The 115,343-nt window shown below is 23.4% G+C and carries 94 protein-coding genes, 5 tRNA genes, 3 rRNA genes and 1 pseudogene (2 of these 103 only partly in view); 53 read left to right on the plus strand and 50 right to left on the minus strand.

Annotated elements, in window-relative coordinates; genetic code table 11:
- On the plus strand, positions 1-110 hold the end of the coding sequence (locus tag JNO41_RS01330) for a hypothetical protein (RefSeq protein WP_121464104.1). It extends 337 nt beyond the left edge of the window; only the last 110 of its 447 coding nucleotides appear in the window; the start codon falls outside the window, past its left edge; it ends in the stop codon at positions 108-110.
- Between the two features lie 1,249 nt (positions 111-1,359).
- Here JNO41_RS01330 and JNO41_RS01335 read toward each other — a convergent pair.
- The 15 genes from JNO41_RS01335 to JNO41_RS01405 form a co-directional block, all read right to left on the minus strand.
- Positions 1,360-1,467, minus strand: a complete 108-nt coding sequence (locus JNO41_RS01335) for a DUF2963 domain-containing protein (RefSeq protein WP_121464105.1) — start codon at positions 1,465-1,467, stop codon at positions 1,360-1,362.
- Positions 1,433-1,651 carry a DUF2963 domain-containing protein gene (locus tag JNO41_RS01340; protein WP_161554987.1) on the minus strand — a complete coding sequence of 73 codons (219 nt, stop codon included), beginning with the start codon at positions 1,649-1,651 and terminating at the stop codon, positions 1,433-1,435. Before JNO41_RS01340 ends, JNO41_RS01335 begins: the two co-directional genes overlap by 35 nt.
- A gap of 458 nt (positions 1,652-2,109) precedes the next feature.
- On the minus strand, positions 2,110-2,751 hold the full coding sequence (locus JNO41_RS01345) for a hypothetical protein (RefSeq protein WP_121464107.1): 642 nt from the start codon (positions 2,749-2,751) through the stop codon (positions 2,110-2,112).
- A 7-nt stretch (positions 2,752-2,758) separates the two neighbouring features.
- The gene (locus JNO41_RS01350) at positions 2,759-6,955 is read right to left on the minus strand and encodes a hypothetical protein (RefSeq protein WP_121464108.1); all 4,197 of its coding nucleotides are present in this window, start codon (positions 6,953-6,955) and stop codon (positions 2,759-2,761) included.
- An 82-nt stretch (positions 6,956-7,037) separates the two neighbouring features.
- Positions 7,038-8,558, minus strand: a complete 1,521-nt coding sequence (locus tag JNO41_RS01355) for an ATP-binding protein (protein ID WP_121464109.1) — start codon at positions 8,556-8,558, stop codon at positions 7,038-7,040.
- A gap of 65 nt (positions 8,559-8,623) precedes the next feature.
- Positions 8,624-9,406, minus strand: a complete 783-nt coding sequence (locus JNO41_RS01360) for a hypothetical protein (protein WP_121464110.1) — start codon at positions 9,404-9,406, stop codon at positions 8,624-8,626.
- A gap of 111 nt (positions 9,407-9,517) precedes the next feature.
- Positions 9,518-10,864, minus strand: a complete 1,347-nt coding sequence (locus JNO41_RS01365) for a hypothetical protein (protein ID WP_121464111.1) — start codon at positions 10,862-10,864, stop codon at positions 9,518-9,520.
- Positions 10,865-11,362: 498 nt separating this feature from the next.
- Positions 11,363-11,521: a hypothetical protein gene (locus JNO41_RS01370; RefSeq protein WP_161554988.1), complete on the minus strand. Its 159-nt coding sequence runs from the start codon at positions 11,519-11,521 to the stop codon at positions 11,363-11,365.
- 817 nt (positions 11,522-12,338) lie between these two features.
- Positions 12,339-14,579 carry an AAA family ATPase gene (locus JNO41_RS01375; protein WP_432729623.1) on the minus strand — a complete coding sequence of 747 codons (2,241 nt, stop codon included), beginning with the start codon at positions 14,577-14,579 and terminating at the stop codon, positions 12,339-12,341.
- A 38-nt stretch (positions 14,580-14,617) separates the two neighbouring features.
- The gene (locus tag JNO41_RS01380) at positions 14,618-16,480 is read right to left on the minus strand and encodes a hypothetical protein (RefSeq protein ID WP_121464113.1); all 1,863 of its coding nucleotides are present in this window, start codon (positions 16,478-16,480) and stop codon (positions 14,618-14,620) included.
- A 73-nt stretch (positions 16,481-16,553) separates the two neighbouring features.
- Positions 16,554-17,906 (minus strand): hypothetical protein, encoded by a 1,353-nt coding sequence (locus JNO41_RS01385; protein ID WP_121464114.1) that lies wholly within the window; start codon positions 17,904-17,906, stop codon positions 16,554-16,556.
- Positions 17,907-18,811: 905 nt separating this feature from the next.
- Positions 18,812-19,123, minus strand: a complete 312-nt coding sequence (locus tag JNO41_RS01390) for a hypothetical protein (RefSeq protein ID WP_121464115.1) — start codon at positions 19,121-19,123, stop codon at positions 18,812-18,814.
- Positions 19,124-21,576: 2,453 nt separating this feature from the next.
- Positions 21,577-23,361 (minus strand): ATP-dependent zinc metalloprotease FtsH, encoded by a 1,785-nt coding sequence (ftsH, locus tag JNO41_RS01395; protein WP_201736609.1) that lies wholly within the window; start codon positions 23,359-23,361, stop codon positions 21,577-21,579.
- A complete protein-coding gene (locus JNO41_RS01400; RefSeq protein WP_432729626.1) occupies positions 23,358-24,935 on the minus strand; it encodes an ATP-binding protein in 1,578 nt (525 codons plus the stop codon). Before JNO41_RS01400 ends, ftsH begins: the two co-directional genes overlap by 4 nt.
- Before the next feature lie 1,166 nt (positions 24,936-26,101).
- Positions 26,102-26,377, minus strand: a complete 276-nt coding sequence (locus JNO41_RS01405; protein ID WP_432729628.1) for a hypothetical protein — start codon at positions 26,375-26,377, stop codon at positions 26,102-26,104.
- A gap of 464 nt (positions 26,378-26,841) precedes the next feature.
- Between JNO41_RS01405 and JNO41_RS01410 the strand changes: the two genes are divergently transcribed.
- A complete protein-coding gene (locus tag JNO41_RS01410) occupies positions 26,842-27,804 on the plus strand; it encodes an L-lactate dehydrogenase (protein WP_432729630.1) in 963 nt (320 codons plus the stop codon).
- Between the two features lie 334 nt (positions 27,805-28,138).
- Here the strand turns inward: JNO41_RS01410 and JNO41_RS01415 are convergent, their stop codons facing one another.
- The 7 genes from JNO41_RS01415 to JNO41_RS01445 all read right to left on the minus strand — a co-directional run bounded on the left by JNO41_RS01415 (position 28,139) and on the right by JNO41_RS01445 (position 35,084).
- Positions 28,139-28,645: an SVM family protein gene (locus JNO41_RS01415; protein WP_121464118.1), complete on the minus strand. Its 507-nt coding sequence runs from the start codon at positions 28,643-28,645 to the stop codon at positions 28,139-28,141.
- A 359-nt stretch (positions 28,646-29,004) separates the two neighbouring features.
- Positions 29,005-31,206 carry an ATP-dependent helicase gene (locus tag JNO41_RS01420; RefSeq protein WP_121464119.1) on the minus strand — a complete coding sequence of 734 codons (2,202 nt, stop codon included), beginning with the start codon at positions 31,204-31,206 and terminating at the stop codon, positions 29,005-29,007.
- A 44-nt stretch (positions 31,207-31,250) separates the two neighbouring features.
- The gene (gene tpiA / locus JNO41_RS01425) at positions 31,251-32,048 is read right to left on the minus strand and encodes a triose-phosphate isomerase (RefSeq protein ID WP_201736619.1); all 798 of its coding nucleotides are present in this window, start codon (positions 32,046-32,048) and stop codon (positions 31,251-31,253) included.
- 11 nt (positions 32,049-32,059) lie between these two features.
- Positions 32,060-32,596, minus strand: coding sequence for a helix-turn-helix domain-containing protein (locus tag JNO41_RS01430; protein ID WP_121464121.1), 537 nt, complete (start codon positions 32,594-32,596; stop codon positions 32,060-32,062).
- 459 nt (positions 32,597-33,055) lie between these two features.
- Positions 33,056-33,532 (minus strand): hypothetical protein, encoded by a 477-nt coding sequence (locus tag JNO41_RS01435; protein ID WP_432729633.1) that lies wholly within the window; start codon positions 33,530-33,532, stop codon positions 33,056-33,058.
- 5 nt (positions 33,533-33,537) lie between these two features.
- Entirely contained in the window at positions 33,538-34,215 is a 678-nt protein-coding gene (locus JNO41_RS01440; protein WP_432729635.1) for a hypothetical protein, read from the minus strand.
- A 341-nt stretch (positions 34,216-34,556) separates the two neighbouring features.
- On the minus strand, positions 34,557-35,084 hold the full coding sequence (locus JNO41_RS01445; RefSeq protein ID WP_432729637.1) for a hypothetical protein: 528 nt from the start codon (positions 35,082-35,084) through the stop codon (positions 34,557-34,559).
- A gap of 826 nt (positions 35,085-35,910) precedes the next feature.
- Between JNO41_RS01445 and ruvA the strand changes: the two genes are divergently transcribed.
- The 3 genes from ruvA to JNO41_RS01460 all read left to right on the plus strand — a co-directional run bounded on the left by ruvA (position 35,911) and on the right by JNO41_RS01460 (position 38,192).
- Positions 35,911-36,468 carry a Holliday junction branch migration protein RuvA gene (gene ruvA, locus JNO41_RS01450; protein WP_121464123.1) on the plus strand — a complete coding sequence of 186 codons (558 nt, stop codon included), beginning with the start codon at positions 35,911-35,913 and terminating at the stop codon, positions 36,466-36,468.
- A gap of 19 nt (positions 36,469-36,487) precedes the next feature.
- Positions 36,488-37,486 (plus strand): Holliday junction branch migration DNA helicase RuvB, encoded by a 999-nt coding sequence (ruvB, locus tag JNO41_RS01455; protein WP_121464124.1) that lies wholly within the window; start codon positions 36,488-36,490, stop codon positions 37,484-37,486.
- A gap of 367 nt (positions 37,487-37,853) precedes the next feature.
- Positions 37,854-38,192, plus strand: a complete 339-nt coding sequence (locus tag JNO41_RS01460) for a hypothetical protein (RefSeq protein ID WP_121464125.1) — start codon at positions 37,854-37,856, stop codon at positions 38,190-38,192.
- A gap of 402 nt (positions 38,193-38,594) precedes the next feature.
- On the opposite strand, the gene JNO41_RS01465 is transcribed toward JNO41_RS01460, so the two are convergent.
- Positions 38,595-39,059, minus strand: a complete 465-nt coding sequence (locus tag JNO41_RS01465) for a hypothetical protein (protein WP_201736610.1) — start codon at positions 39,057-39,059, stop codon at positions 38,595-38,597.
- A gap of 469 nt (positions 39,060-39,528) precedes the next feature.
- Here JNO41_RS01465 and JNO41_RS01470 point away from each other — a divergent pair, with 469 nt between their 5' ends.
- From JNO41_RS01470 to JNO41_RS01625, 32 genes and pseudogenes are all read left to right on the plus strand, one after another.
- Entirely contained in the window at positions 39,529-41,055 is a 1,527-nt protein-coding gene (locus tag JNO41_RS01470; RefSeq protein ID WP_161554989.1) for an ABC transporter substrate-binding protein, read from the plus strand.
- A gap of 245 nt (positions 41,056-41,300) precedes the next feature.
- On the plus strand, positions 41,301-41,465 hold the full coding sequence (locus JNO41_RS01475; protein WP_161554990.1) for a hypothetical protein: 165 nt from the start codon (positions 41,301-41,303) through the stop codon (positions 41,463-41,465).
- 621 nt (positions 41,466-42,086) lie between these two features.
- On the plus strand, positions 42,087-42,941 hold the full coding sequence (locus JNO41_RS01480) for a hypothetical protein (RefSeq protein WP_121464127.1): 855 nt from the start codon (positions 42,087-42,089) through the stop codon (positions 42,939-42,941).
- A complete protein-coding gene (locus tag JNO41_RS01485; RefSeq protein WP_152031107.1) occupies positions 42,922-43,119 on the plus strand; it encodes a hypothetical protein in 198 nt (65 codons plus the stop codon). Before JNO41_RS01480 ends, JNO41_RS01485 begins: the two co-directional genes overlap by 20 nt.
- Before the next feature lie 55 nt (positions 43,120-43,174).
- Positions 43,175-44,530, plus strand: a complete 1,356-nt coding sequence (gene pyk / locus JNO41_RS01490) for a pyruvate kinase (protein ID WP_236628357.1) — start codon at positions 43,175-43,177, stop codon at positions 44,528-44,530.
- Positions 44,531-44,812: 282 nt separating this feature from the next.
- Positions 44,813-45,583, plus strand: coding sequence for a Bax inhibitor-1/YccA family membrane protein (locus tag JNO41_RS01495; RefSeq protein ID WP_121464129.1), 771 nt, complete (start codon positions 44,813-44,815; stop codon positions 45,581-45,583).
- A 47-nt stretch (positions 45,584-45,630) separates the two neighbouring features.
- A complete protein-coding gene (rpsP, locus tag JNO41_RS01500) occupies positions 45,631-45,885 on the plus strand; it encodes a 30S ribosomal protein S16 (RefSeq protein WP_121464130.1) in 255 nt (84 codons plus the stop codon).
- Between the two features lie 4 nt (positions 45,886-45,889).
- Entirely contained in the window at positions 45,890-46,639 is a 750-nt protein-coding gene (trmD, locus tag JNO41_RS01505) for a tRNA (guanosine(37)-N1)-methyltransferase TrmD (protein WP_121464131.1), read from the plus strand.
- Complete coding sequence (rplS, locus tag JNO41_RS01510; protein ID WP_121464132.1) at positions 46,629-46,982, plus strand: 50S ribosomal protein L19; 354 nt, start codon at positions 46,629-46,631, stop codon at positions 46,980-46,982. Before trmD ends, rplS begins: the two co-directional genes overlap by 11 nt.
- A 63-nt stretch (positions 46,983-47,045) precedes the next feature.
- Positions 47,046-47,693, plus strand: coding sequence for a tyrosine--tRNA ligase (gene tyrS / locus JNO41_RS01515; protein ID WP_432729643.1), 648 nt, complete (start codon positions 47,046-47,048; stop codon positions 47,691-47,693).
- A 2-nt stretch (positions 47,694-47,695) separates the two neighbouring features.
- Positions 47,696-48,301: a hypothetical protein gene (locus tag JNO41_RS01520; RefSeq protein WP_432729645.1), complete on the plus strand. Its 606-nt coding sequence runs from the start codon at positions 47,696-47,698 to the stop codon at positions 48,299-48,301.
- Between the two features lie 64 nt (positions 48,302-48,365).
- Positions 48,366-48,794 (plus strand): Fe-S cluster assembly sulfur transfer protein SufU, encoded by a 429-nt coding sequence (sufU, locus tag JNO41_RS01525; RefSeq protein WP_121464134.1) that lies wholly within the window; start codon positions 48,366-48,368, stop codon positions 48,792-48,794.
- Positions 48,795-49,011: 217 nt separating this feature from the next.
- Positions 49,012-49,617: an ATP-binding cassette domain-containing protein gene (locus JNO41_RS01530; RefSeq protein ID WP_432729667.1), complete on the plus strand. Its 606-nt coding sequence runs from the start codon at positions 49,012-49,014 to the stop codon at positions 49,615-49,617.
- 22 nt (positions 49,618-49,639) lie between these two features.
- A complete protein-coding gene (locus JNO41_RS01535; RefSeq protein ID WP_121464136.1) occupies positions 49,640-50,635 on the plus strand; it encodes a hypothetical protein in 996 nt (331 codons plus the stop codon).
- Between the two features lie 6 nt (positions 50,636-50,641).
- Positions 50,642-51,376, plus strand: a complete 735-nt coding sequence (locus JNO41_RS01540) for an ABC transporter permease subunit (protein ID WP_121464137.1) — start codon at positions 50,642-50,644, stop codon at positions 51,374-51,376.
- A 117-nt stretch (positions 51,377-51,493) separates the two neighbouring features.
- Positions 51,494-52,867: a Wadjet anti-phage system protein JetA family protein gene (locus JNO41_RS01545; protein ID WP_121464138.1), complete on the plus strand. Its 1,374-nt coding sequence runs from the start codon at positions 51,494-51,496 to the stop codon at positions 52,865-52,867.
- 148 nt (positions 52,868-53,015) lie between these two features.
- The gene (locus tag JNO41_RS01550; RefSeq protein WP_121464139.1) at positions 53,016-53,786 is read left to right on the plus strand and encodes a hypothetical protein; all 771 of its coding nucleotides are present in this window, start codon (positions 53,016-53,018) and stop codon (positions 53,784-53,786) included.
- A 358-nt stretch (positions 53,787-54,144) separates the two neighbouring features.
- Positions 54,145-54,735, plus strand: a complete 591-nt coding sequence (gene yihA / locus JNO41_RS01555) for a ribosome biogenesis GTP-binding protein YihA/YsxC (protein ID WP_121464140.1) — start codon at positions 54,145-54,147, stop codon at positions 54,733-54,735.
- 104 nt (positions 54,736-54,839) lie between these two features.
- Complete coding sequence (locus JNO41_RS01560) at positions 54,840-57,410, plus strand: valine--tRNA ligase (RefSeq protein WP_121464141.1); 2,571 nt, start codon at positions 54,840-54,842, stop codon at positions 57,408-57,410.
- A 292-nt stretch (positions 57,411-57,702) separates the two neighbouring features.
- Positions 57,703-60,507 (plus strand): cation-translocating P-type ATPase, encoded by a 2,805-nt coding sequence (locus tag JNO41_RS01565; protein ID WP_201736611.1) that lies wholly within the window; start codon positions 57,703-57,705, stop codon positions 60,505-60,507.
- Positions 60,508-60,545: 38 nt separating this feature from the next.
- On the plus strand, positions 60,546-61,121 hold the full coding sequence (gene pth, locus JNO41_RS01570) for an aminoacyl-tRNA hydrolase (RefSeq protein ID WP_121464143.1): 576 nt from the start codon (positions 60,546-60,548) through the stop codon (positions 61,119-61,121).
- 177 nt (positions 61,122-61,298) lie between these two features.
- Positions 61,299-62,831, plus strand: a 16S ribosomal RNA gene (locus JNO41_RS01575).
- 109 nt (positions 62,832-62,940) lie between these two features.
- Positions 62,941-63,017 (plus strand) — tRNA-Ile (locus JNO41_RS01580).
- Between the two features lie 79 nt (positions 63,018-63,096).
- A 23S ribosomal RNA gene (locus JNO41_RS01585) occupies positions 63,097-65,958 on the plus strand.
- A 43-nt stretch (positions 65,959-66,001) separates the two neighbouring features.
- Positions 66,002-66,116, plus strand: a 5S ribosomal RNA gene (gene rrf / locus JNO41_RS01590).
- Together the 16S, 23S and 5S rRNA genes with 3 tRNA genes alongside form the textbook arrangement of a ribosomal RNA operon.
- Positions 66,117-66,124: 8 nt before the next feature.
- Positions 66,125-66,200, plus strand: a tRNA-Val gene (locus JNO41_RS01595).
- Between the two features lie 15 nt (positions 66,201-66,215).
- A tRNA-Asn gene (locus JNO41_RS01600) sits at positions 66,216-66,291 on the plus strand.
- Positions 66,292-66,383: 92 nt separating this feature from the next.
- Positions 66,384-68,524, plus strand: a pseudogene (locus JNO41_RS01605) (polyribonucleotide nucleotidyltransferase).
- A gap of 429 nt (positions 68,525-68,953) precedes the next feature.
- On the plus strand, positions 68,954-69,106 hold the full coding sequence (locus JNO41_RS01610) for a CNNM domain-containing protein (protein WP_432729650.1): 153 nt from the start codon (positions 68,954-68,956) through the stop codon (positions 69,104-69,106).
- Between the two features lie 22 nt (positions 69,107-69,128).
- Entirely contained in the window at positions 69,129-70,226 is a 1,098-nt protein-coding gene (locus tag JNO41_RS01615) for a hemolysin family protein (RefSeq protein WP_432729652.1), read from the plus strand.
- Positions 70,227-70,358: 132 nt separating this feature from the next.
- Entirely contained in the window at positions 70,359-73,100 is a 2,742-nt protein-coding gene (locus tag JNO41_RS01620) for a cation-translocating P-type ATPase (protein WP_121464145.1), read from the plus strand.
- Between the two features lie 85 nt (positions 73,101-73,185).
- Positions 73,186-73,278, plus strand: a tRNA-Ser gene (locus tag JNO41_RS01625).
- 305 nt (positions 73,279-73,583) lie between these two features.
- Here JNO41_RS01625 and JNO41_RS01630 read toward each other — a convergent pair.
- The 3 genes from JNO41_RS01630 to JNO41_RS01640 all read right to left on the minus strand — a co-directional run bounded on the left by JNO41_RS01630 (position 73,584) and on the right by JNO41_RS01640 (position 75,475).
- Positions 73,584-73,668 (minus strand) — tRNA-Leu (locus JNO41_RS01630).
- Between the two features lie 152 nt (positions 73,669-73,820).
- On the minus strand, positions 73,821-74,810 hold the full coding sequence (locus tag JNO41_RS01635; protein ID WP_432729669.1) for an AAA family ATPase: 990 nt from the start codon (positions 74,808-74,810) through the stop codon (positions 73,821-73,823).
- Complete coding sequence (locus tag JNO41_RS01640; RefSeq protein ID WP_432729655.1) at positions 74,771-75,475, minus strand: AAA family ATPase; 705 nt, start codon at positions 75,473-75,475, stop codon at positions 74,771-74,773. Before JNO41_RS01640 ends, JNO41_RS01635 begins: the two co-directional genes overlap by 40 nt.
- A gap of 631 nt (positions 75,476-76,106) precedes the next feature.
- Here JNO41_RS01640 and JNO41_RS01645 point away from each other — a divergent pair.
- From JNO41_RS01645 to gtfA, 7 genes are all read left to right on the plus strand, one after another.
- Positions 76,107-76,334, plus strand: a complete 228-nt coding sequence (locus tag JNO41_RS01645; RefSeq protein WP_121464147.1) for a hypothetical protein — start codon at positions 76,107-76,109, stop codon at positions 76,332-76,334.
- A gap of 632 nt (positions 76,335-76,966) precedes the next feature.
- The gene (locus tag JNO41_RS01650) at positions 76,967-77,275 is read left to right on the plus strand and encodes a hypothetical protein (protein WP_121464148.1); all 309 of its coding nucleotides are present in this window, start codon (positions 76,967-76,969) and stop codon (positions 77,273-77,275) included.
- A gap of 467 nt (positions 77,276-77,742) precedes the next feature.
- A complete protein-coding gene (gene rny / locus JNO41_RS01655) occupies positions 77,743-79,308 on the plus strand; it encodes a ribonuclease Y (RefSeq protein WP_121464149.1) in 1,566 nt (521 codons plus the stop codon).
- A gap of 20 nt (positions 79,309-79,328) precedes the next feature.
- Positions 79,329-80,102: a TIGR00282 family metallophosphoesterase gene (locus JNO41_RS01660; RefSeq protein WP_121464150.1), complete on the plus strand. Its 774-nt coding sequence runs from the start codon at positions 79,329-79,331 to the stop codon at positions 80,100-80,102.
- 60 nt (positions 80,103-80,162) lie between these two features.
- On the plus strand, positions 80,163-81,059 hold the full coding sequence (gene miaA / locus JNO41_RS01665; RefSeq protein ID WP_121464151.1) for a tRNA (adenosine(37)-N6)-dimethylallyltransferase MiaA: 897 nt from the start codon (positions 80,163-80,165) through the stop codon (positions 81,057-81,059).
- The gene (gene efp, locus JNO41_RS01670) at positions 81,052-81,618 is read left to right on the plus strand and encodes an elongation factor P (protein WP_121464152.1); all 567 of its coding nucleotides are present in this window, start codon (positions 81,052-81,054) and stop codon (positions 81,616-81,618) included. The genes miaA and efp overlap by 8 nt, the downstream gene beginning before the upstream one ends.
- A 421-nt stretch (positions 81,619-82,039) precedes the next feature.
- Positions 82,040-83,503 (plus strand): sucrose phosphorylase, encoded by a 1,464-nt coding sequence (gtfA, locus tag JNO41_RS01675; protein WP_121464153.1) that lies wholly within the window; start codon positions 82,040-82,042, stop codon positions 83,501-83,503.
- A gap of 656 nt (positions 83,504-84,159) precedes the next feature.
- On the opposite strand, the gene JNO41_RS01680 is transcribed toward gtfA, so the two are convergent.
- Entirely contained in the window at positions 84,160-85,107 is a 948-nt protein-coding gene (locus JNO41_RS01680) for a hypothetical protein (RefSeq protein ID WP_121464154.1), read from the minus strand.
- A gap of 515 nt (positions 85,108-85,622) precedes the next feature.
- Here JNO41_RS01680 and JNO41_RS01685 point away from each other — a divergent pair.
- Positions 85,623-86,873 carry a hypothetical protein gene (locus tag JNO41_RS01685; RefSeq protein ID WP_152031108.1) on the plus strand — a complete coding sequence of 417 codons (1,251 nt, stop codon included), beginning with the start codon at positions 85,623-85,625 and terminating at the stop codon, positions 86,871-86,873.
- A gap of 1,125 nt (positions 86,874-87,998) precedes the next feature.
- Here the strand turns inward: JNO41_RS01685 and JNO41_RS01690 are convergent.
- The 6 genes from JNO41_RS01690 to JNO41_RS01715 form a co-directional block, all read right to left on the minus strand.
- Entirely contained in the window at positions 87,999-88,772 is a 774-nt protein-coding gene (locus JNO41_RS01690; protein ID WP_121464156.1) for a DUF2963 domain-containing protein, read from the minus strand.
- 2,381 nt (positions 88,773-91,153) lie between these two features.
- Positions 91,154-92,557: an ATP-binding protein gene (locus JNO41_RS01695; RefSeq protein WP_121464158.1), complete on the minus strand. Its 1,404-nt coding sequence runs from the start codon at positions 92,555-92,557 to the stop codon at positions 91,154-91,156.
- Positions 92,558-93,821: 1,264 nt separating this feature from the next.
- Positions 93,822-93,944 carry a hypothetical protein gene (locus JNO41_RS01700; RefSeq protein WP_268876791.1) on the minus strand — a complete coding sequence of 41 codons (123 nt, stop codon included), beginning with the start codon at positions 93,942-93,944 and terminating at the stop codon, positions 93,822-93,824.
- A 181-nt stretch (positions 93,945-94,125) separates the two neighbouring features.
- Positions 94,126-94,428 carry a hypothetical protein gene (locus JNO41_RS01705; RefSeq protein ID WP_121464159.1) on the minus strand — a complete coding sequence of 101 codons (303 nt, stop codon included), beginning with the start codon at positions 94,426-94,428 and terminating at the stop codon, positions 94,126-94,128.
- Positions 94,429-94,441: 13 nt separating this feature from the next.
- Positions 94,442-94,696 (minus strand): toprim domain-containing protein, encoded by a 255-nt coding sequence (locus JNO41_RS01710; protein WP_121464263.1) that lies wholly within the window; start codon positions 94,694-94,696, stop codon positions 94,442-94,444.
- On the minus strand, positions 94,633-95,427 hold the full coding sequence (locus JNO41_RS01715) for a hypothetical protein (protein ID WP_121464160.1): 795 nt from the start codon (positions 95,425-95,427) through the stop codon (positions 94,633-94,635). The genes JNO41_RS01710 and JNO41_RS01715 overlap by 64 nt, the downstream gene beginning before the upstream one ends.
- A 1,413-nt stretch (positions 95,428-96,840) precedes the next feature.
- Here JNO41_RS01715 and JNO41_RS01720 point away from each other — a divergent pair.
- The 8 genes from JNO41_RS01720 (at position 96,841) to JNO41_RS01755 (ending at position 102,022) form a co-directional block, all read left to right on the plus strand.
- Positions 96,841-97,440, plus strand: coding sequence for a sigma-70 family RNA polymerase sigma factor (locus JNO41_RS01720; RefSeq protein ID WP_121464162.1), 600 nt, complete (start codon positions 96,841-96,843; stop codon positions 97,438-97,440).
- Positions 97,441-97,662: 222 nt separating this feature from the next.
- A complete protein-coding gene (locus JNO41_RS01725) occupies positions 97,663-98,508 on the plus strand; it encodes a DNA adenine methylase (RefSeq protein WP_201736612.1) in 846 nt (281 codons plus the stop codon).
- Positions 98,509-98,541: 33 nt separating this feature from the next.
- A complete protein-coding gene (locus JNO41_RS01730; protein WP_121464165.1) occupies positions 98,542-98,877 on the plus strand; it encodes a single-stranded DNA-binding protein in 336 nt (111 codons plus the stop codon).
- A gap of 184 nt (positions 98,878-99,061) precedes the next feature.
- On the plus strand, positions 99,062-99,352 hold the full coding sequence (locus tag JNO41_RS01735) for an HU family DNA-binding protein (RefSeq protein ID WP_121463924.1): 291 nt from the start codon (positions 99,062-99,064) through the stop codon (positions 99,350-99,352).
- A gap of 29 nt (positions 99,353-99,381) precedes the next feature.
- A complete protein-coding gene (locus JNO41_RS01740; protein ID WP_121463925.1) occupies positions 99,382-99,669 on the plus strand; it encodes a hypothetical protein in 288 nt (95 codons plus the stop codon).
- 2 nt (positions 99,670-99,671) lie between these two features.
- Positions 99,672-100,292, plus strand: a complete 621-nt coding sequence (locus JNO41_RS01745) for a hypothetical protein (protein ID WP_121464166.1) — start codon at positions 99,672-99,674, stop codon at positions 100,290-100,292.
- A 56-nt stretch (positions 100,293-100,348) separates the two neighbouring features.
- The gene (locus JNO41_RS01750) at positions 100,349-101,542 is read left to right on the plus strand and encodes an AAA family ATPase (protein ID WP_121464167.1); all 1,194 of its coding nucleotides are present in this window, start codon (positions 100,349-100,351) and stop codon (positions 101,540-101,542) included.
- A gap of 3 nt (positions 101,543-101,545) precedes the next feature.
- On the plus strand, positions 101,546-102,022 hold the full coding sequence (locus JNO41_RS01755; protein ID WP_432729285.1) for a hypothetical protein: 477 nt from the start codon (positions 101,546-101,548) through the stop codon (positions 102,020-102,022).
- 720 nt (positions 102,023-102,742) lie between these two features.
- On the opposite strand, the gene JNO41_RS01760 is transcribed toward JNO41_RS01755, so the two are convergent.
- From JNO41_RS01760 to JNO41_RS01840, 17 genes are all read right to left on the minus strand, one after another.
- Complete coding sequence (locus JNO41_RS01760) at positions 102,743-103,984, minus strand: IS3 family transposase (RefSeq protein WP_432729287.1); 1,242 nt, start codon at positions 103,982-103,984, stop codon at positions 102,743-102,745.
- A 104-nt stretch (positions 103,985-104,088) separates the two neighbouring features.
- Positions 104,089-104,925 carry a hypothetical protein gene (locus JNO41_RS01765; RefSeq protein WP_121464202.1) on the minus strand — a complete coding sequence of 279 codons (837 nt, stop codon included), beginning with the start codon at positions 104,923-104,925 and terminating at the stop codon, positions 104,089-104,091.
- Between the two features lie 72 nt (positions 104,926-104,997).
- Positions 104,998-106,776, minus strand: a complete 1,779-nt coding sequence (locus tag JNO41_RS01770; RefSeq protein ID WP_121464201.1) for a hypothetical protein — start codon at positions 106,774-106,776, stop codon at positions 104,998-105,000.
- 602 nt (positions 106,777-107,378) lie between these two features.
- Complete coding sequence (locus tag JNO41_RS01775; RefSeq protein ID WP_121464200.1) at positions 107,379-108,011, minus strand: hypothetical protein; 633 nt, start codon at positions 108,009-108,011, stop codon at positions 107,379-107,381.
- 33 nt (positions 108,012-108,044) lie between these two features.
- Positions 108,045-108,233: a hypothetical protein gene (locus JNO41_RS01780; protein WP_432729289.1), complete on the minus strand. Its 189-nt coding sequence runs from the start codon at positions 108,231-108,233 to the stop codon at positions 108,045-108,047.
- Between the two features lie 40 nt (positions 108,234-108,273).
- Entirely contained in the window at positions 108,274-109,800 is a 1,527-nt protein-coding gene (locus tag JNO41_RS01785; RefSeq protein WP_432729291.1) for an AAA family ATPase, read from the minus strand.
- Positions 109,801-109,808: 8 nt separating this feature from the next.
- Positions 109,809-110,189 carry a hypothetical protein gene (locus tag JNO41_RS01790; RefSeq protein WP_432729293.1) on the minus strand — a complete coding sequence of 127 codons (381 nt, stop codon included), beginning with the start codon at positions 110,187-110,189 and terminating at the stop codon, positions 109,809-109,811.
- On the minus strand, positions 110,186-111,109 hold the full coding sequence (locus JNO41_RS01795; RefSeq protein ID WP_432729295.1) for a hypothetical protein: 924 nt from the start codon (positions 111,107-111,109) through the stop codon (positions 110,186-110,188). The genes JNO41_RS01790 and JNO41_RS01795 overlap by 4 nt, the downstream gene beginning before the upstream one ends.
- On the minus strand, positions 111,110-111,880 hold the full coding sequence (locus JNO41_RS01800; protein WP_121464197.1) for a hypothetical protein: 771 nt from the start codon (positions 111,878-111,880) through the stop codon (positions 111,110-111,112).
- Positions 111,881-111,908: 28 nt separating this feature from the next.
- Entirely contained in the window at positions 111,909-112,235 is a 327-nt protein-coding gene (locus tag JNO41_RS01805) for a hypothetical protein (RefSeq protein ID WP_236628362.1), read from the minus strand.
- A complete protein-coding gene (locus tag JNO41_RS01810) occupies positions 112,225-112,635 on the minus strand; it encodes a hypothetical protein (protein WP_121464196.1) in 411 nt (136 codons plus the stop codon). Before JNO41_RS01810 ends, JNO41_RS01805 begins: the two co-directional genes overlap by 11 nt.
- 21 nt (positions 112,636-112,656) lie before the next feature.
- On the minus strand, positions 112,657-112,818 hold the full coding sequence (locus JNO41_RS01815) for a hypothetical protein (RefSeq protein WP_161554994.1): 162 nt from the start codon (positions 112,816-112,818) through the stop codon (positions 112,657-112,659).
- Positions 112,819-112,954: 136 nt separating this feature from the next.
- Positions 112,955-113,302: an HU family DNA-binding protein gene (locus JNO41_RS01820; protein ID WP_432729298.1), complete on the minus strand. Its 348-nt coding sequence runs from the start codon at positions 113,300-113,302 to the stop codon at positions 112,955-112,957.
- Positions 113,293-113,565, minus strand: a complete 273-nt coding sequence (locus tag JNO41_RS01825) for a hypothetical protein (RefSeq protein WP_121464194.1) — start codon at positions 113,563-113,565, stop codon at positions 113,293-113,295. The genes JNO41_RS01820 and JNO41_RS01825 overlap by 10 nt, the downstream gene beginning before the upstream one ends.
- 68 nt (positions 113,566-113,633) lie before the next feature.
- A complete protein-coding gene (locus JNO41_RS01830) occupies positions 113,634-114,221 on the minus strand; it encodes a lambda-exonuclease family protein (RefSeq protein ID WP_121464193.1) in 588 nt (195 codons plus the stop codon).
- Positions 114,218-115,078 carry a hypothetical protein gene (locus JNO41_RS01835; protein ID WP_121464192.1) on the minus strand — a complete coding sequence of 287 codons (861 nt, stop codon included), beginning with the start codon at positions 115,076-115,078 and terminating at the stop codon, positions 114,218-114,220. The genes JNO41_RS01830 and JNO41_RS01835 overlap by 4 nt, the downstream gene beginning before the upstream one ends.
- Positions 115,078-115,343 carry the 3' portion of a hypothetical protein gene (locus JNO41_RS01840; RefSeq protein ID WP_121464191.1) on the minus strand. 130 nt of this gene lie beyond the right edge of the window, so 266 of the gene's 396 nt are visible here — the last part of the coding sequence; its start codon lies beyond the right edge, outside the window; it ends in the stop codon at positions 115,078-115,080. Before JNO41_RS01840 ends, JNO41_RS01835 begins: the two co-directional genes overlap by 1 nt.

Consider the following 115,343-nt stretch of genomic DNA (forward strand, 5'->3'; position numbering starts at 1 on the left):
TGGATTCAACACAAAAACAATTAAACAACGCAATAGACACAACAAATGCAAATCTAGAACGTCAAGAAGAAATTAATAATGATTTACAAGGACAAATAGTACGCAAATAACAAAAATTTAAATTGATGAATAAAATAAGAAGTTCAAAATATAGATACATTTAAATGTATCTATATTTTGAAACAAATCAAAATAAAGCCTATATAACAAAAAAACGAGACACACGCTCGTTTTAAAAAAAAAAAAAAACAAAAAATTAAATTAGAACTTAAAACATTTATTATTTTATACAAAAATATAAAAATTTATATAAACAAAGCATAAAAAAATACAAATTAATTATATTTTTATATAAAAAAATAAAACGTAAATAAAAAAATGTATATAAATATAGGTAAAAAAGTAATAAAACACAATTAAACACAAAAATGTTATTAAGTTAATCAAAATTAAAGATTAAACCCAATTTTATGTTTAAAAAAAGAGAAATACATGTAGGAAACAAAAGAACAACTTAAAAATAAATAAAAAAGAAAATGTATAACTTAAATGAAATTATAGATTTTTTTGTTAATAAATTAAAATTTGATGGCGAAACACAAAAAAATATGTGATTCTAATAAAGGAAACAACTACAACGAAACAAAAAAACATATCTTTTTTATAATTATACAGAATACTAATAGGAATCATAGTTATCTACGATAGGTTTTACAATATATAAAAGTATAAAAATAAGTATTTAAATAAAAAAACGGCCAAATATAAAAACAAAACTCAAAAAATAAAAGCAAAACCAAGAGAACAAGCGGACAAAATAAAAATAACAACTGTAAGCAGTAATATAATAAAAATTATTATAAAATATATAACTGACTATATAAAAAAAAGTGGAGGTGCACGTAAGCAAGCTATAGTTCATCATCTTTTTACATTTTCTAAAAATTAAAAATCCACAAAACAAAAAATACTATATTTAAAAAACACAAATATAAGACATTTTTATAATAATAAAAAATAGAAAATTAACATTATAACAATAATAACCCACTCTTTATTTTAAAGGGTTATTTTTTTGTTGTCTAAAAATATAATTTTTTTAAAAAAATATAGATAATAAAAAAAACATTTTAAAAAAATTTTATCAAATTATCTTTTATATTATAAAAAAGGATTTTAAAGGAATGATCGTAATTTTTACTTGATAAAATTCTAACAACATGGTTATTTTGTATAATTAAAATAGACTAAAAAGTGATCCAATTTAGACTAACTACAGTTGATATCATAATTTAATTCTTTGATTTGATTTTTTTATATTTACTTTATTTTAGTTTTTTTAAAAAAAACTTATTCAAGTTAATTTTGTCTTATTGGACCATCATAATTATAATAAGTTGTTCTAATTTTATTTCCAGTAGATGGTTCAAATTCAGAGATGTATTTTTCGCTGCTCTGTTCGACCATCGGATTGAAAATTAGTTGATTTAATTTGTTTTCCCGTAGATGGATTAAATTCACAGATATATTTTATTGTTTGACAATTGGATTGGTAAATTATTTCTGTTTTTTTCGGTTCTTTAATTACTTCTTCTATAGCAGAAGTGTTTGGAGTTTTTGGTTTAGTGAAACGCCAATTTCCTAATATCAAAATAAAAATTAGGGCAAATTATTATAGGAATTGCCCAAAGACATATTTTTTTTGTTTGAGGTTTCATATTTGAGGTTTAATATTTGAGGTTTAATTCCTTTATTAATTTCATTTAAGTTAAAGTTAAAAAAGTTTTTTAACTTTAAAAATAATAATTTTAATCTTTTTTATTATTTCATATAAAAATTGTAGTTAAAAAAATAAATTATATATGTTTATTAAAAAATAATTTTAATTAAAAAAATTAATAAAAAAAAGACTATCAAATATTGATAATCTTTGAAATATTTTTAATAATTTTTAAAGTATTTTAAAATAAAGTGCCATATTTTGAATAAGTCCAAAAATAATAATCTTTTTATATATTTTTAATTGATTTTTAGGTTATTTCAAATAAAAGTTTCATGTTTTGTCTTTATTAGTTTTTTTTATACTCTTTTTTTAGGATATAATTTTTTTCAGATGTTTTTTTGTAAAGGGTATTTTTTTAAAATATCTTCGATATCTTTTAATAATAAAGTTTTTTTAATAAATAATTTTTCAGCAATTTTAGTTAAGGTAGTTTGATTTAATTCAATTAATTTTTGACATTCTTTATGTAAACGATCATAATCTTTTTCTGGTGTAGTAGAATGACTTTGAACTAAAAAACTTACATTAGCGTGGTCACTACCTGAACCCTTACCTACTTTATCTTTGGGAATTTGTTTTCTTTTGGCTAATAGACTTTCAGATGACGTTCCACCAAAAGAAACTAAAGATTCAGCTTGCCAATTTCTTTTTTTAATTTGAAAATCACAATGACCTAAAATAGCTCCATAAGGTTTAATAGTAACCCCTACAAATTCAAAGTATTCAGGATACAAAAGAGTTATAATAGCATGTCCTGATTCATGATAACTTGTAATTTTATCTTCAGATAAATAAATCTCGCCTTCTAAAGAATCCTCAGAATTAATATCGAATAGTTCAGAAAAAAAATTATTAATTAGAACACGATTCTCTGTATATAAAAAAATCGATAAACAAAAATTTATAGCAAATATCCATAAAAGACAGATTAAATAATTTTTATTTTTTATTATAAAATGATTATTCATTAGTAATTTACTCTATATTTGTTCCGGAGAAATATTTATTATTATATTTGGAATCGAAGTATTCATTTAACGACCAACAAAAACTAGCGTATTGAAAATAAGGAAGATACACATCAATATTTATTTGATCGGATGCATAATAAGTTGTATGATTTGAAGGATTTTGTTCATTATTAGGAAATTTCTCTTTAATCAATTTATTTAACCAATCAATAAAATTAAATTTCACTTCAACAAAAGGAAATGATTTTGCATTACTATATTTATAATTTTTAAAAACATCTTTAAATGGTTCAAATGGTTCAAAAGCATTTGTTTCATTAGTAAAATTTTTTTTAAATGAATTAGTTAATGTGTTTTTAAAAGAATTTTGTTTGCCTTCATAATTAATTGTTAAAGAAGCATATTGTTTTTTGTTAATTTCTAATTTTTGTTCTAAATCTATTTTTTCATTTTTTTTATTTCCTTTTTCTTTTTCTAATAAATCAATTAAAGTTAGTAATTTTTTTTGTCTTTCTTTCGCAATTGTCTCTTTTTGTTTTTCTTCTTGTAATTTAGTATTTAAATAATCTTTTTCTTTTGTTTTTTTTTCAATTTCATTAGTTAAAGGATCAATTTGTTTTTGTAATTGAGTTTGTGTATTTTTAACATTTATTTCATTTTGTTCTTTTTCTTTTGTTTTGTTTTGAATTTCATTAGTTAAAGGATCAATTTGTTCTTGTAATTGAGTTTGTGTATTTTTAGCATTTATTTCATTTTGTTCTTTTTCTCGTAATTTAGTATTTAAATCATCTGTTTTGTTTTGAATTTCCTTAGTTAAAGAAGCAATTTGTGTTTGTAATTGAGTTTGTGTATCTTTAGCATTTTTTTCATTTTGTTCTTTTTCTCGTAATTTAGTATTTAAATCATCTTTTTCTTTTGTTTTTTTTTCAATTTCATTAGTTAAAGAAACAATTTGTGTTTGTAATTTAGTTTGTGTATTTTTAGTATTTATTTCATTTTGTTCTTTTTCTTTTGTTTTGTTTTGAATTTCCTTAGTTAAAGGATCAATTTGTTCTTGTAATTGAGTTTGTGTATTTTTAGCATTTATTTCATTTTGTTCTTTTTCTCGTAATTTAGTATTTAAATCATCTGTTTTGTTTTGAATTTCATTAGTTAAAGAAGCAATTTGTTTTTGCAATTGAGTTTGTGTATCTTTAGTATTTATTTCATTTTGTTCTTTTTCTTGTATATTTTGATTCGAATAATATCGAATATTTTGATCTAATTTAGATAAATGTTGTTTGTTTTTTTCAATCTGTATATTAACTTCTCTTATTTGTTTTTCTTCTTTATGTTGATTTTCCACAATATTGATTAATTCTTCCATAGCTTTTTTAAACATTTGTATGTTCGAATCTAATAGATGAGGTTCTCCTATATAGTTAAACAAAATATTTAATTTTTCGTTATTTTCCGGAATTTGAAATTTTAAATAATATAATTGTGATTGTAAAAGTCGTAATTGAGATCGGAGAGAATAATCTTTAAAATTTTGTGTTTCAACTGGTGTATAAATTTTTCGTTCTAATTCATCTTTTTTATTTTTAACTTCTAGTTTCGTCATACCTTGATTAAATTCAAAATTTTTAAATTCTTCTTTTAATTCGGATAATATTTTATTCAATTCAATATTATGATCTTCATTAATATTTTGCGGTTCTTGCATTTCTTGAAAACTTTTTCGAACATAATTTTGACGTTCGTTCGAATATTGTTCTTTTAAATCAGTGCTTTCTTCCAATTTTATATTACAATTCTGATTTCGAAAATTTTCTATTAAAGCTTTTTTATAATTATTTAAAAATTGCCCAATCCATTCAATATTATGCAAAGACCAATTAAAATCTTGTGTGTCTGTACAAGATATACGAGTTAAATGTTTTTCTATTAGGTCACATTGTTCATCTATATTTTTTTTAGTTAATTCTGTTGAAGTCAATGAAAAATTTGTGTTTTGTATAAACGAGTTGCCTATTTCTTGCTCTTCTTTTTTTACATTAACATTATTTTGTTCTATATCTTTTAAAATAGACGTTACTAATCGATAATATTGAATTTGTAAATCACTAATAATATTTAAATATGGATTTAAAATTGTTTCTTCTTTAAATTTAAAATAATCTTTATAAGTTTGAATTCTTGCATCAATGATATTCCAATTATCTATAAACTCAGTCATTTTAGATAAATATATTTTGGTCAAAGTTTCTAAATTGTTTTTAAGAGGATGCGATTTATGATGAGGATTTTCTTTTAATTTTATTTCTAAATTTGTTTTCTGTTGAGTTTTATTTCTAATTTCATGTTGTAATGAAACTCGTTGTTTTTCTGATAATTGAATATTTGAATTTTTTTGTTGTTGTTTTTTATCTTCAATTTCATTAGTTAAAGAATTAATTTGTTCGTTTATTGAATTTTTTTTGTTTGAATCTAATGTGTCTTTATCCGAAACATTAATAAAATCAATTAAATTTTGAGTTTCATCAATAGTTGTTTTTATTTCATCGCCATAAAATTTAAAAGGAGCTTCAATATATTCTTCTACGATTTTATTAAGTTGAAATTGTAGTTGATCTTTTAAATCTTCGGGGTTTTGTAAATAAATAGTTTTTAAATCATCACCTAAAGAGGCTGTATCTAAAAATTGTTTGTTCTCTTGCGACGACGGATTTATAGAAGGATCTGAATATCTATGATCGATATCTTGTGTTTGATAATCTAATTCTTTCTTTAAATGCGACAAGTATTCATTAAGTTCCTCTGATTTTGATTTATATTTCCCTTCATATTTTGTTTTAATGTTTGTTAAAATATTTTTTTCAGACAAACTATCAGAAGTTAAATTTTTTTTTTTATCATTAATAATATAACCTAATTTTTTTTTTTCACTTTCTGTACAAAGACAACTAGAATGAAAAACAAAAACACTATAATCGACATACATTTGATATAAATAGTTTTTTAAGTTACAATCACATTTTAATAAATCCTTATTCATTAATTCATCGTTTCTATGGATTATATGTTCAATTAATTCTTTTTTATTCAAACCGGGACTTAATAAAATATTATTTAAACTTGTTTTAGAAGGAAATTCTTTTGGAAAATCTTGTTTTTTACGACTAGGAGAACTTAACATTTCTTTTAAAAAATTTCTTGTATTTTCTAAATTTTTATCAAAATCATTTATTAATTTTTCTTTACGTTCTACTTTTAATTTTTCATCTATCGGATCTAAATATTTAATAAATTCTTTATTATTTTCAAAAAGATTTGCTAATTTTTCTCGTCTGTTTGGTTCCTTTTCTTTCTTATATTCGTTAACCCATTGATCTATTAAATTTGAAAAATCTTCTTGCAATTTATGTGTTTCATCATGTGTGATAAAATTATATCCAGTATAATATGGGTCAAATTCCTTTAATATTTTATAAAAGTATCTTAAATATTCTATTTTAAATTGTAAATTAGTCACTTCTGGTAGATAACTAAAAAGTTGAGTTCTTTTTTTTAAATTATCCGAATCTATTTGTTCTGGATGACATAATTCATATTCATTTGGACAATCATATTTACGATTTAGTTTTGTATTTAAAATAAAATCAAAATATAAATAATAAAAAAAATTATTATATGTATTACAGTATTTTTTACTTTTATAATTTTGAAATAATCCTAATTCTCTGACATTAGGATCTAAAAAAAAATCTTTTTTTTCTAATAATTTGAAATTTTTTTTTCTTTGTTGTAATGTTTTTATTTCTTCTTCGTTGGATGTTTCGGTACACAAATGATCTATATACGATATTTCATATTCTCGATAATACTCCAAAAACTCATCAAAAATTTCTTTTCTTTGATCTTTAGGTAATTTATCATAATACTCTTTGCCTTTTTCAAAACTTTGTAACATTGGAGTTATATCTTCTTTAAAATCATAAAACATTTCAAAAAGTTTTTCTTTTCTTTGAATTGTTTCTTGAATACAGTTATCTTCTTGTTTTTGATAAAGTTTTTTGTGTGTTTGGTTAAGATCTTCTTGTTCATTTTCTGAACCGTATATCAAATGACAAAAGAAAATTAAAAAAGAAAAAGTAAAAACAAAAAGTAAAAAAGACAACAAAGACTTTTTCAAATATTTTGAAATCTTTTGTTTTTGCATTCATAACTCCTTTTATCAAAATGGACATATCTTTATTGTTTTAGATCCTCAATTTTTTTGTTTTATTGTTTGTAGTTGGATCCTAAAATTTTTTTGTTTGTTTCTCTGTAATTTCATTACAATATGTATTAATTTTTTCAAACTCTAGTTGATTTCCGAAATATTCTCTAAAAGTTTCTTCTAAATCAGTAATTTCTATTTGCATCGGTATTCTTTTATTTTCAAGTACTCCTTTATTTTTACGTTCTACACGACGAACAGCTTTTTCAGCTACATTCAACATCATGGCTTTCATTTTTCGTCCTGAAGTTAAATCATAAAAATATTTTTTAACTTTTTCTAAAGTTTCAATATCATATAAAGGTAATTTTTTATCATTCGCTTCTTTCACTTTTAATTCAAAGTTTTTCCATCCTATTGTGTCTTCAAGGATTGTTTTACATGCGTCTTCTTCATTATTAAATTTATCTAAAGCATTTTGATATAAATCATTAATTTTTATGTTATTGGCTCTAGCATTTTTGAATGCTAAATCTTGTCTTTTTAATTTATCATCTAAAGTTTCTAAATTACCACCAGGATTATCTTGGTTAGATATTCCTTTTATCTCAGTAGTCCCTAAAGCAGGAATATAATAACCATGTTTAATAGCGATAGCGAATAATTCAGGATTTCTTAAAGCTATGTTCATTTTATTAACAAACAAAGGAATATAATAATCACGAGCATATTTTTCTATTTTTAAATTACCCATATCATTGATGACCATTCGAATGTAACCAAGTCTTTGATTTTCTGATTGATTACCAACATATAAAGATTCACAACGAGAACGGATAGCTGAATCAATTTTGTCTAAATGGTTAGTAGCTGCAAGAAAAAAAACCGGTCTTTCTTTATCAGATTTAACCCCTTCAATTTCTTGTAAAAAAGTATCTGTTTTTTTACCATCTCCATCTTCTAATAAATTCGCATTTTTTTCATCTCTGGATTTCAAAATCTCTTCCGCTTCATCTACAAAAATACAAGAAGGGCTATTATTTCTAGCTTTACGCCAAATATCTTCGATTTCTTTTAATGTATGCGCACTAGTAATGGTGTAAAAATTCATTTCCGAATCTTTAGCGAAACCCTCAGCAAGTGTTGTTTTTCCTGTTCCTGGAGGTCCGTAAAAAATAATTCCCTTAGGAAAAGGAAGACCTGATTTTTTTGTAGTAATCTGATTATATTTATCTTTATTTTCCGGTTTCCATCTATGTATATAATCATTTAATCTACCTTTAATTTCGTCGGCGCCAAAAAATTTATCTAGCGAGTCAAACCCATCACTATTAAGTTCTTGAGGAGTAAATAATTCTACTAAAGAACTAACATCGCCTAAATGATTATTATTAGATAAAGGTGTAGAAATCGGTAATGGAGGCATAGATGAAGGATTTGGTAAATTAGCCGTCTCATTTTCTTTATTTGAAGAGTGTAAAAAAACAATAACAGCTAAAATAAATGATAAAGAAGTTAATAAAATTAAACATGCTAAAAAACTTATATTGACTAAACTAAATTTCGAAGATTTATTTTGACTTTGATTCTGAACTGTTTCCATAAATTTTCCTTCTTTTTTTGATTTAAAATTTTCGAATTAAAAATTAATTACAATGTAAAAATTTCTTAATGTAAAAGTTCCTTAATAAGAACTTCGCTTCTTTCTTGTCGGATTAAATTTAATAAAAATTTTGTATAATCTTTACTAATAATATATTTTAATTCTGTTAAATGATTTTTTTCTATTTCTGAAAATGATGACTTAATTAAACGTTCTATTTGTTTAACTCCGTCTAATGTTAGTTCTAATAAAAAAGCATAACCATTTAAATATTGTCTTAATTTAAGGACTTTGTCTTCTCTGTATCGTAAATCGCTTTTATTGAAACGAGTTTTATTTCCTTCTTCTAAATCTAAAATATATTTATCTCTTGTTTCACAAATTTTAAGATATTTACTCATATATTCAGCAAGTGCGTCAAAATTAGCTTTTTCATTACGATCTGATACGCTATTAGATTCATCTGTAAAATACTTTTTATATTTTTCAAAAGTATCTTTGCTTTTTTTATCTTGTTTATTTGTTTTAAAAGTGCTTTGTAATTCTTTAATTTTGTCTTCTATATTATTTAATTCTTTTAAATTACTAGATGGATATCCAATATCATTCAAAAAAAACTTTTGTTCTTTGAATTCTTGTTCAAATTTTTCTAATATTCCTTCTTTGTCTTCATTAACTTCATGTTCGCTTGGAGTATTCAATTTTTCTAATTTTATGTTTTCAATACTTTTTTGTAAATCATTAGATTTTGTTTGTAATTTAAAATAAACAAAAATTAAAATTAAAATCACTATAAAATTAAATATTGAACTGATGACTATAAATAAAAATTTTTTTTCCTTTGACATTATATTTGTTCCTTTCTTGACAAAAAAATTATTTTTAAATTAAATATTAAAGTTTGATATCGGTTAATCTTCATAATGAAGTTTTAGATGACCTTATTTTTATTTTTAATATTAGATTTCATTTCTTATAACAATTCCTGATGTACCAATTAATTCCCATAATTTATTTAATTCCTCTTTATGTTCTTGATAATCATTACTGCCTAAAATTAGGAAGATTGATCGCGATAATTCATTATATCTTTCGTCGCTGTCTAAAATTTTAAAGATTGATTGCGATAATTCATTATGTTGTGGATAATTATTACCGCCTGAAGGTAAATTAAAATAAATATTTTCATTAGTCAATTTATTTATTATTTTGATTCTAGTTATTATTTGGTTTCCGCTGATTTGATACGATAAAATATTTTCGAAATCATAATAATTTGCAATTATATTTTCGAAATATTTATTTTTGTCATGAATGCTTTTTTTTTCATGAATGTTTTCCAAATATTTTTTTTTCAACGATTCTTTTTTTTCAAAGAATTTATTTAAATATTCTTTGTTTTTTTTACTTTTTTCATCTTCTTTTGTAATTTGTCTATTCTTTTTTCGATAAATGAAAAAATCATTCCTATCAAAATCATTTAAAGCTTCAATTGCTAAACGCAAATAATATGAAATTTCATTATAAGCAATTTTTAAATCATGGTTATTTGATAAATCATCATTTTTAAATAATAAATTATTTAATTCAAGATAATTTTGTCTTAATGTTTGGCAAATGAACAAAGTTTCTTTTTGTTTTAATTTTTTTTGTATTTTCTCTTCCTGTTTTTCAATTTCTTTATTTTTTAGATTGATATCATAGATATCTGTATAAAAAGATCTTAAAAAAGGATTTCGTTGAATTGATCGGAGATCATATTCATTTGAAAAATAATTAAAACTTATTAATTCTCGTAATTTACTTAATTCATCTATTAATTTACCTAATTGTCCTGATTTTGTATCGTGATCTGTTTTTTTATCTTTTAAAAGTTTTTGAAATTCTTTTGATTCTTTTGATTCTTTTGGTTCTTGTTCTAATTCAATTATTGAATTTCCCAAATTTATTTGAGATATTTTTAATTCATCATATTGTCCTGATTTTGTATTATTTAAATTATTTAATTTACCTTTAAAATTACCCACTAAATATCTTTGAGATTCTTTTAAATTTTCTAATTTCTTAGCATCAGGTATTTCAGATATTTTTAAACTATATATCTTTTTTAATAATTCATTAAATGATTTAGAATTAAGCGAACATAAATCGGTTATTGTTTTTTCTACATCTATTTCTTCTTGTTCTGGATGTGAGTCGCATTTTTTATAAATTTTTCTATAAATAAAAATACCTAAAATAAAAAATAAAATAAAGGCACATAAAGCGCCAAAACCTAAAATAATTTTTTTCTTTTTTTGTTCCATCGACAAAATATAAACCTCTATGTTCTAGATAATAAAAAGATAAAAAATAAAATCATGCTTAATATAAGTAAAAACTTTATTTTAATTCAAAATAATTACTATTTTTAAATAAATAAGAGTTTTTATAATAAGTGTCTTGACGATAATAAATTCAAAAATAAAATAATAATTCTAAAATTTACTATTGTAATAATTTTAAATTAAAAAAAAAAAAAAACAAATTTTATGTTTCAATTATCTTATTAAAAAAACATGAATTTTAAAAATTATGTTTTCGGATTCGATACTCATAAAAATTGTTTTTTTATTATAAAAAATTTATACATTATTATTATAAAATAAGTTTTAAGATAGTTTTTTTAAAAATTTAAATAAAAATAAAAAATCATTTGTTTTAATAAATTATTATTATTTATATTTTAAACCCTTTTTGAAGAATATATTGTTTTTTTTCTAAGTTTTTTAAATAATAAAATTTATTTTTTTATGTAAAATAAATTAAATAAAGGTTAAAAAATGATAAATAAAAGCAAAAAAATCTAATATTTTGACATCTTGAACTGTGGTAATAATCTCTTTTGGTTTGATCGCTAATTGAGTTGTTAACGTTTCAATTTGACGATCTTGGTTATTAAAGCGTGAATTTAATTCTCGCATTTGCGTATGGATGTGTTCATTTTGAGATTTTAAATCACCGTTTTCGTTTTGTAATTGATCAATTTGGGTAAGTAATGATGGGTCGTTTTTGATAACTTCTTTTATAACTTCAGTTTTGATTTCAGTAGGTTTCGATTCTAATTGTGTTTGTAAAGTGCCTACTTGTCTTGTTAATTCATTTATGTTGTTTACTAATTGAGGATTATTGATGTCTTTTTTGATGTTGTCGACTTGTTGTTTTAACTCGTTAATTTCGTTTGTTAATTTAACTTTGTCATCTTTTAATTGATTGTTTTCTAAATTAACGTTTGTGTTGATGACGTTTTCTTTGATTTTAGTTTCTAAATCAGCGATTTTTGCGTTTAAATTTTGGATTTCAGTTTGTGATTTAGCATTATCAGATACTTGTTGTCTAACGTTAGTTAACTCGTTTTTTAAATAAGTTCGATTTAAAAGAAAAAACTTATTAAAGTTAATTTTCTTTTATTGAATCAACGAGATTGAAATAAATCGTTTTAACAAATACTTCGTTAGATGAATTTATATTCAATGATATAATCTATATTTTGGAAGTCATCTTCGACAATAATTGATTTGATTCACTGTTTTGTTTTTTAATAAAAATATTTTAAAATATTATTTATTAAATAATAAAGATTTATCAACATTAAGTTATTAAAGTGTAATACTATCCAATAAAAAATCAATAAAATAAATTTAATATTAAATGATCAATATTTTCATAAAAAAAGACCTTTTTATTAAGGTCTTTTTTTTATTCAAAATACCAAAAAGCAATGAAATTTAATATTTTATTTTATTTTTTAGCAGAATTAATAATTTTTTGTAAAAGAACCATGTGTTTAGGGTCTGAAATATTTTCTATTTTGAAAAATTTATTAATCGCTGTTATTCCTTCTTGAGTTAATTCTGTAGCTTGAGTATTTGAACCTTTTCTAATAAAATAATCTTTAAATTTTTCTTTCATAAAACGTTCAATTTCTTGTTTTTCTCGACAAATTATTAAAGCGTTTGAAGCACAAGTTCGAATACTATCAAAGTAATTTCGAAGATTCATTCTTGCTTTTTGTAAAATGTCTCCATTTTTGTCAGAATCATTTATGTTATAATTTTCTTGAGCTTGTTCTAAACTTTTTTCCAATTTTTCTAATGTTTGAATTAAAAGAAAATTTTCGTTGTTTCGATACATCAATATTTTATCCAATCCTTCTTGTTTTAATCGAATTTGATTATTTTGGGAATCAATAACGTATTCTTCGTTTAATCGAAAATTTTTAATTATTTTTTGAAGTTCTTCTGCAAGATTTAAAGTAAGTGGTACTCCTTTTTCATCCATTTCTTCGTTATCAATCATTGATTTATAAGATGTTTTCAAATCGTCTATATCCATAGATTTACTTCCATGACAATTTTGTAAAATTTCTGGCGGAGTTTTCTGTTTTTGTTTATTATTTGTTACAAATTGTTCGTAATTTTGTTTTTTTATGTTCGATTCTTTTACATCTTTGTAATAATTTTTTTCATATTCTTTTTTAACTTCAGTTTTTAATTCATTTAACTCTGCTTTTGCTTTATCAATTTTTACTTTGTCTTGATTTTTTTGTTCTTTTAATTGTTCGATTTCTGATTCTTTGTTTCGAATATCAACTTGACTTTTTAAATAATTTAAAACTCTTGTAATTGATTGTTGATTGGCATCGTTAATCATTTTTTCTAAAACACGATAAGCTTTTTTATAATTTTTTTCTGTCGATATCACGTTACCCTTAGCATCATTTTCCGGTGGTAACAAATCTAAAGCTAAATTAATAGTATCTAATAAATATTCTGTTGCTTCTCGAGTGATCGGAGCACGTAATGAATTTAAAATAAAGAATAATTGTCTACGACGTTCATCAAAACGGCCTGGTTTTAATTCGAACTGAATACTAAAACGAGAAAGAATCGCTTTCTCGAAACCTTCTAAGTGATTGGTCGCTCCAACAACAAAAACTGGCTTACGATTAGCTTCTTCTTCGCCGCCTGGATAAACTTCTCTAAGTAAATTATCTGATGGTTCTAATTGGATTTTAAATTCATTAACGACATTGGTAATTTCTGATCCTGATGATAAAGTAGCGATATCAGAAAAAAGATTTTCACACTCATCTAAAAAAATAATCGCTCCTTTTCCGCTTTTCATAGCCGCTTTTCTAGCTAATTTAAATAAATCTTTTACCATTTTCGGAGCGACACCGTAATAAGTTTGTGAGAAAACAGAAGCAGAAGTTTCAATAAAAGGTAAATCAGTTTCTCGAGCTAATGATTTAGCAAATGCAGTTTTACCTGTTCCTCCGACACCATACATTAACAACCCGGTAGAGGATTTTATTTTTCCTTTATTTTCAAATAAATCACGATTTTTGACATATGTAACAAAACTACTTGATGCGCTTTTAGCATCATCTAAACCAACTAATTGTTTAAAAGATAAACCGTTTTCTGGTGGTTGGACCGAAAAATGATCATCCTTTAAATCTGAATAATTACATTTATTTTCTTTTTTATCATCTTCTGTTTTGTCTTTATCTTTTTCTTTATTTTCTTTTTGACCATCTTGTAATATTTTATTTGGTTCTTGATTTTTATTTGGTTCTTGATTCGATTCTTTTTTAAACTCTTGTTTCAAATCCTCTAAAAGATACTCGAGTAGTTCTTTATATTCTTCATCTCCAAAAGGTTTATTTCTTAAATTATTGATATCTTTTCTTAAATTATCAATTTCTGAATTACGTTCTGGAGATTTTTTGATTTTTTTTTCAATCTCTTCCATTTTACTTTTGGATTGCAAAAAAGCAAAAAGACAACTTAATATAACTCCGATAGAAAGAATTAAATTGATAAAATTCCACAAAAATACACTATTATTTCCGTTTGTTGGTATTTCGGGCATATTAAACTTAACAACAATTGGATGATCTTTATTTTTTTTTATCAGTTGTTGTTTTTTTTTAGTTTTTATTGTATTTTTTTGATTTTTTTCAATTTCTTTTTTCAAAAAAAAACCTTCTTCTTTTTTTAAATTAAAAATAATAATTATACAACTTTAGGTTCGTATTCTCTAATACCTCCTTTTAAAGAAAAGTCGGAATTAGAAACAGGTCTCATAGCAATTTTTGTGACTTTAATTTTTTTTTTATTATTTCTTTCAGTTCTTAACATATCTTTCAAAGTTTTTATATCTGTATTTCCAATAGATTTCAAATTTTTATGTTTTCCTCGGTTTTTAGAATAGTCTTTGTCAACTTCACGCTTATTTTCCTCTTCTAATTCTAAATATACTTCATCAGATATTTCTGGACCTTTACTTAGTGGAATATTATCATCAAGGAATTTTTTCGCTTTTTTTTGTTCTTCTTCTGATTGTTGCAAAAATTCCCTTTCAAAACGTTTAAGTGTTTTTTTAATTAATTTTCCGAATGATTCATTTTCTTCTAACTCTTCGTATTCAATTTCATCTATATCCCATTTTTTTGTTAAATGTAAAGAAGAATAAGTATCAGAAATAGTATTGTCATAAATTTTTTTAAGAAAGTAAAGCTTTATCGCAGAAACATTATTATTATCAAATTCTTTTTTAATATTATATTCTTTGTTTTTTTTAAAATCTATATAATTTTTATAATATAATTCATATTCTACTTCTATTTTTTTTGTTTCAGATGTATTATTTATTATTCGTTGCTGTTCTAGTTCTAAAGTTTTATCTTCTCTTTCCATTTCCAGAATATTCGCTTTTACACTTGTTAATTTGTTATCGTTATCTGTTTTTGTACTAGATTTAGTAAACCACGAACTCGAATATGATTCTTTTTTTGATTCTAAAAATTTTTGAAATTCTATAGCTTTTTTATAAGCTTTTAGCCTTAAAGATTTTAAATTTGATTCGAACTTTTTTTCACTTTTGTTTTTCTTATGACAATCCATTAATTCTTGATATGTTTTGTTTTCATATTCAACTTTTTTATTAGAAATAAAGTCCCAAATAAAAAATTTATCATTTTGTTTAAAGACTAGAAAAATAGGATTATCTTCTTTATAAATATCTTTAGATGCGATGTCTTTATTCAAAATATAATCTATTGAATAGATTATATTTTGATTTAAATCTGGGCCTAACCCGAAAATATAAAAAACATCATTTGTTTTAGACATTTTTTGAAAAGATGTCTTTTCATTTTGAAACTTATCAAAACGAGAAATTAAGTCATCTTTTTTAAGTAAATCATCTTTAAGATTAAATAAATAAATAGGATAATTATCTTTGTCAGTAATATCTAATTCACATTTAATTTTAATTTTTTTATCTTGCAATTCTTTATATTTTTTGTAATGGTTAGAATTAGTTTTAACTTCTATTTTGATATCATATTCCCATTCTTTTAAATCTATTAAAGAAAATTTTCTTTTTTGTTCTGGTTTCGATTGCAAATCATACATATCGTTTTTATAAGATTTTGTGATAATTTTGAATTCAACAAAAGGGGCATTTGGTTTGTTTTTATCTCTTTGATAACATTTAATATCGAATAAATCAGTTAAATTTTTATTATCTGAACTTTCATTTAAAATACTTACATCTAAATGATAAAAAAATGATAAATCTTTTAATTCTTTGTTTTCGTTTTTTAATTTTTTCTTTAATTTGTCATCCTTAAAAATCAATTTATAATAATAATTTTTTCCCTCTTCTATTTCTTCTCTACGATATAATTCAAAACTTAATTCAACTGATGGAAGCAATTTATTAGTTGATTCAGGATTTATTGTAAAAGAGGGGATTTTTTTACGAGGTATTTTAATAGTTATAGCTTGAACAAAATATAAAGGGGTAAAACAAAAAAGAATAATTATAAAAATGAAAAAAAAGAGGTTTCGAAATTTTCTTTTAAAAAACATTTCAAAAAAACCTCCTTTTTTTATATGTTATAAATATTTTGTTGATAATTTATTATTCGAAATTAATTAAATATTATGGTCTTGTTATTGTGTTTTTGATTGATCTATCACGTTTAACATTAATACTTCTTTTTGGAGCGGATTTACCTTCACTAGCCTTAGTAGGTCTATCAAGATTCATATTAGGCAACTTAGGACCCTTAGTTTCCGTAGTAAAAGAGTGAAGTTCGCCCGTGTCATCAACTAAATTATAATTAACTTGTACAAATAAAGTCAAATCATGATCATTATCCATAAAATCATCCTTATTTACTCCAGCTTGTTCTGATCCAAAAAAAGATTCATCTAAAGCCATTTCATTCCAAAAATTAATTAAAATAAGAGCTTTTGTTTTGATATAATCATTTGAATTTGTACCCTTTGGACGGATTAATTTTGGATAACATACGTTTGAATTATTTTTGTCATATGGTTTATAAATATAAAATTTTTTTGTATCACTTGAAATATTTTCAAATATATTATCAGGGGTAGGAATTTTGTGTTTTCCTATTATTTTCTGCTGGGGAGCTACCATTTCCACTGAACTTGAAGAATATGCTGAATAAAAATTATTCGCATTCTCACTCAATTCATTTTGTAAAGAAGTAGAGTTTTTTAATTTTTCTGATGTAAAAACATTATCTTTTGGTAGATAATATTGTCTTGATGAATTACTATATAATGCATTAACTTTGACTTTGTCTTCTGAGACTTTGTCTTCTTCTAACCAATTATATTGATATTTAAAACTCGATCCATTCTTTACTTCATTATCAAAAACAACATAAGAACCGAAATATTTTTTCTGATCTTCTGGTTTTCCTGAAAATGTTCCTTGATCATTTGCTACTTCATATGTAAATTCACTGAAATCTAAAAGTTTTGCCCTGTCTGCTTCATCAAATTTTTTTGGATCTTTATCTTGCAATTCCTTCGGAACTAAAAAAAACTTTACTCCGACCTCGACATTAGCTTGTTTTTTGATGTCTTCATGAAAACTACTATTAACATCAATAATTTTGCCATTTTCATATTTATCTTTGACAAATAATTCATGTAAAAATTGAGATATATAGCTTTCCTCTGGTTTTGTTGGATTAGGTATATCATTACTATTTTTAGCTATTAAAACAGATTTATGTAAATCGTGTGATTCTGTCAAATCATTACCATCGATATATTCATCCATAGTCACCGAAAGTTTTAATTTAGAATTTCTTCCTTTTACACCAAACTTTTTCCAAGACAAGAACTGAAAAGGATTCTTATCATTTATTACTGCCACAGTAAAACCAATCAAAGAAGCAGCTACTAAAACTAAAACAAATAAAATTCCTTTTTGCAACTTAGAAAAAGAATTTGATCTTTTTTTTGATTTTTTCAATTTTTTTCACTTCCTCTTTCTTTTTAAAATTCAAATATTAAATATTAAATAATAATATTTTCAAATAATTTAATAATTTTTCTAAAAAGAAATATTTTAAGTCAAAAATTAACTCAAAAAATTAAATTAATTATATAACTTAATATATATTAAAAAAAAAAAAAAACAACTATTTAGTTACCGCATCAAAATAAAAAAAGAAAACTAACTATGATAATTAGTTTTCCTAATCTAAACAAACTTCAAAAAATTAAATGAACAAGATTTTTATATTATTTTAAAAAATAAATTTTCTTTTTTTATGAAATTAAAAAATCTAATAAAATTCATGACCATATAAAGAAATAAATATTTTCTCATTTAATTAATGAATATTAATATAAAAAATTATTATCATTAATTTAGTAATAAAAAAAGAAACAATAATAAAAATAAATCTTTTACATTTTATAAATAAAAAATCACTTAATAAATTTATTTTATTCATGAATTCACTTTTCAGGAAATAAATCTTTTGATTCAAAAACTTTTAATTCTAAAAAATCCTTAAAATCTTTTAAAAAATAACAAGTATGAAATCAAAAGTTCTTTTTTGAAAATCCATAAGTGTATTTTATTTAATTTCTAAATATTTTTCTAATAAATTTTTTTCTTTTAAAATATAAATATCATTTTAAACAACTTTTTTATATTTAGTTCCATATATAAACAACTCATTAATTTAGGTAAAAAATAGAGTTTAACTTCAAAAGTTAAACTCTTACAAATAAAAAATGTTGAAATTACCTATGACAGTGCGATTTATTAGAAACTTTAGCTTCATAACGAACTGCTTTTTTTATGAAATTTAAAATTATAAAATTTAAAATTATTTAAATTTTCTAGAATTAAAACCCTTTATATCTTTAAATTATTAATCCTTTTTGCAAATTAAATATTTTTCGTGTAAGATTTTCTTTTAGCATTTCTTGATAACATTTATTGATGGTATCAGTTATATATTTTCTAAATCCATTATTTAAAGGATTAAAATAAAAACGGCGTGTATAGTTATCATTTAATTTATTAAATTTGTCGATAAAAGGACATACAAAATAAGGTTCTGGTGTGTCAGCTTTAAAATGAAGGCCTCTTAATATTAAAAGACTATCAAAAACAATATCACAATGGATTTTCCCGTTTAGTTTTTTAAAAATGGCTACTTGTGTAATTGTCATTATTTTTTAATTCCTTTGTTTTATTTCTTTTCTTTTAATGGTTAATTAAATATTAACATTAACAAAATTAACACGATGTTTGAATCATCGGAAAGTATTTTGTTTTAAATCAATTTCCATTTTGATATCTTTTTTATTTCTTTTTTTAGGTTTTTATGAATTTCAATGTTTTTGTTCATTGTCATATTAGTTAATAGTACTTCTTTTTGAAATTCTTTTGAGTCTTGGATCCCAAAAAAATCTTTAATCTCTTTTTTATTCAATTTTGATTCTTTATTTAATGTTTTATTATTTTATTTTAAAGCATTATTAAGATTATCTAATTCCAAAAGTTCTTTATGTGTATTTTGGTTTCGAGTTGTATAAAAATTTAGGTAATGCTTTTCACTGCTTTATTAAATTAATACTTTTTAAAACAATTAATTTTGGAAAACCAAATTATTTATTTTATGTTTTAATGCTAACACAAAAAAATAAAATATCAAATATAAAATAAAAAAATTTTTAATTTTGAAAAAGTTCTAAATTATCAAAGTAGTTACCTTTTGTTAATATTCTAATAAGTGTTTTCGAATCAACAAAATATTCATTTTCAATAATAAATATTATTTTGTCATAAATTAACATCTCTTGAAAAAATTCACTTATTGTTCTTGTGTCTTTTTTTGCCTATTTCTTTTTCGTATTCATGTTGTGATTTCATTATTACGTCCTCCCACGATTGGGTTCGTTCTTTATTGATTGTTATTTTATAATTTGCGTTTTTTTATTATGCGTTTATAAATCTAAAAGGGAGGTCGCTTTCTTTTGATTCCACTCCGTATTTTTTACAATTAACATACGTGTATGTTTATGTATTTTACTTATTTCCTCGTCTTCGCAGTTAAACAATGCTGTTATGTTTTCTATATTCTATTTCTCGGACTTACCTGTTATAATAAAACATTTCTATTTCATTCGATCTTGCGCTTTCCATATTTTCCTTATCTCTTGTTTATTTAATTTATTTTTAACGCGTTTTTTTATTTTCCTACGCATTTTTACTTTTTTTATATATAAAATCTTATTTTTTCATATTTACCCTGGATTTGTACTGGTTTTGTCCCATTTTTTTATAAAAAACCGCTTTTTTTAACTTTTTTTGTCAAAATTTATGTTTTTTTACACTTTTTTATCAAAATTTACATTTTTTTATGTTTTTTTTATATATTTTTGCTTTTTTTATATTTTCTATATATTTTCTATATATTTTTATGTTTTGTATATGTTTTGTTAAAAAAATTAACTTTTTTTATATAAATTTTTATATATTTTTAACTTTTTTTATATAAAATTTTATGTTTCGAATATATTTTTTTACATAATTCATTTTTTTTCTTAATATTTTTTTATTTTCCTACACGTTGTTTATCTTTTTTTAAACATAAAAATAGGTTTAATCTTTGTTTTTAAACAATTTATAAACTTTTTTTGTATTAAATTCTTATTTTTTTGTTATTTTATAAACGTATTTTATACTAAACCTTTAAGTTTTAATAATTTAGGACTTTTTTTATATTAAATATTTATTTTCTTGTTATTTTATAAACATATTTTATGTTAAACCTTTAATTTTTAACAATTTATAAAGATTTTTTATGTTAAAAAGCGTTTTTTTAACAAAAAACCGCTTTTTATTTATGTTTGAGATAAAAACTAGATAAATTTTATATATTTTAACCTTTTTAAAGATTTTTTATGTTAAAAAGCGTTTTTTTAACAAAAAACCGCTTTTTATTTATGTTTGAGATAAAAACTAGATAAATTTTATATATTTTAACCTTTTTTTATAAATCGCCAAAGCCCAAAATAAACGAAATAATCAAAATTACCCCCTAAAATCAAACTCAAAAACTAAAAATTGAGTTTGATTTTTTTTATATCAAAACTCGGAAACAAAAAAGGCCTAAAATTAAAAACAAATTAACAAACGCGAACATAAAAGACTTTATTTTCGAAGACCGATTAAAATTTTAAATATATTTTCAGTTTTTAAAATTAGATTATATAAAGAAACTGAAAATAATTTTAATCTTGATCAAATATATTTTTTGTATTTATTAAACGTTTTTTTTATTAAACGTTTGTTTTATAAAAAAATACTAAATTCAAAAGTTAAGGTTTTTTTATTTAAATTAAACATTAAATTATTTTTTTGTTTTAAAAACAAATTGTATATATAAAATTACGTTTAAAAACTGTAGATTGTTAAAAAAATTAATTGAATTTAAATTTATATCTTTTAAAAGAACTTTTTATTTTTTTACATTTGATCAAAAAACTAAAAAATTTAAATTATATTTGAATGAATAATAAAATTTTCAAAAAAATTACTACATAAATTTAATTAAAAATTTAAAAATATTATCCATATAATAAAAAAAGACTTTAAAAAAGTCTTTTTTTATTATACATTAAACTAATAAATCTATCTCTTCTTTAGTAATGGTTTCTTGTTCTAATAATTTTAAAGCTATTTTATCAAGTAAATCTTTATTTTTTTTCATAATTTTTTGACATTCTTGATAACATTGATCTATTATTTTTTTAATTTCTGTATCAATCGCTTTTTTATCAGAAAAATCAGAATCTTGAGAAACACCTAAATCACTCATTCCATATTTAGTCACCATTAAACTAGCTATTTTAGTAGCTTGTTTAAAATCCTCACAAGCTCCATTAGAAACATCGTCAAAAACTAATTCTTCAGCTACTCTACCGCCTAAATAAGAAATAATATTCGCTAACATTCTTTTTTTAGAAGAAAAGAAAGTTTCTTTTTCAGGTAACATTAAATTATAACCACCAGCTGAACCTCTTGGGATAATAGTAATCTTTTGAACTTTTTGAGCGTGTTCTAATTTTAAACCAATAACGGCGTGTCCAGCTTCATGGTAAGCCACCATTTTTCTTTCTTCTTCTGTATATTTAATTGATTTTTTGGCTGGACCCATTAAAACGCGATCAATCGCTTCTTCTAAATCTTCCATAGTAATCATTTCTTTTTGATTTCTTACTGTTAAAATAGAAGCTTCATTTAAAACTGCTTCTAATTGAGCGCCACTCATACCTGGAGTTTGTTTCGCTAATTGATTAAAATTAATATCAGGAGAAATATTTTTATTACGAACATGAACTTTTAAAATAGCTTCTCTAGCTTTAACATCAGGCAAACCAACTAAAACTTTACGATCGAATCTTCCTGTTCTTAATAAAGCTGAATCTAACATATCCGCTCTATTAGTAGCTCCAACAACAATAATTCCTTTTGATTTAGTAAAACCATCCATTTCAGTTAAAAGTTGGTTAAGAGTTTGATCTGTTTCTTGAGATCCTCCTGAAAAACCACCTCTTTTACTACCTAAAACATCTATTTCATCAATAAAAAGAATGCAAGGAGAATGATCTTTAGCTTCTTTAAATAATTCTCTGACACGAGAAGCACCGACACCGACATATTTTTCAACAAATTCAGAACCTGAAACCGCATAAAAAGGAACTCCTGCTTCTCCAGCTAAAGCTTTCGCTAATAAAGTTTTACCTGTTCCAGGAGGGCCTTCTAATAAAATACCTTTAGGTATTTTAGCTCCTACAGCAACATATTTTTGAGGTCTTTTTAAGAAATCAATTAATTCCTTCATCTCTTCTTTTTCTTCTTCATTACCCGCTACATCTTCGAAAGTAACAATTTTTTTCGAAGAAGTTAAAGAATAAGGTTGTTTTTTGTCTCGTTTCATATTTATAATAATATGACACATAAAAATAACAGAAGAAATATGAGAGATAATATGAAGTAATGGGTTCAAAACAGAAGTAATAGGTTTTAATTTAAATAATTCATAATTAGAAGGATACTCAAATAATTTAGCATTATTATTTTTTTTATCAAAAGTCATAATAAAATTATGATAAACAACTCCATCCATTTGAGAGTACCAAGTATTTTTTTCTTTATCAGTTATAATAATTTTGATATAAGGATCAGATCGTAAAATACTTCCTTGTAAATGAATAATTTGGATAGATTCTAAATTTGTATCATTATTAATTTTATCAAATAATTCCTGATGTCTAAGTTTATTTTTTCCTTCGGACCATTGTTCATTCAATTCATAAAATAAAGCTGTTAATAATATGAACAATAAACCTAAAATAAAAATAATTTTAGGTTTAATTAATGATTTTAATATTTTTTTCATTTACTATCACCTAATAATATTTTATTTTTTTGTTTACGAAGATATCGAAGATAACGACAATAAATTAAACCTATTAACCCCATGGTTAACAAAATGATACCGCTATATAATAAGAAATTCTGAGCAAAGGAAAAAGATTTATTCGAAAGATCTTTAGGTTTAGGAATTTTCATAGCTCTTTCTTGTTGTATTTTTTCTAAAACTGTTTCTAAATCTTTTATTTCTACATTCTCTTTGTCTTTTTTAACCGCTTCTAAAGCTGCGTCATTAACTAAACGTTTATAATCGCTTCCACTTAATTTACTTTCATAACATTTTTGAGCAAAATTTGTTAAAAAATCAGTGTTAATTTGATCATTTGTTTTTAAACTAGGGGTTAATTTAACATTTTTGAGATACATTTCTAAAATTAATTCACTATCTTTTTTATTTGGTAAATCAATTAAAATTTTTTTTTCTAATCTTCCAGAACGGGTTATCGCTTCATCTAATGATTCTAATCTATTGGTAGCTCCAACGACTATAATAGGATTCGGAGATTCTGTAAAACCATCTAATTCTGTTAAAAATTGGTTTACAGCAGATTGGGTTTCAGCTTTTCCCCCTCCTGTATCTTCCTTTAAAGAACCTCTTTTTCCAGCTAAAGAATCAATTTCATCAATAAAAATAATACATGCTGTTTTACAATTCCGAGCTTTTGCAAAAAGTTGTCTTATGTTTGCAGCACTTGAACCTAACGCAGCAGATATATATTCTGGACCTGATCCATAAAAAAAAGGAATACCTAATTCTTGGGTTAATTGTTTAACAAAATAAGTTTTTCCTGTTCCAGGAGGACCATGTAAAATAAAACCTTTTGGCACAGAAGCTCCTATTTTTTGATATTTTTCGTAATTATCAACAAAATCAGCAATATGTTTGAGTTCACTTTTAACCTCATCGTAACCTTTAACATTATTTAAAAAAGGAAGAGGTTCTATACGTTGAACAGTTGCTTCTCCTTTCAATAGAATATTATTCTTTGAAGCAATTATTTTAATTTTATCTGTGCCTTCTAATTTAACTGTTAATCCGTTTAAATCAAAACTAGGATTATTTAAAGCTTTTTGAATAGCTTTTTTTATTTTATTTACATTAGATACATCTTCTGATTTAATAGCTATTTTGATGTTTTCATTGAAAACATTTTTAAGTTCTTTTTGAATTCTATTTTTGGTTTGTTTTCCTTGTTCATCGTAAATTGCATCGAAAGTACCTGTATGATCTACATCAATAATACCTTCTTTATTATAAAATCTGGATGATATTTTTCTTATTTTGTGATCGTATACAATATCAAAAGTAAAACGATGTTTGTAATCGATGTTATGACCATCCGAATGATATTGTCTTGAAATACATTTAATTTGACCGTTATCAAATTCATATATTAATTCTCTTTCTTTTGTTTTTTTAGTTAAATCAGTAAAATATGTTACAAATAATTTTTTTGTTGATTCATATATTTGATTAATTCTATCTTTTGAATTTGTATAATTAGGTTCAATTTCATCTGATATTTGGGATGTAATCATTATTTTTATAATATCACTATTTTTATTCCAAATTATTTTCCAATTTTCAGAAAAATAAACTGTTTTTGTTAATATCCTTCCTTCATTGTCATATGTTTTATCATAAGTGTCGAAACTATCCCATTTAATTGTACCTTCAGAAGTATAAGCTCTTGATGTTAATATATTTCCTTGATTGTCATATGTTCGATCATAAGTGATGAAACTATCCCATTTAATTGTACCTTCAGAAGTATAAGCTCTTGATGTTAATATCCTTCCTTGATTGTCATATGTTCGATCATAAGTGTTGAAACTATCCCATTTAATTGTACCTTCAGAAGTATAAGCTCTTGATGTTAATATATTTCCTTTATCATTATATGTTCGATCATAAGTGTTGAAACTATCCCATTTAATTGTACCTTCAGAAGTATAAGCTCTTGATGTTAATATTTTGCTTTCATCATCATATGTTATATCATAAGTGATGAAACTATCCCATTTAATTGTACCTTCAGAAGTATAAGCTCTTGATGTTAATATCCTTCCTTGATTGTCATATGTTCGATTATAAGTGTTGAAATGATCCCATTTAATTGTACCTTCAGAAGTATAAGCTCTTGATGTTAATATATTTCCTTCATTGTCATATGTTTTATCATAAGTGTCGAAACTATCCCATTTAATTGTACCTTCAGAAGTATAAGCTCTTGATGTTAATATATTTCCTTTATCATTATATGTTCGATTATAAGTGTTGAAATGATCCCATTTAATTGTACCTTCAGAAGTATAAGCTCTTGATGTTAATATATTTCCTTTATCATTATATGTTCGATTATAAGTGTTGAAATGATCCCATTTAATTGTACCTTCAGAAGTATAAGCTCTTGATGTTAATATATTTCCTTTATCATTATATGTTCGATTATAAGTGTTGAACGCATCCCATTTAATTGTATTTTCAGAAGTATAATCTCTTGATGTTAATATATTTCCTTCATCATCATATGTTATATCATAAGTGTTGAAACTATCCCATTTAATTGTATTTTCAGAAGTATAAGCTCTTGATGTTAATATTTTTCCTTTATCATTATATGTTTGATCGTAAGTGTTGAACGCATCCCATTTAATTGTATTTTCTTGATCTTGATCCGTATTATAAAATCTAGAACTACATTTTATTTCATCATTATTTTTTCATATATAAATTCTCTTTGTTTTTTTGTTTTCATTTGATCTATAAAATATGTTCTGATTAATCTATTATTTTCTTGAGTTTTGTTTATATTATATTGTATATTTAGGTAATAAAAAAATTCTTGCTGTTCAATTATTTCTTGTGGTATGGTTATATTATCGCCATTTCCTCTAATATTATTTAAAGTAAAATATAAAAACAATACAATACTCAAAATAAAAAATAAATTCTTTCTGTGTATTCGTTTTCTATTCATTTATTTGTTTTGCCTTTCTTTATTTTCTTTATTTGGGTATTTTAATAGTATTATTGAAAAAGAAAAATTACTATTAATTTTAATTATAATACAAAAAAAAAAAAAAAGTATAATAAGGGTATAAAAAAAATAAAAAAAGAAAATAATAAAAAAATTCTTTTTAAAATATTTTATAAAAATATCTTTTATATTAAAATAAAACCGATTTTAAAGGAATACCACTTTTTTTACTTGAAAGCTGTATACGATGCAAGTTGTTTGTATACAGTTCGGACGGAGGCGAATTTGTAAATAAAACAGGACTAGATAGCATTAATAAACGCATTTTATCTATTTGTATTTATATAATAATTTCTTTGAAATAATTAATAAATATAAAAATTGGTTATAAAAACTTGTTTTTAATTTATAAACATAATATAATAGTAAGTAATTAATTAAAAATAAAAGAGGTGCTTTATTATATGAAACAAAACAAAATAACTATTATTGGTGGAGGAAATGTCGGATCAGCGATTGGATTAATTTTATCTCTTAATAAAATTGTTTCCGAAATTGTTATTTTAGATGTTAATCCGACTAAAGCACAAGGCGAAGCTACAGATATCAGTCAAGGTGTTAATTCTTTACATCCTATTCAAATTACAGCTACTAGCGATTACAAAGATACTAAGGATTCTGATATTGTAATTATTACTGCTTCTATTCCATCAAAAAATTTGAATAATCGATTAGATTTAATTAAAAGTAATTTGACGCTTTTTCAAAAAATCATTACTCCTATTACTTTATATAGTCCTGAATCTTTTTTATTAGTTGTTTCAAATCCTTGTGATATTTTGACATATATTGCTTATAAATTATCAGGTTTTCCATCTCATCGAGTATTAGGATCTGGAACAACTTTAGATACAGTTCGTTTAAGATTTTTATTATCACAAGAAATGAATATTGATGCTCGTGATATTGACGGTAATATTATTGGAGAACATGGCGATAGTCAAATAGCGACATGGTCATGTTTAAATGTTCATGGAGTTGCTTTTGAAGAAAATTTTGAAAAATTATTGCCTAAAAAAACTTTCGAAAAACATAACATAAATGATTTTAAAGAAATGATTGCTAATAAAGTTCAAAAATCAGCTTACGAAATTATTAGTCAAAAAGGTTATACTAACTATGGTATCGCAATTTCCGTTTTACATATCGTAGAAGCTATTATTAAAGATGAGAAAAAAGTTTTAAATACTTCATCTTATTTACAAGGTGAATATGGTATTAAAGATATTTATCTAGGTGTTCCTAGTGTTATCGGAAAATCAGGTGTAGAAAAAATTTTAGAAATTTCATTAAATAATAAAGAAAAAGAGCAATTGTTGAGTTCTGCTAAATTATTAAAAGGGATTATCGATGAATCCGCTTTATAATGATGTTTTTTCTGATAAAAAAATTAAATAAAAAAAGATTAACTTTTGTTAATCTTTTTTTATTAATATTCAGGTTGTTTCATAGTTATTTATTTAATGTCCGATTTATTTTTACGATAAAAGTTATAATTACTAAAGATAGAATAAAAAGAAAAGTTCAATATAATAATTGAATAAAATAATAATTAATTTTTTAGATAAATTAAATTTTTTTTAAAAAAGGATATATTACTTATCTTCTCATGAGTTATATTTTTTTATATTAACATATTTATTTAGGTTAAATATAATAAAAGACCTTTTGAAAGGTCTGAAAATTTATATGAAGATAAAATCAATGATTTATTTTATATGTTTCAATAAAATGTTTTAATCTAGCTTCTTTTTGGTTTACACAACTTACTTGTCTATTTATTTTTATAAGTTCTTTGATGTTTTCGGCAAAATTATCGCCTTCAGAAGTTATTATTTGAATAATTAAATTATTACGTATATTAATAAAATTATTCATTCTTTCGTCAATTATACGTCTTTCGCTTAAAACATGAATACGCGTCCTTAGCTCATCAATAGAATTACTATTTAAACGAACTTTGTTATCAAAAGCTTCTGTCATTATTTCGTCATGAAATTCAGGATTTACAACTTTAGCTATAATTTGCGATTGTTCTTCTAATGATTCATTTAATTTTTTATTTAATTCAATAAGTTCATTTAATATATTATCATTATTTTTCATCGCCATAATTTTATGATTAGTAGTAATTAAGAATAATAAATACAAACAAATAAATAAAATAATATTCAATATTTTAAATTGTTTTTTTGATTTAATTATCAATTGATATCACTCCTTTTATTTTATCTCTTGTTTTAAAAAAGATAAAGATTTATTTGTTTTTTTCATAATCATTTTGTAATAAATCTTTTTAATTAAACGACGTTATATAACATAACTTAAAACAAAAAAAGATTTTTAAAATTATAAAAATCTTTTTTTGTTTATCTAAATTATAAATCTTTTTGTAATAAAATTGACAAAAAAATTAAGATAAAAAATATATTAAAAATTATCTTTTGTTTTTATTTTTTTGTTTTTTATAAAAATTTTTTTTATATATTTGAAACACATAATTAAATTATTTAAGATATTTTTTCCATAATTGAATATGTATAAATTTTAAATAATTTAAAGAGATATTAAATTTTTTTTAAAGTAGAATGAGTAATAAGAATTTTTTTTATCCCATGAGGTTTAGGAAAAATTATTGACAAGATATCTTTGTTAACAGCGATAATAAAACCTTTCCCAAATATATCGTGCATAACCTTCTCTCCTGCTTTGTAAGATACTTTATTTGCGACTTTTTTTATGATAATAGGTTCATATTTATTAGGTTCCGATATTATTATATTTTCTTTTGGTTTAGAAAATTTCATTTCTTCTAAAAAAGATACAGGTCTTGCAAATCTATTTTTTTTATTATGAAATAAGAATTTTCTAGAATTTGCGCTTGTAAGAAAAAGTAATTCTTTTGCTCTTGTTATCGCCACATAAGCAATTCTTCTATCTTCTTGGACATTTTTTTTGCCATATTTTTCTGTATCATCTATAAAAATATTATCTTCCCAACCTATAACAAAAACAATTTTAAATTCTAAACCTTTAACTTTATGTATCGAGGATAAAAGAACTTGGCTTTTATCATTATCATCTTTTTCGCTATGCAAAGTTATTGTATTTAATAATTCATTTAATTTTTCTACAAAAGTACCTTTTTGTTTTTTATTTTCTGAATCGAAAAATTTTTGTAAATTATCTAAATTATTTTTGATTTTGTTTTCGTTTTCTTTATTATAATTATTTTTATCTTTTTCTTTTTGATCTAAAATTTCAGAATATTTAATTTCTTCATTGATTAAATGTATACAATTTGATAAATTGCATTTTGATTCATCGTGGAAAATTTTTAAAAGTTTTTGAAATGTTTTTTTTAAATTATTAATTTTTAAATTTATTGTATCTGTTTCGGGAACATAATCCATAGCTTCGAATAAAGAAATTTGTTTTTCATTAGCTATTTGTTCTAATTTATTTATAGTTGTTTTTCCTATTTGACGTGGAGGAGTATTAATAATTCTTTTAAAATCAAAATCATTTTTAGGAAAAAGAAGGACTTTGAGATAAGCTAAAAAATCTTTAATTTCTTTTTTTTGATAGAAAGAAATAGAATTTTTAATTATATAAGGAATGTGTTGAATAATTAAATTGTTTTCTATTTCTTTGTATAATTGATTTATTCTGTATAAAATAGCTATATCTTTATAATTATATTTGGAACTTTTTATTAATTTTTTGATTTTTTTAGCAATAAATTCGGATTCTTTTTTATCATTTTGGAAATTTTTATAAATAATTTCTCCATGATTCATATTACTTTTGAGATCGTTTTTAAAATGATTTTGTTTTTCATCATAATTATATTCAATTAATAAATTAGCTTTATCTAAAATATTTTGAGTAGAACGATAATTTTGATCTAAATACAAAACATCGGCCTGAAAATCTTTTATAAATAAATCATTACATAAAGGATCTGCTCCTCTAAAACTATATATATTTTGGTTCGGATCTCCTACAGCGAAAATAAAATTATTTTGACTTATCATTTTAATCATTTGATATTGAATTAAATCAATATCTTGGAATTCATCAATTAAAATATGCGAGAATTTTTTTTGATAAAAAGAAGTTAAAGAAGGATTATTTTTTAATATTTGATAAGTATAAATGATTAAATCATCAAAATCTAGAAAATTATTGTTTTTTAAATATTCTTCGTAAAGATCAAAAACTTTTTGTTCTTCAGAAGAATGAAATTTTGTATTTATTTTTTTTGGTATTTCTAATTCTTCAAAAATTTGTTTTTTTATTTTATTGTTTTTTATATAAGATATTTTTTTTATTAAATCTTTGACTTTATATTTATCTTTATCTAATTTTAAAATATCCATTTTTTCTTTGATAATTTTTTTATTTTCTTTTTCGTCGATAATAAAAAAAGAAGAAGTTAAATTCGAATTAAGATAATTAATATTCTGTTTTAAAAACGAATACCCAAAAGCATGAAAAGTACAAATTGTTAAATAAGAAAAATCATGATAAGGAATAAATTCTTTTAAACGTTTTCGCATTTCTTTAGCTGCGTTATTAGTAAAAGTTATCGCTAAAATATTATTTCCATCTATATTTAAATTATTGATTAAATGAACTATTTTATTAGTTAAAGTAGTTGTTTTTCCTGTGCCTGCACCAGCATGAAGATAAATAGCTTTTTTATCTGAAATGATAGCTTCTTTTTGTTTTTCATTTAAATTATTTAAATATTTTTGTTTTTCCATTTTTATTTTAAAAAACTTTCTTTTTTTTTTTTTTTATATAAAAATTATTCTAAATTGTCAGAATATTTTTCATTATATATTTTAAGTCCCGTTTCAGCGAAAGATAAGAAACTTGATACTTGTAAAGAACTATTTCCTATTAAAACACCATCAATTTCTTTTTGTTTTAAAATAATTTCTATATTAGATTCATTAGTAGAACCGCCATAAATAATTCTTATTTTTTGAGCTAATTCTTCAGAAAATAAAGAAGCTACTTTTTGACGGATATTTTTTATAATTTCGTTGGCATCTTCAGGTTGAAGACTTTTTCCTGTTCCGATCGCCCAAAAAGGTTCATAAGCTAATATAATTTTTTCTATAGAATCCTGTGAAACGTTTTGGAAAATATTTTCTAATTGTTTTTCTAAGAATATTTTAGTTTTGTTTTCGTTTTTAGTTGTAATATCTTCTCCTATACAAACAATAGGATAAATATTTATGTTTAAAAGAGCTAGAAGTTTTAAATTAACTGTTTGGTCTGTTTCACCAAAAAGTGTTCTTCTTTCGCAATGTCCGATTAAAGCATATTTAACACCTAAAGAATGTATATTTTTAGGAGAAATTTCTCCTGTATAAGCGCCTTCATTTTTGTAAAAAACATTTTGAGCGCCTATTCTCAAATTTTTTCCTTCTATTTGAGTTAAAACATCTAATAAAGTTATTTGCGGAAAAATAATAGTTTCTATTTTTTTTCTATCAGGCATTTTATTATTGATTTGATAAATGAAATTCAAAGCTGAATCTTTGCATTTATTCATTTTCCAATTACCAGCTATAACGATTTTTCTCATTTTAATTATATCCTTTATATTTATTTCGAAGACGAAATGATTTTTAATATTTTGGTTTTTTCTTCATTTTGATTTAATAAATAATATTTCTTATCTGTTGATAAGTAAAAAGTATCTCCTTTATTTAAAAAATACCTTAATTTATCTAAAACTAAAACAACTTCTCCTTCCAGTACAAAACCAAAAACATCTTCATTTTTCGGAGTATTAATTTTAGTTTGTCCTTTGGGTTCGATTTCTATAATTATTGGTTCTATTCGATATCTTGTTAGATAAGGGAAAAGATAATAAATAGTATTTTTAAGATTAGGTTCTTTGACAATTAAGAAATCTTCTCTTTTATGAATTGATTCTATATTTTGTTCTTCTTGAAAAAATTCTGAAGCTGATTTTTTAAAAATTTTTAATAAAGAAAATAAAATTTTTAAAGAAGGAGAAATTAAATTATTTTCTATTTGAGAAATATATCCGCTAGTTACGTTTATTTTCTTAGCTAAATCTTTTTGAGTTATTTTTTTTTCTAATCTTAAATTTCTAATTTGTTGCCCTATGTTCAATTTTAAGTTCCTTTTTTAAATTAAATAATGTAAATAATTAAAAAGAAATATATTTGAAATAATATTTCAAAAAAATAATAAAAATATAAAAATTTTATTTTTTTATATATACTTAATATTATATAATATTTGAAAAAATTATTGTTAATTTATAAAAAGAGAATAAATTCGTTGTATAAAAATAATTGTATTTTTATTTTATGATTTAGTTTTTTTTTATTTTGGGAATAAGTTTTTTTTAATTCTAATTTGTTTTTTATATTTTTTAAATAAACAAATATTTTTATTTTCAATATATTAATTTTTTTTATTAAAGAAAAATAAGAATTTTTTTTTTAAAATTTTTTTTCTTTTTGTTTCTTTGTTTTGATAAAAACAAATCATTTGACTTATATTTTTTTTGTATTTTTGTTTTTATAATAAGAATATTTTTTTCTTCTTTTTCTTGCATTTTTGTTATTAAATCATTTTTTCTTTTTCTATTTTTTGTTTTTTTAAGAATAATTGTTTTTGGATATTCAATTTTTGGATTAAGTCGTTTTCTTTATTTACTTTTTCTATTTCTATTTGATTTAATCTTTTGTGAAAATGGTTTTGAATTTCAATTAAAATATCTTTAAAATTTTCTTTAATAAGAATATCTTCTTTTCTTCTTGGATGTAATTTATTTTCGAATATTTTTTTTTCATTTAGAAAATGATTATCAAGATGATATTTTTCTTTTATTTGTATTTTTTTTGTTTTTTGGATATTTATTTTATGTATTTCTTGAGTTATTTTTAAAAAATTTTCAGATAGCCATATCATTTTTTGATATGCTTGGTTAAGTAATTCTTCTTTTTCTAATTTTATATCTTTATTAAAATTATTTTTAATTTTTGATAAATAAATGTATTCTTTATTTAGAAATTTATTTAGAAATTGGATATTTTTCAACTCTTTTAAATAATAAGAAATGATTTTTTTATACAAAATTTCAAATAAATTTTTTTGATTAAAGATGGATTTGTTTTTAAATTAGTTATTTTATTTAAATAAAAAGAGATTTTATTTTGATATAAAATATGTTTGTTTACGTGTTTTTCTTGAATTTTTTTGATTTTTTGAATATATTTTTCTTTTTGTAATTGTTTTTGTTGTTTTTTTTCTTTTAATAAAATAGTGGTTCTTTTTAATAAGATATAATTTTTTTCATAAATTTTAATTTCATTTTCTATTGAAAGGTAATCTTTTTTATTTTTATTAATTAAATCATGAATATAAAAAATATTTTTTTTGGTATATTTACAAATATTATTATACAAATCAATTTGTTTTTGAATATTTAATTGTTCTAAATGATCGATTTTTTCTCTTAATATATTAAGAAAATCAAATTGTTTATTTTGTAAATTATGGAAAAATAATTTACATAAATTTTGTATTCTTATTAATTCTTTTGTTTGATATTTTTTTTGTTTTAAATATTTTTTTAATTGATTTTTAAGGTTATGAAATAAATTGTTTTGTATTTGATTTTTAGAATCCATATAATCGATGAATAAAATCAAATTCTCTAAAATATTTTTTTTATACAAAAAATATTTTTCGATATCGTATTCTATTTCTAATGTTTCCATATTAGTTCTTTTATGGAAAAATTCTGTTTGTTGTTCGAAATTTATTTTTTTGCAAATATTATTTTTGTAATGTATTTGTTCTAAATCTATTATTTTTTTATTTAAATTTATTATTTGGTTAATATTTTGAATTATATTTTCTAAATATCGGAAATCGAATTTTATAAGTTCGATTTTTGATTGAATTTGAATTAAAGTTTCTTTTTTTCTTTTTCTTGTTGAGCGGTTATTGTTTTTTTTATGATGTTCTAAGCGGTTTAATTCGATATCTACTTTATATTTGTTATGTTCATAAGAATATTTTATTTCGTTTTGTTCTTTGTTTTCTATTAATTCTTTATTTATATTTTTATATTTTTTATTATTTCAGCAATTTTAAAATTTAATTCTAAAAATTTAATTTCTTTTAGAAAATGATTATCGATCATTTCTTTTTCTTTTTGACAAGAAAATTTATTTTGTTGTATTTTTAAATTATTATTTTTTTCTCTCAAATTATGTTCGATATTAATAATTTTGATGTTTTTTTGGCTTAATGATTTTAAAAATATATATTTTAATTGCCAAAGATATAGATTTTTAAGATTCTCTATTTTATTTCGCTTATTTGTTTTCAATAATATAATAAAATTTTTATTTTTTGTATTGTTTGTAAATTCCGGAATAAAAAACATTTTTAATTTATTTGTTTGAATTAGTTTTTTGGTTTTTTCTTTTAAGTTATTTTCTTTTTGAAAAAAATTTTGCTGTATTTCGTTTAAAATTTTATTATGTTGATTTAATTTTTTTTGAAAAAAAATATTATTTTTTTGAATTGTTTTCGCAAAATTTTCTTCTTCTTCTTTTTGTTCTTTTTGTATTTGGTTCAAATAGGAATTATATTTTATTTCGATATTTAATATTTGCTTTTTATGTTTTTGTTTTATTTGGTTAATTTGATTATTAGAATGGATATGTTTTTGTTCAAAATCTTTTATAATATCATAAGTAATATTTTTGATTTTTTCTGATAATATTTGGTTCTTTTCTACAAAAATTTTGTTTAATTTTTCTTTTTGTAAAATTTTTTCTTTTTCGATTTTAAGGGTATTTTCGAAACATTGTTCATTATTTTTTTTGTTTTTTCTTGTTTTACTTTGAATTTTTGATAAATTTTTTCTTTTTCTATTTTTTTTTGTTCTATTTTATTTTTTATTTTTCGAATTATAAAGTCATAATCTTCGTAATTTATTTTATCTTTTTTTGGATATGCTTTTGTTTGATTTATAATTTTGGATATATTATCTTTGTGTTTGATATTTAATTTGTTTATTTTAAATAAAAAATTTTGCTTTAAATTACTGTTATCCTTAAATTGTTCTTGCTTAAGTTTTTGATAAAATAATAATTGTTTTTTAAAGTCTTCGAAAAAATTATTTTTTCCAAAAAGATTTCTAATTCTTTTATTTCTAGCGACAAGTTATATTCTGGGATATCTTTATCATTATTGGGCACTTTTAAAGGTGATATAAATTGTTTTGATAAAGTCATATTAAATTAAAATCAACTTTCATTTATTTTAAAGAATTTAAATTTATTTCGTTATTAATGTATATTAAATATATTATTATATATTATAATATTATAACATAACTAAATTTTAAGAAAATGATATTTTCGGAAATAAATTAATAAAAAGGATTATATATTTTTAATATGTATTTTTATATTAAAGGTAAAGTAACATCTATTCAAAATGATAGTGTTGTCTTAGATAATAATGGTATTGGTTATCACATTGGTTTTTCTAATCCATATGTTTTTTCTATAAATCAAGAAGTAAAATTGTTTACTTATTTTTATATTAAAGAAAATATTCATTTTTTATATGGTTTTTTAAATACTCAAATTTTATTTTTTTTTAAAAAATTAATCGCTATTCCAGGTATTGGGCCGAAAAGCGCTATTTTACTTACTAATCAAGATTTTTTTCAAGAAATTCAAAAAGCCATATCCGAAAATAATGTTTCTTATTTATTGAAATTTCCAGGAATCGGTCAAAAAACAGCACAACAAATTATTTTTCATTTACAAAATAATGACTTTTTTCAAATTAATAAAATTTTATTAAATCCGAAACAAAGAGATGTTAAAGAAGTATTGATTAATTTAGGATTCAAAAATAAAGAAATTGATAAAGTTATCAATAAATTAGATTTTAATAAAGAAATAGAAATTATTGTTAAAGAAGCTTTATCATTAATGATGAAATAATTTTTAAGGATATTAAATTATGAAAGATTTAAAAACATGGGACGATAAAAAAGAACAAACCGAAGAAAATAAAAAATTTTTGAGACCTCAAAGATTACACGAATATATAGGTCAAACTCAAATTAAAAAAATTTTATTCGTTTATTTGAAAGCGGCTCAAAAAAGAAAAGAATCAATAGATCATCTTTTGTTTTATGGGCCTCCTGGTTTAGGCAAAACTACTTTAGCTAAAATTATCGCCAATGAATTAGGAGTTAATTTTCAAGTTACCAGTGGTTCTAATATTGAAAAAATTGGCGATATAGCCATTCTTTTGAGTAATTTGCAAACAGGAGATATTTTATTTATTGATGAAATTCATAGTCTGCCTAAAAACGTTGAAGAAATTTTATATTCAGCGATGGAGGATTATGTTTTAGATGTTGTCATTGGTAAAAATGATGAAAAAAGAACAATTAGGATCGATTTGCCTCCTTTTTCTTTAATTGGAGCGACTACTAAATTTGGAAATATCGCTTTTCCTTTAAGAGATCGTTTTGGTTTGATTTTAAAGTTGGATTATTATCAAAAAGATGAGTTGGAGTTAATTATTAAAAGAACAGCTTCTGTTTATGGCAACGAGATAGAAGAAAAAGCCTTAGAAGAACTAGCTAAAAGAAGTAGAGGAACTCCAAGGATAGCTAATCGTTTATTTCGAAGAGTTAGAGATTTTGCTGAAATTTATTCAAAAAAAAATATTACTTATGATATAACTTTACATACTTTAGAAAAGTTACAAATAGATGAAAATGGTTTAGATGCTACAGATTTTAATTATTTACAAAATTTAATTTCTAAATTTAATGGTGGTCCAGTAGGTATTAAAAATATTGCAGCAACAATTGGAGAAGAAATTTTTACTATTGAAGAAGTTTATGAACCTTATTTGATCAAAGAAGGATATATTAAAAGAACTGCTCGGGGCAGGATAGCGACAGATTTGGCTTTTGAATTATTAAAACAAAAAAATAAGAAATAATTTTTTTAAATAAATAGAAAATTTGCAATTAATTAATAGTTGTTAATTTTTTCAATTTTTTTTATACATTTACTGATTGATTTGCATATATTAATTTTATTATTTTTTAATTTATGTTAATATATAAAATGTAGGTTTATTTAATCAAGAGTAAACTTTTTAAATTGAAAATATATAGATAATATAATTATTATATGATACTTTGGCAATTTATTTATTTAGGAACAAATTATAAATTTAAATATTTTTTTGTGAAGAAAGACAATTTTTATTTTAAAAGTTATATAATATTCTTTTAATAAATATAAAAAGATATTTTAATGAATAAAGAAAATTCAGTTATAAATATTAGATAGGAAAAAATAATATGAAATATAGAGTCGGATTAGCAACTAAAATTGGATGTGTTTTATGTATAATACCTAGTTGTGTTTTGTGTATTATTTTCGGACTTGGAATACCTTTTGTTATTTTATTTTTAAATGTATTTAATGGTAAGGTAAGAAAAGACACAAAAATGTTAGCAGGTATTTTGGGTCTTGTGTTTTTTGGATTTTTAATACCTCTTGCAAGTGTATGTGGTAGCGAGGTAACACAAGAAACAGAAATATCATCAGGTATTTTTTCTCTTTGTTTTGGGATTTTTCCAGGAATTTTAATTTTAATAGGCAAATATAAAAAAATTAAAAAAAAATTAGTAAATTGAAATGCCATTCCTCCAATATTAAAATAATACATCCATAAGACAAAAATAATTAGAATTAACACTCAAAATAAAATTCAAAAATTAAAATTTAATTTTGATTTTTTTGATTTTATGTTAGCAAATTGAAAAAAATAGTTTAAACTACTAGTAATTAGTTTTTAATAAATTTTTTTAGTATTTTTTTGATAAAAATGTTTGTCGTATTCGTATTTAAAAAATATTTTTAAAAAAAATTTAATTATACCAAATTATATATTGTTATAGAGATTTTTGTTTTATTAAAAAATAAAAAAATTAAATTTTTATAAATGGTTTAAAATAAAAAAAGATTATCATTTGATAATCTTTTTTTATTTTATTTGTTTCTAAAAATTTAATTTTTTTTATAAAAATTATAATTAATTAATAATCTTTATCTTCATCGTCATCATCTTCGTTATCATCGTCGTCATCTTCATATTCATCATCGTCATCATTGTCGTCATCGTCATCTTCTTCATCGTCATCTTCTTCATCGTCATCTTCATATTCATCATCATCGTCATCATCTTCTTCATCGTCATCTTCATATTCATCATCATCGTCATCATCTTCTTCATCGTCATCTTCATATTCATCGTCATCTTCATATTCATCATCGTCGTCGTCTTCATATTCATCGTCGTCGTTGTTTTCATAATATTCATGATTTAAATTATGATTATCATTTTTATATTCTAATTCTTTTATTTCTTCCATTAATGGTTCTTTATATTCAATTTCTTTTTCTAATTTAATTTTGAATTCTTTTATTTTTTTTCTTAATAATTCTTCTTGTTCGTTTGATATTTTTTTTCTTTTATTTAAAAGTTCTTTTCTGTTTCCCATTTTCTTATTACTTTCTTAATTTTTGAAATTTTTTATATATTTTTATATTATTTTAATATAAGTTATTTATCTTTAAAAATAACTTTTCAGAAAAACAAAAGAATCAAACAAGATCATAATTTAATTATCTTAAATAATTAGTTTTTAGAAATGATTTTTTGTATTTTTTAGTTTTTTTTTTAATATTCTTCTTATTTTTAAATTATCATAAAAAAATTTTTTTGTCAAGTTAAATAAAAAAAATCACACTGTCATAACTAATTTAAACAATTTTTATTTTAAAAGTTTAACTTTTAAAATTAAATTTTATTTTTTACTTAAATTAAGTATTTGTTGGACATTGATGTGGTTAAAAGGTACTGATCAGGAATAAACGTAATAATCAAAATAACCCCTTAAAATAAAACTAAAGAACTAAAATTTGATTTTTATTTTTTTAGAAAATATATCGTCTCAGGAGAAAATAAAAGTGGTATCAAGGGATAAAATTAAAAATTTTTTATTTCTTTTCGGTTATTTTTTATTGTTATTTAATATTGCTTTTATTTTTAATATAATTGCTATTCGTAAAAAAACCAATTTAAAAGAAGAACCTTTTCAATTAACAATAGACGAATTCAAAGACGCTAAAGAATATTTCAAAAATTCTAAAAAAAAGGTTAAAATTACTTTTTGGCATAATTTATATGCGGAAGAAAGAAAAGTATTAAACAAGATTATTCAAGATTTTGAAAAAGATTATCCTGGTATCGAAGTTTTAGAAGATAATAAAGGAAATTGGGGACAAATATTTAAACATGTTTCTAACGCTTTAACTGTTGATAAACAACCTAATTTAGTTGTTTCTTATCCTGATCATGTGGGATTTTATCATAAATCTAATAAAGTACTTCCTTTAGATGCTTTTATAGATAAAGATGAAGATTTTAAAAACAATAAACAAAATGATTTTTTACCATATTATTTCGCACCGATTCAAATAGAAGACAAAATAAAACATTATTATTATTTACCTTTTTTAAAAACAACAGAAATTATGTTTTATAATAAAGATTTATTAAAATCTATCCATGATAAAATTCCTGAATTAATAAATGACAAAGGGGAAATAGCAAAAGATTCATTGTCATGGGTTCAAATGGATGAAATATCTAAAATATTAAAAGATTCAAATAAAAAAGATTTTATACCAATAGTTGTTGATAGCGAATCTAATTTATTTATAATTTCTACTCAACAAAAAGGAATAAATTACCCATTAACAAAAGAACAAACTCAAGATTTTTTACATAACTCTGAAGTTCAAGAATTACTGCAAGAATTTAAAACCAGATATGATAATAAACATTTAACTTTAGGAAAATTGACTGGCGAAGAAGATAAAGTTCCTGAACTTCTTATTAACAACAATATTGCTTTTTATATTACATCAACAAGAAGGTTAGACAATTTATGCATAGACAATGCTTTTATTCCTAAATTGGGTTATACAAATGTGCCTACTGTTAATTCTGAATCAAATAAAAATATTTTACAAGGTTCAAATGTTAATTTATTTTATTCTAAAAATAAAGACGAGATGTTAGCTTCTTGGTTTTTTTTAAAACATTTAACTTCTGAAGACGTTTATAAAGATTTTTTAAAAGAAAATAAATTTTTTAATATTACACGTCAAGCAAGCATAACACAAGTCAAAGATAGGATAAATGAAATAGAATCGGAAATAAATAAAAAACTAACAGATTCAAATAAAGAAGAAACAAATAAATTAAAATTAAGGAAAGAATTTTTGGAAAAATTTATTTTACAGAATGCAAATAGTCAAGAATCCCAAAAAAATTTTTTTACTATTTATGTTTTTGAAAATTCGGATTTTTTTATAAATATTATAGCAGATTTATTTATAGAAGTTTTAATGATTGACAAAAATTTAAATGATAAAGATACAGATGCACGAATTAAAGAATTATTGACAGAAGCTATCAACAGAATATAGAAATTGACAAATTAAAAAAATCATTTATATATTGATATATTTTCGATAAATATCACTTTTTCATTCAATTAAAATTATAAATTTTGTCAAAATCAAATAATATATAAATAATTCAAAAGTTATGCAAAATAAAAATTATTATTTTTTATATTTTTTTTATTATTAATATTGTATAATTATAATTGCGAAAGGCAGGGATATTAAAGAATAATTTAATTAAATTAAATGATTAATCGGGGATGTTTATGGAATTTGCCAAAACTAAAGAGTTTTTTATGCATATCTTGGTAACGCAAGTAAAAATGTTCGAGGTTAAAATAAATGGCAATACTAAACAAAAAGAAGTTCCTTCTGTAAATATGAATTTTATTCCTTCATTTGAAGGCGTAGGACAATTAGCTTTTGCTTAAAAAAAATTTATTTTTAATTCATTATTTTATTGAATAATCAATATAGATAAAGTTTTATTATAAATCCGAAAGCTAAAATTTTTATTTTTATATAAACTCAATTTTTTTAAATCTTGATATTATGTCAAGAAATTTAATTTATTATTTTATTATATAGACTACTATTAGTAGTTTTATAATTTGATATTATTTTTTATGATTCTAATCAGAATTATATTAATTTTTTTTATTAATTAGTTTGTTTGTTTTGAAAAAACAAAATAAGTATGTAGACATTAAAAAACGAATTAGTTTTGTACAGGGGTTCGAATCCCCTCATCTCCACCAATAAAATTATTAAATTTATTAATTTAAATAAATTTAATAATTTTATTGGTGATTTTTTTGTCAATGATAATTTTTTAAATCATTTTGGATATAATTATTAAATTAAAAATAGACTATTTATTATGTTTATATTAAATCAAAAAATATTTTTGTTTTTATTTTTTGTTTTTCTAACGATAAAAAGTTATAATTTTGAATGATATTTTATTTTTTTAAAATTAAAAAGTTTTCGAAAAGAAAAATTATATCTTAATTTTAATTTAAGAAATTAATTTTTAAGGAGTATAAAAATTGATGTTAGAACAAAATAATAAAAAAATTTTTTCAAAAAAAATTATATTATTATTAATTACTGTAATTTTAGCTTTTGTGGTTTTATTTATATGTAGTAGATTAAATGCTTTTACAGATGAAATAAAAGATGAAGTAACTAGTGTTTCGAAAAATATGAATGATTCAATTAATTCTTTATCTCAAAAATTGAATAGTACAATTGACAAATGGGATACCAAATTTCAAAAAGATGAAGAAGAAATAAAAGAAGAATTATTTAGTTTTTCAAAAAAATTGAATAGTACAATTGAAAAATGGGATACCAAACTTCAAAAAGATGAAGAAGAAATAAAAAAAGAATTATCAACTCAATTAAAAGAAGAAATAACAAAAATTAGCCAAAATTTAAGTAAAAATTTCCAAGATAAAATTTGGGAAATGAAAGAAGAATCATCAACTAAATTACAAAAAGAAATAGAAAAAATTAGCGGAAATATAAATACAATTTTACAAGATAAAATTGGGGAAATAAAAAAAGAATTATCAACTCAATTAAAAGAAGAAATAACAAAAATTAGTAAAAATTTAAGTAAAAATTTCCAAGATAACATTGGGGAAATAAAAGAAGAATCATCAACTCAATTAAAAAAAGAGATCCAAAAAACTAGCGGAAATATAAATACAATTTTGCAAGATAAAATTGGAGAAATAAAAGAAGAATTATCAACTAAATTAAAAGAAGAAATAACAAACAAAATAAAAAATTTTGGTTTGCCAAGTTTACCAAATCCGTTTAAAAATTGTAATCTTTTTGGGGCTAAAACAGATAAAAACACAAATGAAAAAACAGATAAAAATGCAAAAAAAAATAGATGAAAATGCAAATGAAAAAATAGATGAAAATATAAATGAAAAAACAGACGAAAACACAAATGAAAAAATAGATGAAAATATAAATGAAAAAACAGACGAAAACACAAATGAAAAAAAAGATGAATCTGTCATTTCAGGCGTAAAAAATTGGTTGTTTAGTTGGTTTCATAGTAGTCTTTAAAAATAAAAAAAATATTTAATGTTTTTAAAAAAATAAAAGAAAGTTTATTCAAAAAATGATTAATAAAGTAAAATTAGTATCTACATTAGGTCCTGCTTGTGATAAAAAAGAAATTTTAAGTAATTTAGTTAAAAATGGTCTTTGCGTGGCTCGTTTTAATTTTTCTCATGCTAATTATGAAGGTAGCGAAAGAATTTTACAAATTATTAAAGAAATTAATCAAGAAAATAATAGTTATTTAGGAACTATGCTTGACACTAAAGGACCTGAAATTAGAACTCATAATTTTGATGGAGCAGTTCAAATAGAAAAAGATTCTGAAATAAGAATTTGTTTTAATGAAGTTTTAGGAACTAAAGATAAATTTTCTTTAACTTATGATTTATATGATGATATTAAAGAAGGTAATTTTATTTTTATTGATGATGGTTATTTAACTTTAGAAGTGATTAAAAAAAATTCGCAAACGCGTGAATTAGTTGTTAAAGCTAATAATACTCATGTAGTGAAATCACGTAGAGGTGTTAATGTTCCTAATATTAGATTGCAAATGCCTTATATTTCCGAAAAAGATAAAAATGATATTTTATTTGCCTGCAAACATAAATATGATTTTTTAGCTCTTTCGTTTGTAAGAAGAAAAGAAGATCTTTTTGATGTTAAGAAACTTTTAGATTCTAAAGAAGAACATAATGTAAAAATTATTTCTAAAATAGAAAATCAAGAAGGTTTAGATAATTTAGATGATATTATTGAGTTTTCTGATGGTATTATGATTGCTCGTGGAGATTTAGGAATCGAAATTGATAGCGAATTAGTTCCTTCTCATCAAACAAATATAATTAAAAGTTGTTTAAATGCAGGAAAACCTGTTATTGTGGCTACTCAAATGTTAGAATCTATGCAAAAAAATCCTCGTCCTACTAAAGCAGAAACAAGTGATGTTTATAATGCTGTTTTAGAAGGCGCAACTGCTACAATGTTATCAGGCGAATCAGCTTCAGGTCTTTATCCAGAAAAAGCAGTTATGACAATGGCTAAAATACAAAAAGAAGCTGAAAAAAATGTTAATTACGATTTTATATCTCAATTGTATAATTCTGAAAAACTCGAAGATTTTTTAGCTTTTGCTGCGATTCAAATTTCTTTACAATATCCTATATCAGCAATTGTTGTTGATGATAAAAAATATGCTATTGCTTTATCTAAATTTCATTCTATAGCTCCAGTTTTTGTTAAAGTCGAAAATATGAGCGAAGCGACTTCTTTATCTTTAAATTACGCTAATATTCCTTTTTTAAACGAACAAGAGTTAAAAAATAAATTAGAACTTTTACAAAAAGAAAGTGATGATAAGAAGATAATATTAGAAATTAAACAAGATAGTTTAAAAATTATATCAGAAGAATAAAATATTTATTTTTATGTTTAAAGAAAATTAATTTATTTAATAAAATTTAATAATATTTTCATATTAATGATTTTTAATTATAAATTTCATTTAAAATTATAATTTATAATTAAAAAAATATTTTTTTAAGCAAATATTATAAAAAAAATATTATAATTAATATATAAAATAATATTTGTGTATTTTTTTATTTTTAAATTAATTGAAAAATGAATTATTCTTGTTTTTAAATCGGATAATAAAGAGGATTTAAAAATCGGATAATAAAGAGGATTTAAAAAAATGTTAAGAGATAAAATTAAAATAAGTGGTACTTTCGAAAGAATTAAAGATAATTTTTTCTTTACTTCTAAAACAAATATTATTTATCAAAATAGAGTAACACGTGCAGGAATAGCCGCGAAAACAATTATATTATTACTTGTTGTTTCTCTTTTTTCGGGTGTAAGTTGGTTTTTTACAGATTCTTTCAGGGAAGGAATAAAATCTATTATTTTACCATTATTTTTTATTTTTTCATTGATAACTTTTTTCGCTTCTATAATTGGAACTAAATCTGTTGAATTATCCAAGGTATGTTCTTTTGTTTATTCAGCATTTACAGGAATTTCAGTAGGCATTATGTTAAATTTATGCAAAGACACTAATGTTATGCCTATTTGTTTAATGGCTTTATTTGCTACTGCTTCGGTTTTTGTAGTTACATCATATTTGTATTATAAAGGATCTTTATTAGAGATTGACAATTCTCAATTAATCAAAAAAATGAGCTCTATATTTTTTGTATTGTTTATAATAGAACTTGTTGCATTGTTTTGTTGTAAAGATGCATTTTATTATGCTATGATATCTATTCCTATTAATTTATTTATGATTATATTTTCAACGTTGATATTAATTGAACATTTTCGTTATGTTGATAATGTTATTATGAACAGTATGCCTATTAAATATGAATGGCAATTATCTTTAGGTTTTTCAATGCTTTTTATTGCTATTTTTTTAAGAATATTTGAACTTTTAATGTTATTATTTGGTCGTAATAATGACTAGGTAAATAAAATTAAAATTATTAATTTAAGAAAGCGAGTTGTTTTAAAATGGCAACAAAAATACGTTTACAACGTTTAGGGAATCATAAAAGACCTTTTTATCGTATAGTTTCTATGGATTCTCGTAACAAAAGAGATGGTAAATTTTTAGAAATTTTAGGAACTTACGAACCGTTTCGTAATTTAATTGATGTAGATTTAGATAAAGTTCAAAAATGGCTATCAGTTGGTTCTCAAAAAACTAAAACCGTTACTAATTTATTAAAAAGAGCTAAAAGACAAAAAAATATTAATTTAAAATAAAATAATGCAATTCGATATTATTACTATTTTTCCTAATTTTTTTGATAATCTTTTTAATAATTCAATTATGAAAAGAGCCCAAGAAAAAAATAAAGTTCAAATTAATATTTATGATTTAAGAAAATACAGCCAAAATAAACATCATCAAGTTGATGATACTCCATATGGCGGAGACGATGGAATGTTGTTATCTTTTCCACCTTTTTATGAATGTTTACAAAAAATAAAAAGGACGAACAGAACAAAGGTAATTTTATTATCTCCCCAAGGTAATTTATTGAATCAATATAAAGCTATTAAATATTCAAAAGATTATTCACATTTAATAATTTTATGCGGAAATTACGAAGGCATAGATGAAAGAATTTTAAATTATGTTGATGAAGAGGTTTCAATAGGAGATTATATTTTGACTGGAGGAGAATTTGGAGCTATTATTTTAATGAATGTTTTGATTAGGCTTTTGCCAGGCGTAATCAAACAAGAATCTTATCTTCGAGATTCGCATCAAACTGGTTTATTAAAATATCCTCAGTATACTAAACCTAGAAATTATAAAGAACATAAAGTTCCTGAAATTCTTTTATCTGGGAATCATTCTAAAATTGATAAATGGCGCCAAAAAGAAAGTTTAAGAAATACTTTTTTTAAAAGACCCGATTTATTAGAAAAAATAAATTTAGATTTAGAATCAAAAAAATTGTTAATAGAAATTCAAAAAGAAGAAAATAAAGGAAGAGAAAATGAATTTTAAAGGGCAACAATTAATTCATTCAATTAATTCAAAAAATTTAAGAAACATCCCTGATTTTAAACCAGGAGATACTATAAAAGTTTTTGATAAAATTGAAGAAGGAAATAAAAAAAGAATCCAAGTTTTTGAAGGTATAGTTATTCGTCGTAAAGGAAGTCATATTTCTGAAACTTTTACTGTTAGAAAAGTTTATGCAGGAGTAGGAGTAGAACGTATTTTTCCAGTACATTCTCCTTGTTATGAAAAAATAGAGATTGTACGTCGTAGTATAGTACGTAGATCTAAATTATATTATATTAGAAAATTATCAAATAAAGCTATTAAGATTAAAGAAAAAAAATAATTTATTAATTAATTATTTTTTTTCTTTAATTTGTCAAATATATAAATAGATAAGAGGTTTTTTGTGTTTTTATTCCAAGAATTAAAATGGCGTAATTTGATTAAAAATTTGAGCAATGAAAAAAAATTAGAACAACTTTTAAACCAAGGGCAACTTAATTTTTATTGTGGTTTTGATCCGACAGCTATTTCTTTAACTATTGGTCATTTAGTTCAAATTATAACTATTTTATTATTGCAAAAGAAAGGACATAAGCCTTTTATTTTACTTGGGAGAGCTACTTCTTTAATAGGCGATCCGAAAGAAAAAGAAGAAAGAAAATTATTATCTTTAGAAGATGTTGAGAAAAATTTTTTTAAAATTAAAAAACAATTAATGAAAATTTTACCGGAAGATAAAGTTACTTTTGTTGATAATTATGAATGGATATCTAAAATTAATCTTATTGATTTTTTAAGAGATTACGGAAAATATTTTAATGTTAATTATATGATTTCTAAAGACAAAATAGCTAAAAGATTAGATAAAGGCATTTCTTATACTGAATTTTCTTATATGATTTTACAAGCTGTAGATTTTTATTTTTTATATAAAAAATATAATGTTAATTTACAATTAGGTGGTTCTGATCAGTGGGGGAATATTACTGCTGGGTTAGAATTGATTAGAAAAAAAAATTTGATGAATCATCCGAAAAACCTTTTGGAATGAGTATGTCTCTTTTATTAGATAATAAAGGAGTTAAAATTGGTAAAAGCGAAAAAAATGTCATTTGGTTAGATGAAAAAATAACAACTTCTTATCAAATTTATCAATTTTTTTTAAATGTTGATGACCAAAATGTTATTAATCATTTGAAAATGTTAACCTTATTAGAAGTAGATAAGATTTTAGAATTAGAAAAAGAAGTCAAGATGAATCCTTCTTATAGGTTAGCTCAAAAAGAATTAGCTAAACAAGTTGTTTCTTTTGTTCATGGAAAAGAAATTTTCAAAGAATGTTTTGAAGTTAATAATATTTTGTTTTTTAATAAATCAAAAGCGCTAAATGAAAATGATTTTGTTTTATTAAAAAAACATTTAGTTTTTATAGAAGTTAAAGAAAAAGAAATTTCTTTAGTTGATGCTTTATTAGAAACAAAATTAGCTGATTCTAAAAAACAAGCTAGAACATTGATAATATCTAAATCTATTAAGATTTTTCATAAATCTATTGATAAAGTAGATTATGTTTTAGATTTTGACATAGCTTTATTTTCTAAATATATTTTGTTAACGAAAAAAAATAAAATTAATGCTTTGATTATTTTTAAATTTTAAAAAAAATAGAGATTTTCTTTTGATTTATTTTAATGAATATGCGGAAGGTTTTTTATTTAAAAAGATGAATCAATTATATCGTGATTTAATAGTTAAACATTATCATAATCCTTCTAATAAAGGTTTAATTAAAAATAATGAACTCATTAATTATTGTGTTATGAAAGAAAAAAATATTTCTTGTAGTGACGAAATAATTCTTCAAGTGAAATTCGAAAATAAAAATATTGTAGATATTAAATATGAAGTTAAAGGATGCGCTATTTTAATAGCTTCTGCTTCTTTAATGTCTATTTGCTTAAAAAAAAATGATTTAATATTAGCTATAAAAAAAATAAAACATTTTTGTAATATGTTAAAAAATGAAATTTTTGATCCACAATTATTAGATGACGAATTACTTGTTTTTGAGACGATTAAAGATTTTCCTGGCAGATTTAAATGCGCTAGTATTCCTTGGAAATTATTATTACAAATGATAAATATACAATAAAAAAATAAATAGTTAGTTAAATTATTTGAATTTTATTTTTTTGTATTTTATTTCAATAAAATACAAAAAAATAAAATATTATTTAAATTTCAATAAGAAAGACTTTATTATTTTTAGAAATAATGTTGAGAATAGAAAATCTTTATAAAACTTATTCAATGAATAAAAAAATATTTCTATTTTAAAAAAAATAAATCTAAATATTTTTGAAGGACAAATTTTCGGTTTAGTAGGTAAAACCGGTTCTGGTAAAACTACTTTATTAAAAATAATGAATGGTTTAGAACAACCTGATAAAAGAAAAGAAACTAAAATTTTTAAAAATTTTACTTATCGTGAAAGTGGTACTATTTGGCAAAATTTTAATCTTTTATCTAATTTAAATGTTTTTGATAATATAGCTTTACCTTTAAAAATAAGAAATTATCCAAAAGAAGAAATTAAAACAAAAGTGTTAGAAATTATAAAATTTGCGGGATTGTCTGATTGTATTGAATTATATCCTAAACAAATTTCAGGAGGTCAGAAACAAAGGACAGCTATTGCTAGGACTTTAGTTTATAATCCTAAAATTATTTTTTGTGACGAACCTACTTCATCTTTGGATGAAACAGTTAACAAAAGTATTTTAAAATTATTTTATAAAATAAATAAAATAAAAAAAACGACTATTGTGATAATTTCTCATGATAGTTCAGTTATACAAACTTTATGTAATTCGGTTGCTATTTTGAATAAAAATCAAATAGAACAAATTATAGATTTAAAACCTTCTTATTATTTTAAATCGTTGTCTTATAAAGAAATTTTTTTAAAAAAATAAAAAATAGTTTGGGTAAAATAAAGTGAATAAAATACAAAAATTTTTGTATTTAAAAATCGGTTTTATTTTAATTATTATTGTTTTGATTATTTTTGGGTGGTGGTTTTTAATAAATAAAAAAGAACAAAACACTACAAAAACATTAAAAATAGCTACTGCTTTACCTAATGTAAAAGATTTTTTGACATTAGATGAGATTAAAAATGAATTACAACAAAAAGATATGGAGTTAGACATAAAATTTATTCCTCATGAATATACACAAACACATAAATTATTAATGAATGATGAAGTAATTGCTAAATTAGATTCTCATTTACCTTATTCTATTGATGAGAATGATACAGGACAATTTTCTGATTCGAAAATAATGGCAGTTCACCCTTTATATTGGGCTCATATTGGATTATATAATACCAAAAATCGCAGAAATAATAAAAATAAAATAAAAAATTGGGAAGATTTTGAGAGAATAAAAGAACAAGTAATCGAACCAATAAAGATTTTGATTTGTGATAATAAAGCTCAAATTAATATTATGTTACGTTTTTTAGAAAAATTAAAAATTATATCGAGAAAAGAAATTGCAAAAGATACTGAACAAAAAACAAAAGATAAAAAATATGTTTTAGACAAGAATGATTTTGATATTCCAAAAAATATAGAAATATGCATACCATCAGGAGTTACTTTATTGAGCAGCGTTCAATTATTTAAAAATAGCGATGAATATGATTTATTTATTAATTATCCCGCTGTCGCAGGAGTCTCAAATGGCGAAATAGATGTTATTCAAAAATACACAAAACCTGAAATTAATGATTTTGCTATAACTAATACAATTTCCTTGATAATAAAAGAAAAATATAAAGATGACGAATTAATAAAAAAATTAAAATTAATTTTAAGTAAACAGAAAATAATTGATCTTTTTCAACAAAAATATGAAAACGGAGATTTTATACCTTCTAACGAGATAGAAAAAATAACAAATAAAATTAATCAATATTTCACATAATTAATTATGAAAAATTTCTTTTTTTCTTTTTTTAAAGTTTTAAGTTATAGTCATAATAGTGATTCTTCTAATAGTAATTATTTAGTTTTAGAAGGGTTATTAGAAACTGTAAAATTAACTTTTTTATCTTGTTTTATTTCTTCTATTTTAGGTTTTTTATTAGCTATATATTTATATTTATTAAAAATAAAAAAGAAAACAAAAACTTATTTTTTAATAAATAATTTAATTAATATTGTTCTTTCTACACCATATTTGATGTTAGTTATTTTAATAACTAATCATTTTTTAGGACCTAATTTTAGATGCTATTATGGATTTAAAGCGGCTCTTTTTTGTTTAAGTTTTGTTTTAATTTTTGTGTTTGCGCGTAATTGTGAACAAATATTTTTACAAATGAATCCGGAAATTTATCAAACAGCTTACACCTTAGGAGCTAGTAAAAAACAATTTATTATATATTTTTTATTAAAAGAATCTAGATCCTTTTTAATATTAAAATTGGTTTCGCTTTTTATTTCTTCATTAGCTTATTCTAGTGTTTTGCATATTTTAGGTCAATCTGGGTTAAGTGGTATAATTTATACATATGGATGGAATAACGGTAATCTTAATTTTAAAAAAGCAGGATTTACTCAATTAGAACTAATTGTAACATATATTATAATCATATTTTTATTAGTTCAAATTGTAAATTTAATTGGTAATTGGATTGCTGATAAATTTGATAAAACGAGATAAATTTTTATCTCGTTTTTAATATATATAATATTTTTTAGAAATAAATATAAAATTATTTTTTACATTTTAATTTTTTTATTTATTTCTAAAAATTTAAATATTTAAGGAGGTAAATATATGTCTTTTTTATTTAAAATTATTCCTTCTAATTTTTTTCAATTATTGTCGTCTGTCAACAAAGATATTTATGTTGACTGTCTTATTCTTTTAGAGGAATTATTTAATGAAGATGATAATTTTGATATTGATAAAAATATAGCTTTAAATGTGTTAGAAAAATATTTCGATGAAAAGTCTGAAATTTTATTTCAAGAAGAAGACGAAAAAGAAATAATTACTAATAATCGACAAAAAGCTTCAAGAGTTATTGCTTTGTTTAATAAAAACGGTTGGTTAAGCGAAGAAAAAATTAGTTATAATATTATTAATTTAAATTTTTTTGATTATAGTTTAGAGATGATTTATTTTTTTAAAAAAACTCTTAATCATATCAATTCGGAATCTATCGGAAATATTTATAGTGTTTATTCTCTTTTAAAATCTTTTCTTACTGAAAAAAAGTATACTACTTTTCAAGAAGCTATTTTAAAAACAAAAAGTCTTGTTGCTAAACTAAAAATTTTAAAATCTAATATTTTTAGATTTTATAATCAATTAATTAATATTAATTTTAATTATAATTTGCAAAATATTTTAGAACAATTATTATCGGATTATAAAAAGAATTTTTTTGATTCTTCTTATTATATTTTAAAAACAACTGATAATTTTTTAAAATATTGTATTCAAATTGATTTCTTTATCGAAGAAATAGAAAAGAATCCTGTTTATTTTCAGCAAATGAAGGAACAAATAAAAAATATAAACAAGAACTCCAAAGAAGATATCAATAATTTAATTCGAAAACAAATTCAAGAAATTAAAACAAATTTATCATCAACAGATAAATTGATTCAAATTATAGATCAAAAGAACGAACAATATTTACAGACAGCTTGTGATAAAATTTTATTTTTTAGCAATCGAAAAAAAAATTTAGAAAATCTTTTGAACAATACTATTAAATTAATTTTAGATGATAAAATAAATTGTTCCTCTTTTTTTAATTTATGGAATATTAAAAATTTAGATGAATTTTCTTTTTATAAACCAAGAGCTCCAAAAAAAGAAATAACTTTATCTACATTGCAAACAATTCCGGAAGAAATAGAATTTAATTTGAAAGAAAAAAAAAGATTATTTTTAGATAAAAAAAATCTTTTTCATATTCAAAATATTAATGTTTTCGTTCAAGAACTTTTAGAGAAAAAAAATTCTTTTAAAGCTTCAGAAATGATTTTGAAAACTAATCAAGATATATTAAGGCTTATTTTGATTTATATTTATGCTCAATCCGATTCAAATAAAAATATTTATCGAATTCAGAAATTAAATATAAAAGCAAATTCTTATAATCTTTCTTTTCCTGATTTTTTAATTTTTAAAAAATAAAATTTTTTGTTGATAAAGAATAAATTTCAAGTTAAAATTGATTTTTATTTTTTTCATATCTTAAAAAGATTATTTTAATATATACTTATGATGGTTTATTTTAGGGATAATCTCTAAAATAAATTTAGAAAATAATTAGAAAGAAAATATGTACTCGAATCTAAAAAAAACTCATCTAAAAAAAACTCATAAATATTTTTTAAAATTTTTTGTCATTCTTATATTTTTTATTTATTTTAATTATAATATTTTTAAAATATACGCTGTTCATGAAAATCAAAATGTTTTTCCTTTTTTTGGCAAAATAAAAGATAATGATGAAAATATTTTCCAAAAAGATTGTTCATGGAATTATAAACCTGTTTTGAGATATAATGATCTAAAAGATAGAATAGAAATTATTTATAATTATGATTATCGAGGAAAAATGAGAGAAAAACATTATACAGATACAAATAAAATACATATTTATAAATATGACGACGAAAATAAAATTGTTTCGATACATGATTTTAAAAATCATGAATTATTAAAAACATTTGAATATAATGATCAAAATCAAATTATTATTTCGAGAGATCATAAAAATAAATTTCAAACGAAATATAAATATAATAAAAAAGGCCAATTAATGGCTAAAATAAAAGTTTTTTCTTTTGAAAATTATTCTTTAAAAAAAAGTATTTTTCATTATGTTTATAATGACGAAGGGCAAACAATTAATAAAATTTATTATGCCGATATTTTTAAAAGAAGAAATAAATTTTTTAGTTTTATAAATGGATTTAAAAAAAGAAATTTTGTTTTATGTACTTATAAATATAATAATGAAGCTCAAAGAATTAAAAAAATTAATCATCAGACAAGTAGTATTCATTCATATAAATATTACGACTTTTCACAAATTTATGAAATATAAAAATAAAAATCGAACTTATTTAAGTTCGATTTTTTTTATAATTTAAAAAATTTTATTTTTTAATAAATAAAAATAATTAGAAATCAAAAATTTTTTTGAATTACTTCAAAATAAATAATAATTTGATAATTACAAAAAAATAATATTATATATTTATCTATGTTGTTTATTTTTATAAATTTGATATAAATTAATTATTTAATAATTTTTTAGCATAAATTATTTTTAAAATAAATTAAATTTATTTTTTTTAATATATTAGTTATAAGAGATGTTATATATTATATAATTATTGATATTGATTAAATTTTATATATTCAAAAAATATTTAAATATTTAAATTAAGGTAAAAATTCGAGTGATTAACAATTCCATTTTTTTAAAAAGTATTACTGATTTAAAATATCGTCCCTTACCTCAACTATCAGAGATTTTTTTAATCGGAAGAAGTAATGTCGGCAAGAGTTCATTTATTAATGCTTTAGTTAATAATAAAAAAATGGCGTTAGTATCAAAAACTCCTGGTAAAACAATTACTTTAAATTATTTTTTATTAAATGATTCTTTTTATTTAGTAGATTCTCCGGGTTATGGTTACATGAAAAAAAGTTTGCAAGTTAAAAAAAGTGTTGTTAAAATGATTAATAATTTTTTACAAAAAAATTTGGATATTAAAATTCTTTTTCAATTTATAGATTTTAAAGTAGGGCCTACTTTTTTAGATATGGAAATATATCGACTATTAAGACAATCTCATTTCACACCTTATTTAATTTTAAATAAAAAAGATAAAGTTTCGTCCAATAAAGTTATAAACAGATTTAAAAAAATTCGACAAATTTTTGAACAATTAGGTTACAATGAAATACCAATGTATTTATTATCTTGTAAAACGAAAGACGGATTAAATAATATTATGGATTTAATTTATTCTAAAATAGATTTATAAATAATTTTGTTTTTTATTTTATAAATACTTAAAATTGTTTTTTATTTTATATAATAAATTTTAAAAGAGCTTAATTAATTTTAAATAGGATAAAAAAATATATTATGAAAACCAAATATTCTTTTCAAACAGTAGAAAAAGGAAGATATCAAAAGTGGTTAAATAAAGATTACTTTAGAACCGAAAATAATTTAACAAAACAAGTTTTCACTATTGTTATTCCCCCGCCGAATATTACAGGAAAACTTCATTTAGGACATGCTTGGAATAATACTTTACAAGATATTTTAGTTCGAAGAAAAAAAATGTTAGGTTATGATATTCTTTTTTTACCTGGAATGGATCATGCAGGAATAGCGACCCAAAATAAAATAAGACAAAAAATCAGAGAAGAAGGAATTTTAGACCAAAATTTAACTAAAGAAATTTTTTTAAAATATGCTTCTTTATGGAAAGAAGATTATTCTAAAATTATTCGTGAGCAATGGGCTTCATTAGGTTTATTTTTAGATTATAAATATGAAAAATTTACTTTAGATCCGCCTTTAACTAAAACAGTGGAAAAAGTTTTCATTAAATTATATAAAGATAATTTAATTTATCGCGATTATAAAATTATTAATTGGGATCCTTTGATGAAGACGACTTTATCTAATATAGAAGTTAATTATCAAGAAATTAAAGGGAAACTTTTTTATCTAAAATATTTTTTATTTAATGATTCTAATTTCTTTTTAGAAGTCGCCACTACAAGACCTGAAACTATTTTTGCTGATCAAGCTTTAGCTGTCAATCCTAAAGATTCAAGATATTGCGATTGGATTGGCAAAAAGGTTTTAATACCATTTACTAATAGAATGATTTCTGTAATTCAAGATGAATCTGTTGATATGGAATTCGGAACAGGAGTGGTAAAAATAACTCCTGCTCATGATGAAAATGATTTTCAAATAGGGAAGAAAAATAATTTAAAATTTGTTTTATGCATCAATGAAGACGGTATTATGAATGAAATAGCCGAAAAATATCAAAATTTAAGTATTTTAGAATGTCGTCGAAAATTAATTAATGATTTAGAAAAAATTAATTTAGTTTCTATGATAAAAGAACATAAACATATGGTAGGTTTTTCTAGCATTTCAGGATCTATGATCGAACCAAGATTATCTTTACAATGGTTTTTGAAAATGAAAGAATTATCTTCTTTTGTTTTAAAAAAACATAACATAAATTTTTTGCCTCAAAGATTTTTAAAAATTTTTAATAGTTGGTTAGTAAACGTTGAAGATTGGTGTATCTCTCGTCAATTATGGTGGGGTCATTCTATTCCTGTTTGGTATAAAAATGAAGAAATTAAAGTTCAAGTTGAAGATCCAGGAAATGGTTTTGTTCAAGAAACGGATGTTTTAGACACGTGGTTTTCTTCTTCTTTGTGGCCTTTGAATACTTTAGGTTGGAATCGAGAAAATAATGTTCTTTTTGAAAGACGTTTTCCAGTAGATGTTTTAGTTACTGGTTATGATATTTTAACCTTTTGGGTTACTAAGATGGTTATTCAAAGTTTTTATTTAACCAAAAAAAAACCTTTTAAAAATGTTTTATTACATGGTTTAGTAAGAGATTCTGAAGGGCAAAAAATGTCTAAATCAAAAGGAAATGGGATCGCACCGCAAGAAGTTATTGATAAATACGGGACAGACGCTTTAAGATGGTTTTTAACCACAAATGTTTCTAATGGTTCTGATTTATGTTATGATGAACAAAAAATAATTAATAATTGGAAATTTATTAATAAAATTTGGAATATAAGTCGTTTAATTAAATTAAATATTAAAACTTTAGAAATTGATTTTGATGAAGAACTTTTATTATTTCCTGAAAAAGCTTTATTAACTCATTTTTCGAAATTAATTAAAAAAATCGATTCTTTATATGAAAGATATGAATTTCATATTATAGGAGAAATGTTATATCACTTCATTTGGGAAGAATTCGGAAATTTCTTTTTAGAATTTTTAAAAGTTTTTTTAAAAAAAGAAAAAGAATATTTAAATACTCAAAAATTTTTATTTTTTATTTTGAAAAATATTTTAAAATTATTACATCCTTTTATTCCTTTTGTAACTGATGCCATTTATGAAGATTTAACTTTAGGAAAATCTATTGTTCATTCTTCTTGGCCGAAAATTGATTATTCGGATTTAAAATCTTTAGATGATATCCAAAGTTTAAAAACTTTAATTATTCAATTTCGTAATTGGAGACATTTACATAAAATTAACAAAAATAATTTGTTTACTTTGTATATCGAAATGATTTCGGAAAAAAATAAAGAGTTAAACATTTTTAGTTCAGTTTTAGAAACTTTTTTTCAAGTGAATAAAGTTCAAATTATTAATAGTTTAGATGATAATTATGTTTGTTTATTTTCTGAAAAAAACATATCCATTTGGATAGATAAAAAAAATTGGCAAAATATTAATAATACAGCTATTAAAGATAATTTAAAACAACAAAAAGAAATGCTTTTAAAAGAAATTAAGAGAAGTGAAACAATTTTAGGCAATAAGTTATTTATAGAAAAAGCAAATCCTAACAAAATCAAATTAGAAAGAGAAAAATATCAAAAATATTTAAATAAATATCAAAAATTAAATAAAAATAATACAAAATAAAAAAAATATTTTTTTGATCAATTAATTTGAATACGTTTATTAATGAAAACATTTCTTATATAGTTTGAAAAACTGTCTCTAAATCTAAAGTTAATGTTATTTTCGATAATTTTTTTATGATATAGAATCTGAAAAGAAATTATTAATTTTTTTATATAATAATAAAGATTAATTTTTTTTATATTTAAAATATTTATTTAATAATATTTTTTATATTTTAATACAAAATAAATTTTTTGTTTTTTAAAAAATTTATGTTTTTTTTAAAAAAAGAGGCAATTAGATAATAATAATGAAAAATAAAGAACTTTTAAAAATAAGTAGTTTATCTTCGGAAGAAGTTTTTAAACATTTTAATACAAATCAGAATGGTTTAAACAATCAAGAAGTAAAAAACAGATATCTTATTCATGGATTAAATGTTATTAAACCAAATAAAAATACAAATATTTTTAAACAATTTATCAAACATTTTACTTCTATGTTTGCTTGTTTATTATGGACAGCGGGTTTGTTAGCTTTTTGTATTAATGATAAACCAGTAGGTTTAGCGATTATTTTGGTTGTTATTGTTAATGGTGTTTTTTCTTTTTTTCAAGAACGTAAAGCTAGCAAGATTTTATCTTCTTTAGGAAGTATGATACCTAATAAAATTCAAGTTTATCGCGATGGCAAAATAGAATTTATTGATGTAATTAATTTAACAATCGGTGATTTAATTTTTTTAGATATAGGAAGTGTTATCCCTGCTGATGCTAGATTAGTAGAGGCTAATAATTTTTATGTTGATAATTCTATGTTAACGGGCGAAATCGTTCCTTTAAATAGAACTTGTGCTCCTAACATTAATAATATTGATGTTATTTCTGAAATTCCTAACTTGGTATACGCAGGAACAACTGTTTCACAAGGAAGTGCCAAAGCTATTGTTTATTCTATTGCTGGAAATACTCAGATTGGAGAAGTTTCTAATTTAGTACAAAATATCGATAAAGGTATAAGCACTCTTGAAAAAGAAATTCATAAAGTTATCAAAGTAATTAGTATTATCGCTTCATCTTTGGCTTTGTTAGTTTTTTTAATTTGTATATGGCGTTATAGTACTGATTCAAATCAAACTTGGACAAATATTTTTAAACAGTCTATGATTGTAGCTTTAGGCATGTTAGTAGCGAATATTCCAGAAGGATTATTGCCGTCTATTAATTTAAGTTTAGCTATCGGTTCACAAAGAATGGCCAAACAAAAAGCTTTAATTAAACAATTATTTTCAGTTGAAACATTAAATTCTACTACTGTTATTTGTACTGATAAAACAGGAACTTTAACAGAAAATAAATTAACTTGTCATAAAATATTATTTCCTGGAGGTTATGTTGATATTACCGGTAATGGTTTTAATAAAAAAGGCGAATTTAAAAATTTAGATAGAGTAAAAAATGATAAGGTTTTAAGCAAATTATTTATTTCTGCTATAATGTGTTCGGAAGCTAATTTAATCAATGATCCTATTAATAAAACAGATTTTCAAATAATAGGTAGTCCTACAGAAGGTTCTTTTTTAATCGCTGCTCGTAAATATAATTTAGACATAGAAGAAATTAGAAATAATTTTCAAGTAGAAAAAATGAATCCTTTTTCTTCGGAAACTAAAAAAATGAGTGTTTTAGTTAAGAATTTATCTCAAAAACATTATGATTCTAATGAAAGATATTTATTTATCAAAGGAGCTCCTAGTGTTTTATTAAAAGATTGTAAATTTCAATATAAAAATAAAAAAGTAATGGAATTTTCTCAAAAAGATAAAGAAGTTTTTGTTAATCATAATGAAGAATTAGCTAGCAAAGGTTACCGTTTATTATCTATTGCTTATAAAAAAATAGAATCTGAAACAGATAATTATGATGAAAAAGATATGGTCTTTTTAGGTTTTGTAGTAAATTATGATCCTCCTAAAATTGAAGTACGTGATTCAATTGAAAAATTATATAAAGCCGGTTTAAAAGTTACTGTTATTACAGGAGACTACGGACCAACAGCGATAGCAATTGGGAAGCAAGTAGGCATCGCAAAAGGCGATCAATATTTAAATGTAGATGGTGAAAAAATTGATAAAATATCCAAACAAGAATTACAAGATATTTTAAAAACTACTAAACCAATATTTTTCTCTCGCACAACTCCGCAACATAAATTAAGAATTATAGAAGCTTATCGTGCTAATGGTGAAATAGTAGGAGTTATCGGAGACGGAGTTAACGATATTTTAGCTATGAAAGCCGCTCATATTGGTATTGCAATGGGTAAATCTGGTAAAGACGTCGCTCGTAATGCAGCTGATATGATTTTATTAGACGATAACTTTTCTACTATTCCTAAAGCTCTTTTAGAAGCTCGTGGTATTTATGATAATATTAAAAAATTTATAACTTATGTATTTAGTTCTAATATTCCGCAAATTTTTCCTGTTATATTTATGGCAATGTTTGGAACTCCTCTTTATTTAACTGTTATGCAAATTTTAGCTATAGATTTAATAACTGATTTAATACCTGCTATAGCTTTAGGAGCGGAAAAACCTGATAAGGATTTATTAAACAAAAAACCTATTACTGCAAACGATCGTTTATTAGATAAAAAAGTATTAAAAAGAGGTTACGGTTTTTTAGGCTTAGTTGAAGGAATTTTAGCGTTAGTATTTTTCTTATCTTTTGTTTCGGGTAAAACTTTAAAACTAGGATTTGAAGAAGTATCAAAAAATGAAAATTTTAAATTTGCTTCTACCATGGCTTTTGGAGCTGTTATTTTTGCTCAGATAGGTAATGTTTTCGCTTGCAGATCTGACAAACTTCAATTTTGGCAAACTGCTAAAAAAAAGAATATTCTTTTATATTTCGGTATTTTATGTGAATTATTTTTATTTGTTCTTATTTCAAGAAAAATTGAGACATTAAATGTTTTTTTTGGAACAGCTGAAATAAAAAATATTTTATATTATATTTGTTTATTTTCTTGTATTTTTATAATATTATTTTTTGATTATATTTATAAATTTATTAATAATAGAAAAAAAGTTAAAAAAAATTTAAACCAATAGTTTAAATTTTTTTATTTTTTTAACGTAAAGGAAAGAAAATGAAACTTATTGTCGGTTTAGGAAATCCAGGTATTATTTATAATAATACTCCTCATAACATAGGATTTATGATGGTTGATTTTTTTTTAGATTATTTAAAAAAAAATTTAATTCCATTTAAATTAAAAAAAGAATTATTTAATTTGGTTTATCATGCTCAAATAAATAAGAAATCAATTATATTATTAAAACCTCAAATTTATATGAATAATTCCGGTTCAGCTATAGAAAAAATTGTTAAAAAATATAAAATTAATACACAAGATATTTTGGTTTTATATGATGATATTTATTTAAAAGCTGGTAATTTTAAATTAAAACATAAAGGGGGGCATGGCGGACATAATGGAATAAAAAATATTATAGAAACATTAAATACGAATCAATTCAAAAGATTAAAGATAGGTGTCGATAATAATTTTTTAATTCCTTTGAATGAATATGTTTTAAGAGTTTTTGAATCACAAATTAAAAAAGACATTCTTAATAATTTCCCAATATTCATTGATATATTGAAATATTTTATTGATGATGCCCCTTTTGAAAAAATTTTTAATTTTTTAAATAAAAAATGATCTTTTTTTAAAAAATATTTTTTTATATGTTATAATAAACGTGTTGTTATTTTTAAGATTTCAGCAAAAAATATTTTTATTTAAAAACTTTTGTTTTTGAAAACTGAAGATGATATTTTAATATTAATTTTTAATTAATAAAACAAGATTTTTGTTATTAAAATATCAAAAATTTTATAAACCAAGAGTTTGATCCTGGCTCAGGATGAACGCTGGCGGCGCGCCTAATACATGCAAGTCGAACGGAGACCCCTCAAAAGGTCTTAGTGGCGAACGGGTGAGTAACACGTAAGTAACCTACCTTTAAGACGAGGATAACAATCGGAAACGGTTGCTAAGACTGGATAGGAAATAAAAAGGCATCTTTTTGTTTTTAAAAGACCTTCTTCGGAGGGTATGCTTAAAGAGGGGCTTGCGCCACATTAGTTAGTTGGTGAGGTAAAGGCTTACCAAGATTATGATGTGTAGCTGGACTGAGAGGTTGAACAGCCACATTGGGACTGAGACACGGCCCAAACTCCTACGGGAGGCAGCAGTAGGGAATTTTCGGCAATGGAGGAAACTCTGACCGAGCGACGCCGCGTGAACGATGAAGTATTTCGGTATGTAAAGTTCTTTTATTGAAGAAGAAAAAATAGTGGAAAAACTATCTTGACGTTATTCAATGAATAAGCCCCGGCTAACTATGTGCCAGCAGCCGCGGTAAGACATAGGGGGCGAGCGTTATCCGGAATTATTGGGCGTAAAGGGTGCGTAGGCGGTTAGATAAGTCTATAATTTAATTTCAGTGCTTAACGCTGTCTTGTTATAGAAACTGTCTTGACTAGAGTGAGATAGAGGCAAGCGGAATTCCATGTGTAGCGGTAAAATGTGTAAATATATGGAGGAACACCAGAAGCGTAGGCGGCTTGCTGGGTCTTTACTGACGCTGAGGCACGAAAGCGTGGGGAGCAAACAGGATTAGATACCCTGGTAGTCCACGCTGTAAACGATGAGTACTAAGTGTCGGGGCAACTCGGTACTGAAGTTAACACATTAAGTACTCCGCCTGAGTAGTACGTACGCAAGTATGAAACTTAAAGGAATTGACGGGACTCCGCACAAGCGGTGGATCATGTTGTTTAATTCGAAGATACACGAAAAACCTTACCAGGTCTTGACATACTCTGCGAAGCTATAGAAATATAGTGGAGGTTATCAGGGATACAGGTGGTGCATGGTTGTCGTCAGTTCGTGTCGTGAGATGTTAGGTTAAGTCCTAAAACGAACGCAACCCCTGTCGTTAGTTACCAGCACGTAATGGTGGGGACTTTAGCGAGACTGCCAATTAAACATTGGAGGAAGGTGGGGATAACGTCAAATCATCATGCCCCTTATGATCTGGGCTACAAACGTGATACAATGGCTGTTACAAAGAGTAGCTGAAACGCGAGTTTTTAGCCAATCTCAAAAAGACAGTCTTAGTCCGGATTGAAGTCTGCAACTCGACTTCATGAAGCTGGAATCGCTAGTAATCGCGAATCAGCATGTCGCGGTGAATACGTTCTCGGGGTTTGTACACACCGCCCGTCAAACCACGAAAGTTAGCAATACCCGAAAGCAGTGGCTTAACTTCGCAAGAAGAGGGAGCTGTCTAAGGTAGGGTTGATGATTGGGGTTAAGTCGTAACAAGGTATCCTTACCGGAAGGTGAGGATGGATCACCTCCTTTCTAAGGACATACATATAAAAATCATCATCTTCAGTTTTGAAAGACTTAGGTTAAAATATAAGTTTTTCTTTTTACAAAAAAAAGTGTTTCTCTTATATAAAAGACCAAAGGGCCTATAGCTCAGTTGGTTAGAGCACACGCCTGATAAGCGTGAGGTCGGTGGTTCGAGTCCACTTAGGCCCACCAATTTTATATCAGGAAATTATTTACTTCGAAGAAAGTTCTTTGAAAAGTAGATAAACATGATTTGCTTAATTCAATTAAAGTTGAAGAAAGTAAGGGCGTACAGTGAATGCCTTGGCACTAAGAGCCGATGAAGGACGCAATTAACGGCGATACATCATGGGGAGTTGTAAATAAATGAAGATCCATGAATTTCCGAATGGGGCAACCTACTACAGTAAAATTGTAGTTTTTTGATTGTAAAATCAAAAAGGGAACGCAGTGAACTGAAATATCTAAGTAACTGCAGGAAAAGAAAGTAATAACGATTCCGCTAGTAGTGACGAACGAACGCGGAAGAGCCTTGGATACTATTAACTAGTTACAAAATAAAAAGCAACTTGAAGTTTCTGGAAAGAAACACCAAAGAAGGTGACAGTCCTGTAAGGGAAAACTTTTTATCTAGAGTATCCTACAAGTACGGCGAGACACGAGAAATCTTGTTGGAAGACAGGAGGACCATCTCCTAAGGCTAAATACTTCTTAGTGACCGATAGTGAACTAGTACCGTGAGGGAAAGGTGAAAAGAACCCCGAGAGGGGAGTGAAATAGATCCTGAAACTGTATGCCTACAATTAGTCAGAGCTCGTTAATGAGTGATGGCTTGCCTTTTGCAGAATGAACCGGCGAGTTATGATATAGAGCAAGGTTAAGTTTTAAGGAACGGAGCCGTAGCGAAAGCGAGTTTTAAAAGGGCGTTTAGTTGTATGTCATAGACCCGAAACTGAAGTGAGCTAGCCATGAGCAGGTTGAAGTTTAGTTAATCCTAAATGGAGGACCGAACCAGGACACGTTGAAAAGTGTTTGGATGACTTGTGGCTAGGGGTGAAATTCCAATCGAACTCAGAGATAGCTGGTTCTCCCCAAAATAGCTTTAGGGCTAGCGTTGATTAACAGTTTTTATGAAGGTAGAGCACTAAATAAGTGATGGCTTCACCTCGAAGTACTGATCTTAATTAAACTCCGAATTTCATAAAAAACAATCAGCAGTCAGACTGTGGGTGATAAGGTCCATAGTCAAAAGGGAAAGAGCCCAGACCGTCAGCTAAGGTCCCAAAATTAATGTTAAGTGGAAAAGGAAGTGAAGACGTTAAAACAGCTAGGAAGTTGGCTTAGAAGCAGCCATCTTTTAAAGAGTGCGTAATAGCTCACTAGTCTAATGACTTCGCACCGAAAATTTATCGGGGCTCAAACATTATACCGAAGCTACGGATATTAACGTAATGTTAAATATGGTAGGGGAAGCGTTCTGATATCAGTGAAGCCATAGCGGAAGCAGTGGTGGAGAGATCAGAAGTGAGAATGCCGGTGTAAGTAACGAAAAGATAGGCGAGAATCCTATCCGTCGAAAACCCAAGGTTTCCAGGGGAAGGTTCGTCCGCCCTGGGTTAGTCAGGTCCTAAGGCGAGGTAGAAATACGTAGTCGATGGCAAGCAGGCGAATATTCCTGCACTAAAAAAACAACTGATGGAGGGACAAAGAAGGCTAGGCATGCCCTTTATATGGATTAGGGTTGAAGGATCAAGTTTGAGAGAACAGGTAAATCCGTTTTCTTATTCCAAAAAATGAGATTCGAAGGTAAGATGACCGATGTCATACTTTCAAGAAAAGCTTCTAGGGTTAATTGTTTTTTTACCTGTACCGCAAACCGACACAGGTGGGTAGGTAGAGTATACTAAGACGCGCGAGAAAACTCTTGTTAAGGAACTCGGCAAAATTGCTCCGTAACTTCGGGATAAGGAGAGCTTTTGTGTAAAAAGCAAAAGCCACAGAAAAGAAGCCCAAGCGACTGTTTATCAAAAACATAGGTCTCTGCTAAACCGTGAGGTGATGTATAGGGGCTGATGCCTGCCCGGTGCTGGAAGATTAAAAGGAGATGTCAGGGTTAAACCGAAGCATTGAATTGAAGTCCCAGTGAACGGCGGCCGTAACTATAACGGTCCTAAGGTAGCGAAATTCCTTGTCGGGTAAATTCCGACCCGCACGAAAGGCATAACGATTTGGGCGCTGTCTCAACAAGAGTCTCGGTGAAATCAAATTATCGGTGAAAATGCCGATTACCCGCGACAGGACGAAAAGACCCCATGGAGCTTTACTGTAGCTTAATATTGAGTTTGAGAAATTAATGTACAGAATAGGTGGGAGACGGAGAACTTTAGACGCCAGTTTAAAGGGAGTCACCTTTGGGATACCACCCTTTAATTTTTTATGTTCTAACCTGCGTAAGTGTATTACGAGGGACAGTGTTTGGTGGGCAGTTTGACTGGGGCGGTCGCCTCCTAAAGAGTAACGGAGGCGTTCATAAGGTTCCTTCAGAATGGTCAGAAATCATTTAGAGAGCGTAAAGGCATAAGGGAGCTTGACTGCGAGACCTACAAGTCGAGCAGAGACGAAAGTCGGACTTAGTGATCTTACGATACCGCATGGAAGGGTCGTAACTCAACGGATAAAAGCTACCCTGGGGATAACAGGCTTATCGCTTCCGAGCGTTCACAGCGACGAAGCGGTTTGGCACCTCGATGTCGGCTCATCGCATCCTGGAGCTGGAGAAGGTTCCAAGGGTTGGGCTGTTCGCCCATTAAAGCGGAACGCGAGCTGGGTTCAGAACGTCGTGAGACAGTTCGGTCTCTATCCGTCGTGGGCGTTGGAAATTTGAAAAGAGCTGTCCCTAGTATGAGAAGACCGGGATGGATATACCGCTGGTGTTTCAGTTGGTTCGCCAGAGCCATAGCTGAGTAGCTATGTATAGAAAGGATAAACACTGAAAGCATCTAAGTGTGAAGCCTCCTTTGAGATGAGATTTCCCTATGAGATCCCTGAAAGACTATCAGGTAGATAGGCTAGAGGTGTAAGAAGAGTGATCTTTTAAGCTGACTAGTACTAATAGATCCATTGACTTTGATTTTATGAAGAATTAAAAAGGTTATGTTTATCTAGTTTTGAAAGATCCTTGGTAATTAATGAAAGGGGAAACACCTGTTCCCATTCCGAATACAGCAGTTAAGTCCTTTCAACCTGAAGATAGTTTTTGATTACAAAAGCGAAAATAAGATTCGCCAAGGTTTACTTTAAGAGGATTAGCTCAGTTGGGAGAGCGTCTGCCTTACAAGCAGAAAGTCGGGGGTTCAAGTCCCTCATCCTCTACCATTTTATTTATAAAAGGCCTATATAGCTCAGTCGGTAGAGCATCTGACTGTTAATCAGAGGGTCCTAGGTTCGAGCCCTAGTGTAGGCGCCATATAGTAATAAAAATATAAAAGTATTTTTTATGTAAATTATTTTATTTCGAAGAGTAGTTTTATATTTTTATTAGAAAAAAAGGAATCTTTAGTGAATTCGCAAATATTTAAAACTGTTTTTGAAAATAATCTATTAACTGTTGAAATAAGTAAATTAGCTAAACAAGCTAATGGTTCGGTATTATTTCGTTATAAGAATAGCGTTATTTTAACTGTAGTAGTTTGTAGTAAAAAAGATACAGTTTTGAATTATTTTCCTTTAACAGTTGTTTATCAAGAAAAACTTTATGCTGTAGGAAAGATACCCGGGAGTTTTACTAAAAGAGAAGGTAAACCGTCTGATCACGAGGTTTTAAATTCTCGTTTGATAGATAGAACTTTAAGACCTTTATTTCCTAAACAATTTAAAAAGAAGTTCAGATAGTGAATACTATTTTAAGTAGCGATTACGATGGTAATAACGAAATATTTGCTATTTTTTCAAGTTCTTTATCTTTGTTAGTATCAGATATCCCTTACATAGAGTCTGTATCGGGAGTATGTATAGGAAAGATCAATAATCAATTTATTGTTAATCCTAATTCAAAACAAAGAGAAAAATCAGATTTTTTATTGACTTTGTCAGGTACTAAAAACAGTTTAAATATGATAGAAGCCGTTTGTAAAGAAACAACAGAAGAAGTTTTATTAGAGGCTATGATTTATGGTCATGAAATTATTAAAAAACTTTGTTTGTTTCAAGATGAAATTAAAGAAAAAATTAATCCTCAAAAACAGTTTTTGTTAGAATCTTATTGGAATGAAGAGTTATACAATCAAATAGAAAATAAATATCGAATTCAAATAAAAGATATTTTATATATAAACTCAGAGAATAAAAACGATTCTAAATCATTTAAAAATATTATAGATCAATTAAAAGAAAAATTATTAGCAGAATACCAGAATAATAATGATTTTTTATTAGAAAATAGACAAAATTTTCATCATATAGAAGATATTTTTTATGATTTATTACGTCAAGAATTTAGAAAAATGACTATTAAAGATAAAAAAAGAATTGACGGTAGAGAATTATACGAAATTAGAAAAATCGAAAGTCAAATAAGTTTGTTACCTAGAACTCATGGATCAGCTCTTTTCACAAGAGGGCAAACACAAAGTTTAGCTGTTGTAACTTTAGGAACCTTAAGAGAAAGTAAAATGATTGATGATTTAACAGAAGAAGAAGAAAAACGTTTTATTTTACATTATAATTTTCCTTATTATTCTGTTGGTGAGATAGGAAGGTATATGGCGCCTTCTAGAAGAGAAATCGGTCATGGAATTTTAGCTGAAAAAGCATTATTTTATCTTTTACCTTCGGAAGAAGAATTTCCTTATTCTATTAGAGTAGTTTCAGAAATTTTAGAATCTAATGGTTCTTCTTCACAAGCTACTATTTGTGCGTCTTCGATGGCTTTGATGGACGCAGGAGTTCCTTTAAAACAAGCTGTCGCAGGAATAGCTATGGGATTGTTTTTAGATGAAAAAGAATATGTTATTTTAACTGATATCCAAGGTTTTGAAGATAAAGAAGGCGATATGGATTTTAAAATAGCCGGAACTCAAAAAGGAATTACTGCTTTGCAAATGGACATTAAACAAAAAGGTATTAAATTCGATATTTTAAAAGAAGCTTTAAAAAAAGCACGTTTAGGAAGAATAGAAATTTTGAAACAAATGGGCGCTATCATTCCTAAACATAATGATGAAGTTTCTATTTTCGCTCCTAAAGTTCAGGTTATTCGTGTTAAAACTGATAAAATAAGGGATATAATAGGCACAGGTGGAAAAATAATTTCTAGAATTATTGAAAAACATGATAATGTTCAAATAGATATTAAACCAGATGGAAATATTTTTATAACTCATTATAATATTGATATTGTTAGAAAAACAGCTAATTATATTTTAAATTTAGTTAAAGAAATTAAAGTAGGTGAAGTTTTTAAAGTAACTATTTTAAAGATTTTAAGTGATAAACAAGGTCAATCTTTTGGAGCGGTAGCTGAAATTTGTCCAGGAATCGAAGGATTCATTCATATTAGTCAATTAGATAATAAAAAAACAGCAAAAGTAGAAGATGTTTTAAATGTAGGCGATAAATTATTTGTTAAATGTATTGAAATCAATAATAGAGGTAAAATTTCATTATCTTTAAAGGATTATAAAAATAAAATTATAAAATAAATTTAATTTAAGTTTTTTTAAATAATTTATTATTTTTTTAATATATTTATAAATATTATTTTGATCTCTTAGTTATATATATAAAACAAAAGATCTTGATTAAATAAAAAAAATCTTTCACGAAAATAAAAAAATATTTTTTTGATAGTTATTTTTAAAGATTTTTTAAAAAACAAAAAAAATGTTTAAATTTTCGGAACATTTCACATTTTTTAATATAAAATAGAAAAAATTAATAATTGAATATATAATATTAATATGTTAAAATAATATTAGTTATCATCTAATAGTGTATACAAAATGATATAAATATAATAGGAGATTTAGTAAATTTATAGTTTATGGAAAAAAGTGATCTAGATGATTGTAATCATATAATATTTTGTAATCTGTTTTTTTTAAATTTAAAAAAAGAGGTTACGAAATAAAGTGAGTCCAACAGTTCCCAGTGGTATTATTATTGTTTCTTTAATTTTGTTAAATTCTTTTTTTTCTTCTATAGAAATAGCCTTAGTTTCTTTAAATCAAAATAAAATTGATTTAGAAGTCAAAAAAGGAAAAAAAAAAAGCTTTAAAAATTAAAAAATTAAAAGAAAAACCTAATTTGTTTTTATCAGTTATTCAAATAATAATTCATATTTTAACATTTTGCCAAGGATTTTCAATAAATCATGAAAATCATGATTATGTCATTGATATATTAATTGTGGTAAGTTCTATTGTTTTAGGCGAATTAGTTCCCAAAAGAATTGCTTTGGCTTTTCCGCTTCAAACTGCTTATTTTTTTATTAATATTTTTAATATAATTTGTTTTTTAACAAAACCTTTTGTTTTTATTTTTAATCAAATTAGTAATTTGATTTTATTTATACTAAGAATTGATACTAACGTCAAAAAAGATGTCGTAGATGAAGATGAGTTAAGATTTTTATTAACTTCTTCTTATAAAACTGGCGTCATTAATAACAGTGAAAAAGATATGATTCAAAATGTTTTTGATTTCGATGGAACGTTAGTTTCAGATATTATGAGACATAGAACAGAAATTATCGCTATCAATTCTAATATTAGTAAAAAAGATATTATAGAATTTATTTCTCGTGAAAAATATACAAGATTTCCTGTTTACGAAGAGAATCTTGATAAAATAATAGGAATTGTACATGTTAAAGATATCTTTAAAGGGTTATTAGAAGAAGATAAAAAGAAAAAAAATTCTTCAAATAAAGAACAAGATTTCAATATTAATAAATTTTTACGTAAACCTTATTTTGTTATTGAATTCCAGAATATTAGCGAATTATTTAAAGAAATGCAATTGAAACAAAATCATATTGCGATCGTTGTAGATGAATACGGAGGCACTTCTGGCATCGTAACTATCGAAGACGTTATTGAAGAAATTTTAGGCGAAATAGAAGATGAATATGATAAAAAAAATAATGAAATTGTAAAAATTTCAGATAAAGAGTACATAATAAGAGGCACTACGCATTTACACGAAACAGAAGAACATTTAAAAGCTGATTTACCTATAGAAGATTACGAAACTTTAAGTGGTTTTATTTTAGGACAATTAAAAAGAATGCCTGATAAAAATGAAAAAATCAAAATTTTTTATAATAATTGGCAATTCGAAGGCTTAAAATATGACGGATTAGTAATTAATACAGTTCGTATCACTCGTATGATAGTTCAATAATTGATAAATTATTTTATATTATTCGATTATAATTAACAATAATAAATTTATATAGTTAATTTATTATTGTTACAATTTTATATTTAATTAATTTTTTTAATAAAAATTAAAATTAGAAAGATTTAAAAAAAATTGGATAAATTATTTATCCAATCCTCTTTAGAATTATTAGAAAAAGAGTTAAAAACTAATTTTAAAGAAGGATTGACACAAAAAAAAGTAGATCAAAAAATTTTAGAAAATGGTTTAAATAAATTAAAAGAATCCCCTAAAAAATGTTTTTGGAAAAAATTTTTTTATCAATTCGATGATTATTTTGTTTATATTTTATTAACGATTTGTTTAATTACTTTTTTGATAGGAATTATCGAAAACACAAAAGAAGAGTTAGTAGAAAGTTTTTTAATTTTAATAATTATTTTAAGTAACGCTTTTTTAGGAGTTTTCTACGAACATAGTAAAGAAAATTCCTTATTTCTTATTAATAAAAACACAAAACCTTACGCTAAAATATTAAGAGATAAAGAATTAAAATTAATTTTCAAAGAAGAAATAGTTGTCGGAGATATTATTTATTTAGAAATGGGAGATGTTGTTCCCGCTGATTTAAGATTAATAAAAACTAATGATTTAAAAGTTAATGAAGCTATTTTAACTGGGGAGACTTTACCTGTTATTAAAAATAGTTGTATTATTTCGAATAAATTTATTTTAAACAATTCTCCTAATTTAGTTTTCATGGATACTAATATTGTTTCAGGAAATGCTCATGGTGTTGTTATCGAAACAGGGGTAAATACTCAAATAGGAAAAATTACCCAATTGATATCTGTACAAAAAAAAGAAAAAACTCCTTTAGAGAAAAATATTCAACAATTATCGAAAATCTTAAGTTTTATTATTTGTATCTTTGTCATTATTAATTTTATTTTGAATTTATCAAAAAATTTTATATTACAAGGGCAAATAGATTTTTCGGCAATTAAAAAAATTATTTTATCTTCTATGATTTTAGCTGTAGCTGTTATTCCAGAAGGTTTATTAGCCATTATAACTATTATTTTAGCTTCAGGGATAAAAAAATTAATAAAGAAAAACGCTATTGTTAAAAATTTAAAAACTTTAGAAACTTTGGGAGCTATAAATATTATTTGTACTGATAAAACAGGAACTTTAACGCGAAATAAAATGACTATTAATAAATTATATTTAAATTATGAGAAAATAAAAATTAATACGAGTTTGATATCAGATCTAAATATAACAAGATTAGTGACTTATGGCGTTTTATGCAACAATAATTATTTTACTTCTGAAAAAGTAAATTATTCAAATAAGGAAATTTTTGTTTTTGATTCAGTTGATCAGTCTTTTATAGATTTAGGTAATTTATTGAAATTAAATATTCAACAACTTGTGAGAGAACATCAAAAAATAAAAGAATTTCCTTTCGATAGTACAAAAAAATTTATGGTAACGGTTCATCAAAAAGGAAATGATAAATTTTTAATAATCAAAGGAGCCGTTGAAGTTTTATTTAATTTATCTCATTGTATTCAATATAAAAATGAAATTGTTGTTAAAAATAAAAAAAATATTAAAAAAATAAAAACAGATTTAGATTTGATGTCTTCTGAAGGTTATAAAGTTTTAGGAATCGCTTATGCATCGATGAATTCTTATGATTATGATTTGAGCAATTCGAATTTAGAAAAAATATTAAACGAAATAAAATATAAAATTATTTTTTTAGGAGCTTTTGGAATAGAAGATCCGATACGTTCTGAAATTTTACCAACTATTCAAGAATGTCAAAAAGCTTTTATTAAAATTATTATGATAACCGGAGATCATCTTAAAACAGCTGTTAAAGTTGCTTCTGATTTGAAAATTTTTGATCCCTTAAGAGATTTAGCTATTGACGGTGAGTCTTTAGAACTTTTAAAAGAAGAAGAATTTAATATTAAATTATCTTCGATTAAAGTTTATGCCAGAACTACTCCTGAACAGAAATTAAAAATTATTCAATCATGGCAGAAAAAAGGCAAAATTGTAGGGATGATAGGTGATGGAGTTAACGACGCGCCAAGTATTAAAAAAGCTGATATAGGTATTTCGATGGGGATAACAGGAACTGATATTGCTAAAAATGCATCAGACATTATTTTAACTAACGATAATTTTGATACTATTAAAAATGCTATCCAAGAAGGAAGAAATATTTTTGATAATATTAAAAAAAGTGTTATGTTTTTATTAAGTTGTAATATTGGCGAAATAATTCTTATATTATTAAATACTTTATTAGGACATCTTTTTTTTGATAAAAATTTTATTATTTTGAACACTTTACAAATACTTTGGATTAATTTAGTTACTGATTCTTTGGTAGCTATTTCTTTAGGTTTAGAGCATCCTGAAACAGACATAATGCAAAGAAAACCACGTCTTATTCAAAATTCTTTATTAAATAAGAAAATAATTAAGAAAATTTTCAGTGAAGGCATAATGATAAGTTTTTTAAGTTTTTTAGCTGCTTTTATAGGATATCAAATGCATAAAAATAATCAACCTAGTCAATATGGGCAAACTTACGCTTTTATGGTTTTATCATTATCTCAATTAATTCATGTTTTTAATTTTAGAAGTTTTAATAAATCTATTTTTAGTTTAAAACCTAATTTTTATTTAAGAATTTGTTTTATTATTAGTTTTTTGTTGCAAATGACTATTTTAATAATTCCTTTTTTAAGAAGTAATTTCCAAATATCTTCTTTTTTGTATTATAAAGATATTATAATTATTTTTTTATTTTCTATGATGCCTTTGATTATTATAGAATTAAAGAAAAAAATTATTAATAAACTTAAATAAAAAGTAATAATTTTTAAATTATTACTTTTTATTTAAATATTTTAAATATTTATATTATAATTAATAGTATCTTAATTTATATAAAGGAGTAGTACTCAAGTAGGCTATAAGAGGCGTCCCTGCTAAGGACGTAGTCCAATTTTTTGGTGCAAGGGTTCGAATCCCTTCTACTCCGCCATTTTTAAAAAATAGAAATTATGAATATTATTAAAAATTTTTTCTTTAAATAAAAAATATAATAAAAACAGTAAATAAAATTATATACAAAATTAAATTTTTTCTTTTGTCGTTTTTCGAGAATACAAAAAAAGACATTAATATAAACAAGTTAAAGAAATTAAATATTTTTTTAGTTAAAATAAAAAAAGTTATCTTTTAAAAGATAACTTTTTTTATTTTATAAGATTTAAATATTTTTTTATTTATTTAAAAAAATTAAAAATTTTAATATTATTATGTTTTATAAAAGATAATTTTTTTATTTGGTACTGATGGTCGGACTCGAACCGACATGAGTTGAACTCGTTTGATTTTGAGTCAAATGCGTATACCATTTCGCCACATCAGCCTTAATATAATTAAAAAATATATTTATATTAAATAAAATTAAATTTATTAATATTAAGTATATTTTTATTATATCATAAAATAATAATAACAATTTAAATTTTTATTTTTGAAATATTATAATATTTTTTAATATTTTAAGGAATAAATTAATTAAAATAATTTATCTAATTCTTCTTTACTAATATTTTCTTTTTTTAATAATAAATTAGCAATTTTATTTAATAAAATTTTATTATCAACAATAATTTTTTTAGCTTCTTGATAACATTCATTTATTATTTTTTTAATTTCTTCATCAATTATTTTAGCGTCAGAAAATTCTGTATTTTGAATAACTCCTAAAGAACTCATTCCGTATTTTATGACCATAAATTTAGATATTTCGTTGGCTTTTCTTAAATCTTCAGCAGAACCAGAGGAAATATCATCGAAAAATAATTCTTCGGCTACTATACCGCCTAAATAAGAAGTAATATTTGCTAACATTCTTTTTTTAGAAGAAAATAATGTTTCTTTATCAGGAATCATTAAATTATAACCACCGATAGAACCTCTTGGAATGATGTTAATTTTTTCTACTTTTGGAGCGTTTTTCAATTTTAAACCAATTACTGCATGTCCAGATTCATGATAAGCTACCATTTTTCTTTCTTCTTCATCGTATTTTATTGATTTTTTAGCCGGCCCCATTAAAACTCGATCCACAGCTTCTTCTAATTCTTTCATAGTAATTAATTCTTTTTTATTACGAATTGTTAAAATAGAGGCTTCATTTGCGATCGCTTCTAATTGAGCTCCATTCATCCCTGATGTTCTTTTTGCTAATTGATAAAAATCAATATTAGGAATTATTTTTTTATTTCGAACATGAACTTTTAAAATAGCTTCTCTGGCTTTAACATCAGGAAGCCCAATTTTAAATTTACGATCGAATCTACCTGGCCTTAATAAAGCAGGATCTAACATATCAGTTCGATTAGTAGCTCCTATAATAATTATTCCATTAGAAGAAGTGAAACCGTCCATTTCAGTTAATAATTGATTTAAAGTTTGATCTCTTTCGGAAGAAGAGTCTAAAATATCATTTCCTCTTTTTTTTCCTAAAATATCAATTTCATCAATAAAAATAACACAAGGAATATTTTTTTTGCTTCTTTAAATAGTTTTCTTAATCTAGAAGCTCCTGTTCCAATGTATATTTCTACAAATTCTGAACCAGAAACAGCATAAAAAGGAACTCCTGATTCCCCAGCTAATGCTTTAGCTAAAAGAGTTTTACCTGTTCCCGGAGGGCCTTCTAATAAAATTCCTTTCGGAATAGAAGCTCCCATTGAAGAATATTTTAGTGGATTTTTTAAAAAATCAATTAATTCTTTCATTTCTTCTTTTTCTTCTTCGTTTCCGGCGATATCTTTAAAATTAAATTTTAATTTTTGTTTATTAGAAATTAAAGGATTGTTTTTCAATTTTCCTGATCGTAAAAGAAAATTATTTAAAATATAAAACATAAAAATAACAGAAGATAAATATCGGACTAAATTAATAAATAAACTTAATATTGGAATTTTATTTATTAATAAAAATAAATAATAAAAATCTGTTTTGTATTCGTATTCTTTTATATTAGGATATGTTTTGAATTTATTAATTATATTAACTGCATTAGGTTCTAAAATTTGTGTTTGAAAGAATATGTTATTCAAATCTTCAGCTTCTAATAAAAAATAATATAAATTAGTTATCGAATTTTTTCGCATTGTATATTTGAATTTTCTAATTAATTGACTATTAAATTTGTCTTGCATTTTTTGAAATGATATTTCTTTTCCTTTTGGAGTCCATTGATAAATATTATTAAAAATAAATAATAAAATTAAAAAAAATAAAATTTTTTTCTTTTTTGTAATTTTAAAAATATTAAAAAAAATATTTTTGGTCATTTATATTTTGTCAAATATCCTTATCTAAATTAAAAATAGTTATATATTCAATAAAATTTTAATTTTTTTTATATTATATTAAATTTAAAAAAATAGTTATTAGTTATTAAAAAAATAATTTAAAAAGTTTCATTTTTGAATCGAAATTATTTTTTTATAACTACTTTTAATTATAATAAGAAAATTAATTTAATAAATTAATTTTTAATAAAATAAATAGGTATATAATAATGATTATTGTTTATTTAATTTATTTAAAAAAAATATTATTATTCACCAATATTCGTTATTTTTTTATATTTATATTATATAATATTATTTGATATTTATATATTTAATTATAAATATCAAAAGATAATTAATTTTTTTTATTAACGTTTTTATAATTTGAATTTTTGATAAAAATAAATAATTTTAATTAATTTCATTAAAATTAAAAAGTTAATTATATTAAGTTGTTTTAACATATAAACAAAAAGAAAGATATTATAAGAATTTGGACAAAACAAAAAAAATTATTATTTTTGTTTCTAGTTGTGTTTTCTTAATATTGTTTTTTGTTTTTTTGATTTTTTTTCTTAAATCAGATGATAATGAAGTAGTTTCTACAAATAATTCTGATAATTTAATAACAAATATTGAACCGATAGAAGATATAACGGTAAAAACAGAAGATTCAGAATCAATCAATGATAAAGTGCGCAAGTTCGAGCCTTTAATTTAGAGGGTATTAAGGGACCCTTTGGTATTGATAGATAGTATATCACATTATTGGATTCACCTGAGAATGAAAATTTAATAAGGGAAAATAGCATATCCAAAAAGCGTTGAAATAAAAAAATAAAGAATGCGAAATGAAGTTAGTAAAAGCATGAAATTCTAGGGAATTAAAGATATAAAATAATTAAATAATTAACGTTAATGTTATTTTATTTATTTCAAAATTTTTTTTAAAAAAAATTTATCAAATTAAGACTTTGATTATTTTCTTTATCGAATAATTAAACTATCTTTAATTTTTAATAATTTCTTAATTTTATAAAAAAATTTTTTGATAATAATTATTTTACCAATAATATCCATGCAAAATTAACATTTCCCAAATTAAAGAGCTACCTTGGAAAAGCTAAATAAAATTATTGTTATTTATAAATTTTATAATTTTAATTTTATATGCTTGCAGAGTTTTCATAGTACTCGTAAAATTAATATTTTACCAAGGAGAAGTTAATAACTTTTACAAGGGGAAGGAAAACAGAGAGAAAAAAATAATTTTTTTTCTAATTTAATAAAAAAGTATTAATTTTTTATGAATGAACTCGGAAAGCCGTATGCATAGGGATATGCCCGTGCGGTTTGGGCGAGGGTTTTATCAAAAGAATAATATTTTTATTAATTCTTGAATTAACAAAAATAAAAAAATATGATATTTTCTATTCGCATGAAAAAGGTTTGGAAGAAAAACAAAATGATGAAAATCCTTCAAATTTATTAAAAAAATTTACAGAAACAAAAGCTTTTAAAGGAGCATCTGATTCATTATACAAACTAGGAGAAAAAATAGGCGGGAAAACAATAGATAAAGTTGTTAATTCTCTTGCTAATCAACCAACTTTGAAAAAAATCATGAATCCTAAAATTTTAAAAAAAATAATAAAAATATAATTTTATTTTTAAAAACTAAAAATTTAATTTATAAATTTTTAGTTTTTTTTAATAAATAAACAAATATTTATTTATTTAGTCGAATATATATTCAAAATAATATTATTATTTGAATAATATGTAAAATTATAATATAATACATGCTAGATATATATTTTTACAAAAATTAAATATTATATATCAAAAAAATATATTAATTTTCATTATAAGAATTTATTTTTAAATAAGAAAATTATTTTTTATGTCCTTATAATATTTTCGATTATTTTTCTATTTAAAATATTTTTTAAATAAAAAAATAATCGAAAATATTATAAAAAATATTAAACAAATATTAATCGAAAATAAAAAAATTTAAATTAAGATAATAGACAAAATTAATATTAAATAAAAAAATATTAAATTAGAACTGATATAAATATTTTAATATTAAGAAAGGAAGAAATAATTTATTAAAAAAGATGTAAATGAATCATATTGATAACAGTTTCTTGTTTGTTTTATTTTTTATTTTTGCTGGATTAGTAATTTTTATATATTTTTTGTCTAAAAAAAAAATAAGTGAAAAAATAAGACAAACAGACGAAAGTATTGAAAAAAAAATATTAAAATCTCAATTACTTTCGGCTCAAATTATTTCAGAAACCGAAAAAAAAATTTCTTTATTAAAAAAAGAAACAGAAAACGATTTAAATCAAAGAAGAAACATAATTATTAATTTAGAAGAGAAAATTATTCATAAAGAAGAATTATTGGCTTCTAGATTTAAATATCTACATGAAAAAGAAGAATTTTTATATAATAAAGAACAAAAAATAAATATTAATAAAAAATATTTAGAAGAACTACAAAATAAAATCGAAAAAATAATGATACAACAACAAAACAAATTAGAACAAATTTCTTCTTTGACTCAAATAGAAGCCAGAGAAATTATTTTGAAACAAGTTAAAGAAAATTCTTATCAAGAAATAATAAATTACGAAAGAGAACAAGAAAAAGAATATAAATTTAAGATCAAAAATAAAGCAAAAAATTTATTAATTTTGACAATGCAAAAATTATCTAGAGACGTTGTTTATGAACATAATATTAGTATGATTTTTTTAGAACAAGATAGTTTAAAAGGAAGAATTATCGGCAAAGAAGGACGTAATATAAAAGCTTTTGAAGTTGTTACCGGTGTAGATTTAATAATAGATGATAATCCGAATACAGTTATTTTAAGTTGTTTCGATCCTATTAGAAGAGAAATTGCGAAAAGAACTTTAGAAGCTCTAATTATTGATGGGAGAATCACTCCTTCAAGTATTGAAAAAACATTTTTAAAAAAATCCGAAGAGATTGATGAGTTTATACAAGAAATAGGCGAAGAAGCAGTTTATGAAGCTAAAATAGGATTTATTGATGAAGAATTAGTAAAATTATTAGGTAAATTGCATTTTAGAACTAGTTATGGCCAAAATGTTTTAAAACATTCTTTAGAAGTATCTTTTTTAGCAGGATGTTTAGCTGCGGAAACAGGAGAAAATGAAATTATAGCTAGAAAAGCTGGTCTTTTACATGATATTGGTAAAGCTTTAGATTACCAAACAGAAGGAAGTCATGTTACAATCGGAGTTGAACTTGCTAAAAAATATAAAGAATCTTTAGAAGTAATAGACGCCATCGCTTCACATCATGAAGATCAAGAATCAACCACTTTAATAGCTGTTTTAGTTTCGATCGCGGATACAATTAGTTCTGCTAGACCAGGAGCTAGAAAAGACTCAATTGAGAATTATATTCAAAGAATAACTCAATTAGAAAATATTGCTGATAGCGTTGAAGGGGTATCAAAATCTTATGCCATCAGATCTGGCAGAGAAATAAGAGTTATTGTTAAATCTGAAGAAGTTGATGATTTAAATACTTTTTTAATAGCTAAACAAATTAGAAAAAAAATTCAAAAAAATATTCATTATAATGGTTTTATTCAAATTACTGTTCTTAGAGAGTTGAGAGTAATTGATATAGCTGAAATCAATAATTAATTAAAGGGGTGCTAAATATTATGAAAATTCTTTTTATTGGTGATATTTGTGGCACGCCAGGTGTTGATTATTTAATAGAAAAAATAAATTTTTTAAAAAGTAAATATAAATATAATATAATTATTGCGAATGCAGAAAATGTCGATAATGGCAAAGGTTTAGATTACGAACATTATAAAGAATTAATTCTTTCCGGAGTTGATATAATAACAATGGGTAATCATACTTTCGACAATAATTCCATTAAGAATTTTATTTCGTCTTCTAATATTGTTATACCTGTTAATTTAGATAGCGAATGTACTGCTAGTAATGGTTATAAAATAATAAAATATAAAAATAAAAAAATTCTTATAATGAACGCTTTAGGAAGAGTTTTTATAAATAATGATAATTTATCTTGCCCTTTTGAAAAAATTGAAAATATTTTGAATATTTGTCATAACAAGTATAATTATTCATTTTTAGATTTTCATGCACAAGTTACTAGTGAAAAAATTGCTTTGGCTCATTATTTTGATGGTAAAATTGATGCTATCGTAGGAACACATACTCATGTTCAAACTAATGATGATAAAATATTACCCAAAAAAACACTTTATATTTCAGATGTCGGAATGACTGGACCATATGAAGGGGTAATTGGACAAGATAAAAATATTATTATTAATAATTTTATAAATACAAAACATAAAAAAAAGCATAAAATTGCAGAAGGAAAAAGACAATTAAACGGAGTTTTATTAACTTTAGGACATCATAAGCAAATTACAAAAATAAATTTTAATGAGTAATTTTTTATAATTTACAATATATAAATTTATTTATTAAAATTTTATTTAGAATGGATTTATATGAAAAAAGTAATAGTTATTTCTGGGCCAACAGCATCCGGAAAAACTAGTTTGTCTATTGAATTAGCTCTTTTTTTTGAAGGGGAAATTATTAATGCAGATTCGGTTCAAATTTATAAAAAATTTGATATTGGTTCAGCTAAAATAAATATTGAAGAAACTAAACAAATAAAACATCATTTATTGAGTAAAGTTGAACCTGAAGAATCTTATAACATTTATAATTTTCAAAAAGATGTTAGAGAATTAATACCTCAAATAAAAACTCCTTTTATAGTTGGCGGAAGTGGCCTTTATATTAAAGCATCTCTTTTTGATTATGAATTATTTTCTGAAGATGAATTTTTAAATCATAAGATGAATATAGATAATTTAGAAATACAACAAATGTTGGAAATAATTAAAAAAAAAGATCCTAAATTAATTATAGATGAAAAAAATCCACGTCGTATTTTAAGCGCTTATAAACAAATTATTCAAAATAATTTAAGATCTGACAAGAAAAAAAAAGATATTCCTTTATTCGATATTTTATTTTTTTATCTAGATATACCAAAAAATATTTTAAAAGAAAGGTTAATATCTAGATTAGAAGAAATGTTAAAAAAAGGTTTTATTCAAGAAGTAAAATATCTTATCCAAAATCATCCAAAAGCAAATTTTAATATTATAGGATATCGCGAAATAAAAGCTTTTTTAGAAAAAAAAATAAGTTTTAACGAAGCTAAAGATTTAATTATTCGGAATTCTTTAAAATATGCCAAAAGACAAAAAACATGGTTTAAAAACCAAATTCAATTTTTACAAATTATAAATCCTTTAGATGAAAATTGGAAAGAAAAAATATTTTATATAATAAAAAATTTTTTAAAAAAGGAACCGAAAGATAATGATTAATACTAATGATTTTAAAATAGGTCAAACTATTAAATTAAATAATAATGTTTATCAAATTGTAGATTTTTTACATGTTAAACCTGGTAAAGGCGCCGCTTTTGTAAGAAGCAAATTAAAAAATTTAAAAAATGGTTATATTATTGAACATATTTTTAATGCAGGGGTGAAAATTACTAGAGCGTTAGTTAATAAAAAAAAATTGCAATTTTCTTACATTTTAAATGATAAATATATTTTCTTAGATCCAGATAATTATGAAGAATTTGAAATATCTAAAGATAAACTGGAAAATATCATTAAATATTTAAAAGAATCTATGTTAGTAGAATTTATGTTCGATGAGGAAGAAGAGATTTTATGTGTTACTATTCCTGATAAAATTTCTTTAAAAATAATTCAAACAGATTCTTTGACAACGTCTAATAATGCTCGTAAAACAACTTCATTTAAAGACGCTGTTTTAGAAACAGGTTTGATTATTAAAGTCCCTATTTTTATTGAACAAGGAGAAGAAATTATTATCAATACAGAAACGGGGTTATATATATCGAGAAAATAATAATTAGAAAACGACATATTTCCAAAAAATAATAAATTTTTTTTATTTTAGATATTTACATTTTTGTTTTTTCTCTTAAAAAAAGAATAAAAATTTTAATTATTTTAAAAATATTAAAATAAATGTAATTGATGAGTATGTTTTCAAAACAATATTTTAAATAAAAATTATGTTACAATTCATAAGTATAAATAATTTAAAAATAATATATTATTTTAGAATTTTAAAAATAATTATTAAAATAATTAATTAGAATTTTTAATATAAAAAATTAAAATTATAGAAATAATTAAAAAAATTATTTCTGTTTTTATAATTATTTAATATTAAATATTTAAAGCTTTATCATATCATTTTTTATTTGTGATTTGATAAATAATTATAAAATCAAAAGTTTAATTATAAAAAAGGGTCATAATCAATGAAAATTAAAAATAAAGCAATGTTAATAACTTATCCTGATTCATTAGGAAAAAATCTTAAAGATTTAATTAAAGTTTTAAAAGAAGATTTTGGAGATTCTATTGGCGGAATTCACATATTACCTTTTTTTCCGTCAACAAGCGATCGTGGTTTTTCTCCATCAGGATATGATAATGTCGATTCAGCTTTCGGAAATCGGAAAGATATTGAAAATTTAAGCGAAAAATATTATTTAATGTTCGATTTCATGATTAATCATATTTCTCGTGAATCTGTAATGTATAAAGATTTTCAAGAAAATCATGATAATTCTAAATATAATAATTTTTTTATTCGTTGGGAAAAATTTTGGGCTCAAAAAGAAGACAAAAAACCTACTCCTGAAGATATTGATTTAATTTATAAAAGAAAAAATAAAGCGCCTATACATTCTATTACTTTTAAAGATGGCACAGAAGAAAAACTTTGGAATACTTTCGGAGAAGATCAAATTGATATTAATATAAGCGATGTTGTAGCTAAACAATTTATTAAAAAAACTTTAGTAGATATGGCTTCGCATGGCGCTAGTTTAATTCGTTTAGACGCGTTTGCTTACGCTTGTAAAAAAATAAATACTAATTGTTTTTTTGTCGAACCTGAAATTTGGAATCTTTTAAAAGAAGTAGATAATATTTTAAAACCTTTAGAAGTCGAAATTTTACCAGAAATTCATGAACATTATACTATTTCTGATAAAATTAGCAAACATGGATACTTTATTTATGATTTTGTTTTACCATTGGTAATGCTTTATACATTATATTCAGGAAAAGTTAAAACTTTAGCTGATTGGTTAAGAAGATCACCGATGAAGCAATTTACTACTTTAGATGTTCATGATGGCATCGGAGTGGTTGACGCTCGTGGTATTTTAACAGATGAAGAAATCGATTATACTTCTGAAAAATTATACAAAATAGGAGCGAATGTTAAAAAAATTTATTCTTCAGATTCCTATAATAATTTAGATATTTATCAAATTAATACAACTTATTATTCTGCTTTAGGTAATGATGACGATGCTTATTTATTAGCGCGTGCTTTCCAAATATTTGCTCCAGGAATTCCACAAATTTATTATGTAGGTTTGTTAGCAGGAGAAAATGATATTAAATTATTAGAATCTTCGAAAGAAGGAAGAAATATTAATCGTCATTATTATTCTTTAGAAGAAATTAAATCACAAGTTCAACGTCCTGTTGTTAAAAATCTTTTAAAATTATTATCATGGAGAAACGAATGCCCCGCTTTTGATTTAGATGGGGAAATAATTATCGAAACAGATTCACAAGAAAATAAAATTAAAATAATACGTAAAAATAAATTAGGAACAAGCATAGCTTGCTTAACAGCTGATGCCAAAAACAAAACATTTGTTATTACAGAAAATGACCAAAAAATATTAGATAATTTAAAATAAAAAATTATTTATTATTGTTAATATTTTTATTATTATCCTGGTAAACTTGAAATTACAATTTAAAAAAAGCTAAACATGAAATTAAATTCGAAAATTAAGTTTGTGTTTTTTATGGATAAACTCGGAATATATAATTTAAATTATAACATAACAAAATATTTATTGATTTTTAAAAAAAAATTAATGAATATTTTTTTTATATAAAAATAAAAAAAGATTTAATAATGAGAATAAGATAATAATAAAGAGACAAAAGATATGTTAATGATTGAAACAAAGTTTCTAATTAACAATTAAAAAATGAATTCTCAATTTTTAAATTAAAATCAAATGATAAAAACAGAAGTTGTCGGCTTTATATATAAAAATGTTGATTATATAAAAAAATACGTTTGTTATTTTTTGGATTTTTGTAAAGAATACAATGAAGATAAATAAAATACAAAAAAGATAAAAAAATGATTTTAAAAAAAATTTTATTTTATCAAAGTAGACAATTAGTAAATATATTATTTTTATTATCATATTTTAATTCTTTTTATCCTCCCTTATAAAATACAATTATGGGTCCGAAAATATAAAAATTATTTTTGTTAATTTAATTAATTTAATAATTTTTTAAAAATGTTTTATTTTTATTTTAAAATAAATTTTTATTATCTTTTTAAAATATTTTTGAAAAAAATCTTACTTTTCTTTCTTTCTTCTTTATAACCTGTACTATAACTTGGTGTACCATATGATGAACCTGTGCTATGATCAGAACTACTATTATTATTTGGTTTTTCATTATAATTAGATAAATGTTCTAAAAAATTGTAAACTTCAGTCCCCTTAAATAATCTTTTCATAACATTTTGTTTGAAAGGGAAAGGGTACCAAAAACCTCCAAAAGATAAAGCTACAAGACCACAACCTATATAAACTAATATTAAATGTATCTTTTCTTTATTTAAGATTTCTTTTTTCATAAATAAAATTCCTAATACACAAGGGATTAAAAGTAAAAATCTTGAATAAAGTTGTAGTATATTGAAAATTATGTCTGATGTTTTATTACCCATTCCTAAAGAGCCAATACCTTTCCATTTTATACTTTCATGAATAAAAATATCTAATATTAATGTCTTACTTATTATATAAATTAAAGGATAACAAACAATGACAAATATTTTTTTCTTAGAAGGTGGCACATCTTTTGCTAAACATAAATAATAAAATATAAATAAAAAAGGTAAAATCAGAATCAACAAACGATATAAATACGAAAAAGGGTTGGTTCTATTATAAAATAAATCGTTATTAGTTGCAATTGCTGGTGAATGTTTTATATAACTCATACAACCTGTAATTAAAGTTATTAAATTCACCCAAGAATGAATTTTATTATTTTTAAATTTAGTTATATGAATGAAAAAAGTAATAAAACATAAAAAAACGAATATACAAATGTAATCAAATAAAAATTTAGATACTAAACCATCACAATTAATACTTGATACAATTAAAATTACGCCAACAAAACCAGACATAAAAAAACTACCTATAAAAAAAATTAATTCCGAAATTTTCTTAAAATCTAATTTACTTGAATTTGGCTTCATATTTTTTAACTCCTTAAATGTATAATTTGAATATATTTGTCGAAATAAATTGAAATACAAAACGATTATTATTAAAATTTTTTTAAAATTACATCATTATTAATAAATAAATACGAATTTAATTAAAAAATAAAAAAACTGTAATTCAAATGTAATTATAAAATAAAAAAAATTTTAACAACTTTTACATACATTATAATTATTTTGCTTTTTTCATTAATTTTATAAATTTATTTTAATATCTTTATTTATTTTTTGAAAGATATTTTTTTAAAAAAAATATTTAAATTAATTATTAGCGATGAATAATTTTTGATGTATAATATCAATGTTTTGTTACATAAAAAAATATCCCAAATATAATTTTTTAGTTTACAAAACAAAAATAATATTTTTTTAATTAAAATTTAGGAAATTTTTCGAAAATATATCCATAAATTAATTTTTCTTCGATTAGAAAGGCAAATTAATTGGAATTAAAAAAAAGTAATATATTTTATAAAATATTCTTCTTAATGTTATTTTTAGTTATACTTTTTATCATTTATAAAATAAGTGAAAAAAAAGAAAATATTAAAGAAGAAAATAAAGTATATGATTTGCCTAATGAACAATTAATAAACAAAATAACTTTAGAAAATAGTAATATTCAAGAATATGAACAGATGATAAAGGATTTATTAAAAAATAATATATCAATTAAATACGACGAATTAAATAAAAATATAATAAAAATAATTTCAACAAATAATATTCAATTGGAATATGATTATATTAAAGGAAAAATAATTAAAATAATTGATTCCAAAGGTAATATCAAAGAGTATGATTCAGAAACATATAATTTGATCAAAGAATTCTTTTTTGCATCTGATAACCAAAAAAAAATTTATAAATACCAAAGAAAATATGATTCAAAAAAAGGTTACTTATTAGAAGAAACAGATTCTGAAGGAATTATTAAAGAATATAATTCTTCTTTAAAAAAAGAAATTTTTCCTGATGGAACGATTAGAAATTATTCCCTTTTCGCTTGTCAAGAAATTTCTCCAGATAAAAAAATAATAAAAGAGTATAATTTAAATACTAAAAAATTAATTAAAATAACTTTTGATAACGGAAATATTAAAGAATATGGTTTATATACTCATAAGTTACAAAAAGAAATTTTGCCTAATGGTGATGTATTAATATATGATCCTTTTAATGAAAAAATAATTCGAAAAATTCTAAAGAACGGCACAACTCAAGAATATGATCCTTTTTCAGGTTTTATATTAAAAGAGATTACTCCAAATAAGGAAACATTCGAAGCAATCAAAGAATACGATAAAAAAAATAATAAATTAATAAAATTAATCTTACCTAATAAAAATATAATAGAATTTGAACCCGATTCTAATGAAATAGAAAATATAATTTATCCCAATGGAACAAATCAAAAAACAATTAAAGAATATGATCCAGATACTAAAGCATTAATTAAATTAATTTTACCAAATAAACATATAAAAGAATTCGAACCTAAGACGCAAAAATTGATAAAAGAAATTTTTCCTAATGGTGATATTAAAGAATATGATACAATGCAAAATTGTTTGATAAAAGAAATTTTTTTAAATGGCCCAAGTATTGTATACGAATATAATCAAAAAACAAATGAATTATTAAGAAGTATTTCTTCTGATGGTACTATAATTGAATATGATTTGGTTGAAGCGAGTCTAAAAAAACATTTGTTCGAAAATCAACAAATTAAATTGTAATTGCTCAAAAATAATTATCTATTCTTTTGTTTGAATCGAATTTTTTTGATTTTCTATATTTTTTTTAGTTGTCGTTTGAAATAAATTATCTATTACATGATAAATATTGATTAATTGACACATTTAAAAAATAATATATTTTTTCTATTGAGTTATTGTTTGAATTATATTTTTTATTTTATGATATTTCTAATTGGTCGAATGATCAAAATGGAACTTTTTATGCTCTATTTTTTTGTTATTTGAATATAATTTAGGTATATGTTTTATAATTTGCTATTATTTAAATAAAATTTTTTTAAAAAATTTGGTTTTTATTTTTTTTAATTTATTTTTGATTTGATTTTTAGTAAAAGGAAAAGAATCTTTTTTAAGAGATTATTTTAATTATTTGTTTTTTTTATTGTTGTTTTTTATTTTTAGAATTTTTTTTAATAATTTACTATTTTGATTTTTTAATTTAATTTTAGGGCATTTTTAATAGGAGTTTCACCTTTTGTCTTTTTGCGAACCAAACGCAATTTAATCAAAAAAATTGTAATTTATTAAAAGATAATTTTTAATTTAAATATTAATAAATAAATAAAAATAAATAACTATAAAGTGAGGAATAAAGAAAATGGTTCAAAATAATCAAAAACAATTAAATTAAAAAAGAAAGAAAAAATAAATATAAAATTTACTAATTAACAACAAAAAAATATAAATATAATTTATTTTTTATATTTAATTATGTTAATTATTTTATATTATTTTAAAAAAATAACATTAAAAGGAATATTTTTAGAAAAATTAGTATTTATGTTTTTGGCTAAAATAATGACAGTAGAAAAAAGATAAAAAATGTTTTTTAACGAAATATCTTTTAAAATCGAGGAATAAAGAAAATGATACAAATTCATAAAAGAAAAAAACTTAAAACAATTGTTGCATGACAGAATTCATAAAATTTCTTATAATTTTTATTCAACTATTTTTTTATTTATATTATGTCGTTAATGGGATTTTTATATACAAACATAAGACATGATATAAAAGAAATCGAAAATGATATATAAGAATAGATAATTTTTTATATATTTTTAATTTAATTTTAGGTATTTTTAATAAGATCCACTTCTTTTCTCATTCTCTAATAGAACCATCGGGATTGTAATAGGTTGTTTCGATTAAGTTTCCGGTATATGAATCGTATTTGTTGATATAATCTATTGTTTGGTCATGAGGTTGGAAAATAGTTTCTTTAATTTTATTTCCGTTAGATGGATCGTATTCATCAATATATTTTATTTTTTTGCCGTCAGATCGTAATTGAGTTACTTTGATTTTTGTTTCAGTAGATGGTTCGAATTTATTGATACAGTCTATTGTTTTCCCGTCGGAGCAGAAATTAATTAATTGAATTTTATTTCCAGTAGATTGATCGTATTCATTAATGACATTTATTGTTTTTCCGTCGGAATTGAATTCAATTGATTCAATTAAGTTTCCAGTAGATGGATTGAATTCGAGAATACAAAATATTGTTTTCCCGTCAGAACGGAAATAAGTTGATTTAATTAAGTTTCCGGTAGATGGATCGAATTCAATGATATTGCTTATTTTTTTTCCGTTATCTTGAAATCTAGTTTCTTTAATTCTTTTTCTAGTAAATGGATCGAAATAAGTTTCTTTAATTTTATTTCCATTAGATGGATTATATTCGTTGATATATTTTATTGTTTTTCTGTCAGGTTGGAAATGAGTTTTTTTGATTAATTTTCGAGTAGTTGGATTGTATTCATTTGTATAGTTTAATATTTTACCAGTGAAGTAGCAATAACCTAATATCAAAATAAAAATTACAAAGATTATCACAGGGGCTGTCCAAAGACATATTTTTTTTGTTTGAGGCTTCATATTTTAGGTTCGATTCCTTTTCTGATTTTCGTTTAATTTTAAGTTAAAAAATTTTTTTTAATTTTTCAAATAATAATTTTTATTATTTTATATAAAGATTTTAGTTAAAAAAAAAAAAAAAAAATTATATATAATTATTAAATAATAATTTTTAAATCTTTTTTTAATCTTAATTTATGTAAAAAAAAAAAAAAAAGTTAAATTATTTATTTTTAAATAAACGATTTAACTTTTTAATTTTTATATTTTAAAAAGCTTTGTTTTGACAAAACGATGAAAATTTTTATTTTTACTTTTCATTTTTATAAAACTTATAAATATGAAAAAAATAAAGATTATAAATATATATTATTAATATATTTTGTTTTTTTATTATTAGTTGATTATGTAGGTGCTGTTTTTTTAGTTTCGTTATTTGTAATTCTAGTGTTTGCGATTGTGTTACAGAGTTCGAAAAATTTAAATATTTTTTTTGTTTTTTAAAAAATATTTACAAATAACTATTAAAAAAATAATTTTCATATTTTTTATAAAAATATTTTTAAAAAAATAAAGTAAATAAAATAGGGAAAAATATCACTGTCATATCTTTTAGGTTCGAATCCTACCTTTTAGATCATTATATAAAACAATATAAAGATTTTATTAAAATAATCCGTATTTTGAAATTTGAATATATAACATAATTAATACTTTTATTAAGTCGAAAATAGTATTCGAATCAAAGTATCCTATTATATAAAAAAATACAGATAGATAATATGTGTTTATGAGGAGTTTTTTGTCTCCCTTTTATTACAAAATGGCCACTGTCCAAACGGTACGAGCAAGTTCCCAAGCATACCGTTTTCCACAATTGTCTATGCTTTAATCAATCTAGATTACATCACTGCAACTTTCGAGGTTTTATTTCCAAAACTTCGTTGGTAGGTCTTCCGAGTTTATCGAGGTTATCACTCGCAGATTTCCGTAATTACTCCAGACAGTCTCTTCGTACTGTCAACAGATTAACAATTACTGAACCCTTTCGAGCTATGTATCGCTTTCCGATGCTTCTTGGCAGTGCGATTATCATGGATAATTCCGATCCACGTTTTACTTCTACTACTGACTGAATGGTCTCTTTACCTTGATTACCTCAATTATGTCTTTTAGAATTCTTAATTTTCCGTCTATAATGCTCTTTGATAGTTTTAGGACTATTCTTAACCATCTTTGAAACTCTTTCTTTCAAAAGCTGTTCTGTCTTGGCCGATTTATAACTGAAATTACTAACTTAATAACTGTTTATAATGAAAATATAAATGCATAACTTTTCATTTATATCGCTTTCAGTCTACACGATTGATTATTAGCTTACGTGTAGGTTTATTAATTATATGGATAAATCAAATGCGTTTATGGAGAGTTTTATGTCTCTCTTTTATTACAAATTGGTCCCCATCCAAACGGTACGAGCAACTTTCGAAGCATACCGCTTTCCACAACTGTCTACGCTTTAATTAATCTAAATTGCATTACTACAATCTTCGAGGTTTTATTTCTAAAACTCCGTTGGTAGGTCTTCCAAGTTTAGTGATTTCTCACAAGTTTCCGTAATTTCTCCAGACAATCTCTTCGTACTGCCAACAAGATTAACAGTTGCTGGCCACTTTCGCCTTATACATTGCTTTCCAATGCTTCTTGGTAGTGCGATTATCATGAATGTTCTGACTCATGTTTTGCTTCTACGACTACTAGGTGGTCTCTTTATCCTTGAGACCTATTGCTTTCTACCTCAATAGTTTAATTGATTTCTCAATTTGTCTTTTAGGATTCTCCAATTTCCGTCTATAATGTGCCTTAATAGTTTTAGGTTCTGTCTTAACCGTCTTTAAAACTCTGTCTTTCAAGAGAACCGTTCTACCTCGGTTGATTTATAACTGAAATCGCTAATTTAATAGCTGTTAATAATGAACATATAAGCACAATACATATTTACCCATATCGCTTTCAGTCTACACGGTTATTTATTAGCTTACGTGTAGGTTATTAAATTACTATTTGCTTTTAACAGTTTCACGAATTTACACCGTTTTCCATGACTATCTTAATCTTGCGAGAACATCTTGCCTATCTAATTCGGCTCATTTCGCTTTCGTGACTGCTGTAATTCCTCATTCTTTCGTTTAAAGAACCGTCGGGATTTCTCCTTTTACGTGATTTCATGCTATCATTACAAGCATGGCAATTGGCTAAATTACCCCATTATACCGTATATTTGCGCCCTGTATCTTAAATTAAAATATAAATCTTTTTTAAAATGAGTCTTCTTTTTTTATAAATTTTCTTTTTTTAAGATGCAAATTATATATAAAATTAACTTAGAATTATATATAAAATTAACTTAGATTATATAAATCATCTGGAATAAATAAAAGGTAGTTATTATTTTGAATTAATTTATCATCAAACCCATTTTTAGAAAAAAAACCTAGTTGAATATCGGTATTTAAGAAAAAATTTAATTTTTTCAGATGTTCTTTTTTTTGTTGTAATTGCTTGACGATTTTGAAATCAATTTTCGAATTACTCCATTTACATTCGAAAATAGTTGTTTTATTTTCGGTATCAGTTAAAATAATATCAATTTCGCAATGAATATTTTCTTTTGTATTGTTTGCCCAATATCTTCCAATCTTTTTAATTTTTTCATTTTGGTAATATTTTTTAAATAAAAAAGTTTGGCAAATTTTTTCGAATTCCAAAGAAATAAATTTTTCCAATTGAGGTAAAATAAACAATTCATAAAATTTATTTTCATTCATAATGATACTTTCAGATTCGTTTTTTTTAATAAAAAAATAATAAAATTTAAAAAAAGGATCTGCGAAAGAATAGTTAGTTTTTTTAGGTTTCTTTGAAACTTCTTCAAAAGAGATTTCTTTGTTTATTAATTTCATGTTTGTTAAAGTTTTCAGTAAATTAGTTATTTTAGGTATGTCTTGTTCTAATTTGTTAGCAATATACGAAATTGTTTTATTATTTCCGTAAGATAAAATTTTAAAAATAGGTTCATAAACAGAAGTTTTTTTGTTTTCATGCCCTAAAAGAGAAATTAAAACTTCTTCAATATTATTTTTTTCTTGTAAAAAAATAGTTTTAATATTAGATTTTAAATCCTTTTTAGGGTTAATTTTTTTCAAAACAAAAGGCATACCTCCAAAAATACTATAAAATTTAATTTTATCAATAGCATCTAAATCAGAAAAAAACAAAGATGCTTCTTTATAATCGAAAGGTAAGAGTTGTATTTTTTTAAAAGTAGTTCTATTATAAAGTGGATTTAGATAACTATCTATTGATTCCATTATTCCTAAATGACTACCTGATAAAATAATTTTTATTTTACTTTTAGAAACTATTTCTTCATATATTTTTTGAAAAATTGACATAATTGACTTATCGCTTTGTATCAAATAGGAAAATTCATCTATAATTAAAACGATTTCTTTTTGATTTGCTTTTTTATAAAAATATTCGAATAAATCATAATAATCTTCAAAAATATATTTCGGATCTTTAAAAAAAGTTGTAATTCGTTTTGTTAAAGTTTTTAAATTATTGGGCAATCCTGTTTGATCAGCTATAAAATAAATAACTTTTTTTGGATTTTGTTTTTGAATTTGTGTTAATAAAGCAGTTTTTCCTACTTGTCTAATTCCATATATAATACCGAATTCATGTTTAGGAGAATTAATGATTTTTTGCAATTTTTGAATTTCTTTGTTTCTTCCGATAAACATTTTGCACCTTTTTTCTTTTTTTTATATCTATAATTATAGCATTTTTTATTAATTTTTTTGACAATATTTTTGTTAATTTTAATTATTTTAGATGTTTTTTAGAGATAATTAATTCGAAACATACTCATTTACGTTTGAGTTAGATTTAAATGAGTCTTTTTTGGATTAAAAATAATTACTTTTAATAGCGAATATAATAATGGTAGTAATAAAAAAAATAAATTAATTTTTTATGTTGTTTATGTTGATAAATAAAAAAAATAATTTATAATATTAATAATTAGTTTTTGATAATTGCTTTTGGGTAATTTTAAAAAATGTTTATTCTGGGTCAGTTGCGGTTTATAATAAAAAAATTAATTTATTGGTCTTTATTTGCATTAAAGGCTTAATTTTTTTTCATTTTATAAACATTTTTTATGTTTAGCCTTTAATTTATTACTTTTATAAATATTTTTTATGTTAAAAGTGGTTTTTTAACATTTTATAAACATTTTTTATGTTAAAGCTTTAATATTTAACATTTTATAAACATTTTTTATGTTAAAGCTTTAATATTTAACATTTTATAAACATTTTTTATGTTAAAGCTTTAATATTTAACATTTTATAAACATTTTTTATGTTAAAGCTTTAATATTTAACAATTTATAAACGTTTTTTATGTTAAAAAGCGTTTTTTTAACAAAAAACCGCTTTTTATTTATAAAAACAGTAATAAAACAGTTTTTGCATGTGTTTTGCACGTGTTATATTTAAAAAACAGTCTTTTTTTATGTTTTTATATAAATTTTTATATAAATTTATATATTTTTTATGCTTTTTATATAAATTTTTATATATTTTTATATAAAAACATAATTAATTTGTGTTTTTTTATAAAAATTTATACTTTTTTTATATAAATTTTCATATGTTTGTATAAAATAATAATGGTTTTAATGTTTGTATTTTGATTTTTACGTGTTTTTTATTGTAATTTTGCGAAAAGACAAAAGGTGAGGTGTGGGTCCTCATTTTTTTTGTTTTATATACTTTTTTTTATGTTTCCAATGTTTGTTTTCTTTCTTTTAATTCCTCCGCGTTTTTTTTTTTTTTTATCCAATATATACAATTTTGTTTTTATTCTTTCCATTAATTGTTTTATATGTTTATGCCCACCGATTAAAAACCATTTAAACTTGTAATCATCGCTTTTATAATTTCAATTTTTGTATAAATGTTTTCAATTTCTTTTATATTTTGTTTGTTTCGTTCGTTTATTTTAATTTTTGTTAATATTTGTTTTAATTCTATTTTGTATTTGTTTATTTTTTGTATTAATTCTTGTTTTGTTTGTTTGTTTGTTTATTCTTTCTAATGGTTTATAATCTTTTTCATTACACATTTTTTTTAATTCTCATTACTTATTTATATATTTTTAAATCCTTAATAGGATTTTTTTTATTTTATAATCCCCTACGCGTTTTTTTTTTTTTTTATTGTAATTTTTAACTTTAAATTTTCTTTTTTTGTTATTTGTATATATATTTTATATACTTTTAACCCCTCCGCGTGTTTTATCTCTCTCATTTTGCATTTTGTATTTGTTCTTTGCTTTCTCGTTCTTGTTGTTCTTTTTCTTTGATTAATTCAATTAAAAAAATATCATTAATTACATTTTTTATAATTTTTATTTTTTCGCTTTCTATTTTTCTTAGTAATTTTATACTCTCATCGCATATCGGCTGTAAATTGTAAAATGCTTTTATTTTATATTTTAAAAATCTTTTATACTTTTTTAATGTTTTTTTGTCCCCTATATGTTCTCGTTCCGTTTTAATAATTAATTTTAATTTGTCCCTATATTGTTTTTGTTTCGTTTGATTCAAAATATATATTCTCTTAACTTTCTAAAAATATTTTTTTATATGTTTTAACATCATAATTTTTTAATACGTCGTCGGCGTCTTTACAATTGTAATGACTGCTGATTTTTTTTATTTCATTTGTTATATGTTCGCTGTTTAATTGTTGTTTTATGCGCTGTGCGTTCTTTTCTCCGCTCTCGTCGTTATCTAATGCGATTATAACTTTTATGTTATTTTTTTTAAAAAATTTATCATATACAAACTTAATAATTTTGTTATTGTAATTAATCCTACCGCGTTTTTTATTTTTTTATCATGACAGCTGATGACATCAAAAAATCCCTCGTGGATGATGGCCGTTTTTGTTTCTAAGATTGCATTTTTGGCCTCACTGAATCCATAACAAATATAAAAAATATCGGTCTTGCTAAAATTAATTTGTGCTTTGTATTTAGGATTATATTTGTTTATTTCTTTATTATGATTATGCTTGTAAAAATGATATGTGTTGTTATTGTGTATAACTGGTATTACTATACAATCACACAGTGCATCATATAACGAATGTGTTTTTTGATTTTCAAATAATAAATACGTTCTTAAATATCCCTTAATATTTAAATTATTTTTTGTAAGATAATTTAATAATTTTGTACTGTCTTTATTGCTATAACCTAATTTAAATTTTTTGATTGTTTCCAATGATAATTTACGTTTGTTAATTAAATAATTTAACGCCGTTTTATTTTTCATTAATTCCTCATGATAAAAATCGCTTACGATGTTAAAAAACGGACTGCACTCTCTCATGATTTGTTGTTTGATCGCTAATTGTTCGCTGTCGCTTTTTATTTTCTCGGCTTTATGTTCTCCGCTTGTTGTTTTGTTTTTTATTCTTTGTATTTTTTGTATTTCTTGTTTTTCATAAAAACATTTTATTTTTTCCGTTTTATAAATATTGTTATAAATATAATCTAATTGAAAAAGGGCGGTTTTAAAATCTTGATTGGTCTTCTCCATGTATATATCTATAACATCCCAGCTTTTATTACCACCCCCCAGTAAAAAACCTTATTTTTATTGTTTATATCACAGCTGGTTTTGCTTTTGCTTTCATGATATAAACAGTTTATTTTTATATCTCGCGTGGCGTCTTTTGATACAACGTTTAAATGTTTTAACAATATTAACATATTTATTTTTTTAACATTTTTTATATTGTCATTAATTATTTTTATTATTTCCATTTTTTATTTATTCCTTTTTAATAAAAAAAAGCTTGTATGGTTTTCCATACAAACTTTTTTTTTTTTTTTAAATCAATTATTACTCGGTCGAGTTATTACTGTATTTTATTTCAATTTTTGATGATTTTTTAATTGGCGGGCATAAACATATAAAACAATTAATGGAAATAATAAAAACAAAATTGTATTTTTTGAATAAAAAAACAAACGCGGAGGAAATAAAAAAAAGTAAACAAACATTAAAACAATAAAAAAAGGTATATATAAACAAAAAAACGAGCCTAGCCGCTCGTTTTTAAGAAATAAAAAATAATTTGTTAGTTGTTTTTATAAAAAAGGCTTTATTTTAGATACTTTGTTTTTGAATCTTTCATAAAAAACCACTTTTTATATATAAATTATACATTGAAAAGTAAAAATCACAACAAAAAAACACATACACGACCAAAATACGAACGTTAAACATATTTATTTTTTACAAACAAACGAAATTTTATATAAAAAAATAAAACACGCGTAGGAAAATAAAAAAATATGTTCAAAATAAAAAAAATATATAAGGAATAAAACGAATTATGCAAATAAAACATTTAATATATAAAAAAAATATTCAAAACATAAAATTTTATATAAAAAAATATTAAAAATATATTCAAAACATAAAAATTTATATAAACATTTATTAAAAAAAATAAATTTATATAAAATTTTATTAAAAATATATTTTAAGTTAAAAAAAAGATAAAAACATATGTAAAACGTAAATTTATATAAAAATTTATTAAAAATATATAAATTTATATAAAATTTTATAAAAAAAATATAAATTTTGATAAAAAAATATTAAAAATATATAAAAATTTATAAAAAAAATAAAAATCTATTGAAAACATATTGAAAATCTATTGAAAACATATATTTTGAAACAAAATATATATAAAAATATATGTAAAACGTAAAAAAAAGTAAAAAATTTATTAAAAATATACAAAAATTTATTAAAAATATATAAAATTTTATAAAAAAATAAAAATATATAGTTAAAACTGAACTGTTCCAAAACTTTAGACACTTTTTATTTTTTAAAAATTCTTTAAGGCTAACTATTAAGTTAGTCTTTTTTTCTTTTCAAAGACTAAAAAATAATTTCCTATCTTTTCTAAAAATATTTTTAGAAAGGAATTAAATGTTAAGAGAAAAATTATTTAAAGATTTTTTAAAAAGTAAAAAGAATTTAGAAATGCGTAATCAATTAATCGATTTACATTTGCCCTTAGTAAAAAAACTAGTTTCTAAATTTAAATATTACCCATGCGTACTTCAAAAAGATGATTTATACCAAGAAGGGGTTTTAGGATTAATCAAGGCTTTAGATAATTATGTAGATTTAGGTTATGACTTTATCGCTTATGCGACACCAACTATCAAATCAGAAATCAGAGAATTAATAAGAAAAAGTCATTCACCTTCCGTTCCTCAAAAGATTCATAAAACTAATAATCCTTCTTTTCAAGAAGAAAAACATACATGGCATTGTCAAATTCTTAACCCTCATCAATTATGGTTAAAACAAGTTAATCATGAAATTTTTTTAAAAAAAATGAAAGTTAAGTTAAGCAAAACCGAATTCAAAATTATCCATTTAAGTTTTGGTGTTCCTTTAGGGAATATCAATGAAGATTATCAAAGATGTTATACCAACACCGAAATTGCTGAAAAACTTAATTTATCTTTAAAACAAGTAAAAAACATTAAAAACATCGCCATCAATAAATTAAAAAAATAAAAAGACCCGAATAAGGTCTTTTTTTATTAAGAAAGGAAATATAAATGAAGTTGAATCCTAAAATTATTTTAACTATCTTAAGTTTCACCTATATTGGTTTTATAATTACAAATCTTATGACGTTATTTTTTGATTTTAATTTAGGAATCAAAGCTAACACAACGATAAGCCTTATATCGGATATTGTCTTTTTATTTTATTTATCGATTAAAGAGAACAAAAATGCAAAAATTCATTAATTGGGTTGGTTGTAAAAAGAAATTATTACCACATCTTTTACCTTTAATTCCTAAAAAATTTAAAACTTATTACGAACCTTTTTTAGGGAGCGGCGCCTTATATTTATCCTTAATGCCTAAAAAAGCCATTTTAAACGATAATGACACACAACTCATCCAAATATGGAAAAGTATTTTATATAATCCTCAAGATTTTTATAATAAAGCATTAGCTTTTGAAAACTTTATTTATCAATATCCCAAATCGCAACAAAAACAACAAAAAACAGCTTTTGAAAACTTATTAAAACAATATAATCATTTATTAACTAAAAATAAAAATAGATCAACCAAAGCATCACTTTTCTTTATTTTAAGTAAATATTGTTTTCGTGGCATTTTAAGATACAAAGATAATACATCCTTATATACAACTTTTGGTTATAAGTCTAAATATAAAACTAGCCTATTAAATTTAAATGATTTATTCTTCTTACAAAAACATTTTCAAAAAAACAAACATCTCTTATTGTGTACTGATTATCAAAAAATAATTGCCAACGCCAAGAAAGATGATTTTGTATTTATTGATCCACCTTATTACAACGGCAAAAACATCACTATATCATCTTTTTACAAAGGAGTTTTTGGTTTTACTGAACAAGTGAAATTATTCAACTGTCTCGAAAAAGCCGATAAAAGTGGAGCTAAATGGTTATACACCAATTATGATACTCCCGAAATTAGAGCATTATTTAAAAATTATTACTTCCAAAGTATCAAATCTAGTACTAGCCATAATTTGACAAATAAAAACAATAATCATGAAATTATTATTACCAATTATTAAAAAATTTAAAAATTAGAAAAGAGAAATAAAATTATGTTAAACAACGTTCAATTAATAGGTCGAATTACACATGACCTTAAAAAAGAATATATTCAAAGTAACAACGAACAAGTCCCTAAAATAGATTTTCAATTAGCTGTTAACCAAACCAAAGACAAAGTTCAATATATTCCTTGTGTAGTTTTTAGAACCCAAGCTGAAAATTTTCATAAATACTTACATAAAGGGGCCAAAATATATGTCGAAGGTATCTTATCCGTCCAAAAATATACCAATAACGAAGGTCAAAAGAAAACAAATACAAAAGTGATCGTCCATAAAGTCATCTTTTTAGATAATAAATCTCAAACTGATAATTTACCATTTTAAAACAAAAAAACATTAATATTGAACATCTTAACTTTTCAAAAAAATCAAAATAAAAGGAGAATAAAAAATTATATGAGCGACGCCATGACTGAAATATACCGTGGTACTTACTTCAAAGACCGCAGCAAATTAAAACCCAAAATTAAAAATAATAATAAATCAAATAAAAAGGAGAAACCCAAAAATGACTAAAAAAGAATTAATTAAAAAAATCGCTTTATCCAACAAAACTTCTGCAACTAAAACAGAAGAATTTTATAACTCATTTGAGAACGCTCTAATTGAAGCTATCACATCCAACGAAGAAGTAATTTTATCCCCTCAAATTGGTAAATTCAAATTAAAAGCAAGAAAAGCATATGTAGGTAAAAACCCCAAAACAGGAAAAAAACTAGAAATACCTGCAAAAACGGTAGTAACTTTCAAATTATCTAAAACCATTAAAGATAAAGTGAAAGATTTAAAATTAGAATAAACAAATATCAAACAAAAGGAGAAAAAAATATGAATAAAATCATTAAGAAAAAACCAAAATCTAATACTAACGAAACAAATCACAACCAAAAAATAAAAACAATGACTAACCCTAAACAAGAAAATATAACTATTGTCCCAACAAAAAAATGCAATTTATTAAAAAAAATCACTCACACAACTATGTTTATTTTATATTTTATGGCAATTACTTTCTATTTTATGGTTATTTACTATGAAAATAAAATTCCTTGGTTTACTACAGGAATCAATAATTTTATCAACTTAATTAAATCAATAATCCCAGGAGGAAAATAATTATGAAATCACAAACAAAAAAACAAACAAAAAATAAAATTTTTACCATTTTAGTAGTTTTTATTAGTTTATTTTTTACCATCGTTTCAATTACTGCTTTACAAAATTACTTCGCCCGACAAAGAAAAGAAAAAATTTCATTGTTAGATAAATTCCCTTTGTTTAATGTTGAACGAACTAAAGGAAATAACGAGGATAAAATTCTTATACCTCTTCCTATACCAAACTTCAAACCAAGCAAATATCAACATTTAATCGAAATGGAACATAAAGCTGTACTTAACACAAATGGAGTAGAAATGGATCCTTTATATTTAAAAATAACTTCTTCATATGATACTAAAACAACTTTTGAAAATCCGACAAATTTTTTTAATTTATCAATGAAAGTTAATAATAATGAATATGATGAATCTCAACGTCCTTTAATGGCTTTAAAAGAAGGAAATGGAACTATAACAATCCAAATCGGTATCGAACAAAAAGAAATTATTAAAGAAACTATCGATGGAAAAAAACCTGAATTAGACTTAATTTTTGATTACGAATTAGTTGATTCTCAAGGCAAAGCTTTCAGTGGTGGCAGTCAAACAATCAAAAATAAAATTACTAATTTAGCATAATAAAACATCAAAAGACCAATTATTAATTGGTCTTTTTTTGTTAGAAAGGAACTAAGATGACTATCAAAAACAAATCAAATAAAAATTCAACTAATTTAATCATAATCATCATAACATCTATGGTCTTATTTTTAGGGACTTATGTTTGGATTCATCATCAAACTTTAACAGAAACTGAAACAAACCTCATAAGCCATCATAAAAAATTAGAAATCCAAAATAAAAATCTCCAAGAAATGAAAGACAAACTACAACAAAACAAAGATATAATCCAAAACCAAATTACCAATACAAATAAAGAATCACAAGAAACAACAAACACTAATTTACAACAATTAAATAATCAAGAAGAATCAAACTTTCATCCTTCTAATAATCAAAAATTTCCTTCTTTCGACCAATTAATTGGTTTCAAAGAAGAAAAACAAGCCGTAGAAGGTTTTATTGATTACCTTAACAATAAAGAAAACTATATCAATATTGGTGAGGTTGATTCGCCCTTAGGCATCTTAATGTATGGTATTCCTGGTACAGGTAAAACAACCTTAGCTAGAGCCTTAGCCAAAGAAACCAAACTCCCATTCTTTGAAGTAAGTAGCTCTTTATTTTCACAAAAATATAAAGGCTTAGCTCCGCAAATGGTCAAAGATTTATTTGAAGCAGCTAGAAAAGAAGCTGCAAAAAACAATGGCGCCATTATCTTTTTAGATGAATGCGAAACTATTTTTACAGATTTAGGTACCTTAGAAGCAGGGTCTGAAATTGCCAATGTGGTTAATCAATTTAAAACCGAAATGACATCTTTTGAAAACAATCCTGAAAAACCAATTTTCATTATTGGCGCAACTAACCACATCGACCAAATCGATGAAGCTATCAAATCAAGATTCACTTATAACATCGAAGTCAAACCAGGTAATAAAGAAGAAAGAAAGGAATTCTTAGAATTCTTAATCAAGAAACGTAAAAACCCTTACAGTGAAGAAGCAAAACAATATTTATATGAAGTAATTAATGAAGCTTTAGAAAGATTACCAGTTAACCAAGAATTCAAAAAAGTCAATCGTACTTTAGAAAACCTGTTAAAAACAACTGTCACTATCTTCGCTAAAAACCGAGGCCAAGGAGAAACACGAAGAAACCAAATCAATCAAGAAGATTTAAAACAAGCTTACAAAATGATAATCTCACAAGATGACACTATTTTAAACACCATCGAACAAGAAATTAAACCAAAAGGAGACGAATAATATATGTTATCACCATTAGACCTAATTAAAACTTATCTAACCTTTAAGTCTTATTTCACTTGGTTTTTAATGGCTTCCGCCATCTTTGGCATCGTCCTTTTCTTTAAAAGAAAACTTTCCACCAACCAAACAACATACAAAAACCATACTTGGAAAGGCTATTTAACTTATTTTTTAATTATCATGGGTATTTTAAGTTTCATTTACTTATGTTTCTTTCATAAACCAAAAGAACCATCAAGTAAATACGCCAATCAATTAATCGACCAAATCGATAAAGCAATTGACAAATACGATGAAACAATTAATAATTATCACGGCCTTAAAGGCGACTGGGAAAAAGAATTAAACAAAGTTGAAACCGAATTAAAAGAATTATATAAAGCCAAAGAAATAACCCAAGAGCAAAAAGAAAAAATAAAAGAGGTTGTGTTCCATCAAAATAGAACCAGTTGGAAAGTTCAAAAATTAAAAAAGTAAACTATTTATTAATTACTATTATCGTAACATAAAAAAAATAAAATGTCAAGTAAAAATTAAAAATTTTATAAATTTATTTTAAAAAATTTAACTAAACAAAGAAAAAAAGAAAAAGAAAGAACCAAAGAAAAAGAAAAAAAGAAAACATATATATAATATATTTTTAAAATCTTAAATCTTTAATCTTATTTCTTTTTTATTATACAAAAAAATTATATTTTGTCAAGTGTTTTATTAAAAGAAATTTAAAAAAAAAAAAAAACAAGATTCAAGATTTAAGATTTTAAAAAATTTTATAAATTTATTTTATAAAAAAATAAGATTAAAGATTTAAGATTTTAAAAAATTTTATAAATTTATTTTATAAAAAAATAAAATTAAAGATTTAAGATTTTAAAAAATTTTATAAATTTATTTTTTTTATATAAATTTGATTAAAAAAATTAAATAAATAACAAAATAATTAAAAATGGCGGAATGTTCGGTCTAATTTTAAGATATCATCAAAAATGACAGCTTTAAAGGTGTCTATTCTTTATTAAAAAGTATCTAGTAATAGTATTCTACTTAAAATTAAAAAAATGTCTTATTTAAGTTATTTTGCCTCTCATAGAGAGAATTTATAGTTTATTTTAACCTCTATTTTATTGTTTCTAAATTTTTTATGAAAATTAAATTAAATTTTTTTGTTTTGGCTGAATATTTTTTTCAATGAGGTATTCAAAAAGAAAACCAACAAGTCAAGCCCTCATTATTATTTGAGAGCGTTTTGTTGGTTTTCTTTTGATATTTAAAATGGTAAGGAGAAAGATAATTTAAATATTTTATTCTTCTTTGAGAATTATATTTTTTAATAAAAGCATTAACAATCTGTGTTAAACGTTTTTTGGTTAATTTTTTGCTTTTTTCTAAATAAACGGTTTCACATTTAAAATTAGCGAAAAAAGCTTCAATACAAGCATTTTGAGAAGGACTCCCTTTTTCTGAGAAACTAGGAATCAAGTTTTTTTCTTGTAAAGTAGTTTGAATTATTTTTGCAGTATATTCGGCGCCTTGGTCCGAATGAAAAAGAGCGGGTTTTTTTAAATTTGGTAATTGGTTTAAAGATATTAAAACTAAATTGGTGTTTCTTTTGGTAGAAAGATAATAACTCACAATTTCCCGATTATATAAATCCATAATCACTGATAAATAAAGAATTTGATTTTTCTCATAAAGTAAATAAGTAAAATCCGCACACAATTTTTGATAAGGTTGAGTAGCTTGAAAATTATTTTTTAAAAGATTTAATTGAGAAAGAGGGATATAATTATTTTTATTATGACGTTTAAGATAACGATTTTTTCGTGTTTGACATAATAAATACATTTCTTTCATTTTCAGATAAACAGTTTTAGGGTTGACTTTAAGATTTTGATTTAAAAGTTCTTGATAAACACGACGGTAACCCCAAACAAAAAAACTTTCTCCCGCATTATTGTAATATTTATTTTGGAGACAAATTTTTTGAATTTGAATATCTAAATTAGTTAAAAAAGGTGGTTGTTCTTTTTGTTCTAACCATCTATAATAAGAGTTTTTGGAAATGCCTAACCATTTAATTATTTTATTAAAAGAGAATTTATTTTGATATCGATAAATAATATTTAAACAAGCATTTTTAAAATTTTGCTTTTTTAATTGAAAAATAGTTTTGATTTTATTTTTTATTTCTTTGATTTCGTTATTATGAGGATTTAAATTAATACTTGTTTTATGTTTATAATTATGACCTCTTTTTTGTTGTAAACGATGAAATTCTTTATTATGAAACCATTTGACCCAACGATAAATTTGTTTTACAGAGACAATTTTAAATTTTTTTTGAATTATTTTAATAGATATACCTTGTTGTCTAGCTAAAATAACTTTTAATTTAGTTTCAAAATCATAATATTTCTTTTTTTTTAATGGTAAAACCACAAAAAGCCTCTATTCTATTTTAAATCAAAAATCCTTTTTTTATTATAAAGGAATTTTTGATTAAAAGTTGTTTTTTTCATCTCTCTTTTTGTGGTAAATTGTTTTTATTTTTCTTTGGTATTCATTTTCTCTGTATATAAAGTAATATATTGTTTTTTTGGATTAAAGTGGAGGTAATAAGTAGCGTTTCTACCTTCTTCCCATCTTTTATTTTGTTGTAAAGGACATTTCACTTCATTGACGTAAAAGTCTTTATCTTCTTCTAATAAATATTTAGGACCTTTGTATTCCATTTCGATAGTGTGTTCGATATTGACAAAAGAATTGTTAAATTTAGAATCTTCTGTACTTAAAACATCTATAAAAAACTGTGAAGGCATAAAATAATCTACTTCACTACCTCCAAGACCTTTATAAGGAGGCATTTTATTTGTATAAAACCAATTATTAAAAGGTTCTCTTATAAAAGGCGCTAAATCTTGAGGAACTTTATCTTTGTATTGACATTGATCGAAACCGTTGAAACCAAAAAATTTATATGTTTTTTCTATTACTGGTTCTTCTATTTCACCAACATTATTCAACATCCATTTCCCTTGAGAATTTAAAAATGGTTTATCTTTTTCAGTTAAAGTATATTTAGTGCCATATCTATCTCCTTTTTTATAATAATATTCAGCTTTTGTTTCTATTTGAGGTTCAGGAACAGGTTTACTTTCGTATTTAACTTCTGATATATTATTGACATACATTGTGAAAGCCAGAAATGATATACTAAAAACACTAATAAATAAATAATAAATAATGTTTCCTTTCGGACTTTTTTTCTGAATTCGATTTTGATTTAATTTCTTTTCTCGAAGAATAATAAAATAAGGTCCTAATGTGAAAGAAAAAAGAGTTAAAGCCACTAAAATAATAATTTGAGTAGTTGACAACATAATAAAATTCTCCTTTTTGAAAATTAATTATTAAGATTACATAATATTTTCTATTTTACCATATTTTTTTAATTACCACCAATTTTTTATTTTATCCCAATGACTCAAGGTTCCTACTATTGCTCCTCCAACTCCTCCTACAATTGTTCCTGCCAATGTTCCAACTCCTGGAACAACGCTACCAATAGCACTACCTAATGACATTCCTGAAGCAGTCGCACCATAAACACCACCAGCTATTTTTAAGTTGTCCTGAGTTTTGTCCCATGTGGTTTTTGTAGTTTGTAATGTATTGCTTTCTTTGTTGAAGTCTGTAATTTGTTTTTTCAAATCATTTATATTTTGATTCAATTTCTCCTTCGTCTTCTCATGAGCTTTTTTCTCATCGTCTAATTGTTGTTGTAATTCTTTAATTCTTAATAATAACGCTTGATTATTATTTCCTAATTCTGTATTAGCGTCTTCTAGTCCTTTAATTGTTCCTTCTAATTGTTGAATACGTTTTCCTTGTTCTTGATATAATTCAATCTGTCTTTCGATTTCAGCATTTAAACGTTGTATTTCTTGAGCTTGTTCTTGGACTGTTTTTTCTAATTGAGCTATTTCTTCATCTTTAGTTTTAATAATGTCTTTTAATTTAACTTCATTTTCTTCTAAAGTTTTGATTTTAGTTTTCAATCCTTTAACTTGTTCTTGTTTTGTGTTTAACATGTTAATTAAAGTATTATTAGCTTGATTATTATTTTTTAGTTCTTCTTGAATGTTAATCATATCCGCTTCTAATTGAGCGTTTTCTTTTTTGGTTTCTTCTAATTCATTAATAACCTTTGTTAAATCATGATGGTATTTAGCTTTTAAATTTTCATTTTCTGTTGTTAAAGTTTGAATTTCTGCTTGAAATCCTTTTTCTTTAAGAGTTAATTCATCCATTTCTTTTTTTAAATCTTTGATATGTTGTTCTTTGGTTTGAACTTCTGTTTGTAAAGTGTTATCAGGAGTCGTTTGTTTGATTAACTCTTCCATTTCTTGTTGAGTTTGGTTTAATTCGTTTGTTGTTGTTTTTAATTTTTCTGAAATAGTTTTTAATTCTTCTTTTTTCTTTTCTAAGTTAGTAAGACTATTTTCATTTAATTCTTGAGGAGGTGGAGTTAAGCTAACATCTTCACTGAAATTCATTGTTATTTTATATAAATTTTCTTTACTTTGAATTGTAGTTACTACTGTTTGGGCATTTAAAGTTATTTGTGTGCAATCTTGGTTATATACATCAAATTTTATATAATAAATTTCTTTTCCATTGATTTGTGTTGGTATGGCGTCACATGTTATTGTATTCCTATCTGCATCAAATTGTTGAGCACGATAAGCTCGCATATTGTCGTCGCCCAATTCAAAATCACTCATTGGTTCAAATGGTTTTACTTTTACTTGAAATGGTTTAAAAGAATAATATGTTTGTCGATCAATATATTTTTGGTCATTTGGATCACCTGAATATAATTTATTATATTTAACGTATGTTATTTTATCTTTTTTAATTTCACAGTTCTTTAACCAATCTTCATAAGTTTTATTTAAAGTATTGACTTCTTGTTCTAAAGAAGCTTTTTGATTTTGTAAAGCTCCTAATTGAAGATTGAAAGTATTAATTTGTTTTTGTTTAGCGGTTAAATCAGTTTTTAATTGTTCGGCTTTTTCATTGTTAGCTGTTATTTTTTGTTTTAAATCTTCTGCTTCTTTTTCTAATTTAGTTATTTGAGTTTGATAATTTTCAATTTGTTTTTGAATTTCTGCTAAAGTTTTTTCATGTTGATCTCTTAAATTTTGAGTTTCTTCTTTTTTAACATTCAATTCTTTTTGTAATTGGGTATTATTTTCTTCTAAAACGGAGATATGTTTGTTTTTTAATAATATTTGTTGATCGAAATGAATTTGTTTTTGGTTAATATCTGTTTTTAAAGTTTCAATTTCTGATGTTAAAGTGTTTTTTGTTTCAGAAGATATATTTTTAGTTTCTATTAATTCTTTTTCTTTTTCTTTTAATAAAGCTTCTTTAGTATGAATGTCTTTTTGTAGAGCTTCTAAATTTTCTTCTTTCTCTTTTAATTGATTAGTTAATTTTTGAATTTGTTCTTGTTTGCCTTTAATTTCTTCGTTTTTGTTTTCAATTAAAGTTTCTTGAGAAGTTAATTTAGTTTTAATTTCGGTTATTTCTTTTGTTAAAGTTTCTTTGCCTTCTGGTTTATTATTAATTAATGTTTCTTTTGTTTTTAACAGATTTTCTAAATTTTCTTTTTCTTGTTTTAAGTTTATTAACTCTAATTCTTGAACTTGAAGATTAACTTTTAAAAATTGCTGTTCTTCTGATAATTGTTTATTTTTTAATGTTTCTTCTTCAATTGAATTTTTAATTTCTGGTTTTTGTTTATAAATTGATTCTCCTTTCTTTAATTTTAATTCAACTTTTTTGTGGTATCTTGGTTTTGTGCCTCTTTGTCTTTTAGTTTGTCTTTGTTATGGTCTATGACTACGACATCTTCTTTGGGAGGTTGAATTGGAGGAGTAGTTTTATCAGTAAAAAGCATGAAACTTCCTATAACAATTGTACCCACAAGAACTATACCTCCTAAAAAAGGACCAATGACTGGAATGGATAAACAACCAGCGGCTATTGCTAAACCAATTAAAATAGGAGTGATAATGCTACCTGTTTTTGATAACCATTCGGGACAATTCCATTTATTTTTAAAATGATGGTAGAAATATTCTTTGATATCGTGAGCTTTATCTTTGGTGTATTCTAAAGCTTTAGTGCCAGCTTGATTAATAGCCGCTCCTATTTGAGGAACGATTTTATAAAACATCAACCAAGATAAAAAGATTAAGAAGATTAATGGTAAAAGATAACCTATTAACTTTTTAGTGATTTGGCCCCAAGTTTGTTTTTCAACAGGGTTATGTTCTAAAATAATTTTGTTTTCTAAAGGAACACGTTCTTTTTTTATAAAACCTTTATTTGGTTTTAGTTTAGTAGGAATTTTTTTGATTTGCTTGTTTGTTTTATTTGATTTTGGTTTAAAAGCCATATTATTTTTTCTCTTTCTATTTTATTTATTTTTTTATTTTTCTTTGGTATTCATTTTCTCTGTATATAAAGTAATATATTGTTTTTTTGGATTAAAGTGGAGGTAATAAGTAGCGTTTCTACCTTCTTCCCATCTTTTATTTTGTTGTAAAGGACATTTCACTTCATTGACGTAAAAGTCTTTATCTTCTTCTAATAAATATTTAGGACCTTTGTATTCCATTTCGATAGTGTGTTCGATATTGACAAAAGAATTGTTAAATTTAGAATCTTCTGTACTTAAAACATCTATAAAAAAACTGTGAAGGCATAAAATAATCTACTTCACTACCTCCAAAACCTTTATAAGGAGGCATTTTATTTGTATAATACCAATTATTAAAAGGTTCTCTTATAAAAGGCGCTAAATCTTGAGGAACTTTATCTTTGTATTGACATTGATCGAAACCGTTGAAACGATTAAAAATATAAGTTTTTTGAATAGGTGTCTTATCTTTATTTGGTTCTAAATATTTTAAAGTTCCTTGTTTCCATTCTTTATATTGGTCTTCACATTCTTTACGATAAGCTAAGATTTCTCCTTTAGTTTTTTTAATTCCTAAAAGATTATCTAAGGCTTCATCTAAATCAGAAGATAACATGACTTCATGATTTTGATTTTCAAAGGCGAAACGGTCATAATTCGTAGCCGCTTCCGTTACTAATTTAACCCAATCACGATTGGATAAAGTTTTCTCTTTATTAATTTTTTCTAAATGCTTATAAGCTCTTGTCACTAAACTTTCTAAATGATTAACAGCGTGATAACTTAAACGATAATTATTTTTTAACATAAACCATTTTAAAAAACCAGGTGTTTCTTCTTTTTTAAAAGAATCTATTTTAATTTCTTTTTGAAAACGACTTCTTAAAGCGCCGTCAATTTGTTCTAAATGGTTAGTACCACCCATTAAAATAATTTTTTTATCAGTTCTTTTAAAACCATCTAATTTTAATAATAAATTATTAATAATGTTTTTAGAAGTTTGATTAGCGTTTTTATCTTCACGATTCGCTAACCCACTAATTTCATCAATGAAGATAATTGTTTTCTCATGGGATTCAGCTTCGGCCCAAATCTTTTCTAATTCTTCATTACCTTCTCCGACATAGGTTTTATCAAATTGAGAAGGATCGACAGAAATATAATGAGCGTCTACTTCACCGCTTAATGCTTCCATTAAATGACTTTTTCCTGTTCCAGGAGGTCCATATAATAAAATACCCATGGGTTTTAAATTCCGATAACCAATAATATGTTTTTTGGCATTAAAATAATGAATAATATTAGCGAATTGTTCTTTTTCTTCTTCCATACCATAAACATCTTGAAATGTTTTTTTCTTTTTCTTTTCTTCTAGAGGCGTATTTTCTTTGAAAGCTTTCATTTCTCTTTCAATTTTTTTAATTCTTTGATCAAAAGATAATAATTGTTGATCTAAAAATAATTGATATTTTTTTAATTTTTTAATTTCTTCATCATTATTTTCATTTTGAATTAATAAACTTTGAATTTGTTTTTTTTCCGCTTCATTATAATTCATGGCCTCAGTTAAAAGATTAATTTCTTCTTCAAAGTCTTTTAATTGAGTTACTTGAGTGAAAACTTTTTTTTGTTCCTTAATAGTTGTTTCATTTTCAGTTTTCTTTTGATGCAACGCTTTTCTTTCTTCGATTAAAGTCAAAGTTGCTTGATTTAATTGGTCTTTCTTAGTTTGAATGTCGGCATGTTGACCTTTTAAATCTTTCATTTTTTGTTCTAAAATTTTTTCTCATCAACCGATAATGATTCTTTTTTAAGTTCTTCTTCTTGAGTTTGAATTGCTTTTTGTAAATAACCTAGTTGAACCATATAATCTCTTAATTGACCCATTTTTAAACGGATTTCTTCTGATAAAAGCTTATCTTGAGTATTAATTTGTTCTGCTTCATTTATTTTTTGTTGATTTTCCGCTTCTAAATCTTTTAATCTTTTTTCTAACAAAGATAAAGTTTCTTGATTTTCAACATTATTAAGAGGAGATGTATTCTTGTTAGTAACAACCTTGTTAGTATTTAACCCATAATAAAGACTCAATCCTATAATTAAAAAACTTAAAAAAATTAAAAAACTAAAATAAATTTTTTTCATAAGAGTCATATAAAGCCTCCTTTCTTTTTTGAATTATTCATCGACATCATAATATAAAGTTCGATGTTGTCCTGTTCTTTTCTCATATAAATCAATTTTTTTAAAGATTTAATATGATTAGTATTCCATAAAACGCCTTCTTGTTCGTAATTATAAAAAGGAAATTTTAATTTAAAATCATAATTAAAGATGACGAAAGGTTCTTTAATTTTTTGATTAATCGGATAAACACCAAAAATCTTATCTTTTTGAATATCTTTAATAACGATTTTATCGATTGCCAAATAACTTGGTCCTCCAAAATTAGTTCCTTTATCATAAATAATTTCTAAATGGTAATTTTCAGGAATAAAAGGTATTGGTTGGGGAGAATAAGGTTTATTCATACTCCAAAAGAAATATAAATGAGAAGCTCCATTACCCATGTTCTTTAAATCTTCTAAAGTATACTTATCATTTTGACCCTCTCTACTTCCTCCTTCAAAATAAGCTAATAAAAATTTTTCAGGAGGAGGTTCTTTAATCCGAAAATTAAAAGATACTTGGTTATCAATATCAGAAGTATTATATAAAGCATAACTAAAATGAGTTTCAAATTTTTTATAAGGAAAAAAATATTTTAACCAACCCAAAACTTCTTTCATCCCTGTATTTTCACCTAAATAAACATCATAAACTTCTAAATGTTCTAAGTGTTCTTTTTTAATAGGTATAACGGATTGATAATAAAAACGATCAATTTCTGAAGAAGCTGGTTGAAAATTATTGTTTAAAAGTATTTCTTTTTCTTTTGAAATCTCAGAAAATACAGTTTTTGGAGATATTATTTTTTCTTGAGGAGATAAATAATAATAAGCAATTCCAATGCCTAAATAAAAACAGAAACATAAACTATAAAGAGACAACCAAAAAGAAAATTTGTTTTTCAATTAATTTAAAGTTTCTAATTGTTGTTGACAAATTTCTTTATGTTTGATAAAAAGTTGTTTTAAAGCTTCATCTTTTTCCATTTCTATGTCCTCTGTTAAAGCTTCAATTTTATTTTTTAATTGCATTTTAGTAATTAAATTATTAATTTCTTGATTGATTTCTATTATACGTTTTTCAATTTCTGTTTGTTTGGTTTCTAAAGGAGTTTTATCGGCAGGAGTTAAATTAGGTTTTTTTAATTTTTCTTTTAAATCTTTTAAAATATCATTTTGTAATTCATCTTTTTCAGTGAATAATTTTTGTTTTTCTTTTAAAGCTAAAAATTCTTTTTCTTTAGTTAATTTTTTTTCCGCCAGCTGATGTTTTTTAGCTAAAGAAGTTTCCTTTTTAACTTCATTTTCTTTTAATTCTTTTTCACATTCTTGAATATCAGTTTCTAAATGATTCATATAAGTTTGAAAAGTAATGAAATTTTTTAAATTTGTTTGTTTTTCTTGTTGTTTTTTCATAATTTGTTCTAAATTATTTTTAGTTTCAGGAGTTAAATTTTCTTTGTTTAATTCTTCTTGGAGAGTTTTCATTTTAATTTCTAAAGAAGTTAAATCCTTATTTTCTTGTTCGCACAAGACATTTACGGGTTTAATTTCTTCTATTGATTTGTGAGTAAAGTAATGATAACTGCCTGTAGTGATAGTTAAAAGAATAAATAAGAAACTAATAAATAAGAATAATTTTTTCGGTATTCTTTTTATTTTCATAATTTTTTGCATTTTTTTGTCCTTTTCTTTTTTTAATTATTTAATATTCTTGTTGATTATGATGAATTAAAGAAAAATGTTCTTTTTTTTCTTTTTCTTGGTTTGGATCAACAACATTTTTATTTTCTTTTTTGTGGGGATTAATATGGAGATTTTTAATAGTTAAAGATAAATCTTTGGAAAAATCTTTTAATTGTTGGTCTTTTTGTTGACGCAATTGTTCTTCTACTTCTTTTAAAAGCTTTTTAAAAGATTTTTCCTTGGAAGTATCATGATTTTTAGGTTGATAAATTTTATTATTAAACCAGATGACAAATAAATTAAAAAGACTACCAATAATAAAACCTAAAGCAAAATTATTCATCATCTTCTTCTCTATCCTCACTTTCTTCAATAAGATTATTTTTGACAATTCCCATTTTCTTTTCTAATTTAGATATCTTCCCTGCAAATTTTTCTTTTTTGGTTTTTAATTTTTGATTTTGAGATTCTAATTTATTTTGTTTCATTAATAGTTTGTAAAATTTTTTTTTATAATAATTTTTTTTGATTTCTGGTTTGAAGAAACCGATAACAAACATAATAGGGTATAAAAAAAGATTAGTTATGAAAACAATAAGAGGTTTAAAACCAGTTAAAAAACTGGTTACTAAAATATTAGTGGCGATAAAATCTAATCTTCGATCTAAAATTTCCACTACTGTAAAACCATGAAACCAATCTTTCATAAAGGTAAACACACTCAACAAAGGAGTTAAAAGCCACATAATCAATTTATTTCCTTTGATTTATTTAATTTTTTTTAACAGTACTTCAATTTGTGTTACAATATGAGAATTACTGCTTACTGTTTGAGTATGATGAGTTTTCAAAGGGGTTTTTTTCTTGTTTTTAATATTTTTTGTTGCAGGTTTATTTATTGACTTATTTATTTTTTTTACAAAAGGCATTTTTTTTCCTTCCTTTCTTTTTCACTTGTCCGCTTTATAAAAGAATATAAAGTCAAAAAGGAGATTTTTTTTAGTTTAAAAAAACCTTATATTCTTTTATAAAGCGGAAAAGTTAAATTATTTTGATTTATTTAAATTAAGTTAATTTAATTTTTTTAACCGCTTGTTTTAAAGTATTTGAAATTTTAAATTTGACAACTGTAGATTCAGGATAATAAATTTTTTTTCCTTTAACATTTGTTAATTTTCCAGCGGGCTGAGTTTTTAAGACAAATCTTCCTAAACCTACTGACAAAATGACTTCTGAATAATGAGTAATCGCTTCTGTTAATACTTTTTCAAAGATGTTATAAAAAATTTCTGTTTCTGTAATAGTAACTCCGCCTTCTTTAGCTATTTTTGTAATTAAATCGGCTTTCGTAAAACGAAATTTTGCTTCTTCTTTTTTTTTTTTTTTATTATTTTTGTTGTTTTTTATAGACATGGTTTAATTCCTTCTTTTTTTCTTTTTCTTTTTTTTGTTTCTTTAAAACCTAAATTATAAAATTGAAAATAAGTATTATAATCGTATTCTTTTGTATCCTGTAATATACGTTTATCATTATATTTATATTCGAATACTTTAGTTATTTTATTATTGTTGTATAAAAATTTTTTTAAAAGTAAGCTTTCAAAATAAAAATTCTCTTCTTTTTTAATAGTGTTTTGGTTATCTTCGAAAATAATTTCTAACATTGGCCCTATCATAATTTATTTTTCAACTCCTTTTATTTTTATTATTTTCTTATTTATATTTTGTTTTGTGTTTGTCATCTTTAATCTTCTTTTCCTGCTTTCATTAATGTTTGATATTGTTGTAAAATTTTTTGATATTCCTGAGCTTTAATTTTCATCTCTTCAATAAAAGAAGATTTTAAAAATACTTCTTGGAGATAATGTTCTCGGGGATTAAAGTACACTAAAAAAAAGGCACTTTTACTTTCGGAACAAAATAAACTACATTGGATTTGGGCCCAATAATAAGGAGGTATAATGTCGTTTTCGAAAAATTCTTTCCATGAGGAACTATTTTTATCCAAAGGACATTTTATTTCTAACATCGTCTTACTTTCTGCATGATAACCATCCAAAGAAGCGGAAAAAATATCTCTTGTAAATACTGTTGGCTCATAATTTCTTTTTGTTTTAACTGAAAAGAATAAATTCGCTTGAGGTTCGGTTTTTTTACCATGTTCCATCGCGGGATTAGAAATAAAGGTACTACCAAATAATTTTTTTTTAATTAAATCTTCTTTTGTTTCATAAGGGTTTAACCCCATAATGGTTCCTATTTCAGAAGCGTTAACATATTTTTTACGATGTTGAAACCAAGCCCAACTATTCTGTTTTAAATTAATTTTCATTTTAAAACTCCTTTTGGAAATTGATTTAAATTATTATGAGTCAAATCTAAATTATAAAATTGGCACATTTTCTTTAATTTATTAATGATTCGAAAAGCTTTCATAGTTTGGTTATTATCGTTATTAATTTTCAAATGTTCTAACAATTGTTGAGGATTTAAATTACTACTAATAAAAGTAATTAATCCTTTTTCTTGACGAGCGTTTAAAAGAGAATAGAAAATATCATCGCGAAAATAAACCGTTAAATTTTCCGCTCCTAAATCATCTAGAAATAAATAAGGAATATTTCTTAAACAATCCATTTTATGGTTTAATTCTTCATCAAACCATCCTGGTTTAAATTGTCTAGGTAAATCTGGAAGGAAAAGAAACAAAAAATCTTGTTTTTCTTTTAAAAAATATTTCATTATTAATTTAAAGAAGAACGTTTTACCAGTATTAAAATCACCATAGAGATATAAACTAGGTTTTGTTTGTTCACTTTCAAAATCATTCCAATATTTTTGAACTATTTTTCTTTTCAAAATTTCAATATTAATTTGTTTTAAATTTAGAAAATCTAAACTTTGATTAAATAAAGTATGAATTTTTTGAAGTTTATTTTGAAATCTATAAAAGACACTTTTTTCTGTTTCTTTATAAACTATCTGTATATATGGTTTCTTTTTCAAAATTAATTGATAACCAAAAGATGTTTCTTTTTCAGCTTTTAAATAATTTCCAATAGTGATTAAATCTTCTTCATGATAATCTTGGCCATAAATCAAATCTTTTAATTCAGGGAAAGTTTTTATTTTATTTTTAATTTCTTCTTGATAAGTAAGGATGATTTGATTATTTTGTGTTTTTTTCATCAGAAATCATTATTTCCAAAAAGTTGTTTTCGGGTTCTTTCAATTAAATCAGCATAAACATCTTGAGACTCAGAATTACCAAATGCTTGTTGATATAATTTTTCATTTAAAGCGACCATTTTATTTATTTCAGGTTCTTTTTTCAAATATAAAATTTTCTTTTGAAGATCAAAAGTATATTTTTTAGTCATTTGTAAATTCATTTGAATTTTAAAAGGTGGACTTTTTATTTTTTTAAAAATTACCAGTATTTCATAAAGGTCAG

Source organism: 'Prunus avium' virescence phytoplasma, assembly GCF_050916135.1.
GTDB classification, from domain to species: Bacteria; Bacillota_I; Bacilli_A; order Acholeplasmatales; family Acholeplasmataceae; genus Phytoplasma; species Phytoplasma ziziphi.

Coding starts and splice junctions, on each gene's coding strand:
- rpsP (WP_121464130.1), top strand. CDS start 45,631: ATGGCAACAAAAATACGTTTACAACGTTTAGGGAATCATAAAAGACCT.
- JNO41_RS01405 (WP_432729628.1), bottom strand. CDS start 26,377: ATGAATAGAAAACGAATACACAGAAAGAATTTATTTTTTATTTTGAGT.
- ruvA (WP_121464123.1), top strand. CDS start 35,911: ATGTATTTTTATATTAAAGGTAAAGTAACATCTATTCAAAATGATAGT.
- gtfA (WP_121464153.1), top strand. CDS start 82,040: ATGAAAATTAAAAATAAAGCAATGTTAATAACTTATCCTGATTCATTA.
- JNO41_RS01465 (WP_201736610.1), bottom strand. CDS start 39,059: ATGGGAAACAGAAAAGAACTTTTAAATAAAAGAAAAAAAATATCAAAC.
- JNO41_RS01765 (WP_121464202.1), bottom strand. CDS start 104,925: ATGTTGTCAACTACTCAAATTATTATTTTAGTGGCTTTAACTCTTTTT.
- JNO41_RS01440 (WP_432729635.1), bottom strand. CDS start 34,215: ATGGAAACATTAGAAATAGAATACGATATCGAAAAATATTTTTTGTAT.
- JNO41_RS01685 (WP_152031108.1), top strand. CDS start 85,623: ATGTTATTTTTAGTTATACTTTTTATCATTTATAAAATAAGTGAAAAA.
- JNO41_RS01810 (WP_121464196.1), bottom strand. CDS start 112,635: ATGTGGCTTTTAACTCCTTTGTTGAGTGTGTTTACCTTTATGAAAGAT.
- JNO41_RS01640 (WP_432729655.1), bottom strand. CDS start 75,475: ATGCAAGACAAATTTAATAGTCAATTAATTAGAAAATTCAAATATACA.
- JNO41_RS01335 (WP_121464105.1), bottom strand. CDS start 1,467: ATGGTCGAACAGAGCAGCGAAAAATACATCTCTGAATTTGAACCATCT.
- JNO41_RS01370 (WP_161554988.1), bottom strand. CDS start 11,521: ATGCGAGAATTAAATTCACGCTTTAATAACCAAGATCGTCAAATTGAA.
- JNO41_RS01350 (WP_121464108.1), bottom strand. CDS start 6,955: ATGCAAAAACAAAAGATTTCAAAATATTTGAAAAAGTCTTTGTTGTCT.
- JNO41_RS01740 (WP_121463925.1), top strand. CDS start 99,382: ATGAATAAAATCATTAAGAAAAAACCAAAATCTAATACTAACGAAACA.
- JNO41_RS01550 (WP_121464139.1), top strand. CDS start 53,016: ATGTACTCGAATCTAAAAAAAACTCATCTAAAAAAAACTCATAAATAT.
- JNO41_RS01805 (WP_236628362.1), bottom strand. CDS start 112,235: ATGATGAATAATTTTGCTTTAGGTTTTATTATTGGTAGTCTTTTTAAT.
- pth (WP_121464143.1), top strand. CDS start 60,546: ATGAAACTTATTGTCGGTTTAGGAAATCCAGGTATTATTTATAATAAT.
- pyk (WP_236628357.1), top strand. CDS start 43,175: ATGATTAATAAAGTAAAATTAGTATCTACATTAGGTCCTGCTTGTGAT.
- JNO41_RS01815 (WP_161554994.1), bottom strand. CDS start 112,818: ATGCCTTTTGTAAAAAAAATAAATAAGTCAATAAATAAACCTGCAACA.
- JNO41_RS01560 (WP_121464141.1), top strand. CDS start 54,840: ATGAAAACCAAATATTCTTTTCAAACAGTAGAAAAAGGAAGATATCAA.
- JNO41_RS01420 (WP_121464119.1), bottom strand. CDS start 31,206: ATGGAAAAACAAAAATATTTAAATAATTTAAATGAAAAACAAAAAGAA.
- JNO41_RS01745 (WP_121464166.1), top strand. CDS start 99,672: ATGAAATCACAAACAAAAAAACAAACAAAAAATAAAATTTTTACCATT.
- JNO41_RS01820 (WP_432729298.1), bottom strand. CDS start 113,302: ATGTCTATAAAAAACAACAAAAATAATAAAAAAAAAAAAAAAGAAGAA.
- JNO41_RS01365 (WP_121464111.1), bottom strand. CDS start 10,864: ATGGAACAAAAAAAGAAAAAAATTATTTTAGGTTTTGGCGCTTTATGT.
- JNO41_RS01565 (WP_201736611.1), top strand. CDS start 57,703: ATGAAAAATAAAGAACTTTTAAAAATAAGTAGTTTATCTTCGGAAGAA.
- JNO41_RS01835 (WP_121464192.1), bottom strand. CDS start 115,078: ATGAAAAAAACACAAAATAATCAAATCATCCTTACTTATCAAGAAGAA.
- JNO41_RS01390 (WP_121464115.1), bottom strand. CDS start 19,123: ATGACAATTACACAAGTAGCCATTTTTAAAAAACTAAACGGGAAAATC.
- JNO41_RS01460 (WP_121464125.1), top strand. CDS start 37,854: ATGAAATATAGAGTCGGATTAGCAACTAAAATTGGATGTGTTTTATGT.
- rny (WP_121464149.1), top strand. CDS start 77,743: ATGAATCATATTGATAACAGTTTCTTGTTTGTTTTATTTTTTATTTTT.
- ruvB (WP_121464124.1), top strand. CDS start 36,488: ATGAAAGATTTAAAAACATGGGACGATAAAAAAGAACAAACCGAAGAA.
- miaA (WP_121464151.1), top strand. CDS start 80,163: ATGAAAAAAGTAATAGTTATTTCTGGGCCAACAGCATCCGGAAAAACT.
- ftsH (WP_201736609.1), bottom strand. CDS start 23,361: ATGAAAAAAATATTAAAATCATTAATTAAACCTAAAATTATTTTTATT.
- JNO41_RS01780 (WP_432729289.1), bottom strand. CDS start 108,233: ATGGAATACAAAGGTCCTAAATATTTATTAGAAGAAGATAAAGACTTT.
- JNO41_RS01715 (WP_121464160.1), bottom strand. CDS start 95,427: ATGGAGAAGACCAATCAAGATTTTAAAACCGCCCTTTTTCAATTAGAT.
- JNO41_RS01825 (WP_121464194.1), bottom strand. CDS start 113,565: ATGATAGGGCCAATGTTAGAAATTATTTTCGAAGATAACCAAAACACT.
- JNO41_RS01355 (WP_121464109.1), bottom strand. CDS start 8,558: ATGGAAACAGTTCAGAATCAAAGTCAAAATAAATCTTCGAAATTTAGT.
- JNO41_RS01680 (WP_121464154.1), bottom strand. CDS start 85,107: ATGAAGCCAAATTCAAGTAAATTAGATTTTAAGAAAATTTCGGAATTA.
- JNO41_RS01800 (WP_121464197.1), bottom strand. CDS start 111,880: ATGCAAAAAATTATGAAAATAAAAAGAATACCGAAAAAATTATTCTTA.
- JNO41_RS01750 (WP_121464167.1), top strand. CDS start 100,349: ATGACTATCAAAAACAAATCAAATAAAAATTCAACTAATTTAATCATA.
- JNO41_RS01660 (WP_121464150.1), top strand. CDS start 79,329: ATGAAAATTCTTTTTATTGGTGATATTTGTGGCACGCCAGGTGTTGAT.
- JNO41_RS01720 (WP_121464162.1), top strand. CDS start 96,841: ATGTTAAGAGAAAAATTATTTAAAGATTTTTTAAAAAGTAAAAAGAAT.
- JNO41_RS01695 (WP_121464158.1), bottom strand. CDS start 92,557: ATGTTTATCGGAAGAAACAAAGAAATTCAAAAATTGCAAAAAATCATT.
- JNO41_RS01345 (WP_121464107.1), bottom strand. CDS start 2,751: ATGAATAATCATTTTATAATAAAAAATAAAAATTATTTAATCTGTCTT.
- JNO41_RS01410 (WP_432729630.1), top strand. CDS start 26,842: ATGAAACAAAACAAAATAACTATTATTGGTGGAGGAAATGTCGGATCA.
- JNO41_RS01540 (WP_121464137.1), top strand. CDS start 50,642: ATGAAAAATTTCTTTTTTTCTTTTTTTAAAGTTTTAAGTTATAGTCAT.
- sufU (WP_121464134.1), top strand. CDS start 48,366: ATGAATCAATTATATCGTGATTTAATAGTTAAACATTATCATAATCCT.
- trmD (WP_121464131.1), top strand. CDS start 45,890: ATGCAATTCGATATTATTACTATTTTTCCTAATTTTTTTGATAATCTT.
- JNO41_RS01520 (WP_432729645.1), top strand. CDS start 47,696: ATGTCTCTTTTATTAGATAATAAAGGAGTTAAAATTGGTAAAAGCGAA.
- JNO41_RS01735 (WP_121463924.1), top strand. CDS start 99,062: ATGACTAAAAAAGAATTAATTAAAAAAATCGCTTTATCCAACAAAACT.
- JNO41_RS01790 (WP_432729293.1), bottom strand. CDS start 110,189: ATGACTCTTATGAAAAAAATTTATTTTAGTTTTTTAATTTTTTTAAGT.
- JNO41_RS01475 (WP_161554990.1), top strand. CDS start 41,301: ATGGAATTTGCCAAAACTAAAGAGTTTTTTATGCATATCTTGGTAACG.
- JNO41_RS01480 (WP_121464127.1), top strand. CDS start 42,087: ATGTTAGAACAAAATAATAAAAAAATTTTTTCAAAAAAAATTATATTA.
- efp (WP_121464152.1), top strand. CDS start 81,052: ATGATTAATACTAATGATTTTAAAATAGGTCAAACTATTAAATTAAAT.
- JNO41_RS01400 (WP_432729626.1), bottom strand. CDS start 24,935: ATGATTACATCCCAAATATCAGATGAAATTGAACCTAATTATACAAAT.
- JNO41_RS01380 (WP_121464113.1), bottom strand. CDS start 16,480: ATGTTTTTTAAAAGAAAATTTCGAAACCTCTTTTTTTTCATTTTTATA.
- JNO41_RS01725 (WP_201736612.1), top strand. CDS start 97,663: ATGCAAAAATTCATTAATTGGGTTGGTTGTAAAAAGAAATTATTACCA.
- JNO41_RS01545 (WP_121464138.1), top strand. CDS start 51,494: ATGTCTTTTTTATTTAAAATTATTCCTTCTAATTTTTTTCAATTATTG.
- JNO41_RS01755 (WP_432729285.1), top strand. CDS start 101,546: ATGTTATCACCATTAGACCTAATTAAAACTTATCTAACCTTTAAGTCT.
- rplS (WP_121464132.1), top strand. CDS start 46,629: ATGAATTTTAAAGGGCAACAATTAATTCATTCAATTAATTCAAAAAAT.
- JNO41_RS01700 (WP_268876791.1), bottom strand. CDS start 93,944: ATGTGTAATGAAAAAGATTATAAACCATTAGAAAGAATAAACAAACAA.
- JNO41_RS01830 (WP_121464193.1), bottom strand. CDS start 114,221: ATGAAAATTAATTTAAAACAGAATAGTTGGGCTTGGTTTCAACATCGT.
- JNO41_RS01485 (WP_152031107.1), top strand. CDS start 42,922: ATGCAAAAAAAAATAGATGAAAATGCAAATGAAAAAATAGATGAAAAT.
- JNO41_RS01785 (WP_432729291.1), bottom strand. CDS start 109,800: ATGAAAGATTTAAAAGGTCAACATGCCGACATTCAAACTAAGAAAGAC.
- JNO41_RS01775 (WP_121464200.1), bottom strand. CDS start 108,011: ATGGCTTTTAAACCAAAATCAAATAAAACAAACAAGCAAATCAAAAAA.
- JNO41_RS01730 (WP_121464165.1), top strand. CDS start 98,542: ATGTTAAACAACGTTCAATTAATAGGTCGAATTACACATGACCTTAAA.
- JNO41_RS01495 (WP_121464129.1), top strand. CDS start 44,813: ATGTTAAGAGATAAAATTAAAATAAGTGGTACTTTCGAAAGAATTAAA.
- JNO41_RS01360 (WP_121464110.1), bottom strand. CDS start 9,406: ATGTCAAAGGAAAAAAAATTTTTATTTATAGTCATCAGTTCAATATTT.
- JNO41_RS01690 (WP_121464156.1), bottom strand. CDS start 88,772: ATGAAGCCTCAAACAAAAAAAATATGTCTTTGGACAGCCCCTGTGATA.